General features: G+C 67.9%; 76 protein-coding genes and 3 tRNA genes (1 of these 79 only partly in view). 41 read left to right on the top strand and 38 right to left on the bottom strand.

Annotated features, from left to right (window positions below; all coding sequences use genetic code 11):
* Positions 1-673: the 5' portion of an amino acid ABC transporter ATP-binding protein gene (locus EPN29_01125; protein ID TAN34947.1), read on the bottom strand. Its footprint begins 134 nt before the window's first position; 673 of the gene's 807 nt are visible here — the first part of the coding sequence; its start codon is at positions 671-673; its stop codon lies off the left edge, out of view.
* A 371-nt stretch (positions 674-1,044) separates the two neighbouring features.
* Here EPN29_01125 and EPN29_01130 point away from each other — a divergent pair, with 371 nt between their 5' ends.
* Complete coding sequence (locus tag EPN29_01130) at positions 1,045-1,728, top strand: isochorismatase family protein (GenBank protein ID TAN34948.1); 684 nt, start codon at positions 1,045-1,047, stop codon at positions 1,726-1,728.
* Between the two features lie 24 nt (positions 1,729-1,752).
* Here the strand turns inward: EPN29_01130 and EPN29_01135 are convergent, their stop codons facing one another.
* Positions 1,753-2,913 (bottom strand): CoA transferase, encoded by a 1,161-nt coding sequence (locus EPN29_01135; GenBank protein ID TAN34949.1) that lies wholly within the window; start codon positions 2,911-2,913, stop codon positions 1,753-1,755.
* A 74-nt stretch (positions 2,914-2,987) separates the two neighbouring features.
* On the opposite strand from EPN29_01135, the gene EPN29_01140 reads away from it, so the two are divergent.
* The 5 genes from EPN29_01140 (at position 2,988) to EPN29_01160 (ending at position 9,101) form a co-directional block, all read left to right on the top strand.
* Positions 2,988-3,773 carry an SDR family oxidoreductase gene (locus EPN29_01140; protein ID TAN34950.1) on the top strand — a complete coding sequence of 262 codons (786 nt, stop codon included), beginning with the start codon at positions 2,988-2,990 and terminating at the stop codon, positions 3,771-3,773.
* A gap of 160 nt (positions 3,774-3,933) precedes the next feature.
* Positions 3,934-5,520, top strand: a complete 1,587-nt coding sequence (locus EPN29_01145) for an acetate--CoA ligase (GenBank protein ID TAN34951.1) — start codon at positions 3,934-3,936, stop codon at positions 5,518-5,520.
* The gene (locus EPN29_01150; protein TAN34952.1) at positions 5,520-7,892 is read left to right on the top strand and encodes a molybdopterin guanine dinucleotide-containing S/N-oxide reductase; all 2,373 of its coding nucleotides are present in this window, start codon (positions 5,520-5,522) and stop codon (positions 7,890-7,892) included. Before EPN29_01145 ends, EPN29_01150 begins: the two co-directional genes overlap by 1 nt.
* A complete protein-coding gene (locus tag EPN29_01155; protein TAN34953.1) occupies positions 7,889-8,404 on the top strand; it encodes an OsmC family peroxiredoxin in 516 nt (171 codons plus the stop codon). The genes EPN29_01150 and EPN29_01155 overlap by 4 nt, the downstream gene beginning before the upstream one ends.
* Before the next feature lie 40 nt (positions 8,405-8,444).
* Positions 8,445-9,101 carry a TetR/AcrR family transcriptional regulator gene (locus EPN29_01160; protein ID TAN34954.1) on the top strand — a complete coding sequence of 219 codons (657 nt, stop codon included), beginning with the start codon at positions 8,445-8,447 and terminating at the stop codon, positions 9,099-9,101.
* A 3-nt stretch (positions 9,102-9,104) separates the two neighbouring features.
* On the opposite strand, the gene EPN29_01165 is transcribed toward EPN29_01160, so the two are convergent.
* The gene (locus tag EPN29_01165; protein ID TAN34955.1) at positions 9,105-10,328 is read right to left on the bottom strand and encodes an acyl-CoA dehydrogenase; all 1,224 of its coding nucleotides are present in this window, start codon (positions 10,326-10,328) and stop codon (positions 9,105-9,107) included.
* A gap of 159 nt (positions 10,329-10,487) precedes the next feature.
* Here EPN29_01165 and EPN29_01170 point away from each other — a divergent pair, with 159 nt between their 5' ends.
* The 5 genes from EPN29_01170 to EPN29_01190 all read left to right on the top strand — a co-directional run bounded on the left by EPN29_01170 (position 10,488) and on the right by EPN29_01190 (position 18,073).
* Entirely contained in the window at positions 10,488-12,224 is a 1,737-nt protein-coding gene (locus tag EPN29_01170; GenBank protein ID TAN35029.1) for an aminotransferase class V-fold PLP-dependent enzyme, read from the top strand.
* Positions 12,225-12,337: 113 nt separating this feature from the next.
* The gene (locus EPN29_01175; GenBank protein TAN34956.1) at positions 12,338-13,462 is read left to right on the top strand and encodes a hypothetical protein; all 1,125 of its coding nucleotides are present in this window, start codon (positions 12,338-12,340) and stop codon (positions 13,460-13,462) included.
* A 26-nt stretch (positions 13,463-13,488) separates the two neighbouring features.
* A complete protein-coding gene (locus EPN29_01180; GenBank protein ID TAN34957.1) occupies positions 13,489-15,573 on the top strand; it encodes a hydantoinase/oxoprolinase family protein in 2,085 nt (694 codons plus the stop codon).
* 17 nt (positions 15,574-15,590) lie between these two features.
* Positions 15,591-17,411: a hydantoinase B/oxoprolinase family protein gene (locus EPN29_01185; protein ID TAN35030.1), complete on the top strand. Its 1,821-nt coding sequence runs from the start codon at positions 15,591-15,593 to the stop codon at positions 17,409-17,411.
* A 20-nt stretch (positions 17,412-17,431) separates the two neighbouring features.
* On the top strand, positions 17,432-18,073 hold the full coding sequence (locus tag EPN29_01190; GenBank protein TAN34958.1) for an isochorismatase family protein: 642 nt from the start codon (positions 17,432-17,434) through the stop codon (positions 18,071-18,073).
* Here the strand turns inward: EPN29_01190 and EPN29_01195 are convergent.
* From EPN29_01195 to EPN29_01215, 5 genes are read right to left on the bottom strand one after another with little or no spacing between them, the layout of a single operon-like run.
* Positions 18,027-18,716 (bottom strand): hypothetical protein, encoded by a 690-nt coding sequence (locus EPN29_01195; protein ID TAN34959.1) that lies wholly within the window; start codon positions 18,714-18,716, stop codon positions 18,027-18,029. The two genes, EPN29_01190 and EPN29_01195, sit on opposite strands and share 47 nt — an antisense overlap.
* The gene (locus tag EPN29_01200; GenBank protein ID TAN34960.1) at positions 18,703-19,818 is read right to left on the bottom strand and encodes an 8-amino-7-oxononanoate synthase; all 1,116 of its coding nucleotides are present in this window, start codon (positions 19,816-19,818) and stop codon (positions 18,703-18,705) included. Before EPN29_01200 ends, EPN29_01195 begins: the two co-directional genes overlap by 14 nt.
* A complete protein-coding gene (bioA, locus tag EPN29_01205) occupies positions 19,815-21,134 on the bottom strand; it encodes an adenosylmethionine--8-amino-7-oxononanoate transaminase (protein TAN34961.1) in 1,320 nt (439 codons plus the stop codon). The genes EPN29_01200 and bioA overlap by 4 nt, the downstream gene beginning before the upstream one ends.
* Complete coding sequence (gene tenA / locus EPN29_01210) at positions 21,131-21,805, bottom strand: thiaminase II (GenBank protein TAN34962.1); 675 nt, start codon at positions 21,803-21,805, stop codon at positions 21,131-21,133. Before tenA ends, bioA begins: the two co-directional genes overlap by 4 nt.
* Positions 21,802-22,392: a TenA family transcriptional regulator gene (locus tag EPN29_01215; GenBank protein TAN34963.1), complete on the bottom strand. Its 591-nt coding sequence runs from the start codon at positions 22,390-22,392 to the stop codon at positions 21,802-21,804. The genes tenA and EPN29_01215 overlap by 4 nt, the downstream gene beginning before the upstream one ends.
* A gap of 148 nt (positions 22,393-22,540) precedes the next feature.
* Here EPN29_01215 and EPN29_01220 point away from each other — a divergent pair, with 148 nt between their 5' ends.
* Positions 22,541-23,152, top strand: coding sequence for a hypothetical protein (locus EPN29_01220; protein TAN34964.1), 612 nt, complete (start codon positions 22,541-22,543; stop codon positions 23,150-23,152).
* 19 nt (positions 23,153-23,171) lie between these two features.
* Positions 23,172-24,218 carry a biotin synthase BioB gene (gene bioB, locus EPN29_01225; protein TAN34965.1) on the top strand — a complete coding sequence of 349 codons (1,047 nt, stop codon included), beginning with the start codon at positions 23,172-23,174 and terminating at the stop codon, positions 24,216-24,218.
* A gap of 38 nt (positions 24,219-24,256) precedes the next feature.
* Here bioB and EPN29_01230 read toward each other — a convergent pair whose 3' ends face one another.
* Entirely contained in the window at positions 24,257-26,416 is a 2,160-nt protein-coding gene (locus EPN29_01230; GenBank protein ID TAN34966.1) for a hypothetical protein, read from the bottom strand.
* Positions 26,413-27,066 carry a DNA-binding protein gene (locus EPN29_01235; protein ID TAN34967.1) on the bottom strand — a complete coding sequence of 218 codons (654 nt, stop codon included), beginning with the start codon at positions 27,064-27,066 and terminating at the stop codon, positions 26,413-26,415. The genes EPN29_01230 and EPN29_01235 overlap by 4 nt, the downstream gene beginning before the upstream one ends.
* 439 nt (positions 27,067-27,505) lie before the next feature.
* Between EPN29_01235 and EPN29_01240 the strand changes: the two genes are divergently transcribed.
* Complete coding sequence (locus EPN29_01240) at positions 27,506-28,234, top strand: transcriptional regulator (protein ID TAN34968.1); 729 nt, start codon at positions 27,506-27,508, stop codon at positions 28,232-28,234.
* A gap of 76 nt (positions 28,235-28,310) precedes the next feature.
* The gene (locus EPN29_01245; protein ID TAN34969.1) at positions 28,311-28,889 is read left to right on the top strand and encodes a hypothetical protein; all 579 of its coding nucleotides are present in this window, start codon (positions 28,311-28,313) and stop codon (positions 28,887-28,889) included.
* A gap of 45 nt (positions 28,890-28,934) precedes the next feature.
* On the opposite strand, the gene EPN29_01250 is transcribed toward EPN29_01245, so the two are convergent.
* The gene (locus EPN29_01250; GenBank protein ID TAN34970.1) at positions 28,935-30,152 is read right to left on the bottom strand and encodes a glycoside hydrolase family 1 protein; all 1,218 of its coding nucleotides are present in this window, start codon (positions 30,150-30,152) and stop codon (positions 28,935-28,937) included.
* Here EPN29_01250 and EPN29_01255 point away from each other — a divergent pair.
* Positions 30,038-30,820: an adenylate kinase gene (locus tag EPN29_01255; protein TAN34971.1), complete on the top strand. Its 783-nt coding sequence runs from the start codon at positions 30,038-30,040 to the stop codon at positions 30,818-30,820. The genes EPN29_01250 and EPN29_01255 overlap by 115 nt on opposite strands.
* 69 nt (positions 30,821-30,889) lie before the next feature.
* Entirely contained in the window at positions 30,890-32,908 is a 2,019-nt protein-coding gene (locus tag EPN29_01260) for a glycoside hydrolase family 15 protein (protein TAN34972.1), read from the top strand.
* Between the two features lie 66 nt (positions 32,909-32,974).
* On the opposite strand, the gene glgB is transcribed toward EPN29_01260, so the two are convergent.
* The 3 genes from glgB to EPN29_01275 are packed head-to-tail and all read right to left on the bottom strand — an operon-like array spanning position 32,975 to position 40,274.
* Entirely contained in the window at positions 32,975-34,882 is a 1,908-nt protein-coding gene (glgB, locus tag EPN29_01265; GenBank protein ID TAN34973.1) for a 1,4-alpha-glucan branching protein GlgB, read from the bottom strand.
* Positions 34,879-38,220 (bottom strand): maltose alpha-D-glucosyltransferase, encoded by a 3,342-nt coding sequence (gene treS / locus EPN29_01270; GenBank protein ID TAN35031.1) that lies wholly within the window; start codon positions 38,218-38,220, stop codon positions 34,879-34,881. Before treS ends, glgB begins: the two co-directional genes overlap by 4 nt.
* Positions 38,221-38,258: 38 nt before the next feature.
* Positions 38,259-40,274, bottom strand: coding sequence for an alpha-1,4-glucan--maltose-1-phosphate maltosyltransferase (locus EPN29_01275; protein ID TAN35032.1), 2,016 nt, complete (start codon positions 40,272-40,274; stop codon positions 38,259-38,261).
* 142 nt (positions 40,275-40,416) lie between these two features.
* Here EPN29_01275 and EPN29_01280 point away from each other — a divergent pair, with 142 nt between their 5' ends.
* Positions 40,417-41,787, top strand: a complete 1,371-nt coding sequence (locus EPN29_01280) for an NAD-dependent succinate-semialdehyde dehydrogenase (GenBank protein TAN34974.1) — start codon at positions 40,417-40,419, stop codon at positions 41,785-41,787.
* A gap of 30 nt (positions 41,788-41,817) precedes the next feature.
* Here EPN29_01280 and EPN29_01285 read toward each other — a convergent pair whose 3' ends face one another.
* The 6 genes from EPN29_01285 to EPN29_01310 all read right to left on the bottom strand — a co-directional run bounded on the left by EPN29_01285 (position 41,818) and on the right by EPN29_01310 (position 48,512).
* The gene (locus EPN29_01285; protein TAN34975.1) at positions 41,818-42,438 is read right to left on the bottom strand and encodes a CYTH domain-containing protein; all 621 of its coding nucleotides are present in this window, start codon (positions 42,436-42,438) and stop codon (positions 41,818-41,820) included.
* A gap of 42 nt (positions 42,439-42,480) precedes the next feature.
* Positions 42,481-42,894: a CoA-binding protein gene (locus EPN29_01290; GenBank protein ID TAN34976.1), complete on the bottom strand. Its 414-nt coding sequence runs from the start codon at positions 42,892-42,894 to the stop codon at positions 42,481-42,483.
* 35 nt (positions 42,895-42,929) lie between these two features.
* On the bottom strand, positions 42,930-45,275 hold the full coding sequence (gene lon / locus EPN29_01295; protein TAN34977.1) for an endopeptidase La: 2,346 nt from the start codon (positions 45,273-45,275) through the stop codon (positions 42,930-42,932).
* Positions 45,276-45,354: 79 nt separating this feature from the next.
* Positions 45,355-46,560, bottom strand: coding sequence for a sugar ABC transporter permease (locus tag EPN29_01300; GenBank protein TAN34978.1), 1,206 nt, complete (start codon positions 46,558-46,560; stop codon positions 45,355-45,357).
* A complete protein-coding gene (locus tag EPN29_01305) occupies positions 46,557-47,375 on the bottom strand; it encodes a sugar ABC transporter ATP-binding protein (GenBank protein TAN34979.1) in 819 nt (272 codons plus the stop codon). Before EPN29_01305 ends, EPN29_01300 begins: the two co-directional genes overlap by 4 nt.
* A gap of 63 nt (positions 47,376-47,438) precedes the next feature.
* A complete protein-coding gene (locus EPN29_01310) occupies positions 47,439-48,512 on the bottom strand; it encodes a sugar ABC transporter substrate-binding protein (GenBank protein TAN34980.1) in 1,074 nt (357 codons plus the stop codon).
* Positions 48,513-48,747: 235 nt separating this feature from the next.
* Here EPN29_01310 and EPN29_01315 point away from each other — a divergent pair, with 235 nt between their 5' ends.
* Positions 48,748-49,932: an ROK family transcriptional regulator gene (locus EPN29_01315; protein TAN34981.1), complete on the top strand. Its 1,185-nt coding sequence runs from the start codon at positions 48,748-48,750 to the stop codon at positions 49,930-49,932.
* Between the two features lie 50 nt (positions 49,933-49,982).
* Positions 49,983-51,077: a two pore domain potassium channel family protein gene (locus EPN29_01320; protein ID TAN34982.1), complete on the top strand. Its 1,095-nt coding sequence runs from the start codon at positions 49,983-49,985 to the stop codon at positions 51,075-51,077.
* A 46-nt stretch (positions 51,078-51,123) separates the two neighbouring features.
* On the opposite strand, the gene EPN29_01325 is transcribed toward EPN29_01320, so the two are convergent.
* The 3 genes from EPN29_01325 to EPN29_01335 are packed head-to-tail and all read right to left on the bottom strand — an operon-like array spanning position 51,124 to position 53,924.
* Positions 51,124-51,891, bottom strand: a complete 768-nt coding sequence (locus tag EPN29_01325; GenBank protein ID TAN34983.1) for an amino acid ABC transporter ATP-binding protein — start codon at positions 51,889-51,891, stop codon at positions 51,124-51,126.
* Between the two features lies 1 nt (position 51,892).
* Positions 51,893-52,882, bottom strand: a complete 990-nt coding sequence (locus tag EPN29_01330) for an amino acid ABC transporter permease (GenBank protein ID TAN34984.1) — start codon at positions 52,880-52,882, stop codon at positions 51,893-51,895.
* 52 nt (positions 52,883-52,934) lie between these two features.
* Positions 52,935-53,924: a transporter substrate-binding domain-containing protein gene (locus EPN29_01335; GenBank protein ID TAN34985.1), complete on the bottom strand. Its 990-nt coding sequence runs from the start codon at positions 53,922-53,924 to the stop codon at positions 52,935-52,937.
* Between the two features lie 111 nt (positions 53,925-54,035).
* On the opposite strand from EPN29_01335, the gene EPN29_01340 reads away from it, so the two are divergent.
* The 7 genes from EPN29_01340 to ilvD all read left to right on the top strand — a co-directional run bounded on the left by EPN29_01340 (position 54,036) and on the right by ilvD (position 61,601).
* The gene (locus tag EPN29_01340) at positions 54,036-54,659 is read left to right on the top strand and encodes a hypothetical protein (GenBank protein ID TAN34986.1); all 624 of its coding nucleotides are present in this window, start codon (positions 54,036-54,038) and stop codon (positions 54,657-54,659) included.
* 41 nt (positions 54,660-54,700) lie between these two features.
* Positions 54,701-55,060 (top strand): hypothetical protein, encoded by a 360-nt coding sequence (locus EPN29_01345; GenBank protein TAN34987.1) that lies wholly within the window; start codon positions 54,701-54,703, stop codon positions 55,058-55,060.
* Positions 55,060-56,448, top strand: a complete 1,389-nt coding sequence (locus tag EPN29_01350) for a hypothetical protein (GenBank protein ID TAN34988.1) — start codon at positions 55,060-55,062, stop codon at positions 56,446-56,448. The genes EPN29_01345 and EPN29_01350 overlap by 1 nt, the downstream gene beginning before the upstream one ends.
* 71 nt (positions 56,449-56,519) lie before the next feature.
* Entirely contained in the window at positions 56,520-57,308 is a 789-nt protein-coding gene (locus tag EPN29_01355; GenBank protein ID TAN34989.1) for a cytochrome c oxidase assembly protein, read from the top strand.
* Between the two features lie 56 nt (positions 57,309-57,364).
* Positions 57,365-58,729 (top strand): cystathionine beta-synthase, encoded by a 1,365-nt coding sequence (locus EPN29_01360; protein TAN34990.1) that lies wholly within the window; start codon positions 57,365-57,367, stop codon positions 58,727-58,729.
* Positions 58,730-58,731: 2 nt separating this feature from the next.
* Positions 58,732-59,907: a cystathionine gamma-synthase gene (locus tag EPN29_01365; GenBank protein TAN34991.1), complete on the top strand. Its 1,176-nt coding sequence runs from the start codon at positions 58,732-58,734 to the stop codon at positions 59,905-59,907.
* A gap of 26 nt (positions 59,908-59,933) precedes the next feature.
* Positions 59,934-61,601: a dihydroxy-acid dehydratase gene (gene ilvD, locus EPN29_01370; GenBank protein TAN34992.1), complete on the top strand. Its 1,668-nt coding sequence runs from the start codon at positions 59,934-59,936 to the stop codon at positions 61,599-61,601.
* 132 nt (positions 61,602-61,733) lie between these two features.
* Here ilvD and leuD read toward each other — a convergent pair whose 3' ends face one another.
* Together leuD and leuC are read right to left on the bottom strand one after the other, a co-directional pair.
* A complete protein-coding gene (leuD, locus tag EPN29_01375; protein TAN34993.1) occupies positions 61,734-62,321 on the bottom strand; it encodes a 3-isopropylmalate dehydratase small subunit in 588 nt (195 codons plus the stop codon).
* Between the two features lie 2 nt (positions 62,322-62,323).
* Positions 62,324-63,751 (bottom strand): 3-isopropylmalate dehydratase large subunit, encoded by a 1,428-nt coding sequence (leuC, locus tag EPN29_01380; GenBank protein TAN34994.1) that lies wholly within the window; start codon positions 63,749-63,751, stop codon positions 62,324-62,326.
* Between the two features lie 278 nt (positions 63,752-64,029).
* On the opposite strand from leuC, the gene ilvB reads away from it, so the two are divergent.
* The 7 genes from ilvB (at position 64,030) to EPN29_01415 (ending at position 73,326) form a co-directional block, all read left to right on the top strand.
* Positions 64,030-65,724, top strand: a complete 1,695-nt coding sequence (gene ilvB, locus EPN29_01385) for a biosynthetic-type acetolactate synthase large subunit (GenBank protein TAN34995.1) — start codon at positions 64,030-64,032, stop codon at positions 65,722-65,724.
* A complete protein-coding gene (gene ilvN, locus EPN29_01390) occupies positions 65,717-66,190 on the top strand; it encodes an acetolactate synthase small subunit (protein ID TAN34996.1) in 474 nt (157 codons plus the stop codon). The genes ilvB and ilvN overlap by 8 nt, the downstream gene beginning before the upstream one ends.
* Positions 66,187-67,179 (top strand): ketol-acid reductoisomerase, encoded by a 993-nt coding sequence (ilvC, locus tag EPN29_01395; protein TAN34997.1) that lies wholly within the window; start codon positions 66,187-66,189, stop codon positions 67,177-67,179. The genes ilvN and ilvC overlap by 4 nt, the downstream gene beginning before the upstream one ends.
* Positions 67,176-68,465 carry a 2-isopropylmalate synthase gene (locus EPN29_01400; protein TAN34998.1) on the top strand — a complete coding sequence of 430 codons (1,290 nt, stop codon included), beginning with the start codon at positions 67,176-67,178 and terminating at the stop codon, positions 68,463-68,465. Before ilvC ends, EPN29_01400 begins: the two co-directional genes overlap by 4 nt.
* Entirely contained in the window at positions 68,462-69,280 is an 819-nt protein-coding gene (gene pheA / locus EPN29_01405) for a prephenate dehydratase (protein TAN34999.1), read from the top strand. The genes EPN29_01400 and pheA overlap by 4 nt, the downstream gene beginning before the upstream one ends.
* Positions 69,281-69,424: 144 nt before the next feature.
* A complete protein-coding gene (locus EPN29_01410) occupies positions 69,425-70,819 on the top strand; it encodes an XRE family transcriptional regulator (GenBank protein TAN35000.1) in 1,395 nt (464 codons plus the stop codon).
* Between the two features lie 125 nt (positions 70,820-70,944).
* Positions 70,945-73,326 (top strand): transketolase, encoded by a 2,382-nt coding sequence (locus EPN29_01415; GenBank protein TAN35001.1) that lies wholly within the window; start codon positions 70,945-70,947, stop codon positions 73,324-73,326.
* A gap of 41 nt (positions 73,327-73,367) precedes the next feature.
* On the opposite strand, the gene EPN29_01420 is transcribed toward EPN29_01415, so the two are convergent.
* From EPN29_01420 to EPN29_01440, 5 genes are all read right to left on the bottom strand, one after another.
* Entirely contained in the window at positions 73,368-75,062 is a 1,695-nt protein-coding gene (locus EPN29_01420; protein ID TAN35002.1) for a hypothetical protein, read from the bottom strand.
* A gap of 46 nt (positions 75,063-75,108) precedes the next feature.
* Complete coding sequence (locus EPN29_01425) at positions 75,109-76,446, bottom strand: isocitrate lyase/PEP mutase family protein (GenBank protein TAN35003.1); 1,338 nt, start codon at positions 76,444-76,446, stop codon at positions 75,109-75,111.
* 96 nt (positions 76,447-76,542) lie between these two features.
* Positions 76,543-77,472, bottom strand: coding sequence for a LysR family transcriptional regulator (locus EPN29_01430; GenBank protein TAN35004.1), 930 nt, complete (start codon positions 77,470-77,472; stop codon positions 76,543-76,545).
* A 21-nt stretch (positions 77,473-77,493) separates the two neighbouring features.
* On the bottom strand, positions 77,494-78,144 hold the full coding sequence (locus tag EPN29_01435; GenBank protein ID TAN35005.1) for a DUF1684 domain-containing protein: 651 nt from the start codon (positions 78,142-78,144) through the stop codon (positions 77,494-77,496).
* On the bottom strand, positions 78,141-79,841 hold the full coding sequence (locus EPN29_01440; protein ID TAN35006.1) for a hypothetical protein: 1,701 nt from the start codon (positions 79,839-79,841) through the stop codon (positions 78,141-78,143). Before EPN29_01440 ends, EPN29_01435 begins: the two co-directional genes overlap by 4 nt.
* Before the next feature lie 11 nt (positions 79,842-79,852).
* On the opposite strand from EPN29_01440, the gene EPN29_01445 reads away from it, so the two are divergent.
* Positions 79,853-80,059 (top strand): Trm112 family protein, encoded by a 207-nt coding sequence (locus tag EPN29_01445; GenBank protein TAN35007.1) that lies wholly within the window; start codon positions 79,853-79,855, stop codon positions 80,057-80,059.
* Between the two features lie 46 nt (positions 80,060-80,105).
* Here the strand turns inward: EPN29_01445 and EPN29_01450 are convergent, their stop codons facing one another.
* From EPN29_01450 to coxB, 4 genes are all read right to left on the bottom strand, one after another.
* On the bottom strand, positions 80,106-81,293 hold the full coding sequence (locus EPN29_01450; protein TAN35008.1) for a MarP family serine protease: 1,188 nt from the start codon (positions 81,291-81,293) through the stop codon (positions 80,106-80,108).
* Positions 81,294-81,371: 78 nt separating this feature from the next.
* Positions 81,372-81,554, bottom strand: a complete 183-nt coding sequence (locus EPN29_01455; GenBank protein TAN35009.1) for a hypothetical protein — start codon at positions 81,552-81,554, stop codon at positions 81,372-81,374.
* A 29-nt stretch (positions 81,555-81,583) separates the two neighbouring features.
* Positions 81,584-83,239 carry a cytochrome c oxidase subunit I gene (gene ctaD, locus EPN29_01460; GenBank protein ID TAN35010.1) on the bottom strand — a complete coding sequence of 552 codons (1,656 nt, stop codon included), beginning with the start codon at positions 83,237-83,239 and terminating at the stop codon, positions 81,584-81,586.
* 11 nt (positions 83,240-83,250) lie between these two features.
* Positions 83,251-84,300 (bottom strand): cytochrome c oxidase subunit II, encoded by a 1,050-nt coding sequence (gene coxB, locus EPN29_01465; protein TAN35011.1) that lies wholly within the window; start codon positions 84,298-84,300, stop codon positions 83,251-83,253.
* A gap of 39 nt (positions 84,301-84,339) precedes the next feature.
* On the opposite strand from coxB, the gene EPN29_01470 reads away from it, so the two are divergent.
* The 3 genes from EPN29_01470 to EPN29_01480 are packed head-to-tail and all read left to right on the top strand — an operon-like array spanning position 84,340 to position 85,672.
* On the top strand, positions 84,340-84,690 hold the full coding sequence (locus EPN29_01470; protein ID TAN35012.1) for a hypothetical protein: 351 nt from the start codon (positions 84,340-84,342) through the stop codon (positions 84,688-84,690).
* Complete coding sequence (locus tag EPN29_01475) at positions 84,690-85,316, top strand: heme-copper oxidase subunit III (protein TAN35013.1); 627 nt, start codon at positions 84,690-84,692, stop codon at positions 85,314-85,316. Before EPN29_01470 ends, EPN29_01475 begins: the two co-directional genes overlap by 1 nt.
* A complete protein-coding gene (locus EPN29_01480; GenBank protein ID TAN35014.1) occupies positions 85,313-85,672 on the top strand; it encodes a hypothetical protein in 360 nt (119 codons plus the stop codon). Before EPN29_01475 ends, EPN29_01480 begins: the two co-directional genes overlap by 4 nt.
* A gap of 10 nt (positions 85,673-85,682) precedes the next feature.
* On the opposite strand, the gene EPN29_01485 is transcribed toward EPN29_01480, so the two are convergent.
* The 4 genes from EPN29_01485 to EPN29_01500 form a co-directional block, all read right to left on the bottom strand.
* Complete coding sequence (locus EPN29_01485; GenBank protein ID TAN35033.1) at positions 85,683-86,087, bottom strand: FKBP-type peptidyl-prolyl cis-trans isomerase; 405 nt, start codon at positions 86,085-86,087, stop codon at positions 85,683-85,685.
* A gap of 158 nt (positions 86,088-86,245) precedes the next feature.
* A complete protein-coding gene (locus EPN29_01490) occupies positions 86,246-86,728 on the bottom strand; it encodes a peptidylprolyl isomerase (GenBank protein TAN35034.1) in 483 nt (160 codons plus the stop codon).
* A gap of 199 nt (positions 86,729-86,927) precedes the next feature.
* Positions 86,928-88,112, bottom strand: a complete 1,185-nt coding sequence (locus EPN29_01495) for an MFS transporter (protein TAN35015.1) — start codon at positions 88,110-88,112, stop codon at positions 86,928-86,930.
* A 28-nt stretch (positions 88,113-88,140) separates the two neighbouring features.
* Positions 88,141-90,402, bottom strand: a complete 2,262-nt coding sequence (locus EPN29_01500) for a xanthine dehydrogenase family protein molybdopterin-binding subunit (GenBank protein TAN35016.1) — start codon at positions 90,400-90,402, stop codon at positions 88,141-88,143.
* Between the two features lie 41 nt (positions 90,403-90,443).
* Between EPN29_01500 and EPN29_01505 the strand changes: the two genes are divergently transcribed.
* The 3 genes from EPN29_01505 (at position 90,444) to EPN29_01515 (ending at position 90,777) form a co-directional block, all read left to right on the top strand.
* Positions 90,444-90,519, top strand: a tRNA-Val gene (locus EPN29_01505).
* A gap of 93 nt (positions 90,520-90,612) precedes the next feature.
* Positions 90,613-90,689: transfer RNA gene (locus tag EPN29_01510), tRNA-Glu, on the top strand.
* Between the two features lie 14 nt (positions 90,690-90,703).
* Positions 90,704-90,777 (top strand) — tRNA-Gly (locus EPN29_01515).
* Positions 90,778-90,894: the final 117 nt, after the last annotated feature.

Consider the following 90,894-nt stretch of genomic DNA (forward strand, 5'->3'; position numbering starts at 1 on the left):
CCATCTCATGGGTGACGACAATCATGGTCATGCCCTCGACCGCGAGCCGCTTCATCTCCTCGAGGATGCCGCCGATGAGTTCCGGGTCGAGCGCGGACGTGACCTCGTCGAAGAGCATCAGGCGCGGTTTCATGGCCAGAGCCCGCGCAATCGCCATGCGCTGCTTCTGACCGCCCGAGAGCTGGCTCGGGTAGCTGTTGGCCTTGTCGGCCAGGCCGACGCGCTCGAGCTCGGCCATCGCACGCAGCCGCGCCTCCTTGCGAGGCACCTTGAGCACGCGGGTGAGGCCGAGCGTCACGTTTTGCAGGGCGGTCATGTGCGGGAACAGGTTGAAGTGCTGGAAGACCATGCCGATATGGGTGCGCAGCAAGTTGAGCTCTCGCTCGTAACGGAGCCGCGCTATCGGGTGGTAGCGGGGGATGTTGTCCTTGGTCCATCGCCGCCCTAAGAAGACAACCGTGCCGGTCTCCGGCGGCGACACGAAGTTGATGCAGCGGAGCAGCGTGCTCTTTCCTGAGCCGGAGGGCCCGATCACCACCACGACCTCGCCGGCGGCAACCTCGAGGTTGATGTCCTTGAGAACGTGCTTGTGGTGAGGAGTGTCGCGCTGGAACCACTTGTTCACACCCTCGAGGCGAAGAATCGGCTGGGAATCGGACTCGCCAGCGTCCATGACGCCGAATTCTAGGCTCGCCCGGGCCGACGGAAGAGGCTGTTCGACGCCTTCCACACGCAATCCGCCGGACCGGGGTGATGACGCTGTGGGCGAGTTCATGGCGGCATCATAACCGACCGAGCGCCCGGTAGGCAATAGGGACGCGCGGGGGATCGCAGACGGTCCGTCGACGTCGCCGGGCGGCAGCGCGCCTTGAGCGCCGGAGGAGCCATGTGCGGCTGGTGGTCCAGCCGGCCGAGGAATCCGCCTTGGGGCCAGGCGAACCGACCGAGCGCTCGGTCAGTTTCGGGGCCTGGACCTGCTACTGTTCCCATAGGCGCTCAAAGGCTGTGTGCGCCACCCCCGTCAGCAAAGTCAGGAGAACCACGATGGACTGGGAATCGACGGAGTTCGCAGAGGCTCATCGCAAGTATCGGGAGCGAGGCGTGGGCGCTCGCCTCGGCTTCGGCCAGGGCACCGCTCTGATCATCATCGACTTTCAAAGAGCCTACACGCGCACCTGGCGTGCGGCGTCACTGGACCCGGTCCGGAACACGCGCCGCCTGCTCGATGCTGCCCGCGAGCGTGGCGTGCCGGTCATATTCACCTATGTCGGGTGGGACCCGGTCAATCCAGACGCCGGAGTGTGGGGCGTCAAGGCGCCAACGCTGCCGCAGCTTCACGAGGGCTCGGAGGCGTGTGAGATCGACCCCTTGATCGAGCCCTTGCCGTCGGAGAAGGTGCTGCTGAAGCGCGTACCCTCGGCGTTCTTCGGGAACACCCTGGCGGAGGACCTGCGGTCGGCAGGTGTCGACACGATCGTGGTCTGCGGGACGAGCACGAGCGGATGCGTGCGCGCGACCGTGGTCGACGGTCTCTCCTATGGCTTCAGGATGATGCTCCCGTCCGACTGTGTGGCTGACGCGTCCCCGGCCTCCGGCAAGGCCGCCCTCTTCGACATCGACACCAAGTACGGTGATGTGGTGACGGTTGAGGACGTCCTCGGCGGCATGCGACCGCCGCGGCCGGCCGGGTCGACGCACGAGCCACAAGCAGGCCGTCAGGCGCGGTAGCTCTGCACCGTCAGAGCGCGTGCATCACGACAGCCCGAGTTCGCGCCGTATTTCGCCGCCGTCGGCATTTCGCCGTGGCGGCCGGCCGGCGGCCCGTCCGGGGCTGACGGAAAGGCGCGGGGTCACCCCGATCTGCGGGTAGCCATCAACGGGGCCTGCCATACCCCGGCTGGCGGCCAGCTCCATCGCCTCTGTGAATGACAGAACCGGGGCGATGCAGGCGTCCAGCGGACCGAGCAGCTCCATGGCTTCGTCGCCGGACCGCTGCCCGAACCACGCTTCCAGATGGCGCGCAACCTCTTCATGCCGGTGCGGATCGCTGTCGGCTTGCCTCAGGTCGGGCCGCCCGGTCGCGTCCATCAGCGCCTCGAAGAACCAGGGCTCGAGGCCGCCCAGAGCGATCCGCCTGCCGTCGCGGCATCCGTACGTGGCGTAGTGGGGGAGGCCTCCGGCCAAAAAATAGCGGTCCTGCCTCACGTCCATGGCCCGCGCGAAAAACATGCTCGCGGTGTGCGCCAGCAGTGAATAGACTCCGTCCAGCATCGACACATCGATTGCCTGGCCGGCACCGGTTCGCTGCCTGTGGAACAGGGCCAGCATGATTCCCAGTGCCGCCATCAGCCCTCCGCCCGCGAAGTCCGCCACCAGGTTGAGCGGAATCGCGGGCCGGCCCGTGGCGCCGGCAAGGCACGACAGCAGCCCCGAGTAGGCCAGGAAGTTGATGTCGTGTCCCGCTGTCGTGGCCAGCGCGCCGGTCTGGCCGTAGCCGGTGATCGAGCAGTAGATCAGCCGTGGGTTCAGCTCCTTGCAGGACTCGTAGTCGAATCCAAGGCGCTTGAGGGCCCCCGGCCGAAACCCTTCCAGCAGCACATCGCCGCCCGCGATCAGCGACCTCAGGACCTGCCGGTCCCTCTCCGCTTTGAGGTCGAGCTCGATGCTCCGCTTGTTCCGCCTCAGGGCGGCGTAGCCGGCCACCCGCTCGTCGCTTTCCAGCTCCCATTCCGGGCTGGTCGCCTGGGCGCGGGTCGAGCCTCCGGGCGGCTCCACCATCACGACTTCGGCACCGAAATCGGCCAGCAGCATGGAGCAGTAGGGGCCCGGGGCTTGACGCGACAGGTCGATCACCTTGATGCCCGCCAATGGCCGCTCGTCAATCGTCGCTCGCGGGGCCTCGGAGGCGGTCATGACGCCCAATATAACCTACCGACCGCCCGGTAGACACGAAGGCAATTCTGGGCTATGATCGGTCCAACATGTTGATGCCTGATTTGGTCGAGGAGCGCTCGGCCGCCAATCCATTCGACTTGCGCGGCCGCGTCGCCATCGTCACCGGGGCCTCCTCTGGGCTCGGGGCGAGGTTCGCGAAGGTCATCGCCGCCGCCGGCGCCACCGTCGTGCTGGCGGGCCGCCGCCGTCAGCTGCTGGAAGGACTCGCCTCCACGCTCGGTCTCGACCCCCGGTCGGTCGTCCCCACGGACGTCACCGACCCACATGCCGTCCGGGCCCTTGTCGACACCACCACGGCGACGTTCGGACGGCTGGACGTGATGATCAACAACGCCGGCATGACTAAAGTCGTCCCGGCTGAAGATGAGGCTCCGGAATCCTTCGCCCAAGTTCTCGACGTGAATTTGGTCGGGGTCTTCAACGGTTGCCGGGAAGCCGCTCGCGTCATGCTGCAGCAGGGATCGGGCTCGATCGTCAACGTCGCCTCCGCGCTGGCCTTCGTCAGCAGTCCAAGCATCCCGCAGGCGGCCTACTGCGCCAGCAAGGGCGCGATCGTCAGCCTGACCAGGGAATTGGCGGTCCAATGGGTTCGGCGCGGCGTTCGCGTCAACGCGATCGCGCCGGGTTGGTTTCCCAGCGAGATGAGCCGGGCGATGTTCGATGCAACCGGTCTTCGCTATATCGACAGGACGGTGCCGGCCGGCCGGCCGGGCCGTGAGCACGAGCTTGACGGCATCTTGCTCTTTCTCGCCTCCGATGCCAGCAGCTACGTCGTCGGCCAGACGATCTCCGTCGACGGCGGGTGGACCGCCATCTAGTGAGGTTCCGCGGCCGTCTTGGCGTCCACCGCCCGCTCGCAGCTCCGGCGCGGCGAGCCGACCGAGCGCTCGGTAGACAAAATGCGCGCCGCGCGATATCATCACGAATGCAAGGCCTGATGCGACAACATCCATTGCTCTCGCCGGCCCCCGCCCGATCGTGACCCACGGTTCCACCTGGGACTGGCAGGCCTCCGCGCGGGCCGCCGGCGCCCAGCCCGACGGGCGGTTCAACTGCGGCGCCGTGTCGATCACCCACCCTCGGGCGATCGTGTGGAAGCGGGCCGACGGACAGGTCCGCACCGTATCGGGCGGCGAGCTGCAGCGCCTGGCCGGGCGCCTCGCCGGCGCGCTTCGGGCTCTCGGCGTCCGGCGCGGCGATCGCGTGGCCGGCCTCTTGAGTCGAAGACCTGAGACCTACGCCGTGGCCCTCGCCGTCTGGCGGCTGGGCGCCATCTATGTGCCCTTGTTCAGCGGCTTTCGAGGTGAGGGCTTGCGGGTCCGGATCGCGGACAGCGAAGCCCTTGTGATCGTCACCGATGCGGCCAACCGCGAGAACCTGGGTCAGATGGAGGGCGATCTACCGCCGCACACGGTGGCGATGATCGGAGGTGGCGGCGTCGAAACCGACCACTCGCTCGAAAGCCTCATGCAGCGTGTCACGCAAGAGCCGAGCCTGGCGGAAACGAAGATCCACGACACCGCCACGATCATGTACACCTCGGGAACCTCGGGCCGTCCCAAGGGCTGCATGATCCCCCATCACGGTCTCATCACCCTTTCGCCGTACGTGACGCGCTGCCTGGCGGTCAGCCCCGATGACCTCCTGTTCTCGGGCGCGGACGCCGGCTGGGCCTACGGCCTGTACACGACGGGGCTGGCACCGCTGTCGATGGGCTGCGGCCGCGTCCTCTATGAGGGTCCATTCGACGTGGAGGGCTGGCTCAACACGGCCCGCGAGCTCGGCGCCGGCCACCTGGCGGCCGCCCCCACCGCCTTCCGGCAGATTGCCGCCGCCGGCGTCGACGATCGCGCTCGCGCGATCAAAGCGGCGACCAGCGCAGGCGAACCCCTCGACGCCGCCACCTTCGAGTGGTTCCAGACGCAGCTGGGCCTGAGCATTCACGACAGTTACGGGCTCACGGAGCTCGGCATGGTGACGGCGAATCTGCGCGGTCCGAACTCGGTTGCACTCGCCGCCGGCTCGATGGGGACGTGCCTGCCCGGCTTTGAGATCCAGCTCGTGGACAGGGGTGGCGCGCCGGTTCCCACGGGTGAGGTTGGCCGCATAGCCGTCCGGGACAATGGCTTTTTGCTGGGAGCGGGTTACTGGGGCCGCGACAGTGAGTGGGCGGCGCGACTCCAGGACGGCTGGTGGCTGACCGAAGACCTGGCGCGCCAGGACGAGGCCGGTCGCTACTGGTACGGTGGCCGAGCCGACGATGTGATCGTCAGCGCGGGCTACAACATCAGCCCGCTGGAGGTTGAAGCCGCCCTCATGAAGCATCCCCTGGTCGCCGATGCGGCCTGTGTGGGGGAACCGGATCCAGTTCGCGGGCAGGCGGTCACGGCTTACGTGGTGCTTCGCGAGCAGGCGCCCGCCGACCTTGACAAGGTGCTCAGACGATGGGTGGGCGAGCGAGTCGGACGGCATGCCGCGCCCCGCCGGGTCGAGGCCCGAACCGAGCTGCCCCGGACCGCGAGCGGCAAGCTCCAGCGCGCCAACCTGCGGACTGGCGGGATGTGATGAGCGAACGCCTCGCGCCGGGGGAGGCAAGGATCAGCCACAGCTCGCACTGGGGCGCCTTCCAGGCGGTCGTCAGCGGCGGCCGGGTCGTACGGGTGGAGCCGGCCCCGTTCGACCCGGATCCCTCGGCCTTACTCGAGTCGATCCCCGACGCGCTCTACAGCCACGCCCGCGTGGCCGCTCCGTCCGTCCGCAAGGGCTGGCTCGAGAACGGCCCGGGCAGCGATGGCCACCGGCGCGGCTCGGACAGCTTTGTCCAGGTGCCCTGGCCCGAGGCCATCTCCCTGGTTGCCGGCGAGCTCAGCCGCGTCCGCTCCGATCACGGCAGCGCGGCCATTTTCGGCGGATCCTACGGCTGGTCCAGCGCGGGCCGTTTCCACCATGCCAAGACCCAGCTCGAGCGCTTCCTGAACTGCTTTGGCGGGTGCACCGGTCAGATTCACAACTACAGCTACGCCGCGGCTCTTGCTCTGTTGCCGCACGTCCTCGGCTCGGCGGCATCGGTCAGCGGCACCGTCACGACGTGGGATTCGATCGCGGCCAGCAGCGGGTTGGTCGTCATGTTCGGAGGGCTTCCGCTCAAGAACCTGCAGGTCGAGGCGGGCGGCGTGGGCGCCCATACGACGCCTGATTGGCTCCGCCGAGCAAGGGCCGCGGGCGTCCAGTTCATCAACGTCAGTCCGATTCGGGACGATGCGCCGGACTTCATCGACGCGGAGTGGCTGCCCGTGAGGCCGACCAGCGACACGGCGATGATGCTGGGCCTGGCCCACGTGCTGGTCACCGAAGGGCTCCACGACACGGAGTTCCTTGAGCGCTATTGCGTCGGCTTCGATCGTTTCCGGGCTTATCTGATGGGGGCGCGCGATGGCCGGGCGAAGACGCCGGAGTGGGCCGCCGCCATCTGCGGCCTCGATGCTGAGCGGATCCGCCGGCTGGCGCGCCAGATGGCCGGGACGAGGACGATGCTCTCCGTCACCTGGTCGCTCCAGCGCGCCGACCATGGCGAGCAGCCCTACTGGATGGCGATCACCCTTGCCGCCATGCTCGGTCAGATCGGGCTGCCGGGAGCGGGGTTCGGGTTCGGCTATGGGGACGTGAGCGCCATCGGCAGCAGGCGGCTGCCATTTCCCTCGCCGAGCCTGGAGACGGGCGTCAATCCGATGGGTCGTGGCATCCCCGTGGCCCGCGTCGCGGACATGCTCCTCAACCCCGGCGCCGAATACGACTTCGACGGGGAACGCAAGCGGTACCCCGACATCAAGCTTGTCTACTGGGCGGGAGGGAACCCTTTCCACCACCACCAGGACCTGAACCGCCTGCTCCAGGCCTGGAGCAGGCCCGAAACCATCATCGTTCACGAGCCATGGTGGACGGCGACCGCCCGTCACGCCGACATCGTGCTGCCGGCCTCGACGACATTGGAGCGCAACGACCTCGGCGCGAGCGGGCGCGACCGCTATCTGATCGCGATGAAGCGGGCCGTGGACCCGCTGGGCGACGCTCGGAGCGACTTCGACATCTTCAGCGCCCTGGCGGTCCGGCTCGGCATCGAAACCGCCTTCACAGAGGGTCGCGACGAGATGGCATGGATCAAGCACATATATGAAAAGACGCGCGAGCGCGCGGCGGAATCCGACATCGCGCTTCCGGCCTTCGAACGTTTCTGGGCCGACGGGCACGTCCGCGTCGAGATCCCGGAAACGCCCTACGTCCTCTACGCCGACTTTCGCGCCGATCCCGATCGCAGTCCGCTGCCCACTCCGTCGGGCAGGATCGAGATCTACTCGGCCACCATTGACGGCTTCGGCTATGAGGATTGCATCGGCCATCCCGCATGGTTTGAACCCTCGGAATGGCTCGGCTCGCCGCTGGCGGCTGAGTATCCGCTGCACCTGATCTCGAACCAGCCGAAGACGCGCCTGCACGGACAGCTCGACTCGGGACGGGTGAGCATGCGGAGCAAGATCAGAGGCCATGAGCCGTGCCGCATGCATCCCTCCGACGCGGCGCGGCGCGAAATCGCCACCGGCGACATCGTCCGTCTCTACAACGCCCGTGGCAGCTGTTTGGCGGGGGCGATCCTGACCGACGCCGTGCGCCCCGGGGTGGTCCAGCTGTCGACGGGGGCCTGGTTCGATCCGGATCGTTCAGGCGCGCTCCCAGGAGTCGAGAAGCACGGGAATCCCAACGTTCTGACGCCTGACCACGGGACCTCCAAGGTGGGGCAGGGACCCAGCGCACACAGTGCGCTCGTGCAGGTCGAGCGTTACGCCGGCGCCGACCTGGAGGTGACCGCGTTTGCTGTGCCCGAGGTGAGCGCCCGCAAGTCTGTCAACGCGACGCAATTTCCTGGAGGAGGAGACCGATGAACAGTCCCATCGATACCGCAGCCGATGACGTTCATGTCGAACAGCGCATTCAGCCGATCCATGTCAGCACCCAATATCTCGGGCGCTACCAGTCGGTCAACCGGGTCCGGGACCTCCCCGATTTCTACATCGATGAGCCCGTGGAGCTCGGCGGCAAGAACGCGGGGCCGACCGCCCTGGAGACGACGCTGGCGGCACTCAACTCGTGTTCGGCGATGATCATGTTCGTTCTTCGCCGCGAGATGAGCTTCGATCTGAAGGGCGTGCGGTTCGAAGCCGACGGCCACATCGACGTCCGTCGAGTCGAGATGAAACGCACTGGCAAACGCTATTCTGAGGTGGTGCCGATCGCTGACCACTACCAGCGGGTGGTCCAGCGTGTATTCATCCAGACCTCGGAGCCGGACGCGCGAATGCGCGAGTTCCAGTCCGAGGTGGAGCGCCTCTGCCCGATGCATGCCCTGCTCCGCGACGCCAAGGTGCCGGTCGAATCCATCTGGATCCGCGAGTAGAGGCGAGGCGGTTGGATGGCGCCCTGCATAGGATGTGCGCATGAGTAGACGGGCAGCAAGTGACGGCCAGACGGGCAACCGTCAGGTTCCCTCGCAGGTGCTTGCGGCGGCCGCGCAGTTGTTCCGGCGCAAGGGCTACGCGGCCACCTCCACTCGCGAGATCGCCAGCGCATTAGGCATGCAGAAGGCGAGCCTCTACCACCACATCAGCAGCAAAGAGGACCTGCTCTTCCAGCTGAGTCGAGAAGTCTTAGGTGAAATCCTCGCCGGGGCGGGGCAGCTGGATCAGTCGGGCGACCCGGTCGAGAGCGTGGCCGCGCTGATCGAACTCCATTTGACCACGATGATCCGGAACCGCGACAAGCATCAGGTGATGCTGATCGAGCTGCGGTCGCTGCCACCGAGCCCCAGAGCCGTGGTGGTCAAGCTGCGCGACGAGTACGAGGCCTTTGTCCGCTCGGTGATCGAACGGGGGCAGAAGGCCGGGGCGATCGACCCCGAAATCGACGCCAAGTACCTCGCCCTGGCACTGCTCAATCTGCTGAACTGGACGATCTTCTGGTACAAGCCCGGCGCCGGCATGTCGGTGGCTGAGGTGACGAAACTGATGACGCGCGTCTTCCTGCATGGCGTTCTCGTGCCCCAACCGTCAGCCGGAACGGACCGTCTGGCCGCCAAGCCATCAGCTCGCCGCTAGGACTTAGCCCGTAACCCTTGCCCTGGGGCGCCGGGCGCTCCGGACGCCATCGCTCGCGCCGGCTATCTGGCCCTGGTGCCGCGAAGCCCCATCCCACCAGAACCCGTTGATCAGCTCGCGCGCCGCCACCATGTACTGAACGGTCGGCGGACCTTCCTCCAACCAGTTCAACCGGGCATCGCGGTACAGCCTTTCGATCGGGGTGGCCCGCGTGTAGCCGATGCCGCCGGCCACGAGCAGAGCGCGATCCGTCACACGGCCGACCGCCTCCAGCCCGAACAGCTTGCACATCGCGGATTGAGCCGGGATCCGTTTGCCGGCGTCCCAGGCTGAGGCCGCGTCAGCGAGCATGTGACGCAGCGCGTGCACGTCGGTGGCCATCTCCGCCAGGTAGCGCTGGACGGCCTGCCTCTCCGCGATCGGCCGGCCGAACGTCACCCGCGTCTGCGCATGACGGAGGGCCAGCTCCAGCGCGTACTCGGCCGTGCCGAGCGAGCTGGCGGCGATGAAAACGCGGGAGATCTCGAGGGCTCGCTCCAGCTGCTCCGGCCCCTGGCCGGCAGCGCCGCCAAGAAGATTCTCTCGCGGGACCCGGGCATTTGCGAACGTCAGGAGGCCGTGCTGCCCGCCCTTGCAGCCCATCGTCTCGGGCACGGGCTCGATGGTGAACCCGCGCGTCCCCCGCTCCACCAGGATCGCGCTCAATGATCCCTTCCCCTCGTCGGGCGTCTGGGCGAAGACGATGAAGTGACTCGCGAAGTCGGAGTTCGTGATCAGCCACTTCCGGCCGGTGACCAAGAAGTCCGTGCCGTCGGTTCGTGCCACCGTCCCGGTGTCCATCCCCGTGCCGTGGTCGGGTTCGGTCAGAGCAAAGGCGATGGAGAGTTCCCCGGTCGCGACGCCGGGCAGCATCGCTTGACGTTGCCGGTCGGTGCCGAGCTCGAACAGCGCATGGGCAAACGAGTTATGGACGTGCACGATGACGCGAATGGCGCCATGGACCTTGGCCAGCTCGGTGAGGATCGGCAGGTATTGGGAGATCGTCAGGCCGGCTCCGCCGTATGCCTCGGGTACGAGCATCCCGAACGCTCCCATCCGCCTCAGAGCCGGCATCACGAGCTCGTAGGGGACCTGCTCTTCGTCCTCGATTCGCTTTTCGAGAGCGGCCAGCTCCCACATCGCGCGGAACGCCTGGTCGCGGAATCGGGCGTACTCATCAGTGTTCATGGCTGGTCTCCAATCAGGGTGCGGCCGGCGGTGAGCTCCGGCCGCGGACCCGCTTGCATTCTAGCCGACCGACCGCTCGGTAGACAATGCCTCTTGCTCGCTGGTACTGTTTAACGTGTGACCGAACCAGACCCGAGGGCGGGGAACCGCATCGGGGGAATGCGGCAGGCGCGCCCTCCCCGCCGGTCGCGGCCCGCCCGCAGCGCCGGCGTTGCGGTGCGCGACCTGGTCGAGACGGTCCGCCGCAGCGTCATCGGCCGAGACGCAACGCTGAGGGGTCCGTACGGGGAGCGGCTGATCACATATGCCGACTACACGGCATCCGGCCGGTCCCTGTCGTTCATCGAGGAGTTCATTCGGGACCGCGTGTTGCCGCTCTACGCGAACACTCACACGGAAGCATCCGCCACCGGGCTGCAGACGACGCACTACCGAGAGGAGGCTCGGCAGCTGATCCGCGAAGCGGTCGGCGCCGACGACGAATACGCCGTGATCTTCTGCGGCTCGGGCTCGACGGCGGCGATCGACAAGCTCGCTCAGCTTCTCGAGCTGCGCCTGCCGGCGGGCCTCGACGAAAAGTACGGGTTGAGAGAGCGGATACCGGAAGCCGAACGGCCCGTCATCTTCATCGGGCCCTACGAACATCACTCCAATGAGCTTCCGTGGCGCGAATCGATAGCCGACGTGGTCATCATCCCCGAGGACGCCCATGGACAGATCAGCGTGGCCGCCTTGGAGGAGGCGCTGGCCGGGTACCGTGATCGTCGATTGCGGATCGGCAGCTTCTCCGCCGCCTCCAACGTGACCGGCATCCTGAGCGACACGAGTGCGGTCTCCAAGCTTCTCCATCGACACGGGGCCCGTGCGTTCTGGGACTTCGCCGCCGCCGCTCCTTATGTCCCGATCCGCATGGCGGCCGCGGCTGAGGCTCCCCTGGACTACATGGATGCCGTCTTTCTTTCGCCACACAAGCTGATCGGTGGGCCGGGATCGCCGGGCGTGCTCGTCGTTCGCAAGGACCTGCTGCGGAACGCGGTGCCGACCGTCCCCGGCGGTGGCACCGTCACCTTCGTCAGCCCGGTCGCACACCGCTACTCGGAGGATCCGGAGCATCGCGAGGAGGGAGGCACGCCGGCGATCGTCGAGTCGATTCGTGCCGGTCTCGCCTTCCTCGTCAAACAGCAGGTCGGGCCCGAGCGCATCCGTGCGCTGGAGGGGGGCTTGGCTCGCCGCGCACTCGACCGTTGGCGGAAAAACCCCCGTCTCCAGGTCCTGGGCGACCTCGACGTCGATCGGCTCTCGATCATCTCCTTCGTCGTCAGTCGCGGTCAACGCCGGCTCCACCACAACTTCGTGATCGCCGTGCTGAACGATCTCTTCGGCATCCAGGCCCGAGGTGGATGCTCGTGCGCCGGGCCCTACGGGCATCGGCTGCTGGGCATCGACCTGGCGGCCTCGCAAGCATTCGGGTGCCTGGTGCTGGAGGGCTACGAAGGCATCAAGCCGGGATGGGCCCGCGTCAACTTCAACTATTTCATCCCTGAATGGGAGTTCGATTTCATCCTTCAGGCGGTCGAAATGGTGGCTGACCAGGGCTGGCGGCTACTTCCGGATTACGCCTTCGATCCCCTGACAGGGCAGTGGACTCACCGGCAGGGTCGGACCCAGGCGCCGGGTCTGCTGCGTCACCTCGATTACGCCGGCGGCAGGCCGTCCACCCGTTCCGGCGACCTCGAGATCGAAGCGGCCGGCTACCTCGAGGAGGCACGCCGGATCCTGGGGCGGGCGCATACGGAGTCGAGTCCGGTCCCGGTCACGAACGTGGGCCCGGAGTTCGAGCGCCTTCGCTGGTTCTGGCTGCCCCATGAGATCGAGGCGGCCGCGGCCGCGGGCTAGGAACCGACCGAGCGCTCGGTAGACAAATCGCCCTTGAGCCGCTAGAATGACGGTGTGACCGCGCGGCGGCTCGGGCCGGGCTGCGAAGTTCTTTTTATTGCAAGAGGGGTCAAATGGGATCAATCGCTGTGTTCGGAGCCGCGGGGCAGGTGGGTTCGGGGGTGCTGCGCACATTGGCGGCGGCTCCGGACGTGACCCGGCTTGACGCGTTCGACGTCAAGTCCGGGCCGCTCGAGATCGAGGCCACCGACGCCGCCATGATCGCTGAGAAACTGCGCGCGCAGAGCCTGCAGATGGGCGTCGGTGTCGTCGACATGAGCGACGAGGAGCAGCTGGCTCAGACGCTTGTCGACGCGCAGCCGGACGTCATCGTGCAGGCGGCCATTCCCCGCTCCTGGTACAGCTTCTCGCAGATCCTGTCGCCGGCGATGTGGCAGCGCGTCAACACCGAGGTCCGGATGGGTCCCTGGCTCCCCCTCTTCCTCGTTCTGCCATTTCGGCTGATGCGTGCCCGCAAGCTGGCCGGCCTGACGACGCCGGTGGTTCAGATCTCCTATCCGGACGTCGTGAACGCGGTGCTGGGAGCCATGGGCATGGCTCCCGCATGTGGCGCTGGGAACTCGGAAAACATCGCGACTGTGATGCGTCTTGTGGCGGCACGGCGGCTGTGCCTGCCCACCAAGGACGTGACGGTCGCTCTCGTCGCGCACCACTTTCACGCCTGGTCCCTGGTTTCCCAGGAGGATGATCATGAGCGCCGGGTCGAGCGGCCGTTTCGCTTCCGGATCCATGCCCACCAGGTGGATGTGACCGCCGACCTCGATACCCGGGACTTCTGGGCGGAGGTGAAGGGCCATTACCCCCACAAGCGCCCGCTTTTCGCGGCCACCTCGGCGGCCAAGAACGTGCTCCGGATTCTCCGCGACGATCGCTCCCTTTCCCACGTCTCCTCCCCGGCCGGCCGCGGCGCCGGCTTCGACACCCGGCTGGGACGCAAAGGCGCGGAGGTTGTGCTGCCGCCCCAGATGTCCGAGGCTGAAGCCGATGCGCTGATCGCCAAGGCTCAGGCGGGCGACGGCATCGAGCGCATCGAGGCTGGCGGCGCAGTCCGGTTCACAGACGTCGCCTACGAGGCGATGAAGGGCGTGCTCGGATACGACTGCCGTGTGCTGGCTCCCGACGAGATAGTCGGGCGCGCCGACGAGCTGGTGGCCCGGCTGGAATCGGCCCGGAAGTAAAGGTCGATTCGGGCGAGCACGAAAGCATGAAGAGGATTGGCGTGGACGTGGGCGGTACCTTCACCGACCTCGTCTACTGGGACGACCACAGCGGGCACCGCGTGGTCCACAAGGTCTCGACGACCACCGAGAACCCTGCCATGGGGACCGTGCAAGGCATCGTCGAGCTGTGCGAGCGGGCGGGGATCGAGCCTCGCGAAGTCGACGTCGTCGTCCACGGAACCACCGTGGCGACCAACATCATCGTCCAGCGCTCAGGCGCCAAGGTGGGCCTGATCACGACCGAGGGCTTCCGCGACCTGCTGCACATCGCCAGGAAGAAGCGGCCGCTCAACTTCTCCAGCTACCAGGACGTCCCCTGGCAGAAGTACCCGCTCGTCGAACGACGCCACCGGCTGACCGTTCGAGAACGCGTCACCGGGCCCAAGGGCGAGGTCCTCGAGCCCCTCGACATCGCCGGGGCCAGAGCCGCCGTACGGAAGTTGAAGGATGCCGGGGTGGAGAGCATCGCGGTCTGCCTGCTGTTCAGCTTCCTCAACCCGAGGCACGAAACGGCCATCAGCGACCTGATCAAGGCGGAGTTCCCCGGCGCCTTCCTGTCGGTCAGCCACGAGGTGGTCCCCGTCTATCGGGAGTACGAGCGGTTCAGCACGACCGCCGTGAACGCCTACATCGGCCCGAAGACGGCTCGCTACGTCCGCGAGCTGGGCGATAGCGTCGCCGCCATCGGGATCGCCGGCGGTGTCCGCCTGATGACGTCGGCGGGCGGTGTGATCACCGCTCCGGCGGCGGCGGATTCCCCGGTCGTGCTCCTCATGTCCGGGCCCGCGGCCGGTCTCATGGCGGGAATCGAGGTCGGCCGGTCGGCCGGCGCCCGGGGTGTGATCACCCTCGACGTCGGCGGCACGTCCTCCGATATCGGCGTGTCGCCCGACGGGCGGCTGAGGATGAAGCACCTGCTGGACACCAAGATCGGTGGCTACGACGTGATGGTGCCGATGCTCGACGTAGAAACCGTCGGTGCCGGCGGCGGCAGCATCGCATCGGTCAACCCACAAGGCATCCTCGACGTCGGTCCTCGCTCGGCCGGCGCCCACCCGGGCCCGATCTGTTATGGACGAGGGGGGACCGAACCGACCGTGACGGATGCGCTCGTGACGCTGGGCTGGCTGCGGCCGATCGGCCTCTTGGGAGGCAGGCTGAAGCTCGATGCCGGCGCCGCTCGAGCCGGAGTCGCTGAACGCGTCGCCGCACCGCTCGGCCTCGACGTGGTGGCGGCGGCACTCGGCATCCACGCGGTCTGCGCTCACAACATGGCCAACGCGATCGCTCAGCTGAGCGTCCGCAAGGGCCACGATCCGCGTGAGCTGGCCCTGGTCGCCCAGGGCGGCGCCGGCCCGGCATTCGCCTGCAGCGTGGGGAGAATCATCGGGATCGACCGGGTTCTGATCCCGACTCACCCGGGCATCGCCTCCGCATTCGGGCTTTTGAGCACCGATCTCCGCTACGAGTTCGCTTCGACGTTCTGGGAGCTCGCCTCAGCCCTCGACCTCGACCGCTTGACGGCGAGCTTCCAACGCCTCCTGGAGCAGGCTCGACTGCGGCTCGCCGCGGACGGGCTCGGCGAGGGTGATACCGCTTTCGAGCTGTACGCGGACTGCAGGTATGCGGGCCAGGGCTATGAGCTGCGGGTCCCGGCGGAGCCAGGACCCTTCGACTCGACCTGGCTGGGTCGCCTGGTCGACAACTTCCATGAAGCTCATCAGCGCGCCTATCAACGCCGGTTCAGTGACTCTGATGTGCAGATCGTGAACATCAGGGTGGTCGGCGTCGGCAAGATGGCGCCGCTGCAGATGCGTGACCTGCTGGCTGTGGCCCCGGATGGTGGCCCGCGACCTCAGGCGATCGCTGAGACCATCGCTCACTTCGGCCCCGACGCCCAGCCCGTCCGGGTGCCGGTGTACGAGCGGGGCACCCTACGGCCGGGGGCTCGTCTGGACGGGCCGGCGATCGTCGAGCAGATGGACACCACGATCGTCATCGAGCCTGACTTCGAGGCGGCAGTCGATCATTCAGGCAGCCTCGTGCTGACACAGGTTGGTGACCAGTGACCGAATACTCGGCAGACATGCCGCACAGCACCTCGCCCGGCCCTTACGTCGACCGCGGCTGGACTCCTGTGGCCGTTGATCCGATCACCCTGCGAGTCATGGGGGGCGCGCTGGTCTCGATCGCCAGGGAGATGGCACAGGTCCTCTATCGCATGGCCTACTCGAGTGTGATTCGTGAGTCCGAGGACCTCGGGGCGGGCCTGTTCGATCCCGAAGGGCGCGAGTTCTGCGAAAGCGATTCCACCCCGATGCACATCGGCAGCCTGCCCGCCTACATCCGCGGGGTCAACCGCAAGCTCAGAGGGCAGTACCAGCCGGGTGACGTGATCCTGCACAACCATCCCTATTACGGCGCCTCCCATTCGCCGGATTACGGCGTCCTGATACCCATGTTTTGGGAGGGCTGCCATATCGGCTTCGCGGGTTGCACGGGCCACCTGCTGGATGTCGGCGGCGCCACGCCGGGAATCAGCATCGAAGCGTTTGATGTGTTCGCCGAGGGCAAGCTGCTGGATGCGGTGCGGTTGGAGGCCGCCGGAGTCCGCAACCAGGAGCTTTTCGAGCACATCGTCGGTAACGTCCGGACGCCGGACATGAATGCCGGAGACCTGGAGGCGATGATCTCCTGCTGCCGGTTGGGTGAGCGGCGATTCGCGGAGCTGCTGGGGCATTACGGCCATGACGTCGTGATGAGTGGGATCGAGACATGGATGGAGCGGTCTGAGCAGCGCCTGCGGGCGGCGATAGCGGAGATTCCCGATGGCGTGTATGCCGCGCCGACCGGATACCTGGACGATGACGGCCGGAATCGCGGCCAGCCGCTGGCGATCGGGACCACGGTGACGATCCAAGGGTCAGAGCTGACCGTCGACCTGACGGGCAGCGCTCCCGAGGCCGCAACCGCTGTCAATTGTCCCTTCGAGGGCAGCGTGCTGCCGACGGCCAACTTCGCCGTCAGGACGCTGCTCCTCGACGAGGCGCTGAGCGACGATTTCATCCCCCAGAACGACGGCATCTTCCGTCCGGTCCACGTGACCGCACCCCTCGGGACCATCTACAACCCGCGCTTCCCGCGAGCCTGCTCCGGTCGCTTCCCGCTGATCAACCGAATCCCCGACCAGATCAACCTGGCCCTCTCCGAAGTCCTCCCCCGGCAGATAACGGCCGGGAACTCGGCTTCTGTTCAGGGGGTCGCGTACGCCGGGTTCGACGGCGAAGCCGACCAATATTGGCTCTACATGGAGATCGGCGAGGGCTCCTATGGAGCGCGTCATGGGAAGGATGGACTTGACTCCATCGACAACCTGATGGCCAACACGCGCAACAACCCGATCGAGGAGATAGAGATGCGCCTGCCGATTCGGTGCGAGCGTTACGAGCTTCGCGACCATCCGCCGGCTCCCGGCCGCTGGCGAGGTGGCCTGGGCAGCATTCGGCGGTGGCGATTCCTGGCCGATGCAACCGTCGGCGCCAACGGCGACAGCAGGCTGGACCGGCCGCGCGGAGTCTTTGGCGGCCACGACGGGTGGTCGGGGGCGCTGGTGAAGAATGAGGGTCGGCCCGACCGCGAGGACCTTCATGCCAAGTTCTCCGGCCTGCCCTTCCTTGCGGGGGACACGATCACCGTGGAGGTGCCCAGCGGCGCCGGTTACGGCGACCCCCGACAGCGCGACCCTGACGCGGTGCGGCGAGACGTGCTCGACGGGTACTACACCGTGAAGCAGGCGGAGGAGTTCTTCGGCGTGGTGATTCGACTCGACGGCGAAGCCGCGAGCCGGCGGGCCAAGGAGCCTGAGCCGGCGCGTGGCCTCGGTGCGGCCCAACCGAGCGGTGAGTAGATAGAGGAGGAAGTCGCCTTATGGACTGGGAATCGACGGAGTTCGCGGAGGCGCACCGCAAGTATCGAGAGCGCGGCGTGGGCGCTCGTCTCGGCTTCGGGCGGGCGGCCGCCCTCATCATCGTCGACTTCCAGAAGGCCTACACGCGGAGCTGGCGCGCCGCCTCACTCGAACCCGTCGAGAACACGCGTCGCCTCCTCGACGCCGCGCGTGAGCTCGGATTGCCCGTGATCTTCACCCACGTGGGCTGGGACGCCGCCAAGCCCGACGCCGGCGTCTGGGGGATCAAGGCGCCCACGCTCCTCCAGATACAGGAGGGTACCGAAGCGTGCGAGATCGACCCGCTGATCGAACCCCTGCCTTCGGAGAAGGTGCTTTTAAAGCGCGTCCCCTCCGCGTTCTTCGGCAACACCCTCGCCGATGAGCTGCGCGCGGCAGGCGTCGACACCATCGTCGTCACCGGGACGAACACCAGCGATTGCGTGCGCGCGACCGTGGTCGACGGCCTCTCCCACGGCTTTCGGGTGATGGTGCCGCGCGACTGCGTGGCCGACCTGTCCCCGATGTCTGCGCGGGCTGCTCTCTTCGATATCGACACCAAGTACGGCGACGTGGTCACCGCCGATGAGGTGCTGGGCGGGTTCCGAGCTCTCCACCCGTAGCGGTCCCGCCGGCCGCGGCCAGCACCAGCTCCGTCAGATCCGTGACTCGGGTGGCAACTTCAAGGCCGTCTTGATTCGCCAGCCACGAGCGGTTGGTCGCGTGGACTTCGTCGGTCGCCTCGAAGCGGTTGAGGAAGACCGTGACCGCCAGGCCACTTAGCCCGTCCAGGCTCGAGCGAACCGCGTGGATGGCGCCCAGGCCGGCGTCTGCCACAAGGATCACCCTGTCGGGCCGGATCGCTTGGGCCAGCGAGGCCGTGTCGCCGTCCGCGGCCAGCGGCGAGCGCACGCCGCCGGCGCCCTCGATCAGACCCACCTGAGCCGGTCCCCAGTCCAGTTCGGCGACGAGCTCGCCGATCGTGTAGGCCGGGCGTCCGAGGAGATGGGCCGCGATCGGCGGCGCCAGCGGCACCGGGTACCCGCGATGGCGCGGGCAAACCTCCTCAGCTTTGAGACCTGTCGCCCTGGCCAGCAGGTCGGCGTCGGTCTCCGCATCGCCCTCGGCATACGACTGGACCGGCTTGCGCGCGGCGACGCTCAGGCCGCGCAGCCGCACCGCCTCCAACAGCCCCGCCCCGACCCAGGTCTTGCCGACGCCGGTCCCGCATCCGGTGACCAGCAGGAGTAGTTCAGGCCGGGACACGCAGCGTTCTCAGTTGGCCGAGCGCCGGCAGGAGTCGATCCAGCTGATCGTCGGTGTGAGCGGCACTGAGGCTCAGGCGAAGCCTCGAGGTGGCGGCGGGCACGGTCGGCGGCCGGATCGCCGGCACCAGGAAGCCGAGCTCCAGGAGAAGTCGAGAGGCCTTCAGAGCTGCTGATTCCTCGCCCATCACGAAAGACACGATCGGCGAGGGGTGACCGGGCTTCACCCGCTCGACCAACGTCCGCAGACGCCGCCGCAGCGACTCACCCTCCGGGGAGCGGACGATGCGCAGCGCGGCCAGCGCGGCCGCGGCGGCGGCGGGGGGCGGGGCGGTGGTGAAGATGAACGGCCGGGCGCGGTTGACCAGGAGCTGGATCAGCGACGCCGGGCCGGCGACGAAGCCGCCGAGGGAGCCAAGGGTCTTGGAGAGCGTGCCCACACGCAGAACCAGCCCACCGTCGAGGTCCGGCGCGTCGCCGATCACCTGGTGCGCCTCGTCGATGACCAGGAGGGCGCCGGCGCGGCGGCAGAGTCGCGCCAGCTCGGCGATGGGAGCGACGTCGCCATCCATGGAGAAGACGGCTTCGGTGACCACGATGGTCCGCGGCCCCGGCCCCATCCGCGACTCGAGGTCATCAAGGTCGAGGTGCCGGAAGACCTGAACCTCGGCCCTGCTCAGGCGGCAGCCGTCAACGATCGAAGCATGGTTGAGGGCATCGCTGCAGATGCGGACACCGGGCCCGGCAAGGGCGGTGAGCACGCCGAGGTTGGTCGCATAGCCGGTCGGGAAGATGAGAGCGGCCTCGCAACCCTTCCAGGCGGCGAGCTCGCGCTCGAGCTGGGAGTGGACCGGGCGCGAGCCGACGACCAGCCGGGCCGAGCCGGCGCCGCAGCCCCAGCGCTCGAGTGCCTCGTGGGCCGCGGCCAGAACGGCGGGATGCAGGCTGAGCCCGAGGTAATCGTTGGAGGCGAAAGACACGACGTGGCGCCCGCCGGCCAGCCTCCCGACCGGGCCCTGGGCGTCGAAATCCCGGACCTCCCGCCACCGGTCGAGCGCTTGGATGGCGGCGCGCTCCTCCTCCGCCCATTCCAGCCAGCTCAGAGTTCGGCCGCCTCGGTGATGGCCGCCTCGAGCGCTTCGACCAGGACCCGCACCTCGTCCTCGGTGATGGTGAGCGGGGGCATGAGCACGATCACGTCGCCCAGAGGGCGGAGCAGCACCCCGCGGCCGACCGCGGCGGCGCAGACCTTCCGCCCCAGCCGTCGCCCGGGAGCCGGCTTCAGCTCCACGCCTCCCATCAGGCCGCGCAACCGCACCTCGCTGACGACCGCCAGCGGCGTGATCCGGCTCTCGAGGAGCCGGCCCAGCTGCTCGGATCTGGCCCGGACGTTGGCGAGGACGTCTCGGGCGTCGAGCAGCTGCAGGTGCCGGAGAGCGACCGCAGCCGCCAGCGCGTTGCCGCTGTAGGAGTGGCCGTGGTAGAAGGTCTTCTCACTCAGGTCAGGGCCGCTGAAGGCGTCGAAGACGTGGCCGGCGGCGACCGTCGCCGACATCGGCAGGTAACCTCCGGTGAGGCCCTTGCCCAGGCAAAGCAGGTCCGGTGTCAGCCTGCATAGGGAGGACGCGAAGAGCTCGCCGGTCCGGCCGAAGCCGGTCGCGACCTCGTCGCACACGAGCAGAACTCCCAGCTGCTGGCAGCGCTCGCCGAACACCTGGAAGTCCGCCGGTTCGCCCATCAGCATCCCGGCGGCGCCCTGGACCAGGGGCTCGACCACCACCGCCGCCAGCTCATCCGCATGGGCTTCGAGGCGTCGCAGCGCGCCGCCCACCCAGTCTTTCGAGCCGGGGCCGGGAGCCCTCAGCACCGGGAAGCGGAGCGGGTCGAAGACCGAGGTGCCGAAGCCGCCGTCACCCAGGGACAGGGAGCCCACCGTGTCGCCGTGGTAGGCGCCGCCCAGCGCCAGGTAAGCGGTTCGCGAGCGGCCCCGGTTGGCCCAATACTGGAACGCGATCTTCAGCGCCTGCTCGACGGCGGCGGCGCCGTCGGAGGCGAAAAGGAAGTGCGGCCGGCTGACCGGCACCACCGCGGCCAGGGCTTCGGCCAGCTCGACCACGGCCCGGTTGCCATTGCCCAGCATGGTCGAGTGGGCGACCTTGGCCAGCTGGTCGATCAGCGCCTGGTCCAGCTCAGGCACCCGGTGGCCCAGGGTGTTGACCCAGAGCGAGGAGATGCCGTCGAGGTAGCGCCGGCCCTCGACGTCCACCAGGTAGTGCCCCTCGGCTCGGTCCACGATGACGGGCGCGTTGTCGGCGAAGCAGGACATCTGGGTGAAGCCATGCCACACCACCGCCGCGTCCCTTTCGACCCAGCTCCGGCCGCCGCCACGCTGGGCCCGCGCCCGGCCGGTGTCGGTCACAGCGAGGGCGCCCCCTGGTGGGTCCAGCACATCTCCCAAAAGGCCAATTCGTGCCGGCTCGAGGCGATGAAGGCGGCCTCCATCCGGTGCCGGCCGGCTCCTGAGGCCTCCGCTCCCAAGCGGTCGACCAGTTCGCGGCACCAATCCGCCTGGGCGCCGAATTCCGGGCTGGCATAGGAGTCGATCCAGGCGGCAAGGCGGGGATCTGGCGGGCGGTCTTTTGCGCCCAACTCGCGTCCCAGCCACGAAAAACCCCACATGCACGGCAGGAGGGCGGCGGCGAGCTCCGCGAAGTCCCGGGTGGTGGCGGCCCGGATCAGGAAGTCGGTATAAGCCTGCGTCACCGGCGCCGCCGGCTCGGCTTCCAACTCCTCAGCGCTGATCCTGAAGCCGGCCGCGACCGCCCGGTGCAGCTCCATCTCGGTCCGAGCGGTCGACTGCAGAAGGTCGGCGAAGCGAGCCAGCGTGTCGAGGTCGGGTGAGCGCGCCGCGGCCAGCGCCAGAAGCCGGCAGTAGTCGATCAGGAACCGGTAGTCCTGCCGGATCCAGTGCCGGAACTTGTCCAGGTCGAGGCTGCCATCGGCGATGCCGCGGACGAATGGGTGCTCGAGCTGGGCGCGCCAGAGGCCGTCGGCGAGTTCGCGGAGGTGAGAGCTGAACCGATCCGTCAAGCGGCGCCCCAGGCCATGTCCCAGAAGTCCAGTTCCAGCCGGCAGATCTGGAGGAAGGCCGCCTCCGAAAGGGGCCCGTCCGTGGCGGCGCCCTCAAGGTCGAGCACGTAGGCGGCGAACTCGGGCACGGTCCAATGCTCGACGAAGGCGCGGTACCGCGGCGCCCCGGGAGCGGCGCCCCGCCAGGCCTCCAGGTACACGCGTTCCATCGCCCAAAGGGCGGTGACGGCCGGGGCCGGCCCCTCCGCCAGCAGCTGGTCCAGCGCCACGCGATAGGCCTCGGTGCTCGAATGGCGCTCGCCGCCGAGTCGCAGCCCGCGTTCCGCTGCGCTCGCCTCGAACCAGGTGAGCTCGGACTCCAGCGCCACCAGGCCCCCAGCCAGGACGCGTTGCGCCGGCCGGGGAGCGAGGGCGAGCAGGCCGGCTTGAAAACCGAGGAGGTCGGTGACGAACAGGTAGTCCTGCGCCAGCCAGCGGTCGAAAGCGCGCGCCGGGAGGGTGCCGTCTCGGACTCCGGCCAGAAATGGATGGTCGACCGCCGACCGCCACTCTTGGGAGTGTCGCGAGATCAGGTCTGCGGTTGCCATGGCCAACCATTCTGCCCTGGGCGAGGAACCGAGGCGGGGCGGCTGATCGGCGGTGCCGGCCTGGCCGGCATTGGCCGCGGTGTCCGAGGGCCGCAATCGGCTACATTCTCCGGGCGAGCTGGTCGGCCCTTCATGGAGGTGAGCGCATTTGCGCACGATCGAGTTGACAACCCGGCGCGATCTACTGCAGCACAGCTTCTACCGCCGCTGGACCGCGGGCGAGCTGACCATCGACGAGCTTCGGGACTATGCCTGCCAGTACGGGCATGTCGTCGCCGCGCTCCCGGCGTGGCTGCGTGAAGCCTCGCGGCACAACCCCGCGCACGCCGCCCAGCTGGAACGGCACGCCCGCGAGGAGGACGGCCACATCGCGTTGTGGCGCAGGTTCGCCGATGCGCTGGGAGTGCCCGATGGCGAACTGGCGGCGGCTCCCAACTCCGCCACGCGCGAACTGCTTCGTCGCGGAGGGGAGCTGAGCGGGCTGCCCGCGGGTGTCGCGGCTGCCTGGGCGATCGAGGTGCAAACGCCTGAGGTCAGTGCCGAGAAGCTGCGCGGTCTGAAGGCCCACTTCGGTATCGACAGGGTGAGCGGCGGGGAGTACTTCGACGTTCACGCCACTCGCGACCTGGTTCATTCGGCCGAGCTGGAGCAGGTGATAGGGGCTCTTCCGCCCGACCAGCATCCGCTGGCCCAGCGGACGGCGGACGAGATCCTGGACGGGCTCTGGGACGTGCTGAGCTCAGTCGAGCGCGCGGCCTGAACCGCTGTCCGATCCGGTAATGGATCGTGCTTCGGTGCGCGACCTCGTGGATCGTGCTCTCGAGGGCTTGCCACCTGATCGTGAAGAAGCGCTGGCCGTGCTGCGGGTCAGCGATTCGCAGACGCTGTCACTGGTCGCCGAGGTGGCCCGCGTTCGCAGACACTTTTTCCAGGATCGGGTCAAGCTCAACTTCCTGCTCAACATCAAGAGCGGGCTTTGCCCCGAGGACTGCCAGTACTGTTCGCAGTCGAAGCTCTCCACGGCACCCATCCCGCGTTACTCCATGCTGCCTCCCGCGGCGGCGGTGCAGGCGGCGACAATCGCCGTCGGCACCGGGGCCAAGCGCTTCTGCATGGTCGCCAGCGGCAGGGGCCCGAGCCAATCCGAGCTGCGCCGCTTCCTCGCCGCCGTGCGGGCGGTGAAAGGGGCGCACCCAGACCTCGAGATCTGCGCTTGCCTGGGCTTGCTTGCCGACGGCCAGGCGGAGCAGCTCAAGGAGGCTGGGGTCTACGCCTACAACCACAACCTCAACACCAGCCAGGACCATTACGGAAAGATCTGTTCCACCCACGACTTCGCCGATCGCCGGCAAACGGTGAGCCGGGCCAAGGCGTCCGGGCTTTCGCCCTGCTCGGGTGCGCTCTTCGGGATGGGGGAGGCCGACGAGGACATCGTCGACGTCGGGTTCGCCCTTCGTGAGCTGGAACCCGACTCCGTGCCCATCAACTTCCTGATTCCGATCGAGGGGACGCCTCTGGCCGGGGACTGCGAGTTGACTCCGCTCCGTTGCCTGCGCATCCTCGCCCTCTATCGCCTGCTGTTCCCCGACGTCGAGGTCAGGATCGCCGGCGGCCGAGAGGTGCATCTGCGCAGCCTGCAGCCGCTCGGCCTGCAGCTGGCCAACTCGATCTTCGCCGGTGACTACCTCACCACCAAGGGCCAGGCCGCCAGCGCCGACCTCGACCTGATCGCCGACTGCGGGCTGCGAGTCGAGACGGCTGATGAGCTGACGCTGCCTCGATCACGCCTCGCTCCGGTGGTTCTGAAAACGTCGGCGTTCGACTAGAAACGGTCTCCCCCGGCGCTCGAAATACCGAGCCCGGGCTAGTCCGGGGACGATGTCGCACCGATCGGCAAGCCCGGTCCAGACGTGTCCGGAGAGGTCCCCGGCAGGAAGTACGCCTGTTTCCCGCCCACCCCAGCGTGCGTGAGGCCCGGCGGCTCCGCAAACCATTGGTCGCCGACGCCGAGCGTGTCCAGCGCCGCCTGCATGAAGTTGTGCCAGGCGGGCGCGGCGGTGAAGACTCCATCCAGGCCGAACGCCATCTTCTGCCGCCAGTCGGGATTGCCCATCCAGACGGCGGCCACCATGGACGGCGTGTAGCCGATCGTCCAGGCGTCGGCGAAGTCCTCCGCCGTCCCCGTCTTGGCGGCCACCCGGCGGCCGGGCAGGCTGAGGGGGGTGGAGGGTCCGAAGATCATGGCCCGGTTGTCGCCGTCGGACAGGATCTGGCCCATGATGAAGGCGACCCGGGGATCCACGACCTGGACGGCGGCGGCGGCGGGATCGGCATGGAACACCCGCGAGCCTTGCGCCGTGCTGATCGACCACACCGCGAAGGGCGGATGCAGAATGCCCTGGGCAGCCAGCACGGAGGCCCCGGTCGCCATCTGCAGCGGCGTCTCACCGTAGCCGCCCAGCGTCAGCGAGGGCCCGTAGGAGGACAGGGGGTCGTTGGCGGTATAGGTCATGGCCCCCTGCTCGTCCAGGCGGCCGGTCCAGGGTGGCGCTCCCATCACGCGGGCCTCCTGGACGACTGCCGCCACGCCGATCCCCAGCTCGACTTTGACCGCCGGCACGTTGAGCGAGTTGCCGAGGCACTGCTCCAGCCGGCAGATGCCGTGCCACCGGCCGTCGTAGTCGCGTGGGGCATAGGTCTCAGTCGCGCCCGGCGGGCGGATGTAGATGGGGCTGTCGGCAATGCGCGTCACCATGGTGAACTTGCGGCTGGCAAGCGCCGCGGTGTAGGTGAAGATCTTCATCGAGGAGCCGGGGTTGCGAGGTGGCCAGACGGCCATGTTGTACCGGCCCCCGTTGGCGTCAGGATCCGCCGACCCGACCATGGCCTCGAGGGCTCCGGTCCGGGGATCGATGGCCACCAGCGCTCCCTGGCTGACGTGCCAACGGCTTCGGGCGGTGACCTCGTCGGCGATCGCCTTCTGGGCCAGTTGCTGCAGGCGCCAGTCCAGGGTGGTGACGACCCGAAGGCCGCCCCCAAAGGTGGTGCTTACGCCATAGCGGGACACCAGCTGGCCGGTCACGTAGCTGACGAAGCCGGGGGCCAGGATCCGGTTCTCGGGTCCGAACATGTGCTTGGGCGGGCTGATGTCCTCGACCCAGGCGGCGGCCGCCTCCGCGGGCGCGACCATCCGTGCTCGCACCATGGCGTCCAGCACCTGCCGCTGGCGAGCCCTGGCCGCCTTCCAGTCGGCGAACGGGTTGCTGTAGGTGGGGTCGCGGAGAAAACCGGCAAGCATCGCCGCCTGAGCCAGGTCGAGGCGGGCCGTCTCGGTGTGGAAGTAGGTCCTGGCGGCGGCGGCGCTGCCGTAGGCGTCGTTGCCGAAGAAAACCGTGTTCAGGTACATCTCCAGGATCTCCTGCTTGGGGTAGGCGCGCTCCGCCTCCATGGCCAGCAGGACCTCGCTGAGCTTGCGGCTCAGCGTCGGCCGGCTGCCGACCAGTTTCAACTTGATCAACTGCTGGGTGATGGTCGAGGCGCCCTCCACGGGTCCGCCGGCGTGCCAGTCGACCCAGGCCGCACGCAGCATCGCCCCGGGATCGACCCCTGGCTCGGAGAAGAAGTTGTGGTCCTCGATGGCGACTGCGGCCATGGGCAGGTACCTCCCCATCGCCGGCAGCGGCTCGGAGTAGTGCTGGTAGCCCGCGGGATGGAGGTCGGCGAGGAGAGTCGTCCCATCGGAGGCGTAGATGAGCGTGTCCTCGGCGCCCGCCTGCGCCGCCATCAGTCGCACGTCCGGCAGACGGTCGACGTAGCTGAGATAGGCCGGCGACGTGCCCAGCATGGTGGCCCCGATCAGGATGGCCAGGACGGCCAGCTTGGCTCCAGCCGGCAGGATCCAGAGGTGGGCCAGGGGCGGTGGGTTCCAGGGTCCGCGCTTCCGGTAGATGCCGGCCCGCAGCGGATTTCCATTCCGGTCCAAAGGCCTGAGCAGCCGGCCGATGGCCCGCATGCTCTCGCTCATGCCACCGACCCCGATTGGCGGACCACCCCGGGGCGGCGAGCGCGGCGCTCTCGTAGCGCTTCCAGCTCGCCGGAATTGAAGCGCAATCCCTCACGGGTGCGCGCGCAGGGCAGCCGGCCGGTGCTCGCCCACCGGTACACCGAGGACTGAGAAACCCCAAGGAAGGCCGCCGCCGCCCGTGTGTCGACAACACCCGTCGGGGTGGGAGCGCTGGGCGGATGCGGAGGGAACGAGGCGGGAGCGGCGGCGGGAGGCGCGGGGATGCGTGGCCCTGGTTCCCGGCGCCATCGGACGAGCCACCAGTCGCCGAGATGAGGCCTGGGCTGGAGTGCACGGCGCAGGGCTGAAGCGGCGCCCGCGGTCGCGACGAGCCAGCAGATGCCGAGAACGGCCAGCAGGAGCAGAAGGACGGACGGCTCATGTCCGGACAGCCAGGCGGTGCTCCGCTCGAGCCAGGAGTCGAGGGTCTGGCCGGCGATGGCGAGCATCGCTCGCACCGCCGCCTGGGTGAGGCTGGTCGACTGAGGGGTGCTGACGCTCGCCAGCGCCGCCAGGCAAGCCGCCACGAAAGCGAACCAGAGCAGCAGCTCCAGCCACGCGGGGAAGCTGCGCAGCCCGGGCACCCTTCGCCGCAGGGGAGGCACGCTCAACAGGGCAAGGAGGCCAGCAAGCGAGGCGATCGCCAGCCGAAGATTGCCCACCCCTGGTCACCGTGCCCCTGGGAATTACTTGGAGGTGAAGACCTTAATTCTGCGCCCTATCCGATCGGTTGGATAGACCGCGCGCGCGCCACAGGCCGGGGGGCCCGGCCGCCCCGTCAACCGGGGGTCAGGCGCGGTCGATTCGGTCGAAGAAGCGCCAGTTCTTCTCGGCTTCCCACACGCAGTGCAGGAGGTCCTCAAACTGGGTCTGTAGGTCGGGCACATCCGCGGGCTTTCGGGTCTTTTTGCCGGGGCGCATCCGGGGTGCGGTTCGCTTCATGATCGACTGCCTCCTGCGTTCTAAAAACTAAAACCGGAGGTGTTAGAGAACAATTCCAAGGCCGGTGTAAAACTCGCGGAAGCTCGTGTTAGAGTCCAAACAGGCCAGATGAGCTCGCCTCACGAGCGCCGGCGGACGCACCACATAGCGACGGTGGCCGTTCTGGCGGACCCCGTGCGCCGCTCCCTCTACGAGTTCGCGCTCTCCCGGGAGCCGGGAGACGTCTCGCGCGATCAGGCCGCCGAAGCGCTCGGCATCAGGCGAGGTCTCGCCGCCTTCCACCTGGACAAGCTGGTCGAGGCCGGGCTCATGCGGACCGAGTACCGGCGTCCGTCCGGCGTGGGCGGCCCCGGCGCGGGGCGACCGACCAAGTTTTACCGTCGCAGCCACGAGCCGATCGAGGTCAGCCTTCCCCAGCGCCGGTACGACCTGATGGGCAGGTTCCTCGCCGATGCGGTGACTGACGGCCGCGCCCCCGGTGCGCGGCGCGCACAGGTGGCTGCGCAGGGGTACGGGCGAGAGCTGGGTGCCATCGCTCGCGGCCGAGGCGGCGCACGGCCGTCGGCGGGCCGGTTGATCGCCGAAGCGTTGGCCGTGCTGGCCGAACACGGGTTTGAGCCGGTTCGCCAAGGGCGTCACAGGATCATCCTTCGCAATTGCCCGTTCCACGCACTGGCCGTCGATTACAACGACACCGTCTGCGAGGTCAACCTCGCTATGCATCGGGGTGTGGTCGAGAGCCTGGGGGCCGGTTCACTGCGAGCCGAGCGCGAACCGTCACCCGGCCGTTGCTGCGTCGCCTACCGAACCGTGAAGGTGGGTTCGCGCGGTGAGTGAGGAGTTCGGGTCCTTGCCCTCTTGCTCTCCGCCCTCCTTCTTGTGATGATGCTGGGTGAGGTGGAGTCGAACCCGAATGACTGATTGGGGTCTGAGGCATGCGGCCGAGAGGACGACCGGACGGATCGACTTCGGCCGGTCCACTCCCGAGCAGGTGCCGGTCTTCATGACGATCATGCGGATCCTTCATTCGGAACCTCTCGCGTCGGCGTTCGTACGGCTGCTGACCAAGCGCCTGGGAGACGACGACTATGTGCAGCTCGCCCATTTCTTCGAGGAGCTGGGCGTGCTGGCCCTGCACCGTCATATCGCCGAGGAGCTGCTGTTCGACGCGCTGGCGCTCGACATGTACTGGGACGAGTTGCGTGAGGACGTCATCCGCAAGCGAATCGAGACCGGCAATGACAAGTTCTGCGAGAACTTCGAGATCGCGGCCGATCGGGCGCGTGAGTATCGCCACACATTTCCCTCCAAGCTCCGCTGGGAGAAGCAGCAGAGGCCTGGCGATGACGAGCCGCCCGACGAAGGCGGTCTTGGCGATCGCCGGCCCGGCTTCGATCCAGGCGGCTCGCCGTTCGATCCGCAGCCGGGTCCGGCAACAGCGTCGGGACGAGATCCCAGCGCCAAGCTGATCGGTGGTGAAGCGGCCGGGTGAGCTGACCGCCGCGGAGCAGTCTGAACGTCCATCCCGGGGGAAGCGCTAGCGGTTGCGCACCGACTTCGCGTACTCCCCGAGCCAGGCGGCGCTTGGTTTGGGATGGCGGGCGAATGTCCTGCGATCCACCGCGACCAGACCGAAGGTCGGCGCGTAGCCGAAGGCCCACTCGAAGTTGTCGAGGAGGGACGAGTAGAGATAGCCGCGCACGTCGATGCCTTCCGCAAGGCAGGCCTGCACCTCGCGCAGGGCGGCCGTCATGTAGGCCACCCGCTTCTCGTCGATCGCGGTGGCGATGCCACTCTCGGTGACCAGGATCGGAATCCCGCCGCAGCTCTTCCACGCACGCCGGATCGCCGCGCCCAGCGCCGGCGGGTAGGGCTCGTATCCCATCTGCGTCGTCTGCTCGGTCTCGGTGATCTCGCGTGTCGTGTCGCTCCAATCGTGGCCGGGGCTGCGCGGACCTTCCGGCCCGATGCGAAACCGCGTGTAGGTCTGGACCCCGATGAAGTCATCCTTGCGTGCCAGCTCGAAAAACCAGTCGTTGACGCGCGACTCGAGCTCCAACGATGTGTCCCCGGGCGCCGCGCCATCCTCGTACTGGAGGTCGGGGAGGGCGAGGGTCACACCCACCGGGATCCGGGCTCGCGAACGGATCGCCGCCGCCCCCAGGCGGTGTGCCTCGAGCAGGTGATCGACCGCGCGCTGGGCGCCGTCCCGGTCGTCGGTGTGCCCTGGCGGGTTGATGCCCAGCATGTATCCGCTCGAGCCCAGCCCCTGCGGCTCGTTGATCGTGCAGGCATACCCGATGAGGTCCCCGAGCGCCTGCGCCGCGCGGTCGCAATAGCGCTCGAAGAGCGATGGAAAGCGGTCGGAGGCGAAACCGCCCAGGTCGTGCAGCCATTTCGGCAGCGTGACGTGGTGAAACGTGACGATCGGGACGACGCGATGCTCGTGGCAAGCCTCCAGGACGCGACGGTAGTGGTCGAGCGTCGCTTGCGAGAACTCACCTTCGGCCGGTTCGATGCGCGCCCATTCGATGCCGAACCGGAACGTGTTCAGACCGAGCCCGTCCAGCAGGGCGATATCCTCGCCATAGCGGTGATAGAAATCGCAGGCGTCTCCGGACGGTTCGCGGCACGGCGTCGATTCGATGTGCTCCCACCACCACCAGTCGCTGTTGGTGTTGCCGCCCTCGACCTGGTGCGCCGACACCGAGGCGCCGACGAGAAAGCCGTTTGGCAACGTGGTCGTGTCGCTCATCCCGGGCAGTGTTCCACAGGCGGGGCTTGCCGCGTGGCCGGCGACCGCAGCTGGCGGCGGCGCCGCCGCTCGATCCGGCCGCCGGTCAAGTGATCGGGATCATCTTCGGGCCGCCCGGCAGCGGCAAGGGGACGCAGGCGACGCGCATCCAGTCCGAGTTCCGGCTCACGCACCTGTCGACCGGCGAGATCCTTCGGGCCGAGGTCGCCAAGGGCAGCGACATCGGCCGGGAGGTGGGCCGGATCATGGCCGCCGGCGCGCTGGTGCCCGATGACCTGATCGTCGGCATCGTCCGCGGCCGACTGCCAGGGTCCGAGGCCGGCGCCGGCGTGCTCCTCGACGGCTTCCCCAGGACGGTCGAGCAGGCCAGGGCGCTGGACGCGATGCTCTCGGCCGAGGGCCGCCCCGGGGTGGACCTTGTGATCTTCCTGGACGTTCCCGAGCGAGTGCTGGTCGAGCGTCTGCTGCATCGGGCCGCGGTTGAGGGCCGGGCCGATGACACGCGAGAGGCGATCACGGGGCGCATGCACGAATACAGGACCGTCACGGCGGCGGTCCTGGATCACTATCGCGAGGACGGAGTTCGCGTGGCGGAGATCGACGGGGTCGGCGAGGTGGGGGAGGTGTTCAACCGCATCCGAGCGGCCATCCGGTCTTCCCGCCGGTAGCCGGCCTATATTTCGCTGGGAGCGTGCGGTACGGCCAGAAAAGCGCGCGAGTCAGACGGCGGCCAGGCGATTAGGACCACGGTGAAAGGCGAGCGCGCCCGCACCAGGCCCGGTGTGGACGCCGACGGCCGGGCTGATCGCGAGGTCGGGCCCCGCGCCGCGGCGTCGCGCATCGCCAGCGCCTTCCCGCCCATCGGCGACTACGCCTTCCTGTCCGACTGCGAGGTCAATGCGCTGGTCGCGCCGAGCGGTCGGGTGGAGTGGATGTGCCTGCCGCGTCCCGACAGTCCGAGCGTGTTCGCGGCCATCCTGGATCGCGCCGCGGGCAGCTTCCGCTTCGGCCCGACCGGAGTCCAGGTGCCCGCCGGGCGCCGCTACCTGCCCGGCACCCTGGTCCTGGAAACGACCTGGAGGACGCGGACCGGCTGGCTCATCGTCCGAGACGCACTCTGCATCGGTCCCTGGTATCACAGCCAGCGGCGGTCGGGCACGCACCGGCGGCCGCCGACCGACCAGGAGGCGGAGCACATCCTGCTGCGAACGGCGCGGTGCCTGGTCGGCGAGGTCGAGCTGGGCATTGACTGCCACCCGGTGTTCGCCTATGGGCGGACGGCCGCCAGGTGGGAGTACTCGGGCCCTGGTTACGGCGAGGCGATCGCGACCGGTGGCGAGTCCGACGTGCCGCTGCGCCTCGTCACCGACCTCAGGGTTGGATTCGAAGGCCCCGGCGCGCATGCGACGAAGACCCTGCGCCAGGGTGATCGCGCTTACGCCGCCATCGCCTGGCCGCGCTCGCAGCACTCCACGACCAAGGAGTTCTGGGCCGAGCACCCGCCGCCGGCCGACCTGGACGAGGCCTTCCACCGGATCGAGAGGACCGCCGACTTCTGGCGTGAGTGGATCAACCACGGCGAGTTTCCCGAGCACCCATGGCAGAGCTACCTCCAGCGCAGCGCGCTGACTCTCAAAGGGCTGACGTACAGCCCGACCGGGGCGCTGCTGGCGGCGCCGACGACCTCGCTCCCCGAAACCATCGGCGGTGAGCGCAACTGGGACTATCGGTACACGTGGATCCGCGACGGGACCTTCATGCTGTGGGGTCTGTACACGCTGGGCTTCGCGCGCGAGGCCAACGATTTCTTCTACTTCATCGCCGACGTGGCCGCCGGCAAGAAGGATCTCCAGATCATGTACGGCATCGGCGGCGAGCACGAGCTGGCCGAGAAGACGCTCGACCACCTGAGCGGGTATGACGGGTCGCGGCCGGTGCGCATCGGCAACGCCGCGTTCCAGCAGGTGCAACACGATGTGTGGGGCGCGGTGCTCGACTCGGTGTACCTGCACACCAAGTCGAGGGATTACCTGCCGGAAGCGGTCTGGCCCATCCTCAAGCACTCGGTCGAGTGCGCCATCGGCAACTGGAAGAAGCCGGATCATGGGATTTGGGAGATGCGCGGCCGGCCGCAGCACTTCACGTCCTCGAAGCTGATGTGCTGGGTCTCGGCCGATCGCGGAGCGCGGCTGGCGGAGCTTCACGGAGACCTCGACCTGGCGGAGCGCTGGCAGGCTGCGGCGGATGAGATCAAGTCGGACATCTGCGAGCACGGCGTCGACTCACGCGGCGTCTTCGTCCAGCGCTACGGCTCGAAGGCGCTCGACGCGTCCGTGCTCCTGATCCCGCTCGTGCGCTTCCTCCCGCCGGACGATCCGCGCGTCAAGGCGACGGTGCTGGCCATCGCCGGCGAGCTGACCGTCGACGGGATGGTCCTCCGCTATCGCCCGGAGGAAACCGACGAGGGCCTCTCAGGCGAGGAGGGCACGTTCACCATGTGCTCGTTCTGGCTCGTGTCCGCGTTGTGCGAGATCGGTGAGCTGGAGCGGGCGCGGCAGCTTTGCGAGAAGCTGCTCTCATATTCGAGCCCGCTGCAGCTCTACGCAGAAGAGATCGACCCCCGCAGCGGCAGGCATCTCGGCAACTTCCCGCAGGCCTTCTCACACCTGGCGCTGATCAATGCCGTCATGCACGTGATCCACTGCGAGACGGGAACGCCTCACATTTTCGGGGGCGTGCCCTCCCCCCAACCCTGACCGCCTCGCCCCCGAGTTCGAGGGGGAGTGGGGATGCCGGGTTCCCTTCGCCGGGGCGGGATCCTGTTACGCGCCCGGCTCCGCCTCCGGTTTCAGGAACAAGGCGGCCAGCGGTGGGAGTGTGAGCGTGATGCTGTGACGCTGCCCGTGCACGCTGATCGGGGCCGCTTCGACCCCTCCGAGGTTGCCTTGCCCGCTGCCGCCGTAGATCGGGGCGTCGCTGTTCAGCAGCTCGCGCCAGCGCCCACCCCGGGGGATCCCGATCTGGTAGTTGTGGCGCGGCACGGGAGTGAAATTGAAAACGCCGACCACCACGTCGTTGGGCGAGCGGCCGCGGCGCATCAGGCTGACCACGCTCTGGTCGGCGTCGGTGCAGTCGATCCACGCGAAACCGCCCGGCTCGAAGTCCAACTCGTGCAGCGCCTTCTCCTCGCGCAGGACCCGGTTCAGGTCACCCGTCCACAGCCGCAGGCCGCCGTGGAGTGGTTGGTCGAGCAGGTGCCAGTCCAGGCTCTGGTCGTGGTCCCACTCGCGCCACTGCCCGAACTCGGCGCCCATGAAGAGGAGCTTCTTGCCGGGCTGCGCGTACATGTAGGCGAGCAGCAGACGCAGATTGGCGAATTTCTGCCAGTCGTCGCCGGGCATCTTCGAGATCAGCGATCCCTTGCCGTGGACGACCTCGTCGTGCGACAGCGGCAGCATGTAGTTCTCGCTGAACGCATAGAGCATCCGGAACGTGAGCTCCTGCTGGTGGAACTTGCGGTGGATCGGCTCCTGGGACAGGTAGCCGAGGGTGTCGTGCATCCAGCCCATGTCCCACTTCATGCCGAAACCCAGGCCGCCCAGATAGGTGGGCCTTGACACCAGCGGCCACGAGGTCGATTCCTCCGCGATCGTCTGCACGTCCGGCTGCTCTTTGTAGACCTCGATGTTGAAGCGGCGCAGGAAATCCACCGCCTCCAGGTTTTCGTTGCCGCCGAACATGTTGGGAATCCATTCGCCCGCCTTGCGCGAGTAGTCGAGGTAGAGCATCGACGCGACCGCGTCGACGCGCAGGCCGTCGGCGTGATAGCGGTCCAGCCAGCACAGCGCGCTGCTCAGCAGGAAGCCGCGCACCTCGTTGCGACCATAGTTGAAGATCGAGCTGCCCCAGTCCGGGTGCACGCCGAGGCGTGGGTCCGCGTGCTCGAAGAGGTGGGTTCCGTCGAAGTTCTGGAGACCGAACTCGTCCGATGGAAAGTGTGAGGGGACCCAGTCGAGGATCACCCCGATTCCGTTCTGGTGCAGGTAGTCGACCAGGAACATGAAGTCCTGCGGCGTGCCGTACCGGCTGCTCGGGGCGAAGTAGCCCGTCACCTGGTATCCCCAAGAGCCATAGAACGGGTGCTCCATCACCGGCATGAACTCCACGTGAGTGAAGCCCATGCGGCTCACGTAGTCGGCAAGACGCGGTGCGAGCTCGCGGTAGGAAAGGGAGCGATTCTGCTCCTCGGGGACGCGCATCCACGAGCCGAGGTGCAGCTCGTACACCGCCCAGGGCGCCGACCGCGCGTTCGTCACGTGCCGGTTGGCCATCCAGCCTTCGTCGCCCCACCGATAGCCGAGGTCCCACACCACCGACGCCTGTCTCGGCGGCGGCTCGGCGAAGGCGGCGAACGGGTCTGCCTTGTCGGCGCCCGCGCGGGTCACGCGGGAGTGGACGTAGTACTTGTACAGCGCCCCATGACGCACGCCGGGGATGAAGCCCTCCCAGATCCCCGACTGTTCCCGTGGGTACAGGCCGTTCGCCGACTTGTCCCAGCCGTTGAAGTCGCCGATCACGCTCACCGAATCGGCGTTGGGCGCCCACACGGCGAAAAACGTCCCCTCGGGGTCATTCGACACATGGGCTCCCAACTTATCGAAGAGGTGGCTGTGCGTGCCCTCATTGAAAAGGTGGAGGTCGAACGGGCTGAGCAGCGACCGCGCGATCATGCCGGCGTCACTAGGTCGAGGATCCCGCGCATCGGGATGCGCACCCAATCGGGGCGCATGTTCAGCTCGTAGCGCAGTTCGTACAGGGCTTTCTCCAGGAGCATGGTCGTCAGCTGAAGGTCCAGGTCGTCGGCCGCCTGGGGCACGAATGACGCGGTCCCGGCCGCGGCCAGGTAGCTCTTGAGGAACGCGGCCGACGTGCAGTCGACCCAGAACCGCGCCCACTGCTGAAGCCGGGGCAGCCTCTCCGCCGCGATTTGCTCGGACCGCAGGGCGGCCTGGCTAGCGTAGTGGAACGAGCGCAGCATGCCGGCCACGTCTCGCAGCGCGAGGCGCTTGAGCCGGCGCTCGTACAGCGTGCGCGCCGGCTCACCTTCGAAATCGATGATGACGAAGTCGTGCCCGGTGTACAGCACCTGGCCGAGGTGGTAGTCACCGTGGACGCGAATGCGGGTCGTGGTCAACCGGCGGGCGAGGAAGGAACGCAGCGTAGAGGCGATGCGCGGCTCCAGCTCGAGCACCTGCTTGGCCTCCGCCCGCGCCTCCTCCGGCAGTTGGTTGAGCTGGCCGCGCAGGAGTTCGGTGGCGCGGTGGGACAGCCCGCGCACCGACTGGTACATGGACCGCTGGTCCTGCTGCGAAATTCGCTCCGGGGCGAAAGCCGAGTCCGTCGGGTCGGACGCCAGCGCCGCGTGCAGCTCGGCCGTTCGCCGGCCGAGGAGCCGCGCGGAGTCGAGGTAGGCGCCGAAGGTCCGGGTCGCGACCTCCGGCAGCTCGCCGGTGCTCACCTGCAGCAGGCTTCGCGGCAGGGCCGGCGGTTCTGTCTCGGCGAGCTCGGGGCCGCTGAAATAGTGCGCCAGCGTGTTCAGCGTGTACTGCCACGCGTCGCCCTGGTTGGGCACGTACGCCTGGAGGATCGCGAGCGTGACGGGCTCACCCTGGTCTCGGCGGTATTCGAGGCTGCCGGCGACGGGCGCGATCTGGGGGAAGCTCGCCTTCTCGGTCAGGAAGCGGCCGACCTCGAGCTCGGGATTGACCCCGTCTTCCAGCCGCCGGAAGACCTTGAGGATCAGCCGCTCGCCGAAAACCACCGAGTTGTTGCTCTGCTCCGCGCCGGCGAGCGCAGCCTCGAGCCGGACGGTTTCCGGTCCCCGCAGGCGGGCAAAGGCGCGGGTGGTCGAGCCCGCCAGCGTTCCCAGTCCTCCGCCGGAGCGGCGGCGTTTGGCGATCGCGCCGAGGACGGCCTCGGCGAAGCCCGGAGGCCCGAGCGCGTCGTACAGCAGGCCGCGCTGCTCCTCGCCTCGGGTCCGAACCCAGGCCACGGCGGCGTTCGGCCAGCGTTCCAGGATGTGTGGCGCTTCGGCGGCGTTGGCGTAGGCAAGGGGCAGCTGGTAGGTCTCAGGGTCGCCCTCCAGGTACGACATCACGACGGTGTGCAGGTACGCCGTCCCGTCGGCGCCGGGCACGCCGGCCACGTCCGTGATCCGCGCCGCCTTCAACCGCCGGGCCTTGCCCCCAAACCACCGGCGCTGCCTGACGTAACCGAGCAGCACGTTCTCGAGCCGCTCCTTGCTCGTCCCGCTCAGGATGGAGTCCCAGCCGCCGCTGACACGGATCTCCGGCAGCGACGCCGCCGCCTGGGCGCCATCGCTCTGGACCGACGGCGCCGTCCGCGGTCGCATCGAGAACCAGAAGAAGGAGTGCGGCCCGAGGGTCAGGAAGTAAGGCGAATCGCCCACGGCGGGCAGCTCGTTGCCGCTGAACAGCTCCACCGGCACCAGGCCCTTCCAGGGGGTCAGGTCGAGCTCGACCGCCTGCAGGAAGCGTGAGAGGTTGGCGATGCAGAGGATTTGCTCGGACTCGTACCGCCGCACGTACGCCAGCACCTTTCGGTTCTCCGGCCTCAGCAGCTCGAGCGTGCCGCGGCCGAATGCGCGATGGCGCTTGCGAAGGGCGATCAGCCGCTTCATCCATGACAGCAGCGAGTGCGGATTCTGGTGCTGGGCCTCGACGTTGACGGTCTCGTAGTGGTACTCGGCGTCGGTGACCACCGGCAGGTACAGCCGCTGCCGGTTCGCGCGCGAGAACCCCGCATTGCGGTCCGCGCTCCACTGCATCGGGGTCCGCACGCCGTTGCGGTCGCCGAGGAAGATGTTGTCGCCCATCCCGATCTCGTCGCCGTAGTAGATGACCGGCGTGCCGGGCAGGGAGAACAGCAGGCCGTTCATGAGCTCGATCCGTCGCCGGTCGTTGCCGAGCAGCGGAGCCAGGCGCCGGCGAATGCCCAGGTTGAGGCGCGCCGCGCGGTCGTGCGTGTACGCGCGATACATGTAGTCGCGCTCCTCGTCCGTGACCATCTCCAGCGTGAGCTCGTCGTGGTTGCGCAGAAACAGCGCCCACTGCGCGGTGTCGGGAATGGCCGGCGTCTGGGCCAGGATGTCGACGATGGGGAAGCGGTCCTCCATCCGGATCGACATGAACAGCCGCGGCATGAGCGGGAAGTGGAACGACATGTTGCATTCGTCGCCCTCGCCGAAATAGGCGACCGAGTCCTCGGGCCATTGATTGGCCTCGGCCAGCAGCATGCGGTTCGTGTACTTGGTGTCGACGTGGTTGCGCATCTCGCGCAGAAACTGGTGGGTCTCCGGCAGGTTCTCGCCGTTGGTGCCTTCGCGTTCATACAGGTAGGGGATGGCGTCGAGCCTCACCCCGTCGATGCCCATGTCGAGCCAGAAATCCAGCGCCTTGAGCACCGCGTCCTTGACCCTGGGGTTGTCGAAGTTCAGGTCGGGCTGGTGGGAGTAGAAGCGGTGCCAGTAATAGGCGCCCGCGACGTGGTCCCAGGTCCAGTTGGAAACCTCGAAGTCCTTGAAGATGATCCGCGCGTCCTGGTACCGCTGGTTGGTGTCGCTCCACACGTAAAAATCGCGCGCGGCGCTGCCGGGGCGCGCATGGCGCGCGCGCTGGAACCAGGGATGCTGGTCTGATGTGTGGTTGCAAACCAGCTCACTGATGACTCGCATGCCGCGGCGGTGCGCATCCTTGATCAGGCGGTTGATGTCGCCGAGGCTGCCGTACATCGGGTTGACGTTGGTGTAGTCGGCGATGTCGTAGCCGTCGTCTCGCAGCGGTGAGGGGTAGAACGGCAGGAGCCAGATCGCGCTCACGCCGAGGTCCTGGAGGTAGGGCAGCTTTTCGATCAGGCCGCGGAAGTCGCCGCTGCCGTCTTGATCGCTGTCGTTGAACGCGCGCACGTGCAGCTCGTAGATGAGCGCGTCCTTGTACCAGAGCGGATCGTCGTCGAGCCGGTACGTCTCGCGCTGGCGCTTGGCCGGCACCTTCGCCGCCGGTGCGCTCTGCTGGGTCCCGGCCTCGATCACAGGAAGTACTCGAAGTCGTGTTCGCTGCGAAGGCTGCGCCGGAACCGAAAGATCTGCGCGGGCGCCGCGTGCGGGTTGATCTCGACGTAGTTGCGCGGCCCGTTCCACAGGTACCGCGCGCCACTGATCAGCTCGTGCGCCTGGTAGCCGCGATCGCGTTCGATGCCCAGCTCCTCGAGCGGCAGCGTGACCATGCCGGCCTGCGAGTGATGCGGGTCGACGTTGACCACCGTCAGCACGATGTCGGCAAGGTCCGATGTGCTCTTGGTGTATGCGAGCAGCTGATCGTTCTCGGTCGGGTGGAACCGAAGCCCTCGATCGCTCTGCAGGGCGGGATTCTCACGCCGGATCTTGTTGACGAGGGTGACCAGCTCGCGCAGGCCGTCGGGGTGGTCGAGGTCCCAGCTGCGAATCTGGTACTTCTCCGAGTCGAGATATTCCTCGGAGCCGGCTTCCCTGGCGCGGCTCTCGCACAGCTCGAACGCGGGTCCGTAAATGCCGTAGCTCGCCCCCAGGGTGGCCGCCAGCACGAGGCGCGCGGCGAAGGCAGCACGGCCTCCGTGCTGCAGGTACTCCGTGAGGATGTCGGGCGTGTTCGGCCATAGGTTCGGTCGGAAGAAGTCACGAACCGGCGCCTGCGAGAGCTCGGTGAAGTACTGGGTCAGCTCCCAGGCCGTGTTGCGCCATGCGAAGTAGGTATACGACTGGCTGAAGCCGAGCTTGGCGAGCCGGTACATCACCTTGGGCCTCGTGAACGCTTCCGCCAGGAACACGGCGTCGGGTTGCCGGCGCTTGATCTCGGGGATGAGCCATTCCCAGAAGGCGAACGGTTTGGTGTGCGGGTTGTCGACGCGGAAGATGCTGACGCCCTGCTCGCTCCAGAACAGCACGATCGAAAGCAGCTCATCCCACAGCTCGCGCCAGCTCTCCGTCTCGAAATCGAAGGGCAGGATGTCCTGGTATTGCTTCGGCGGGTTCTCGGCGTGCTGGATGGAGCCGTCGGGCCGGTGCTTGAACCACTCCGGATGCTCGCGCGTGTACGGGTGGTCGGGTGAGCACTGAAACGCGATGTCGAGCGCCACGGCCAGCCCCTGCTCCCCGGCGGCTGTGACGAGGCGCCGGAAGTCGTCCAGTGTGCCGAGCCGGGGATCGACGGATTTGTGGCCGCCCTCTTCCGACCCGATCGCCCACGGGCTGCCCGGCTCGCCGGGCGCTGCTTCGACCGAGTTGTTGGCGCCCTTTCGATGGGTATGACCGATGGGGTGGACGGGCGGCAGGTAGAGGACGTCGAACCCCATCGCGGCGATCTCGGGCAGGCGGCGCTCGACGTCGCGCAACGTGCCGTGCTGGCCACTCTCGCCGGCGGACCTCGGAAACAGCTCGTACCAGGCGCTGAACCGCGCCTTCTCGGGGTCGACCACGATCTCCAGCTCGCGGGGATACCGCACCGCCTGGCTCCTGTCGGCGTACAGCTCCATCAGGTGCGCCAGCTCATCGCCGAGAGCCGCCGCCGCGGCGGCGCGTCCCCGGCGCAGCGACGCGGCGAGCGCGAGGAGGCGTGCGGCATCCGTGCTGCCGCGGTTCGCGAGTGCGCCCGGCGCGCGCCGGGCCCGCGCGGCGGCCTCATCGACCAGGCGGGCGGCCACCTCGAGCTCCAGCGTGATGTCCTGGCCCGCCTCCACGCGCTTGGCGAACTGGCGACTCCAGGTCTCGAAGCGATCGACCCAGCCCTCGACCGTGTAGAGGTAGCGCCCAAGATCGGTCACCGTGAACTCGCCGCGCCAGCGGTCGTTGACGAGCGGGAGCATCGGCTGCTCGGTCCACCCGGTCGAGGACTGGTGGCGGTATCGGAGAACGCACGTCAGCGCGTCGTGCCCGTCCGCGAACACGTCCGCCTCGACCGCCACGCGCTCCCCCCGGGTGCGTTTGGCCGGGAACCGGCCGGAGTCGATCTCCGGTGTGACGGCATCGATCACCACCCGCCTCCGGCCGGCGAGCTGATCCGTGTTGATCGAGGGGAGGACCAGGGGGCGGTCCAGCCGCCTCCTCACCGGTGCGCGGGCCACGGGTCAAATCCTGCCACATATGTCCGGCCGCCCCTTTGGGGCGGGCTGATGAGCCGAAAGCTGGATTTATGTTCTGATATGCGGCGCGATGCTCAGATCGGTCGACCCGGCCACCGGACGCGAGCTGGCCACGTTCCCGGAGCTGGATGGGGCCGGGATCGAGGCGGCCCTGGCCCGCGCCTGGACCGGCCGCCACACCTGGCGCGATGCCGGCCTCGACCTGCGGTCGTCGCTGATGCGCTCCGCCGCGGGCGTGCTGAGAGCGGGCAAGGCGCGCTACGCGGCGCTGCTCACCGCCGAGATGGGCAAGCCGATCGCCGAAGCCGAGGGCGAGGTGGAGAAGTGCGCTTGGACGGCGAATTGGATCGCGGACAACGCCGCACGGCTTCTGGCCGACGAGCCGGTCGACAGCACCGCGTCCCAGAGCTATGTGAGGTTTCAGCCGCTTGGCGTCATCCTCGCCGTCATGCCGTGGAACTTCCCGTTCTGGCAGGCGTTCCGCGCCGCCCTACCCGCACTGGTCGCCGGCAACGTCATGCTCCTCAAGCACGCATCGAACGTGCCGCAGGCGGCGCTCGCGATCGAGGAGGTGTTCCGCGAGGCGGGCGTGCCCGAGGGTGTGTTCCAGACGCTGCTGGTCGGCTCGGGTGCCGTGGAGCGGATCCTGTCCGACCACCGCGTGGCGGGCGTCACGCTCACCGGCTCCGAGGCCGCCGGCGCGCTGGTGGCCGCCACCGCCGGCAGGACGCTGAAGAAGTCGGTGCTCGAGCTCGGCGGCTCGGATCCGTTCATCGTCCTGGCCGACGCCGATCTGAAGGCGGCGGCGACGGTCGCCTGCCGCGCCCGCAACCAGAACAACGGGCAGAGCTGCATCGCCGCCAAGCGGTTCATCGTCGAGGAGTCGGTCGCGGAAGAGTTCGAGGAGCTGTTTGCCGCCGCGGTCGGGGCGCTCAAGGTAGGGAACCCGATGGACCGCGGCAACCAGGTCGGTCCCCTGGCGCGCGCCGACCTCGTCGATGACCTCGAGCGCCAGGTGTCCGAATCGGTGCGCCTCGGCGCGCGGGTGCTGACAGGCGGGAAGCGAGTGGACGGCGATGGCTGTTACTTCGAGCCGACTGTGCTCGCCGGCGTCCGGCCGGGAATGCCCGCCTACCACGAGGAGACGTTCGGCCCGGTGGCCGCCGTGATCCGCGTCAAGGATGCCGAGGATGCGCTCCGCGTCGCCAACGACAGCGACTTCGGATTGGGCTCGAGCATCTGGACGGCGGACGTCGAGCGCGGCAAGAAGCTCGCGGAACGCGTCGAGGCCGGGCTCGTGTTCGTCAACGGCATGGTCGCGTCGGACGCACGCCTGCCGTTCGGAGGTGTGAAGAGGTCGGGCTACGGGCGCGAGCTGTCGCCGTACGGGATCAAAGAGTTCACGAACATCCAGACCGTCTGGGTGGGCCCCGCCAGATAATCTAGCCGGGCCTTCCTTTCGGGGAGAGGGTCAGGGTGAGGGGCGCGAGCCGTCATCCCGGCCCGCTCCATTCTTCTTCTCCTTCTCCTTCTTCTTCGCCGCCAGGGCCTTCCTGGCCAGCACGGAATAGCTCTCCCGCAGCGCCTGCTTCGGCTCCAGTCCGAAGCTGCGAGCCATTTCAGGCAGGACCTCGAGCGGTCCTTCGAGCTCGACGAACCAGCCGAACTCGAGTTGGTCGAGGGTCACGGCGACGCCGTTCAGCATCCACATGGCACGGTGCTTCGGATAGGTGAAGGCGATGCCAAAGCCGAGCTGCGTGAGCAGGTCGAGGGTCGCGTGAGCATCCGAGACCGCCACCTCCGTCTCCTCGCGAATCTTGACCCCGCCCGAAAACCTGGCCGGACCCTTCGCGGTGAGAAAGCCGCGCGGTCCACCGTCGAGGACGCGCAGCCTCAACGTGGTGTGTCGCGTGGACTTGCCGGGACCGTCGAACCTGACATTCTCCTCGTCATAGCTGCCGTCGAGCCGGGCCCCTCGCTGACGCAGCATGGCGCGGATTCGAGTGTGATCAGCGGGGCCGGAGAGCCGGAACTTGAGCTCGCATTCGACACTGCGATCCCGGAGTCGATGACGTGGGCGGCGCCGAGGCACGCGTCGAGAGTAACGCCGGGTGCGTCCGGGGCGCGCCTTCGGCTACGCGGCGGGCTTTCGGATTCGATACAGGGAGCTGGTGACCGCGGTGCACTCGTCCTCGACGAAGTCCAGTCCGGCCGATTCCACAATCCCCCGCGCCTCGTCCGAGCGGATGTCCAGCTGCAGCCACACCGCCTTGGCGCCGATGGCGACCGCCTGCCGCGCGATGTCCGCCGCCTCGTGAGCCGGGCGGAAGACGTCCACCAGATCCACCTTCTCGGTCACTTCAGCCAGCGAGCGATAGACGCGCTCGCCGAAGAGCTCGTCCGCGTAAGGATTGATCGGGATGATGCGGAATCCGCGCCGCTGCAGGACCGCGGGTACCGAGGCGCCCGCCTTGTTGGGATCGCGTGACGCGCCCACGACGGCGATGGTGGTCGTGTTCTCGAGGACCTCACGGGAGCTGCGTGCCACACCAAGGGCAAAGCGGCCGGCCGGCCGGAATATTCCTACGCCGCTTGCGTCTTGGATGCGGCCTTGGGCTCGAGCGCGACCTTGAGCACGTCGTCCACGCGACTGGCGAAGTGGAACTTCATCGACTCGCGAATGCTCTGCGGCACGTCGTCGATGTCCTTCTCGTTGCGGCTCGGGAGGACGACCTCCTTCAAGCCCATCCGATGCGCGGCCAGCACCTTCTGCTTGACGCCGCCGATCGGCAGCACCAGGCCCTGCAGCGTGACCTCACCCGTCATGCCGACCGTGCTGCGCACGGGCCGGCCGGTGAGCAGGCTCACGATCGCGGTGGTCATCGTCACCCCCGCCGACGGACCGTCCTTGGGCACGGCGCCTTCCGGCACGTGGATGTGGAACGACTTCTCCGCGGCCTCGGGATCGATCTGCAGGTCCTTGGCGTGCGAGCGGACGTAGGACAGCGCGATCTGCGCCGATTCCTTCATCACGTCGCCCAGCTGGCCGGTCAGGGTCAGCGTGCTGCCGTGACTGCCGCCGTTGGTGGCGGTCGCCTCGACGAACAGGACGTCCCCCCCGGTGCCGGTGACGGCGAGTCCGGTGGCCACGCCGGGCACCGCGGTGCGGGCGGCGACCTCGTTGTCGAACCGCGGCTTGCCGAGGAACTCGCGCACGCGCTCGGGCGTGATCTCGAACGGCGGCGTCAGCGCGCCGGTGGCGACCTTGGTCGCGACCTTGCGCGTGATCTTCCCGAGCTCGCGCTCGAGGTTCCGCACGCCCGCCTCGCGGGTGTGCTCGGTGATCACCTTCATGATCGCGGCGTCCGCCACCGTCACCTCGTCGTCCTTCAATCCCGCCTGCCTGACCTGGCGGCGCAGAAGGTGGTCGCGCGCGATAGCGACCTTCTCCTCTTCCGTGTAACCGTCGAGCCGGATCAGCTCCATGCGGTCGAGCAGCGGCGCCGGGATGGTCTCCGACACGTTGGCCGTCGGGATGAACAGCACCTCGGACAGGTCGAGGTCGACCTCCAGGTAGTGGTCGCGGAACGTGTGGTTCTGGGCGGGGTCCAGCACCTCCAGCAACGCGGCCGACGGGTCGCCGCGCCAGTCGCTGCCGACCTTGTCGATCTCGTCGAGCATGATCACCGGGTTCTTGGTCCCCGCGTCTTTCAGGGCGCGCACGATCCGGCCCGGCAGCGCTCCGACGTAGGTGCGCCGGTGGCCGCGGATGTCGGCCTCGTCACGGATGCCGCCGAGGGAGACGCGAGTGAACTTGCGGCCGAGGGCGCGGGCGACCGACTCACCCAGTGAGGTCTTGCCGACGCCCGGAGGGCCGACCAGGGTGATGATCGCGCCCGCCCCGCGCCCGCCGAGCACCTCGAGGCCGCGTTCGTTGCGCAGCTTGCGCACGGCCAGGAACTCGATGATGCGGTCCTTGACGTCCGCGAGACCGGTGTGGTCCTCGTCAAGGATGCGGCGGGCCTCCACCAGGTCGTAGTTGTCCTCCGAGCGCACGTTCCAGGGGATGTCCAGCATCCAGTCCAGGTAGGTGCGGATCCAGCCGTACTCGGGGTTCTGCTCGCTCGTGCGCTCCAGGCGGTCGAGCTCACGGTTGACCTCGGCCAGCACCGCCTCGGGCATGCCCGCCAGGGCAATCCTCTCGCGGTAGTTGGAGACGATGTCGCTGCCGCCCTCGTTGAGCTGCTTTTTGATCGCCTCGAGCTGCTGGCGGAGCAGGAACTCGCGCTGCGTCTTCTCCATGCCCTCGGCGACCTCGCTGCGGATCTTCTCTTTCAGCGAGGCATCGGCCAGAATCGACTTGGTCCAGCCGATCAGCAGGGTCAGCCGCTGCTCCAGGTCGACCGTCTCGAGGACCTGCTGCTTCTGCTCGGTCGAGAGGTCGGGCGAGTAGCCGGCGAGGTCGGCGAGGTGGCTGGGGGTCTTGGCGGCCCGCAGGAACTGGACGACCTGGGGCACGCCCCTCGATTCGACCAGGTTCTCCAGCAGCGCACGGTACTCGCGCGCCAGCTCGACCGCGTGCTCGGTGGCCGGGTCAGGGTCGAGGATCGGGTCGGCCTTGACCCAAAGCGCCCCGCCGATATCCGCCTGGCCGCTGCCCAGCCGGGCGCGGTGCTCGCCGCGGATCATGAAGGCCTCCGCCCCCGTGGGCAGCTCGGCCGAGTCGCCCAAGCGCCCGACGGTCCCGATGCTGCCGAACTTGCCCTCGATGCGAGGCACGAGCAGGATGAGGCGGTTGCCCTGGCGGGCGGCCTCGATCGCGGCCTTCTGGTCGTCGCCCTCGACGGCCAGCGTGACGGTCATGTGGGGCAGGACGACGACGTCGTCCATGGGGAGGACGGGGAGGAGTTCCGACTTTGGGCTTGCCATCTCTATGGACAACGTTTACCCAGGAGAGCGAATTCCAAATCACCCGCCTCGCAGGGGATCGCCGTGACCACCTCATCGCTCAGACGCCCGCTCTTTGCCGGCCCTGCCTTGCAACCGCATCGATCGTCACGGCGGCCAGCAGCACACCGCCCGTGATCATGTACTTGATGTCGGCGGAGACGCTGAGCAGCGCCAGGCCGTTGTTGATCGACCCGATCACCAGCGAGCCGGTGAGGGCCGACCATACCGTCCCCCGACCGCCGAACAGGCTCGTGCCGCCGATCACCGCGGCCGCGATGGCGTTGAGCAGCACGTCTCCTGAGCCGGACGAGTAGTTGACGGCGAAGAGCCGGGACGCCGCCATGATGCCGCCGATCGCGGCCATCGTTCCGGACAGTGCGAAGACGGCGAGGCGGATGCCGTTGACGGAAATGCCCGCGCGCCGTGCGGCTTCGGCGTTGCCGCCGACCGCGAAGATGTGGCGGCCGAACCGGGTGCGCGTGGTGACCAGGTCGAAACCGACGATGAAAGCGAGCAGGATCAGGAAGGCGAGCGGTACGCCCCGGTCGCCGGCCAGGACGGCCGTCGCGCCCAGCACGGCGACGGCGATCACGGCGAACGTCGCCACGTCGCCGAGCCAGGCGTTTGCGGGCAGTCCTGCCGCCGCCCGCCGGCGCCGCCGGATCAAGACGTCGATTCCGAGAAATGCCACGACGGCCGCGGCGATCACCCAACCCAAGGTGGAATCGAAGAACTTGCTCGCCAGCTGGTCGATGGTCGAGTCGTAGATGTTGATGGTTCCCGTCTCGCCCAGGACGAGGAGCTGTGCCCCCAACCACGCCAGCAGCCCGGCCAGCGTGACCACGAACGACGGGATCCTGAAACGCGTGAACCAGAAGCCGTGCAGGGTGCCGATGGCGGTGCCCGTGAGGACACCGGCCGCGATGGACGGCACCGCCGCCCAGCCGTGCTTGACATTGAGCACGGCCATCACCGCCGAGCCGAGCCCGTACACGGATCCGACTGAGAGGTCGATCTCACCCAGCAGCAGGACGAGGACGACCCCGGTCGAGACGATGCCGATGTCCGTGACCTGCACTGTCAGGTTGGTCAGGTTGCGCGGGCTCAAGAAGTTCGGGTTGAGATAGTCGAAGACCGCCCAGATCATGACCAGGCCGAGGATGACCGGCAACGAGCCGACGTCGCCCGAGCCGAGCCTGCGCCACAACGAATCGAGATTCGTCCTGATCGTGGCCTCCGCGGCGGCTGGTCGGACCGAGCTCATTCCTGCGGCTTGAACTTGCCGAACTCGGCGCCGGTGATCGCCCCCACGACCGCTTCTTCCGATGACTCGGTGCGGTTGAAGGTCCCGACGCGCATGCCCAGACGCAGGACGATGATGCGGTCGGCGACTTCGAAGACGTTGGCCAGGTTATGACTGATGACGATCACCCCGAGGCCCTGGTGCTTCAGGCGGAGCACGAGCTCCAGCACCTGCTTGGTCTGCTGCACGCCCAGCGCGGCGGTGGGCTCGTCGAGCAGCACGACCTTCGCCTTCCACATCACGGATCGGGCGACGGCGACCGACTGTCGCTGGCCTCCGGAAAGCGCCGCCACCGCGTTGCGGGGGTTGGGGATCTTGACGTCGAGCGCCTTGAGGACCTCGCGCGCTCGGAACTCCATCCGCTCCTCGCTGATCAGCCGCGCCGGGGGCTCGACCTCCTCGCGACCGAGGTACAGGTTGGCGACGACGTCGAGGTTGTCGCACAGCGCCAGGTCCTGGTAGACGGTGGCGATGCCGAGCGCCGCCGAGTCGCGAGGGCCGTGGACCGCCACGTGGCGGCCTTCGAACCAGAACTCGCCCGAGTCCGGGATGTTGATGCCGGCGATGACCTTGATCAGGGTCGATTTACCGGCGCCGTTGTCGCCGACGAGCGCCACCACCTCGCCGGGGTACACCTCGATGTCGACTTCGGACAGGGCTTGCACGGCCCCGAATCGCTGGCTGATCCGGCGCAGCTGGAGCACGGGTTGGAGTTCGCCGGCCGCCGACGCCGGCGGTGTCGCGCCCTCGAGGGGCTGGGCGCCCGGGGCTTGCATGTTCAGACGCAAAGCGGGTGGCCGTGAGGCCACCCGCCGATGTCACTCACAGGTGCGAACAGATTAGGTGATTCCAGCCGCGGTGCACGCCGATGCGTACTTGTCGGAGCAGATGTCGGTCTTGGTCCAGAAACCGTCCGCGATGACCGTCGAGACGATCGTCGTCTTGGTCACCGCCACCGGGGTCAGCAGGACCGACTTGATGTCCGCCTTCCCGTTGTTCACGGACCTGCCGTTGGTCATCGACGACGGCACCGCGATGCCGTACGCGAGGTCGTATGCGAGCTGGGCTGCGGCTTCGGCCTCAGCCTTGATCGCCTTGTACACGGTCATGTACTGATCGCCGATGAGGATGCGCTGGATGGCGGCCAGCTCAGCATCCTGTCCGGTGACCGGGGGCAGAGGCGCCACTCCGGCCGCCTTCAGCGCCGCGATGGCACCGCCACCGGTGCCGTCGTTGGCGGCCAGCACTCCGTCGACCCGGTTGTGGAGCGCGGTGAGCGCTCCCGCCATCTCGGTCTGTGCCGTGTCCGGGCTCCACGACGGTGTGTCGTACTCCTTGGCGATGTTGACCTTGCCGTCGAGGATGCTGTGCGCGCCCTGCTTGAAGAGCTTGGCGTTGTTGTCAGCCGGGTCGCCGTTGATCATCACGACGGTGGCGTTCTGCTTGCCGTTGAGCGCCGTGAGCAGGGCGTTGCCCTGGAGCGCGCCGACGGCGGCGTTGTCGAAAGACAGGTAGTAGTTGAGGTCGGGGGTGTTGAGGATCAAGCGGTCGTACGAGACCACGGGGACGTTCTGCGCCTTGGCCTTGGCGACGATGGCCGCGGCGGCCGCGCCGTCGACCGGGTCGAGCACCAGGACGCTGGCGCCGTTGGTCAGAGCCGCTTCCGCCTGCGTCTGCTGGGTCGGAGCGTCCTGGTTGGCGTTGCTGTAGATGATCTGGCAGCTCGAGCAGAGCGCCTTCAGCTTCGCCTCGAACAAGGGCCTGTCCTTGCTCTCATATCGGGCGGTCTTGGACTCCGGCAAAAGAAGAGCGATCTTCTTGCCGGCGGTCGCCCCGCCCCCGGTGCTCCCGCCACATGCCATCAGGACCAAGCCTGCGAGCACGAGGACTGGCAATAACCTGGCTGGCTTCATCTAGGACCTCCTGTCCCCACCACGTCTGGCTTTCCTGGTGCCTTCTTCCCGGGGGCTCCGGGGCGAGAGTGCGCCGGCAACCAGGTCTACTCAATAGCCGTCAGATCCGACCATTGGCCGAGGCTTCGTTGGCGCAGAGCATTGCTCAGGACCTCCTGTTTGTCAAGAGATCTGCGGGCTTGGAAATTTAAATGTCCGGACTCTTGACAAACTGTGGGATGATTCGGCTGCATTCATGGCCAACAGGGGAGACGGGACGCTCGCCTGGCTTCGAGATCGCAACCGGCAGCGGGTCATCGGGGTCCTGCGGGAGCAGGGCCGCGCCAGCCAGGCCGAGATCGCCAGGGCGACCGGTCTTTCGCGCACGACCGTCTCCACCCTGGTGGCGGAGCTCAAGGCTTCCGGGCGCATCTCCGACGTCGACGTCAAGGCTTCGGATTCGCGCGGCGGGCGGCCGGCCGTGCAGCTCGTCCTGCAGGACTCATCGCAAGCGGTCGTCGGGATCGACTTCGGGCACAGCCACGTCCAGGTCGCGGTGGCCGACCTCGCTCACAACGTGCTGGCGGAGGCTCAGTGCGATCTCGACGTCAATCGGCGGGCGATCGAATCGCTCGACACCTCGGCCCGCATGGTCGGCGAGGTGCTGGCGCGGGCGGGAGTCGAGCGCAGGAACGTGATCGGCGCGGGGATCGGAATCCCGGGCCCGGTGGACCGCGCGCGCGGCACGGCCGGCTCGGCGACCATCCTCCCGGACTGGGTCGGCCTTCGGATCGCCACCGAGATGCAGGTCCGCCTTGGGTTGCCGGTTCAGATCGAGAACGACGCCAACCTGGGCGCGCTGGCCGAGCTGACCTGGGGTGCCGGCCGCCATTGCTCGAACTTCGCCTACGTCAAGGCCGCCACCGGCATCGGCGCCGGGATCGTGATCGATGGCTGGCTGCTGCGGGGCGCGTCGGGGACCGCGGGCGAGATCGGCCACACCACGCTCGACGAGGATGGGGCACTTTGCTATTGCGGCAATCGCGGCTGTCTTGAAACCGTGGCGTCGGGGCCGGCGATCATCCAGCTGGTCGGGCGCGGCTGGGGTGACAACCTGAGTCTGCCAAGGGTCATCGAGCTGGCGGCGGAGGGAGACCTGCGCTGCCAGCGTGCCATCTCCGACGCCGGCCGGGAGATCGGCGTCGCGGTGGCTGGGCTCTGCAATCTCATCAACCCGGAACGCGTGATCGTCGGGGGTTTGCTCAGCCGCGCCGGTGAGGTCCTGCTGCGCCCGCTGCGTGAGTCCATACGGCGCCACGCGGTCCAGGCCGCGGCGGAGAGGCTTGAGGTCCTCCCAGCCGTGTTCGTCGAACGGGCAGAGCTGCTGGGGTCCGTGGCGCTGGCGCTGCGGGGCTCCCGCGCGCGCATGGCGGAGAGGTGAGCTGGAACCGATGAATTTCCACGCCGCGGCCGGAGTTCTGTAGGCAACCGATGCAGCTGGCCGCCGCTTTATTCGGGATCGCCCTCGTCGCCGTCGTGCTCCGCGACGCCTTCGAGACCGTCATCCTGCCTCGGCGCGTGGCGGGCCGGGTGCGCGTGTCGAAGATCTTCTACCAGCTCACCTGGAAGCCGTGGGCGGCGGTGGGGCGCCGCATGTCAGCCGGCGACCGGCGCGAGACCTTCCTGAGCACCTACGGTCCGATCTCTCTGCTCTTCCTGATCATCCTGTGGGGGGCGATCCTCATCACCGGCTTCGCGCTGCTGCTGTGGTCGGCCGGATTCGACGCCCGGCTCAACGGCACGACGAGCCTCTACGTCAGCGGGACGACCTTCACGACGCTCGGCATCGGCGACTTCTCGCCGAAGACCGACCTCGCGCGGTTCCTGACCGTCGTCGAGGCCGGCATGGGCTTCGCCTTTCTCGCGGTCGTCATCTCGTACCTGCCCGTCCTCTATCAGGCGTTCTCCCGGCGCGAAACCGCCATCTCGATGCTCGACGAATACGCCGGCTCACCGCCCAGCGCCGGCGACCTGCTGCGCCGCGCCGCCGCGGCGGGCGAGACCGATGAGCTGCGACCGCTGATGGCGCGGTGGGAGGAGTGGACCGCGGAGCTCCTCGAGAGCCATCTTTCCTACCAGGTCCTCGGCTACTTCCGGTCGCAGCACGAGAACCAATCGTGGGTTGCGGCACTGACCGCGATCATGGATTTCGCCACGCTGTGGCAGGCGGCCAAGGCGCATGGGAAGACGTGGCAGGCGCGGCGCGTATACGCGATCGGCCGTCACGCCCTCGGCGACCTGAGCCAGGTCCTACGCGCGGCGCCGAGGTTCAACGCCCCAGACCGCTTGTCCGAAGCCCAGCTCGTCGCCCTCCACGAAGCGCTGGCCAGTGCCGGCATCGAGGTGGACCCCGGTGTTTTCCGGGAGCGCCTGAACAGCCTCCGCAAGGGCTACGAGCCCTACGCTGTCGCCCTCAGCCACGAGCTCCTGATGGACCTCCCTCCTTGGATTCCGCTCGTCGCCCGGAAGGACAACTGGGAGACGACGGCGTGGGAGGGCGCCGCGCCGGGAGAATCTCTGCACTGACCGCCCGCCTCCCAAGTCGCGGGGAGGGGGGCTGGTGAACGGGTACCTACAGCACCTTGGAAAGGAAGGACCGCGTGCGCTCGTGCTGTGGGTGTGCGAGCACGTCGCGGGGATTACCGGCTTCGACGATCACCCCGCCGTCCATGAAGACCAGGCTGTCGCCGACCTCGCGGGCAAAGCCCATCTCATGGGTCACGACGACCATGGTCATGCCGTCCCGGGCGAGGCCCCGCATGACATCGAGCACCTCGCCCACCAACTCCGGGTCCAATGCCGAGGTCGGCTCGTCGAAGAGCATCAGCTTCGGCTGCATCGCCAGCGCCCGGGCGATGGCCACGCGCTGCTGCTGGCCGCCGGAGAGCTGGTTGGGATAGGCCTGGACCTTGTCGGCGAGGCCGACGCGATCCAGCAGGCCGCGGGCCCGGGCCGCAGCCCCCTCGCGGCTTTCCCTCTTGACCCGCATCGGCGCCTCGATCACGTTCTCCAGGGCCGTCATGTGCGGGAAGAGGTTGAAACGTTGGAAGACCATGCCGATCTCGGAGCGCTTCCGGCAGACCTCGCGGTCGGGAAGCTCGTGCAGCTTGTTGCCCCGCTCGCGGTAGCCGACCAGCTCGCCGTCGACGGACAGCCGGCCGGCGTCGATCTTCTCCAGGTGGTTGATGCAGCGGAGGAACGTGCTCTTGCCCGAGCCCGAGGGCCCGATCATGCACATCACCTCCTTGGGGTGGACCTCGAGGTCGATGCCGCGCAGGACTTCCAGGCGGCCGAAGTTCTTGTAGACGGCCTCCGCCTTGACCATGGGAGTGGCGGTCATCTCACCGGCGCTCGCTGGGCCGGGAGATCGTCGCCTCCCCCGGCATGGGTCGCGGAGCATGGAAGGTGAAGAGCAGGCTCCGGAACCTCTGGAACGGCGTCGGCGGGAGCTCGCGCTGGGCGCCCCGGCCGTAGTACCGCTCCAGGTAATACTGTCCGACGGTCAGGATCGACGTCATGACCAGGTACCAGACGCTGATCACGATGAGCAGCTCGACGACGGCGAAATTCGCGCTCGAGATCTGCTGCGCCCGGGTGAAGAGCTCGGGCACGGTCGCGACAAAGGCCAGCGAGGTGGTCTTGAGCATCGAGATGGTTTCGTTGCCGGTGGGAGGGATGATCACTCGCATCGCTTGAGGCAGGACGATGCGTTGCATCACCTGCAGGCGTGTCATGCCCAGCGCCTGGGCGGCCTCGGTCTGACCGTGTTCGACCGAGATGATGCCGGCGCGGACGATCTCGGCCATGTAAGCGGCCTCGTTGAAGCCGAGACCGAAGACCGCGGCCATGAATGGCGTCACCAGCACATTGGTGCTCACCTGCCACAGGAGCGGGAAGCCTGGGATGCCCACGCCGACGTGGGGAAGCACGAGGGCGAGGTTGAACCAGAAGAAGATCTGGACCAGCACCGGGGTGCCGCGAAAGAACCAGATGTAGAACCAGCTCACCCATGAGACCACCGGGTTGGGCGAAAGCCGCATCACGGCCAGGACGACCCCCAGGACGATGCCGATGACCATGGCGAGGACCGTCAGCTCCAGGGTGATGAGGATGCCCTCGCGGATGAGCCGCTGCACGAGGTATGTCCCCACCACGTTCCAATTCAGGTTGGGCGCCGTGACCATCGTGTAGACGACGTCGGCGGTGATCGCCAGGACCGCCGCCGCCGCCACCCACCGCCAGGGGTGACGGACCGGGACCGCCTTGATCGCCTCCGGCCGCCGTCCAGCTGTCGGGCCGTGGAGCGGCGGGCCGGTGGCGATCTCGGTCATTTAGTTGGCATTCGCTGAATCCAGCTGGTCGGGGACCTTGACTCTGACGACCTCAGTACGAAGGCACGCAGCTGGGGCCGATGGAGTTGTTGTTGTTGAGCGCCACATCCGAGCTGGCGATGGCGCCGTCATCGACGCCCCAGGTCTTGAGGATGTTGGCGTAGTAGCCGTTGTTGTCGATCAGGTACTTGACGGCGTCCGTGATGGGCTTCTCCAGCGGGCTGCCCTTGACCACGGCGATGCCGTAGGGCGAGACGCTGCACGCCTGGCCGGCGATCTTCAGCTTGCCATTGGACTGCTTCACCTGGTAGTCGGCGACGGGCTGGTCGAGCCAGCCGAAGTCGGCACGGCCGGAGAGCAGCGCTGAGTTGGCCTCGGTCTGGGTGGCAAAGCTGAGCACGTTGATGGGCTGCTTGCCTGCCGCCTGGCAGTTGTCCTTGTCACCTGAGATCGCGGTGCCGCCGACCTGCTTGCCCATGTAGCCCCAGGCATCGGACTCCTCGGTCGTCCCTGACTCCACCGCGACGTTGTGGCCGCACATGTCGGCGGCCGTGCTGATCGTCGGCCCGCCAACCTTGGCCAGCCAGGATTCGCCGGCCTTGTAATAGGTGATGAAGTCGATGCCGCCAGTCTCCCGCGCCTGAGTTGGGGTCCAGCTTGAGATGCTGAGGACGTAGCGCGGCTTGTCCCCACCGGCGACCTCGCTCGGCGTGCTGGCCTTGAGCTGGGCGATGATGTCGTCAAAGGTCACGTTGTTGAAGGTGCAGGCGACGCCCATGACCTTGCAGATGGCGTTGCCGAAGTCGATGTCCCAGCCCGTGATGGCGCCGGTTTCCGGGTTGACGAACTCATTGGGTGCGTACGTGGCGTCGACGGCGATCTGGAACGGCGCCAGGGCCTTCATCTCCGCGGGCACCTCGCTAGCGATGCTGTCGACTTTGGCGGGGCCGCCCGAGGTCGCCGGGGTCGTCGCCGGCGCGCCGCCGCAGGCGGTCAGCATGATCGTGGCCGCGAGCGCCAACAGGGGTTTACGTGGGTTCATCGCTTACCTCTCCTTCGCAGCACTTTCTGGAATCGGCCGAATTGTAAGCCGCGTCATCTACGGTCTGCTGACGAGGACTTGAGGTCGGGTTGCCTATGATCGTGAACGACGATGGGTAGGCGGACCTGGTTGGTGCTGGCCGGCGTGGCGGTGCTCGGCTCCCAGGCGGGACACCTGCTCGCCTATCAGCTCCGCTTTGGAGCGGCGGCGCAGCAGTTGCAGAGCGCGGGCGTCCACGCTTACTTCCCGGCGCTGGCCAAGACCAGCCTCGGCGTGCTTGGGTCGGCTCTCGTCGCCGGTCTTTTCATGATCGGCCTCGCTCGAATCCTGAGCGGCCGGCCGGCGATCCGGGGCGCGGGGCCGTCATGCCTGCGGCTGCTGGCCGCGCTTTACACGGTGCAGCTCGCCTTGTTCGCCGGCCAGGAGGCCGGCGAGGCCATGGCGGCCGGCGCGCCCGTCGCTTCCGCCGCTCATCTCATCCTGTGGGGGACTCTGGGCCAGCTTCCCGTCGCGGCCGTCGCCGCCATGGCTCTGTGGTGGCTGCTGGCGCGCTTCGAGTCGGCGGTGAGCGAAATCAGAGTTGCTTTCCGCATCGCGCCGCCCGCGCACCTGGTGCTCGCGGTCGAGGTCAGCATGTGGCGGACCCCCAACGCGGCCCTCCTGCTCTCGCGCGTCGCGGGACCATCGCTCGCCAAGCGGGGGCCGCCATCCTCCTTGCGTTTCAGCTCGAACTGATCGCAACGCGCCCTCGCGCGCGCATTTAAAAGGAGGAAGTCGTGAACCGTACGCGGATTGGCATCGTCATCGGCGTGCTCGTCGTCTTTGCCGCCGCCGGCGGATATCTGATCTTTGGCGGCCACCAAGCCCCGAGCGAGCACCGCACCTTTGATGTGACCGTCACCGGGGCCAGGGCCATGTCGCCAAGCCACCTCTCAGCTCATCAGAACGACACGATCACCATCAACCTCAAAAGCGACATCGACGGGGAGGTGCATCTCCACGGCTACGACCTCCACTTCGACACCAGGGCCGGCGAGACGGTCAGCCACACGTTCAAAGCCGGCACCACATGCACCTGCGACATCGAGTGGGAGAGCACCGGCACGCCCCTCGGCACGCTGGTGGTGAGCCCCTGATGCTCGCCACCGGAATCCTTCTCCACGGCTTCGGCGTGCGCTATGACCTGCCCATCTCGCTTGCCCTCTACCTGTACGCCGCCGCCGGCGTGGTGGTCATCTCGTTCGTGCTGGTCGTCCTGTTCGCGGGCGACCAGGTCGGCTCGAAAGCTCTCCGGTACCCCCGCCGCGCGCTGCCGTTCCTGCTCCCGATCGCGCGCTCCGCCTGGCCGCGCGCCCTCGGTGGCCTGATCGGAGTGGCGGCCCTGCTGGCGATCATCGTCAGCGGGTGGCTGGGCTCGAAGGACCCCACCCGCAACCCCGCCGAGTACCTGACCTGGATCTACTTCTGGTCGGCGACGTTCATCCTTTCCGGGCTCGTCGGCAACCTGTGGGCCCTGCTCAACCCGTGGGCCGCGATCTACGACGGCCTCCGGTTGGCGCGGCTCAAACCGGTATGGAAGCTGCCGGAGATCGGCGTGTGGCCGGCCGCGGCCGCCTACTTCTCGTTCGCCTGCCTGGAGCTCACCAGCGGCATGGCCAACCGGCCATGGCTGGTCGCCGCCGTGGCGGTGATCTACTCGGGGGCGACCCTGGCCGGGATGATCCTGTTCGGCCGCGACCAGTGGCTCGAGCACGGCGAAGGCTTCACCGTGCTCTTCAGCATCGTCGGCCGGTTCGGTCCCGTCGAGACCGAACGCGACGGATCGGGCGGCGTCGCGATGGTCTGGCTCCGACCGTGGGGGGTGGGACTGCTCAAGCCGTCACCCACCGGTTGGGACCGCGTCGTCTTCGTCATCCTGATGCTCAGCACCCTCGCCTTCGACGGCATCATCGCCACGCCCGCCTGGCAGGATTTCACGATCACGCTGGAGCCGATCTGGGTGCCCCTGGGCGCATTCGGCTTCTTCTTCGTCCGCACGCTGGGGCTGCTGCTCCTGACGAGCGCATTTCTTCTCGTCTTCATCGCGTTCATGGAGCTGGTCGTCTACTTCGGCAGCCGCAAGGTCGACCTGAAGGCGACCGTCTCCGCTTTTGCCCTCACTCTGGTGCCGATCGCGCTCGTGTACAACGCGGCGCACAACTACAGCTACGTGATGGTGCAGTCGCAGGGCCTGATCCCCCTGCTCAACGACCCGCTCGCCCGGGGCTGGCACCTGTGGCCGGCCGTCGCGAACCTGAAACCCAGCTTCGCGTTCGCCCAGGCCTCGACCGTCTGGTATGCGCAGGTGATTCTGATCGTCCTCGGGCACGTGGTCGCCGTGTATCTCTCGCACCTGCGTGCGGGTGAGCGGTTCCGCACCGCTCAGCGCGCGCTGCTGAGCCAGTACCCCATGCTGCTGCTGATGGTCATGTACACGATGACGAGCCTGTGGATCCTCGCCCAGCCCATCACCCGGGAATCGTGATGCTGAATCGCCCCCCGGGAGAACCCACCAAGCCGATGCGCTAGGCGCGGGGAGAGGACTAGGGTGAGGGCGTGGTGAGCTGGCCGCTCGATCCCACCGTCGACGCGGGCCTCATCGCCCTCTTCCTGGGCCACGCGTGGCTCGCGAGCCGCGTCGCCGATACGCGGCCCAAGCACACCTTCTACTTCGGCCTCGGCCTCATCACCTTGTGGGTCGCGCTGGAGACGCCGATCGACGTCCTCAGCGACCACTATCTGGACAGCGTCCACATGCTGCAGCACGTGCTGCTCGGCTTTGTCGCGCCGCCGCTCATGCTCCTGGGGCTGTCGGGCGAGATGGTGGCGCGCCTCGTGCGCGTGCCCGGGGTCCGCGGCGTGACCGAGCCGGTGCCGGCCCAGCTCATCGCCGGCCTGGTGATGATCGCCTGGCATGTGCCGCCGCTCTACGAAGCCACGCTCCACTCGGAGTCGCTCCACGTCGTCGAGCACCTGATGTTCATCGCCGCCGGGGCCGCGATGTACTGGCCGATCCTCGAAGCGACCTCGGCCCAGGCACGCTGGCCACTGTCGCCCGGCGCCAAGCTCGTCTACATGCTGGTCGCGACGCTGCCTCAGGACGGGGTCGCCCTCGTCTTCATCTTTTCACGCGCCCCCTTCTACGACTTCTACACCCACGTGCCGAGGCTCATCCCGTCGCTCACCCCGCTCATCGACCAGACCATCGCGGGCGCCGTGCTGATGACCCTGGGCAAGGCCACCTTGGCGGTCGCCGCCATGGCCGTCTTCTTCCGCTGGTTCAGCGTCGAGCACCGTGAGGACATGGCGCGGCCGGCGAAAACCGGATCCTCGATCCGAGGCTAAAATCGCGGAGAAGTGGGGTGCTTGGGGGCGCGCAGGGCGCACACTGACGAACGGCGATGAAGTACTACGAGAGCATTCTCGACATCGTCGGCAACACCCCCCTGGTGCGGCTGCACAAGGTCACCCAGGGCCTCAAGCCCCTCGTCCTGGCCAAGCTCGAACAGCTCAACCCGGGCGGCAGTGTCAAGGACCGGATCGGGTTGACCATGATCGAAGAGGCCGAGCGCAGCGGCCTGCTCCGGCCCGGCGGCACCATCATCGAGCCGACCTCCGGCAACACGGGCCACGGTCTCGCCATGGTGGCCGCGATCAAGGGCTACAAGATGATCTTCGTCATGCCGGACAAGATGTCGGCGGAGAAGATCAGCCTCCTGAAGGCCTACGGCGCTGAGGTCGTCGTGTGCCCGACCAACGTCGAGCGCTCGTCGCCGCAGTCCTACTACTCGGTGGCGGACCGGCTCGCGCGCGAGGTCCCCGGCGCTTTCCAACCCAACCAGTACTTCAACCCGCGCAACCCCGAGGCCCACTACCGCACGACCGGGCCGGAGATCTGGCAGCAGACCGAGGGTCGCGTCGGCGTTTTCGTCGCCGGCATGGGGACGGGCGGCACGATCAGCGGCGTGGCGAAATATCTGAAGGAGCAAAAACCATCGGTCCACGTGGTCGGCGCCGACCCTGAGGGCTCCCTGTACTCCGGGCCGATCGCGCCCTACAAGGTGGAGGGCGTCGGCGAGGACTTCATGCCCGGGACGATGGACATCAAGATCGTCGACCAGATCGTCCAGGTCACCGACAAGCAGTCGTTCGTGGCGGCGCGGCGGCTGGCGCGCGAGGAAGGGATCCTGGTCGGCGGCTCGTCGGGCCTGGCGCTGCACGGCGCGCTCGAGGTGGCGCGTGAGCGAGGCCCGGACGACGTCATCGTCGTGCTCTTCCCGGACACCGGCCGCAACTACCTGAGCAAGTTCTTCAACGACGAGTGGATGCGCCAGAACGGCTACCTGGCGCGGCTGGGCGCGGTGCGCATTCGCGAAGTCCTGGCCGCACATCCGCAGGGACTGCCGGCGCTGGTGACCGTGCAGTCGGGGCGGTCCGTGGGCGAGGCCATTGACCTGATGCAGCAGTACGGCATCTCGCAGCTGCCGGTGGTCGAGGAGTCCAACGGCCAGGGCGTAGTCGGCACGCTGCAGGAGCGCACGCTGCTGGATCGCGTGTACCGTGACCCGGGCGTGGTCACGACCGCCGTTTCCGCCGCCATGGACGCACCCCTCAGCCAGGTGGGCGTCGATTCGTCGCTGGACGACGCTTTCGAACCGCTGTTGCGCGGCGAGCAGGCGGTGCTGGTCGTCGAGGCGGGGCAGCCGGTGGCCGTGATCACGCGCGCCGACCTGCTCGAGTTCGTCGCCCACCGCGGCCAGGGCTGATCTTGGGGAGCGACGGCGACGGCAAGGATGCTTGGGGGTTTGCCACGCGTGCGCTGCACATCGGCCAGGGGCCTGACCCGGCCACCGGCGCGGTCGTCCAGCCGATCCACCTGGCGACGACCTACGCGCAGCAGGGGGTAGGCCGCCACCGGGGTTTCGAGTACTCGCGCTCCGGCAACCCGACCCGGCAGGCGCTGGAGGAGTGCCTGGCCGGGCTGGAGGACGCCAAGCATTGCCTCGCCTTCTCGTCCGGGCTGGGCGCCGAGACCACGCTGCTGCTCCTGCTCAGCCCAGGCGACCACGTGGTCTACATGGAAGACGTTTACGGCGGCACCTTCCGGCTCTTCGACAAGGTGATGAAGCGCTACGGCCTCAGCTTCAGCGCCGTCGATGCCGGCGACATCGAAGCCGTCGAACGCTCGATGACGCCGGCGACGCGGTTGGTGTGGCTGGAGTCACCGAGCAATCCGCTCCTTCGCGTGGTGGACATCGATGCGGTGAGCGAGGTCGCGCACAGCCACGGTGCGATGGTTGGCGTCGACAACACCTTCGCGACGCCCTACCTGCAGCAGCCGCTGCACCTCGGCGCGGACCTGGTCGTCCACAGCTCGACCAAATACATCGGTGGGCACAGCGATGTCGTGGGCGGCGCGGTCATGACCGACAACGACGAACTGGAGGAGCGGCTGCGATTCCACCAGAACGCGGTCGGCGCCGTGCCCTCGCCGTTTGACTGCTGGCTGTTGCTGCGCGGCATCAAAACGCTGGCGCTGCGGGTCGAGCGTCAGAGCCAGAACGCGATGGAGATCGCCGGCGCCCTCGCGGCGAATAGGTCGGTCGTCCGCGTGCATTACCCGGGCTTGGAATCGCACCCTAATCGCGCGGTCGCCGCGCGTCAGATGCGGATGTTCGGCGGCATGGTGAGCTTTGAGGTCGCGGACGAGGCGACGGCATTCCGGACGCTCGAGCGGCTCAAGCTGTTCGCGCTGGCCGAGTCGCTGGGGGCGGTCGAATCGCTGGCCGAGCATCCCGCGCGCATGACGCATGCGTCGATGCCGCCCAGTGAGCGAGAGCGGGCGGGCGTGGGCGATGGGCTGATCCGGCTGTCGGTCGGCGTTGAGGACGTTGCCGACCTGATCGCGGACCTGGAGTCCGCCCTGTCCGGCCGCGCGACGTAGCGCCGTTTCCGCATACGATTTCCGCGTTGCCATCACCTGATCTGCCCAGCCGCACGCTTTACCAGGGCCGCGACCGAGCGGCCGCGCGCTCCTTTCTGCACGCCATCGGGCTGAGCGCCGAGGACATCGGCAAACCATTTGTGGGCGTCTCGAACTGCTGGCTCGAGACGATGCCGTGCAACTTCGGGCTGCGCGAGCTTGCCGTCCCGCTGAAGGTCGGCATTCGCGCCGCGGGCGCGAACCCGATGGAGTTCAACACGATCGCGATCTCGGACGGCATCACGATGGGGACGGAGGGCATGAAGACCTCGCTGGTGAGCCGGGAGGTCATCGCCGATTCGATCGAGCTCGTGGCGCGCGGGCACATGTTCGATGCCCTCTGCTGCCTGTGCGCGTGCGACAAGACGATCCCGGCATCCGCGATCGCCCTGGCGCGGCTCGACCGGCCGGGGATGGTGCTGTACGGCGGCTCGATCATGCCCGGCCGCTTTCGCGGGCGGGATGTCGCGGTCGGGGATGTTTACGAAGCGATCGGCGCCGCCGCCGCGGGCAAGATCGGCGACGCCGACCTGGCGGAGCTCGAAGCGGTGGCGTGCCCGGGCGCGGGCGCGTGCGGCGGTCAGTACACCGCGAACACGATGTCGATGGTCATGGAGGTGATCGGTCTTTCACCGGTCGGCTTCAACTCGATCCCCGCCACCGATCCCGGCAAGCACCGCGCGGCGGAGAGCATGGGCCGCTTCGCGCTGAACGCCCTCGAGCAGGACCTGCGGCCGTCGCGGATCCTCACGCGACGCGCGTTTGACAACGCGATCGCCGCGGTGGCCGCGAGCGGCGGCTCGACGAACGCGGTGCTGCACCTGCTGGCGCTGGCCCGCGAGGCGGGGGTCGACCTGGCGATCGACGACATCGACCGCATCAGCCGGCGCACCCCGTTGCTGTGCGACCTGAAGCCGGGCGGCCGCTTCGCCGCGGTCGAGCTGCATCGGGCCGGCGGCATCGCCCTGCTCACGCGGCGCCTGCTGGACGGCGGCTACGTCGACGGCGACGCGCTGACGGTCACCGGCCGGTCGCTGGGCGAGGAATGCGAGGCGGTGACGGAGACGGTCGGGCAGGAGGTGGTCGCCCCGCTGAGCCGCCCTCTGCGTGATGAGGGCGGGCTGGTCGTGCTGCGCGGGAACCTGGGGCCGGACGGGGCGGTGGTCAAAGTCACGCAGCACACGCCGAGGACGCACCGCGGCCCGGCCCGCGTGTTCAACCGGGAGGAGGACGCTTTCGCGGCGGTTTCGGCCGGCCGGATCAAGCCGGGGGACGTCGTCGTCATCCGTTACGAGGGACCGCGGGGCGGGCCCGGCATGCGGGAGATGCTGCTGGTGACGGCGGCCATCGTCGGCGAGGGCCTGGGCGAATCGGTGGCGATGGTCACCGACGGCCGGTTTTCGGGCGCGACCCGCGGCCTGATGATCGGGCATGTCGCGCCGGAGGCGGCGGTGGGCGGGCCGCTGGCCGCGTTGCAGGACGGCGATGTGATCGAAATCGACGTCGAGAGCCGCCGCCTGGCGGTGGTCGAGGTCGACATCGAAGCCCGGCTGAAGGGATGGTCGCCGCCCGAGCCGCACTACCGCAAGGGCGTGCTCGCGCGTTACGCACTGCTGGTCGGCTCGGCGTCCGAAGGGGCGATGCTCAAGCCGTAGCCCGGCCTTAACCGGCTGGATTGCGGCCGGCTTTTTCCTGTGATTCATTACCCCCAGGCGTGCCGGTTGGGGGTGGGGCCGGCGAGGGGAGGGGGTGGGCCCTCGGCCTGGTCCGTCTGAGCGGCGGGGCGGTTATCTGGCCGCCGGCAGCCAGGCCGGACGCCGGGTTTCGAACGCATCGATGTCCGGCGCGTGCCGCTCGACCAGCGCGATATTGTCCAGCCCGCGCAGCATGCAGTCCCGCGCGAACGGGTCGATGTCGAACCGGTACGCCACGCCTTCGCTGCGAACCTCCCGCGCCTCGAGGTCGACTGTGATCTCCGCCGAGGGGTCCTCCGATGCCAGGTCGATCAGGTGTCGCACCTGGCTCTCCGGCAGCGTCACGGCGAGCAAACCCGTCTTGTAGCAGTTGCCGCGAAAGATGTCGGCGAAGCTCGGCGCGATGATCGCCCGGTAGCCGGCGTCCCGGATCGCCCACGGCGCGTGCTCGCGCGACGACCCGCAGCCGAAGTTGGCGCCGGTCACCAGGATCGACGCTCCCGCATGCTCCGGGCGGTCCAGCACGAAATCACCGGCCGCCCGCCAGTCGTAAAACAGGAACGGACCGTAACCCGTCCGCTCGATCCGCTTCAGAAATTGCTTGGGCACGATCTGGTCGGTGTCCACGTCGGCGCGGTCGAGCGGCGCCATCCGTCCACGGATCCGAACCACCGGCTCCATCGCTAGAGCAGCTCCCGCACGTCGACCAGGTGCCCGGTCACCGCCGCCGCCGCCGCCATCGGCGGGCTCATGAGGTGGGTTCGCCCACCCGTGCCCTGGCGGCCTTCGAAGTTGCGATTGCTGGTGGAGGCGCATCGCTCGCCAGGCGCCAGGATGTCCGGGTTCATGCCGAGGCACATCGAGCAGCCGGCGTTGCGCCACTCGAAGCCGGCGGCCTTGAAAATGAGGTCCAGTCCTTCGTCTTCGGCCGCTCGCTTCACCGACGCCGAGCCCGGGACGACCATCGCTCGCACCTTCGGGTGCACACGCCGCCCCTTGATCACGCGCGCCGCCGTGCGCAGGTCCTCCAGCCGCCCATTGGTGCAGGAGCCGATGAACACCCGGTCGACGGAGATGTCCGCCAGGGCCGTCCCCGGCCGGAGGTCCATGTAACGCAATGCCCGCTCATCGGTTTCCGATCTGGGCGCCGGCACCCTGCCCGTCACCGGAGCCACCTGGGCGGGGTTGGTCCCCCACGTCACGTGCGGCTCCAGCCGCGTCGCATCGACGGTGATCTCCTCGTCGAACGTCGCCTCGCCGTCTGTGGGCAGCGACCGCCACCAATCAAGGGCGGCTTCCCAGGCGGCTCCCTTCGGAGCGTGCGGGCGCCGCTCGAGATAGCTGAAGGTCGTGGCATCCGGCGCGACCATCCCCGCCTTCGCGCCCCACTCGATGCTCATGTTGCACACCGTCATGCGGCCCTCCAGGCTCAGGCCTCGAATCGTCGAGCCGCGGTATTCGACCAGGTAACCCTGACCTTCCGAGGTGCCGGTGCGGCCGATGAGGCTCAGCACCACGTCCTTGGCCGTGACCCCGATCGGCAGTTCGCCCTCCACCGTCACGGCGAGATCCCGCGGGCGCTTTTGCGGCAGGCACTGGGTGGCGAGGACCAGCTCGACCTCCGACGTGCCGATGCCGAATGCCAGCGCCCCGAACGCGCCGTGGGTGGAGGTGTGCGAGTCGCCACACACGATCAGCATCCCGGGCTGCGTCAAGCCCAGCTCGGGCCCGATGACGTGCACGATGCCCTGCCGCCGGCTGCCGATCTGGTGCAGCGGAATCCCCTCGCGCCGGCAGTTCTCGGCCAGGACCTCCATCTGCTTCCGCGACAGCTCGTCCGCGGCTCGGACCCCGCCCCGGGTCGGGACGTTGTGGTCCATGGTCGCCACGGTCAGATCGGGCCGCCGGACCTTCCGGCCGGCCAGCCGCAGGCCCTCGAACGCCTGCGGCGAGGTGACCTCGTGGACCAGGTGCAGGTCGACGTACAGGAGGTCGGGCTCGCCCGTCGCCGAGCGCACGACATGTGCGTCCCACAGCTTCTGGCCGAGGGTCTTTCCTCTCCCTCCATCGGGGGCGGGGCTGGGTTGGGGGACGGACGCTGGTGCAACCACGGGAAGCCAACTCTACCGACCCCATCAGGGCCCTGGTCGTGGCAGCCGTTCAAAAGGCGGGCCCCGGATTTTGTGTCTCAGGCACAACTGGAAGCCGGCGCCGATCGCTAACATCCATATCCACATGGTCGGCTCAGCCCGCGACTTCGTAGTCCTCCTTGGCCTCCTGGGCCTTATTGGCCTTGTCCAATCGGGGGCGCGCGCGACCTGACCCAAACCGCAAAAAAGATCGCCAAGCCCCCGACCGAAAGGCGGGGGCTTTCTTGTTTAAAGGAGCAATGACCAAATTGACCGGAGCGGACATGGTGCTGGAAGCACTGGAGCGCGAGCACGTCGAGCTGATCTTCGGCTACCCCGGCGGCGCCAACCTGCCCATCTACCAGCACCTGCCTGAGCACCCCAAGCTCAAGCACATCCTGGTCCGCCACGAACAGGGGGCGGCGCACATGGCCGACGGCTACGCCCGCGCCAGCGGCCGACCCGGCGTCGTCCTCGCCACCTCCGGGCCCGGCGCCCTGAACCTCGTCACCGGCCTCTGCACCGCCTACATGGACTCGGTGCCGATGATCGCGATCACCGGTCAGGTCAACAGCGCGCAGGTCGGGCTCGACGCCTTCCAGGAGTCCGACGTCATCGGCGCCACCAGCTCGGTCACCAAGCACAGCTACCTGGTGACCAGCATCGATCAGCTGCCTCGCGTGATCCACGAGGCGTTCCACATCGCCACCACCGGCCGCCCCGGCCCGGTGCTCATCGACATCTGCAAGGACGTGCAGCTGGCCGAGGCCGACCGGGTCACTCCGGAGCGCCTGGACATCCCCGGGTACCAGCCCAACGGCCACGTTCAGCTGGATCGCGCCCGCCAGGCCGCCGAAGCCCTGGCGAAAGCCGAGCGGCCGGTGATCCTCGCCGGGCACGGCGTTCTGCTCAGCCACGCCGAGCCGCAGCTCCGCGAGCTGGCGGAGAAGGCCGGCGCGCCGGTCGGCACCACCCTGCTCGGCATCGGCGCGTTCCCGGTCAGCCACCCGCTCTCGCTCCACATGACCGGATTCATGGGCACGGGCTGGTGCCTCAAGGCGGTGCAGAACGCAGACGTCTTGATGATGGTCGGAATGCGCGTGGACGACCGCGTCACCGCGCGCCTCGCCGATTTCGCCCCGAAGGTCAAGACCTTCATCCACGTCGACATCGACGGCTCCGAGATGGGCAAGAACGTGCGCCCGCACATCGAGCTGGTCGCGGACGCTCGCCAGGCGCTCGAGGCGGTGCTGCCGCATGTCGGGTCGCTCGAGGAAGGTCGCGGCCGGTGGCTCGCACAGATCGACGCCTGGCGTGAGGAGCACCCGCTTCGTTACACGCGCTCGAACGGACACCTCCAGCCGCAGGACGTGCTCATCGACATGTACCGGCGGTGCCGGAACGAGGCCGTGGTCGTCGCCGACGTCGGCCAGAACCAGATCTGGGCCGCGCTGTGGTGGAACTACGACCGCCCCGGGCTCTTCCTCAACTCCGGAGGCGCCGGGACGATGGGCTTTGCTCTGCCGGCCGCCATCGGCGCCAAGTTCGGCCGTCCGGAGCTGCCGGTGTGGTGCGTCGCCGGCGAAGGCGGGTTCGTCATGACCGCGCAGGAGCTTTCGGTTGCGGTCGAGCACCAGCTCGACATCAAGATCGTCCTCCTCAACAACTTGTCGCTGGGCATGGTCCGCCAGTTCCAGGACGACTTCTACGGCGGCGTGCGGTCGCAGGTCGACCTCACCCACATGCCCGAATTCGTCAAGCTGGCCGAGGCGTACGGATTGCCGGCGGTCCGGGTCGACAAGCTGTCGGACGTCGGGCCCGCGATGGACGCGGCCGAGCGCACCCAAGGACCGTTCCTGATCGACTTCCGCATCGACCCGGAGGCGAACGTCTACCCGATCGTGCCTTTGGGTAAGGGCCTCAACGACTTCTGGGAGGCGCCGGAACATGACTGACCAGGAACGAGTCCGCATCCTGTCGGTCGAGGTCCTGAATGGCTCGAACACGCTGAGCAAGGTGTCGGGGCTGATCCGCCGCCGCGGGTTTCACGTCCGCTCCATCTCCGTCGGCCCCAGCCGCGAGCCCGGGCGCTCCCGCATGACCCTGACCGTCGACTCCGGCCACGCCGGAGCCGACCAGGTGCGCAAGCAGCTCGAACGATTGGTCGAGGTGGTCGCGGTCGAAGACCTCACGGGTTATGAGGTGCACAGCCGCGAGCTGATCGTCGCCAGGGTCGCGGCATCAGAGGTTGGCGGGCTGCTGGAGCGCGGCGCCAGGGTGCTGGACGCGGGCCCTGGCGGCACGACGATCGAGTTTGCCGGCGAAGACAAGGACGTCGGCGATTTCGTCGACGAGTTGATGCGACACGGAATTCTTGACGTGGTCCGATCCGGGCCCGTCGTCATGAGGAGAACAGCATGAAGATCCACTATGACCGCGACTGCCCGCCCAGCCTGGGGGAGCCGGTGGCAGTGCTCGGTTACGGCAGCCAGGGCCGGGCCCATGCGCTGAATTTGCGCGACAGCGGCGAGGACGTCCGGGTCGGCCTGTACCCCGGCAGCAAATCATTCGAACGGGCTAAGGCAGACGGCGTACGCGCTCTCGAGGTGTCGGCGGCGGTGGCGGAGGCGTCGGTCGTGATGGTGCTGACGCCGGATGCGGGGCAGGGCAAGCTCTTCCGCGATTCGATCGCCGAGCAGCTGAAGCCGGGCTCGATGCTGATGTTTGCGCACGGGTTCTCGATCCATTTCGCCCAGATCAAGCCGGAAGCCGACATCGACGTCGCGATGATCGCGCCGAAGGGCCCCGGCCACCTCGTCCGCAGCACCTACCTGCAGGGCCAGGGCGTGCCCGCCTTGATCGCGATCCACCAGAACGCCACCGGGCGGGTCTGGGAGCGGGCGCTGGCATATGCGCGGGCGCTGGGCGCCGGGCGCGCCGGCATCCTCGAGACCAGTTTCAAGGAAGAGACCGAAACCGACCTGTTCGGTGAGCAGGCGGTGCTCTGCGGCGGCATCAGCTCGCTGGTCAAGACCGGCTTTGAGACGCTGGTCGAAGCCGGTTACCAGCCCGAGGTCGCGTACTTCGAGGTCCTGCACGAGCTGAAGCTCATCGTCGACCTGATGTACCGGGGCGGCCTGGCCTTCATGCGCTACTCCGTCTCGGACACGGCCGAGTACGGCGACTACGTCTCCGGGCCGCGCGTGATCGACTCTCACGTGCGTGAGCGAATGCGACAGGTGCTGCACGAGATCCAGGACGGCAGCTTCGCCGAGCGCTGGCTGGACGAGAACTCAAACGGACGGGAGGGCTTCCTCACCATGCGGCGAAACGACGCCGAGCACCCCATTGAGAAGGTCGGGCGCGAGCTGCGCTCGATGATGACCTGGTTGGAGCCGGTGGAGAAATGATCGAGAAGTCCCTTTCCGCGGCCCCGGACCGGGTATTCATCTTCGACACGACGCTGCGCGACGGCGAGCAGTCGCCCGGATTCCACCTCGATGCCAGCTCCAAGCTCCGGATCGCGCGGCAGCTCGAGAAGCTCGGCGTCGACGTCATCGAAGCCGGTTTCCCGTGTTCGTCGCCCGGTGACTTCGAAGCGTGCCGGCGCATCGCCCGCGAGATCCGCGGCACCACCATCACCGCGCTCGCCCGCGCGGTCAAAGAGGACATCGACGCGGTTTGGGGGGCGATCCAAGAAGCGGAGTCGCCTCAGATCCACATCGTGCTCTCAGTCTCCGACGTCCACATCGAGCGCAAGCTCGGCATGACGAGGCAGCAGGTCCTGCAGCGCGGCGCGGAGATGGTGGCGTACGCACGATCCCTCTGCGATCGCGTGCAGTATTCGCCCGAGGATGCCGGCCGGGCGGACCCCGACTATCTGATCGAGACGGTCGAAACCGTGATCGCGGCGGGCGCGAACGTCATCAACATCCCCGACACCACCGGCTACTGCCTACCGTCGGAGTTTGGCGAGATCATCCGTCGCGTCATCACCGAAGCACGCGGCAGCGAGAGCGCGCTGTTCTCGGTTCACTGTCACAACGACCTCGGCCTCGCCGTCGCCAACACGCTGGCGGCCGTCGACGCCGGCGCGCGTCGCGTCGAATGCACTGTCAACGGCATCGGCGAGCGCGCCGGCAACACCTCGCTGGAAGAGATCGTGATGCTCCTGCGCGTGCGCCAGGCCAAGCTCGGGCTCGAGTGCGGTGTGGAGACGACAGAGATCACGCGCACCTCACGGTTGGTCGCCGAGCTCACCGGGCATCCCGTGCAGCCGAACAAGGCGGTGGTCGGCGCGAACGCGTTCGCGCACGCCTCCGGCATCCACCAGGACGGCGTCCTGAAGGACCGGCTGAACTACGAAATCATGAAACCCGAAGACGTCGGCCTGTCCGACTCGCGCATCGTGCTCACCGCCCGTTCTGGGCGGCATGCGTTTCAACATCGCCTGCAACGGCTTGGCATCACGCTCGCCGAAGGCGTCACCGAGGCGGCGTGGCAGCGCTTCCTCCAGGTGGCCGACACCAAGCAGGAGGTGACCGACGAGGACCTGCGGAAAATTGTCGCGGCGACGACCAATGGGCACGAGTTAAACCCCGGCGGGCACGAAACCAACGGCCATCCACCGGTGACGGACCAGCTCCACGACCACAACCACGTCGCGGACACCCTTCGCCACCTCATCTTCGCGTGAGGATCGCCTACCAGGGGGAGCCTGGGGCATACTCGGACGAGGCCGTGGCGGCGCTCTTCCCCGACGGGGAGGCGGTCGGGTTTCCGACCTTTCGCCAGACCTTCGACGCCCTCACGCTGGGGGCGGTGGACGCTGCCGTCATGCCGGTCGAGAACAGCAGTGCCGGCGTCGTGCAGGAGGTGTCGGACCTCCTGTGGGAGCTGCCGGGTCTGCGAGTGGTGCGTGAGCACGTGCAGCCGGTGCAGCACTGTCTGCTCGGCTGGCCGGGACCGGTGGAGCGGGCGCTCTCTCATCCGCAGGCGCTGGCCCAGTGCAACCGCTACCTGCACTCAAGGCAGATCCGCTCGGTGGCGTTTCACGACACCGCCGGAGCTGCGCGAGCCGTGGCGGAGCAGCGCCAGCCGGGCACGGCCGCGATCGCCAGCCGGGCGGCCGCGGCCCGGTACGGCCTGTACGTGCTGGCGGAGGCCATCCAGGACGATGCCGAGAACCGGACCCGGTTCGTCGTCGTCGAGAAGGGGTCGCCATCGCGTCCTCGTGACGCCGGCCCCGCATCGAAATGCTCGCTGGCGTTCGTCGCCGCCCACCGGCCCGGCAGCCTGGCCCAGGCCCTCGACTGCTTCGCGCGCCGGAGCGTCAACCTGACCAGGCTGGACAGCCGGCCGATGCTCGGCCGGCCGTTCGAGTATCGCTTCTACCTGGACTTCGCCATCAATGGAGACTCGTCCGCCCCGGCCGCTGCCGAGGCGGCGCTCAACGACCTGGAAAAGGCGAGCGCGGAGATCAAGCTGTTCGGGACGTACCCGGCCGCCTGAGGTCCTCGACGGCGTCTTTTGGTTGTCGCTCGGGCTCCCGAAGGGTCTATGACTTAACGTTGGTGTTAAGTCACGGTCCTGATAAAGTCATTTTCACAGCTCACATTGACTCGGGTTAAGAGTTTTCATCTAAAGTGAATAGCAGTGGCGAAGGGGAATAAGAAGGCACCTGCCGAAGATGACGCGCGGCCGACGGCGCCACGCCGTCGCCTGCCGGGTGTCGCGCTCAAGCCGGGCACGGTCAAGCAGGCCCGCCTTGAAGCGGGCCTGAGCCTGGCGAAGGTCGGCAAAGGACACGTCACCGCGCCCGCGATCTACCTGATCGAGACCGGCCGGACACGCCCTTCGATGCCCACGCTCGAACACATCGCGCAACGCACGGGCAAGCCGGTCGAGTTTTTTCTCGCCGATCCCGCCAGCTCCGCGGACGAGAGCCGAGCCGCGCATGCGGAGCTCGAAGCCATGGTCGGGGCGGGGCGATACGCCGAAGCCGTCGTCCTCGGCAAGCGCCTGCTGAATCTGGGCCCGTCCGCCTACCGGCCCGGAAGGATTCGCTATTACCTGGCCCAGGCGTACCTGCAGCTCGCCCAGCCGGACGAGGCGGTGGCTCTGCTCGCGGAAGCGCGCGCTCACTTCATCGCCGTCAACGACGAGGTGATGCTTGCCGAGTGCCTGGGATCGGAGGCGGCGCTCGCCTCTTTCATGCAACGGCCGGATGCGCTGTCGCTGGCTGAGCAGGCGCTGGCCGTCTGCCGGAGGCTCAAGCCCGTTCCGCGGCTCATGGAAGCCCGACTGCTCGGCATCCAGGCCACCGCCCACGTCGCCAATCGCGAGTGGGACAGGGCGATCGAGACCTATCAGGCCGCGATCGGGGCGGCAGGCCCGCTGTTCGACCTGAGGCGCGTGGCGAAGATGTACGCCGAGCTGGGCTCCACTTACCGCGAGCAGGGCCAGGTGGACCTGGCGGCCAGGTACGCCACGAGGTCGATGGCCCTGCTCGACGTCCTGCGGGATCGAGTTGCGCTCGCGCGCTCGGAGAACAACCTCGGATTGATCCTGGCCGCAAGGGGAGACGCCGCCGCGGCCAAGCAGCACCTCGATAAGTCGAAGGAGCTGAGCCCGGAATCGGAGCTCGAGGTCGGTCGCAGCCACGTGCTGCTCGCCCTGTGCGAGCTTTGCCTGCAGCAGGGCCGCGTGCAGCAGGCGCACGAGTTGGCCGAACAGGCGCTGGGGTTGGCCGAGCGCCTGCAGGAGGGCCTGAGCGTCGCCGAGGCCCACGTTTGGCTGGGACGAATCGCCCACCAGCTGGGCCGCACCGAAACCGTCGATCGGGAGTTCGAGCTCGCGATTCGGGGCCTCGAGCAGCTGGGCGCGCGTGAGCGGCTGCTCCAGTGTCACGGCATCTACGCCGAGATCCTGGAGGGTCGCGGCGAGCTGGCCAGCGCTTACGCCCACATGAAGAAGGCGCTGCAGGCGAGCCAGCCCGACCTGCTGCAGGGGCAGGGCCCGGACGCAGAGGAGCGCCTCAACTCCGCCTGACGGACCATCCGGCAGCCGCGGCGGTGCGTGCTAGTGTAGATTTCCGCCGCTCGGCCGTTGCCTTGGAGGAGCGTTCGAGGAGGCCACCAAAAGCGTAGGGGAGGATTTTCCGGCTGGCGAAGACGCTGCGCAACTCCAAGCACTCCCTGACCGCCGAAACCATCGTCGCCGACTACCGCCTGGCGTACAGCAGCCGGCGGGCAAGCATCATCGGGCGCGCCGAGGTGCTTCGCGGCAACGCCACCTTCGGGATCTTCGGCGACGGCAAGGAGGTCGCTCAGGTCGCCATGGCCAAGGCCTTCCGGCCTGGTGACTGGCGAGCCGGCTACTACCGCGATCAGACCTTCATGTGGGCGACGCGGATGTCGAACGTCCGCGCGTTCTTCGCCGAGCTGTACGGCAACGCGAACCTGGATGCCGACCCCGCGTCCGGCGGCCGGCAGATGGGCAACCACTTCGCCACGAGGTTCCTGGACGAGCGAGGCGAATTCACGCGGCCGGTCGATATGCCGAACTCGAGCGCGGACGTCTCCAACGTCGCCGGTTGGATGCCCCGGCTGATCGGGCTGGCCTACGCGTCGAAGCTGTACCGAGACAACCCCCAGCTGAAATCGGTGCGGGACGGCTTTTCGGTCAACGGCAACGAGGTCGCGTTCGGCACCATCGGCGACGCGGCGACCAGTGAGGGACCTTTCTGGGAGTCGATCAACGCGGCGGGCGTGCTCCAAGTGCCGCTGGCGCTGTCGGTGTGGGACGACGGGTACGGCATCTCGGTGCCGATCACCGCCGAGACGACGAAGGCTTCGATCTCGGACGCGCTTCGAGGCTTCAGTCCCGACGACCGTCCGGGAATCGACATCCACGTGGTGCGCGGGTGGGATTACCCCGCGCTGGTCGACGCGTACGCGACCGGGGTCGAAAAGGTTCGCCGCGAGCACAAGCCGGCGCTCTTCCATATCACCGAGCTCACGCAGCCTCAGGGGCATTCGACGAGCGGCAGCCACGAGCGCTACAAGTCACAGGAGAGGCTTCGATTCGAGAGCGAGTTCGATTGCGTCGCACGCATGCGGGATTGGATCATCGAGTCGGGCATCGCCAGCGAGTCCCAGCTGGAGGGCTGGGAGGCGGCTGACAAAGAGGCGGTCGAGGCGGCGCGAGACCTGGCCTGGGAGGCTTTCCAGGCGCCGATCCGGGCCGAGCGCGACCGCGCCGTCGCGATCCTCAACCGCATCGACATGGCGGAGGTGGCCGGAATCACCGAGGCGCTGAACGAGGCGGGGAAAGTGACCCGCTCGCTGGTGATGTCGAGCGCGACGCGAGCTTTGCAGCAGACACGCGGAATCGATTCCCCGGCGCGGACCGAGCTCGCCAAGTTCGTTGAGGACTACCAGCGTGAGAACGACGAGCGCTACAACTCGCATGTCTACAGCCGCTCGCGCGAGTCGCCGCTCAAGGTGGCGGTGGCGCCGGCGGTTTACTCCGACCAATCGCCGACCGTGGACGGCAGGCAGGTCCTGGTCCGCAACTTCGACGCCAACTTCGCGCGCGATCCACGACTCTTCGTCATCGGCGAAGACGTCGGCCGCCTTGGTGACGTCAACCTGGTGTTCGAGGGTCTGCAGGCGAAGTACGGTGAGCTGCGGCTGACGGACACCGGCATCCGCGAGGCGACGATCCTCGGCCAGGCGATCGGCGCGGCGATGCGAGGCCTGCGCCCGATCTGCGACATCCAGTACCTCGACTACTTCCTCTACGCGCTCCAGACCGCGGCCGACGACCTCGCGACCCTGCACTGGAGGACCGTCGGCGGCCAGAAAGCACCGGTCATCATCCGGACCAAGGGCCACCGCCTGGTCGGCATCTGGCACGCGGGTTCGCCGATGGCCGTGCTGTTGAACGCGCTGAAGGGCATCTACATCGCCGTGCCGCGAAACATGACCCAGGCGGCGGGGTTCTACAACACGCTGCTGCGGGGCGACAACCCCGGCATGGTCATCGAGGTGCTGAACGGCTACCGGCTCAAGGAGCGGGTGCCGGACAACGTCGGCGAGTTCACCGTGCCGCTCGGGATGCCGGAGGTGCTGCGCGAGGGTACGGATGCGACCCTGGTCACCTACGGAGCCTGCTGCGCGATCGCCCTCGAGGCGGCGATGACGCTGGAGGGGCTCGGGGTTTCGTGCGAGGTCATCGACGTGCAGACCCTCAACCCGTTCGACCTCGACCACGCGATCGTGCGCTCGGTCGAGAAGACACATGCGCTCGTCTGCCTCGACGAGGACATGCCGGGTGGCGCGTCGGCCTTCATGCTCCAGCAGGTGCTGGAGGTGCAGCAGGGCTGGTGGCACCTGGACGCGGCGCCACGCACGCTCGCGGCTTCACCAAACCGGCCGGCATACGGCCCGGATGGAGACTATTTCACCAAGCCGAATCGCGAGAGCATCGTCGCGACCGTATATGCGCTGATGCGCGAGCGGCAGCCATGGAGATTCCCGGCCCTCGATTCCTGATCGCCCCCTTCACCTGCGGCCAAGCCTCCTTGCGGTGGCGGTCAGGAGTCGATTGCCGGCAGGTAGTCCATCACCGCCAGCACCGGGGCCCGGTTGAGCAGCGAGGCCCCCTCCAGAAGGTGGCCGATGTAGCCGGCCGCGCCGGCGGCAGCAGGAGGGGCGATCATTCGCTTCGGAGCTCTCGCCTCACGCACCGGAACGTCGTCCTTGAGGCCCGCCAGGCTGCGCGCCTTGCGCACCGCCGCCTCCAGTCCGCCGAGCTCGTCGATCAGCTTCCGCTCCAGCGCCTGCCGGCCGGTCCATACACGCCCCGCCGCTATGGGATGGACTTCTTCGAGGCTCATGTGGCGCGACTTGCCGACCAGCTCGAGGAAGATGGCGTAGATGCGGTCGACCTGACCCTTCACCATCTCCCGCTCCTCGTCGCTGTACGGCTGGTCTTCGCTCTCGAGCGCGGCGTGCCGGCCGAATGCGATCGTCTCGCGGTTGAAGAGAAGCTTCGACCACAGCCCGCCTGTCACCACCTTGCCGCTCAACACTCCGATCGACCCCGTGAAGGTGCTCGGCCGGGCCACGATCCACCGTCCCGGCATGGCCACCCAGTAGCCGCCCGAACCCGCGATCGGACCCATGGCCACGACCAGCGGCTTGCGAGCCGCGATCGCGTCCAGCGCCTGGCGCATCGCCTCGGACGCGGTCGATGATCCCCCTCGTGAGTTGACGTAAACCACCACCGCCGCCGCGCGCTTGTCGCCGGCCACCTGGCGTGCGATCTGCACCACGCTCAGGTCGCCGGCGCGGTCGTCCCCGACCAGCGGGACGTCGATCGGTGGCTTGACCGGCAGGCGTCCCGAGCGCCCGTCGACGATCGTGCCCTCGATCCGCAGCACCGCCACGTAGGGCCCTCTGCCCAGGGCCGGCGCCGGCAGGCGGAGCTTGCGCTGCGCCCGCTCCCAGGTCCCGATCGTTGCCGCCGCGCCGCCGGCGCCGCCCAGGTATTCGGCCAGTCCTTCCTCCGGCAGCACTCGATCCACGACGTGCTTTTCGAGGGCGGTGTCGTCTCCGTATGGTGAGCCGTCGACCAGCTTCTGCGCGTCCTTGCCGTCCACATGCCGGCTCTCTTCGATGGCGCTCAACAGCTCTTGGTGCTGTGAGTCCAGCAGCCACGTGACCTGCTCGCGGAGCTCGTCCGACATCCTCGACTTGGTGAGGATGTCCGCCGCGGCCTTGTAGGGCGAGATCTGGACGAAGTCCGCCTCGATGCCGAATCTCGCCAGGCCGTCGGCCAGAAACATGCCCGTGTTGGCGAAGCCCATGGGCTGCACGGCGCCGGTCGGCATCAGCAGGATCTCGTCGCACGCGCAGGCGAGGTAGTACGTGCCGGTGGTATAGAACGGCGCCCATGCGACCACACGCTTGCCGGACTGGCGGAGCTTGTCGATCAGCTCGCGCAGGTCCTGCAATGTCGCCATGGGCATCGCGACCGGCCTCAGGTGCAGCACCACGCCCTTGATCCGCCGGTCGCGCCCGATGGCCTCGAATCGCTCGCCCAGCTCCCTGACGCTGAGACGCCGCCTCGCCGTGAACCGCTGCCAGAACGGCCGGGGCGGGTCCGGCAGCGCCGGCAGGCTGCTTTCCAGGACGAAGATGACGAAGTCGGGCGGCTTGCCCAGCGAGCGTCGGATGCTGGAGACCAGCCACCACAGGTACCTGAACGGAAAAAGCACCATCGCCACCCCTTGCCTCGGCAAGTTTAGGGTCGGGAGCCGCGCCGGGCGATCGTCAGACTACCTTCGAGACCTCCAGCTGCTCGTCCAGATCCTCGCTCAGCCGCGTCGCGCCGTACTCGTGACCGAGGTGCTGGTGGTAGGGCACACCGGTGAAGAGATGGTGGCTCCGGGTCGGAACGTCGGCGCCCTCAGCCCATTCCCTGCGCTGCAGCGCCATATAACCCTGTTCCTTGCTCTTCCACAGATCGTGCAGCAGGATCGACATGCCGTGGCCGGCCGCATGCTGCAGGGCGAGGGTGATGAAGATGAAGCCGACCCCAAGCTCGCCGAGCTCGTCCCACGTGATCGGGTCCTTCTCGTTGTACCACTTGAAGGATGAGGAGTAGTTGAAAGCGAATCGCGCCTTCGGGAAGCGCTTGCGGATCTCGCCGCAGAACTTCTCTGTCGGGCCGCGCTCGGCGGTTGGGAACTCGCACCACAGAAGGTCAGGCACGCCGCTGTCGAGATAGCGCAGGCCGCGGTCGATGGCGAGCTCGATGCCTCGCTTCGATTCGGGCGCTTCGGTGGCCGACACGCCGTCGGTGCGCGCGATGACGACGAAGTCCTTGTGACCGAGGTCGTCGGCGGCGTGGCGCATCATCTTCAGCTTGCCGACGAACTCGTCGGCCGAGATGAGGGCCTTGCCCGCGATGTGGCCGCATCGCTTCGGCATGACCTGGTCCTCGAGGTGCGCGGCGGCGACCCCGGCCCGGACGTACAGGTCCACCGTGCGCTGCACGTTGAACAGGTTGCCGTAGCCGGCGTCCATGTCGACGACGATCGGCGGGATCTCGAGATGGGTCGGAGCCACGCCCTTTTCCGGGTCACCCACCGCCATCGTGAGCTGGAACTTGCGCAGTGCGCTGACCGTGCGGCGGGCGCCGTCGGCGATCTCGACGGACGAGTAGAGGTCCATGTCGGTGGTACCCAGGTGTCCGACGGCGAAGGAGTACCCGCTGAAGTACACGGCGTCGAAGCCGTGGTACATGACCAGCTCCGCGCCCATCGGGTCGTAGACGCCGGGGCCGAAGACATACGGCTTGGTGGCGAGAAGCCGCCGCAGCCGTTGACTGGGCTCCTCGTTACGTGACGCGGGCACTTTGAACCCCTCCGGGAGGAGGGGCGTGGAGACAAGGTCCATGTGGGACTCCTTCAGTTCAGGCTCTGAGTGCTGACGCCGGGGGTGGCGAGGGCTACTCGTTCTCGTGGTCGCAATTGCAGGGTTCAGGGCATTCGCATTCGTGCGACGAAGGCTCGGTCTCGAACTCCCGCGATTGGTCCTGACTTTCCATGGGTCGAAGTTATCAAGGCTGCTGGCATAAGTCCAATTAATTGATGGGATGCTTCCCATCAAGAAAACCAATACCCACTTGGGCCATTCCCTCTCCGCTGCGGGGCATCCTGGGCATCGCCTCTCGCCTGGGGCGAGAGGGCCGGGGTGAGGGGCTTAGGCCGCCATCCCGCTGGTTATCAGCTTCAGGAAAGCAGCGACGATCCCCTCCGGCTTCCCGGCATCCCGGCGCCGGTAAGCCACGATGGAGTTGTGCATGGGCGGCGCGTCCTTCATCGGCACCGCGGCGAGGGTCTTACCCGCGATCTCGCGAGCGATGGCGGTGCCCGGCAGCAGCGCGACGCCCAGGTCTCGCTCCACCATCTTCTTGGCCGCTTCGATCGAGTCCAGCTCCATGAGTCCTCGCAGCTTCACCCCGGCCGAAAGAAAGGCGCCCTGCGTGATCTCGTAGTAGCTGGATGTGCGGTCGAACATGATCAGCTTCTCGGCGGCTATCTGCGCCATGCCGACTCCACGCAGCTTGGTGAACGGGTGGTCGGGGGCGCACACCAAAACGAGCTCCTCGGTGTGAAACGGTCGGAGCTCCAGGTCCGGGTGGCGGATGGCGCGCCCCAGGCCGAGCTGCACCTCGTCCCTCAGGACGAGCTCCACGACATCCTCCGAATGCCCCGTCCGCACCGACACGTCGACCCTGGGGTGGGCGGCGACGAACCGCTCCAGGAGCCCGGGCAGGACGTAGGTGCTCACCGCCGGAGCGGCCGCGATCATAAGGTGACCGGCCGACGCCGACATCACCTGCTCGAGGGCGTCGCGGCCGTCAACCAGGGCGCGAAGCGCCCGTTCGGCGAACGGCACCCAGGCTCGCCCTGAATCGGTCAGGCGCATGCCGTGCGGCGTGCGCAGGAACAGCGGCGTGCCGAGCTCGCGCTCGAGGCCGTGAAGACGGGCGGTGAGGGTCGGCTGGGTGATGAAGAGGGCCTCGGCGGCACGGCTCACGCTGCCCCGGCGGGCGACCTCGAGGAACCCCTCGACCTGTACGAGCTGAATTCCGCCCGCCTTTCCGTTACGCGATTCGTCTATGGCCACGGCCCTTGCGACAAATTCTATCTATATCGCGCGGTTACGCCCGCTCCGGTGGTGAACGAGCTCGCCGGCCCTCACCGGCACCGGCAGGAAGTTCTCCGGTGGCGCCAGCGGGCAGGCCCACCGCGGGCTGTACACGCACGAGGCGTTGTACGCATAGTTGAAATCGATCACGACCTCCGGCGAGCCGGGCTCCAGCTCCAGGACCAGGCCGTCGGTGTCCTTGGCGGTGTCGAACAGGTAGCGGCCGCCGCCGTAGGTTTCGCGCCCCGAGGTCGCGTCGCGAAACGGGACGAAGAGCCCACCCGCGTACTGCACCAGGCTGAGCACGGTCAGCCGGCAGGTCCGGCCCGCCAGGGTGAACGCCAGCCGGCCTGCCCGCCGGTAACGCACCGCACCGTCCTCGCCGCCAGTTTCGATCACGAGCTCGCTGCCGTCGCCGGCCTCGAAGCGGGCCTCCAAGCGGTAGGCCGGGTCGGGCGGAAAGTAGTGCAGCCCCTCGAACGACGAACGTTCCTCGGGTTCGATCGGCGACTGCGGGTGGGATCTGAACAGCTCGTCTCGCCCGCGCCGAAAGTGGGTGAGCGCGTCGGGACCGTTGATGCGGTACAGGCCGCCGACTCGCCGTCGCCAGTCGACGAGGTCCAGGAGGGACTGCGATATGGGGTCTGTCACCGGCCCTGTTCGGACGGCGTCAGCCTGTAGGTGGCCTGTGGCGGCAGATTGGCCAGCGCCTGGTGCACATCGTCTTCCGTCGCGTCCGTCACGGACAGCACGTAACGCCGCGAGCGGGCGTCATGCGTGTCAGCCGGCGCCGGCTGGAGGGTCGTCACGGCGCCGGGCGGCGCTGGCGCCGCCACGGGCGCGGCCACAGGTTCCTGCCTCGGCGGTCGAGTCGCCGCGTCCGCCCGCAGCACCCGCCAGTGATAGAGGCCGACGAGGACCGCGACCACGACCACGGCGAGGTAATGGCCGAAGTCGAGGTTGGCGCTGTCGTTGAGCTTTGGGCTCGCGCTGAAGAGCTGTCGAAGCAGTGCATTCAGCATTCCGACTCCGGCGCCCAACAGAACCAGGACGCTCGCGAGCAGCGCCGCCCACACATACAACCGGCGGCTGAGGGATTGCCGGTCCGCCGCCCATGGGGCGTGTCGCCAGTGAGCCAGCCAGACCGCGGCGCCCACGACCAGCAGGGTGACCCACAGGCTGACGGGATCCTTCCAGTCGGAGGCCGTCACGCTGATGATCGGGGCCTCCAGCTGCTCCGCCAGCGTCCACAGCAGGCCGCCGGCTCCGACCGCCCAGGCTGCCAGCGAGACCAGGGACGCCAGGTTGGTGTAGAGGCGGCGGATGGCGGCTTGGCGGTCCGTCTCCTGGGAGCCGGCGTCTCGCGCCAGCCGCCGGCGCACCATGAACCACGCGATCCCGTACACGACCAGCTGCGAGCCGGGGGCGGCGAGCCCGCTGAGCACGTCGTTGCCCACACCGCCCGGGTTGTTGACACCGAGGCCCCGCGCCAGGACGTAGTACAGGATCTGACTGGCGCCGACGAGCGCGATCGCGATGCTCACCGCCACCGCGATGAAGCCCTGAAGCGCGCGCAGCGTCGAGTGGCGGTCGTCCGCCACGTGGTGCTTGGCGATCGTGCGCGCGTGGAAGCTCCACAGGGTGAGGCCGGCAAGCAGCTGACCGGCCGAGTCGCCGATGAACCGGAGGTCGCCGAGTTGGCTGTGCAGGGCCTTGAGCCAACCGAGCTCGATCAGGGTGCTGGTGCCCGCCAGCATCACCAGCAGCCCGACCAAAAGGGCGGGGTACATGTACCAACGCCGCAGCGTCGCCGAGGCGCCGGTGTCGCCGACCGCTGTGCGATCGCGCGCCGCGATGCGGAAATGGAACGCCCAGATCGCCAGCAGCACGACCAGCACCCACGCGGCCTGGGCGGTCAGGAGCCAGTTCTGGTCGGTGCCACAGCTGAGGCCGGTCGGAATCTTGGGCCCGCTCAGGGGCTCGGTCACCGGTGGACAGGTGTCGAGGATCGGACGCAGCAGGTCGCCCGCCGTGATCGCCAGGGCGATCGCCGCGCCGATGGACGCGAAAAGGCAGGCGGCGTACAGGTAAAGGTGGCGAATCGGCGACGCCCGCTCGGCGGGATCTCGCAGCGCCAAGCGGCCCGCGAACCAGAAATGCACACCCCAGACGGGCAGCGCGACCACGCTCATGGCCGTGAAGCCGGCGAGCTGGCCCCGGCTGTACTGAGCCGAGGGGTCGTTGAACAGAAAAAGGAGCACGGTGGCGCCGAGGAATGACAGCCCAGCCGCCAGCAGCCCCAAACCCGCGGCGCTGACCAGATAGAGGTAGAGGCGGCGGAGAATCACGGCGACAGTTTATGAAGGTGGGCCCGGTTTTGCTCGTCGAGGACTACGATGCGGAGGTGATCTCTGAAGAGCTGCTCGAAGTCTTGGCGTGCCCCAAGTGTCACACCAAGGTCGAATTCAAGGAGCCGGACAGGCTGCGGTGTCCGCAGTGCAAGGTGGTCTACCCGATCGTCGACGGGATCCCGGTGATGCTGATCGAGGCTGCCAAGCCGGAGTAGTCACCTCCTCGCCGGCGTGGCCGCGGCTCCCCGGGCGGCGACGCTTTCAGGCGGCGCACGCGTACTGGCTCGTGTCCTTTGGCGAGGAGTTGGCCTGAGCGTCTCGGATGTCGGAGGAGATCTCGTCGTCGGTGAGCGCGTAGGCCAGGTTCGGGTCGCTCGCGGACGTCGCGAACACGAGCCCGAGGACACGCCCTTTCAGGTCGACCAGGGGACCTCCTGAGTTGCCGGGGTGCACGCTCGCCTGGATCACGTAGATCTCGCGGGTGACCAGGTTCTGGTTGTAGATGTCGCGACCCTCCGCGTCGACCGTTCCGTCGACGACCGCCGGCACCACCTTCTCGTTCCCGCCGCCCGGGTACCCGATCACCGCTCCCAGCGTGCCCCGGCCGGCCGGGCCGAGCGCGAGCGCCGGTGACGAGTAGCCGGGCACGGAGAGGATCGCGACGTCCCGCTCCGGATCGAAGTACACGACCGTCGCCCTCAACCGGCTGCCGTTCGGAGTCAGCACCTCGTGGGCGGCCGTACCGGACACCACGTGCGCGTTGGTGACGATGTAGCCCCGGCCGACGGGGAAGCCGCTCCCGGTGACCAGGCCGCCGCAGCCCAGGCTCGTGACCTTGACGACCGATAGCGCGGCCTGGTTGACCCCGGGGGTATCGACCGACGCGGGGACCGCCAGCGGACCCGGGAGCGCCGGCTCGAGCCCGGCGAAGACGGGGGGGAACGAGACGCCCGACAGGATGCCCTCGACGCTGGCCAGGAAAGCGGGCGGCCTGGGCGCGACGGAATCGAGCGCGTGCAGCACGGCTGACCGCTGGATCTGGCGAGCGACCTCCTGGCTGGGGCCACGCGAGAAGCTGAGGCCGAGGAACCAGCACATGATCAGGACCGCGACCGTGGAGAGGACCGCCCCGCCCATGGAGTCGGTGGCGGTGTGGATGCCGGCGCGAAGAATGTTGCGCCGGATCGGCTCACCGGAGGCAAATCCAATGCTCGAACCGAGGCTGCCGCCGATGACGAGGACGAGGACCGCTCCAAGCGGGCGGGCGAGCGCGTTGTTGATCTGCAGGTAGTCGAGCATCGGTTTGGCCGCCAGGGCTCCCAGCAGGATGCCGGCGAGCAGCCCGACGTACTGGGCGAGGGAAAGCCAGAATCCCCGCCGGTAGCCGTTCGCCAGGCCGATCAGGGCTGCAGCCACGATCACGAGGTCGATGAGATTGATCGATCTCATGAGAAATCGGCTCCGCCAGGCGAAGTCGTCAACCCGTGTCGCGGCCGGCGGGCCGCAGCCCCGCCGGAAGGCAACCGGCTAGTGGTGAGTCGCCTCGTGGTGCTCGGCTTCGGCCGGTTGCTCAGTCGGCTCGGTGGCACGATTGAGGGCGTCGCCGCGAAGGACCCACCAACCCAGCCCGACCACCCCCAGGGAGGCGACCAGGAGCGTGAGGCTCATCGCGAGCCAGGCAGGCACCCATTCACCGGCGAGAAAAACCACGGCTGTAATTATCGGCGAACTCACGGGGTCTAGGCCGGTGCCGGCTCCGGTTCGTCCACCAGCTCGCCCGACTCGCGCAGGTCGCGGAGCGGCATGAAGCTGCGCACCGGCGGAACGCGCTCGAAGTTGTATGGAGGCGGGGGGGACGCGGTCGCCCACTCGAGGGTGTTGCCCTGCCAGGGGTCGTTGCCCGCGATCTCGCCGCCATTCCAGCTGCGGGCGACGTTGATGAGGAACAACAGCACGGAGAAGGCGATCAGGAATGACGACACGGTGATGACCATGTTGGTGGTCCCCCAGTCCGCGTTGGTGTAGGTCGCGATGCGCCGTGGCATGCCTTCCAGCCCGAGCGTGTGCATGATCAGGAACGTTCCGTTGAAGCCGACGAACAGCGTCCAGAAGTTCCACTCACCGAGTTTGCGGTTGAGCTTGCGGCCCGTGATCTTCGGGAACCAGTAGTAGATGCCGGCGAAGATCGTGAACACGCTGCCCCCGAACAGCACGTAGTGCAGGTGGGCGACCACGTAGTAGGACTGGTGAAGCTGGGTGTCCACGGGCACAGAACCGAGGTAGACGCCGGTGATCCCACCGATGAGGAAGGTGGCCAGGAAGCCGAAGACGAACTTCATCGGCACCGTGAAGTCGATCGAGCCCCACCAGGCGGTCGCGATCCAGTTGAAGAACTTGATGCCCGTCGGGACCGCGATCAGCATCGTCATGAGCATGAAGTAGCCTTCGACGTACGTGTTCATGCCGACGGTGAACATGTGGTGGGCCCACACCGTCATCGACAGGAAGACGATGCCGAACAGCGCGGCGACCATCGACATGTAGCCGAAGATGGGCTTGCGCGCGAAGACCGGGAGGATCTCCGAGATCATTCCGAATCCGGGCAGAATCATGATGTAGACCTCGGGGTGCCCGAAGAACCAGAACAGGTGCTGGTACAGCACCGGCCGGCCCTGGGTGGCGAAGAACTGCGTCCCGAGCTGGCGGTCGAACTCGATGAGGATCAGCGCCGCGGCCAGGGGCGCGCCCACGACCAGCAGCAGGATCGAGGTCGAGATCTGCGCCCAGACGAAGAGCGGCAGGCGGGTCAGCTTCATACCCGGAGCGCGCAGGGCCACGATCGTGGTGAGGAAGTTGGTCGAGGCCATGATTCCGCTGATGCACCAGACGATGATGCTGAGCGCCCAGAAGTCCACCCCGAGGCTGTGCGACTGGTAGGCCCTCTCCGTCAGCGGCGCGTAGCCGGTCCAGCCGGCGTTGAGCGCGCCGCCGGTGAAGAAGCCGCTGTAATACAGGATGATCGAGACCGGGATCAGCCAGAAGCCGAGCAGGTTGACGCGCGGGAAGGCCATGTCGCGGGCGCCGATCATGATCGGCACCATGTAGTTCGCGATCCCCGTCAGGAAGATGGTGACGAAGAAGAAGATCATCGTGATCCCGTGCGCGGAGATGAGCTGGTTGTAGGTGTCGTGGTCGACCAGCGAGAGGTTGGGCTGCGCCAGCTGAAGCCGGATCACCAGGGCGAAGATGCCGCCGACGACGAAGCTGAGGATGCCGGTGACCATGTACATGATCCCGATCAGCTTGTGATCGGTGGTCGTCAGCCAGATGCTGATCGGCCTGAAGAAGGTGTCGTCGTAGGCCTTCGGGCGGGGCAGAACCTGGGTAGCTGCCATCTTCTCTAATCCTAGCTCGGTGAGGCGGATGGGCTGGTGGACGGGGAGGCGCTCGGAGATGCGGACGGAGATCCACTCGGAGATGCCGAGGGCGAAGGTGAGGGAGATGGTGACGGTGACGGCGACGGCGACGGGTTCGCCGCTGCAATCTGCATCTGCACCCACTGCTCGTAGTCGGACTTATCCATCGCCTGGACGATGATCTGCATCGTGCTGTGGCCGGCGCCGCAGAGCTCGGCGCACTCTCCGTGCCAGCTGCCCGGCCGCGCGATCTTCAGCCATGAGAAGTTGTCGTAGCCGGGGACGGTGTCGGTTTTCCCGGAGATCGCCGGCACCCACCACGAGTGGATGACGTCCGTGCTCTGGAACTGCAGCTTGACCAGTGTGTTCACCGGGACCACAAAGGGGGTCACGTCCCCGGCAAGCGTGCCTTCCTGGTGGAGCGTGAAGCCCTGCGGGTAGGTGTAGTTCCAACCGAACTGGTGGCCCGACACGACGACGGTCATATCCGGGTTGCTGACCGGCTGGAAGTCCCTCTGCAGCTCGGCGAAGCTATACACGGCGATCGCCAGCACGATGATGATCGGCGTGACCGTCCACAACACCTCCAGCCCGGTGTGGCCGTGGATCTGCGGCGGCACGTAGCCCGCCGGCTGTCGCGAGCGGCGATAGCGAATGGCGACCCAGAGCAGAGCCCCTTCGACGCCGAGGAAGATGATGATCGCCGGGATCGAGATCCCGATGTATGTGTTGTAGATGCCCTGCCCGTTGGGCGAGACCGGGGTGGGAAAGATGGGCGATATGCCGCCGCAGGCGTTGAGTGCGAAAGCGGCGCCAAAAAGTCCCAGCAGTGCGAGAGGCATGCGCCCACGTGTCACGGCGGTCAAGTATATCGACGCTCTGATCGCGACCCGGGGCCGATGCCCGTCACCCCACCGCGATAGAATCCAAAACCGACTGTGGCGGCCGCCAAGAGACCCCGATACGTGGACGTGTCCAACCCGGACATGGACGTCGACTGCCCGCGCTGCGGGCTGAGGACGGCGCGGTTCGTCGACCATTGCCGCAACTGCGGATACAAGCTCTGGCCTTCAAGCGTGATGGCGTCGGCCGCATTCAAGGCCTGGCGGGCGGCGGCTGGTGCGCGTGAACGCGCGTCTCGGTTCGACCTCGAGATCCCCGTGCATGTCGACAGCTCGTTCGACTTCGCCGCTCGAGCCCACGAGCTCGGCATCCACGTCTCGCCGAACAGCACATGGCCGTTTGTCATCTGCCTCGGCCTCTTGTTCCTCGGTCTGGGCGCGGTCCCTTTCGGATCTGTGGTGCGCATCGTGCTCGCGGTCATGGGCGGACTGATCTTTCTGTGGGGCGTCGTCGGCTGGGTCGTGGTCGAGGACGTGCGCATCTTCCCGAGTGACAAGCCTCAGGCACCTGGCGAGGTCCACCACTAATGGCCACAGCCGCCCTGCGTCCGGAGCCGGCACCGCAGTACCCCGCGATCAAGCCGGGGATGATGGGCATGTACATCTTCCTCGCGTCCGAGGTGATGTTCTTCGGGAGCCTCTTCGCGATGTACTTCTACCTGTACGGCTCCCACTTCGTCTGGCCGCCGCCGCCGCCGAGCACCGCCAACGAGTTCTACGTTGCGGTCTGGCCGGTTCCGGTCATCAACACCATCGTGCTGCTGTCCAGCGGTGTCACCTGCCACTTCGCCGCCGACGCGATCGCTCGCGACGATCGGCGCCGGTTCTTCGTCCTGCAGATCGCCACGATCATCCTGGGGTTGGGATTCGAGTTCGGCCAGCTGTACGAGTTCATCGCCGCGTTCGGCCGCGGGCTCAACATGACAGCTAACACCTTCGCCAGCGCCTTCTTCACCATGACCGGCTTCCACGGCGCCCACGTGCTGGGCGGCCTGATCCTGCTCACGCTGATCCTGTTCCGGGCGGCGAAGGGCCAGTTCTCGTCCCAACACCACGTCGGGGTCGCCGCGGTCACGCTGTACTGGCACTTCGTCGACGTGGTCTGGATCTTCCTGTTCGGCATCCTTTACGTCGGTGTAGCGTTACTCAGATGAAAGCGCTGGCGGCCGCGCTGGCTTCGGCCGCGCTGCTCGCCGCGTGCGGCGGCGGTTCTGGGTCGCAGCCCGCCGGTTCCATCAAGGTCACCATGACCGAGTACAAGTTCGATCCCTCCACGCTCAGCGCGCCCTCCGGCAAGGTGGTGTTCTTCCTCGTCAACGCCGGTTCGGTGGCGCACGACATGATCATTCGCGACGGCTCGGGCACTCGGGTGGCCGGCAGCGAGCTGGTCTCGGCCGGGGACTCGAAGGTCTTCCAGGTCGACAACCTGGCGACCGGCAGCTACACCATCGTCTGCGACCAGCCCGGGCACGAGAGCTCGGGCATGAAAGGCGCCCTGACGATTAAATAGCCGGGGCCGGCTACGGAGTCGGTGTCGGCGCCGGCGAAGGGCTCGGTCCGGGCGTCACGCTCAGCAGCTCGACCTCGAAGATCAACGTCGCGTTGCCGGGAATGACGACGGCGCCGGTGTTGGGGTCGGTCTGGCCCTTGGGGCCGTAACCCAACGCGGCGGGAATGATCAGCTTGCGCCTGCCCCCGACCTTCATCCCCGGGATCCCCTCCTCCCAGCCCGCGATCACGTGAGCGGTCCCGAGTTGGAACGTGAACGGCTCGCGGCCGGGCCGGCGGCTGCTGTCGAACATCGGGCCGGTGCTCAGCCAGCCGGTGTACTGCATGGTCGCGTTCTCGCCGCTCTTGGCGACCGCACCTGTGCCGACGGCGAGGTCGATGTACTTCAGTCCATCCGGGTAGCTGACCACCGGCAAGCCCGCACCGGCGTTGATATCGTCGACCCCGGGTGAGGGGCTCGCGGCGGGGCCGGGGCTCTCGTCGGCGACCGGGTGGGTGCCCGCATACGGGTCGGGGTAACCGCACGACGCCGCGGCGAAGGCGGTGAGGGCGAAGACGCCTAGAAGCAGCCTCCTCACGAGGCCGTGATGTCGATGGAGCTCATCGTGTCGCCGATCTGGATCTTGTCCACGACCTCCATCCCAGAGCCGATCTGGCCGAAGTGGTTGTAGACGCCGCTCGTCTCGAGAAACGGCGCGTCGCCGAGCGTGATGAAGAACTGGGATCCGCTCACGCCCGCGGCGCTCGAGGCCATCCCGACGGTGCCGCGAGGCCATTTGGACGCGTTGCTTTCGTCTGGCAGCTTGTAGGCGGGCCCGCCGGTCCCGTTGCCGAGCGGATCACCGCCCTGGACGACGAAGCCCGCGACCACGCGGTGAAAGGTGAGGCCGTCATAGAAGTGGTTCTGGGCGAGGTAGATGAAGTTGTTGACCGTTTGCGGCGCGGTCTTCGCATCGACGAAAGCGATGACGAAGTCGCCGCGCGAGGTGTGCACGGTCGCGCTGTAATGCTTGGTCGAGTCGATCACGGTTGGTGGGGGAGTGGTGCGTTTTTCCATGCAGGTGACGATTGCATTGTCGCAGCCCGGGGCGAACGAGGTCGCGGGCGCGCTCGGCCCCGAATCGCAGGCGGCGATCGCAAGCGCCGTCATCGCGACGGCAAGGACGCGTCTCATCGCTGCCACATTAGTGGAGATCGCGCGCGTACCCCAAGGCTCTCATCCGGGGCGGAGGGCTCAAGCTTCCCGGCCGGCGGGGTCACCGCGCCGGCTCGCGGGCGCCGGCCGCCATCAGCCCGGCGAGGCCGAGCGCGAGGACGGCGATGACGATCAGGGCGGCGGGCACGCCCGCGGTGGCGGCCACGCCGCCGCCGATGAGCGGACCGAGGAAGAATCCAAATGCCACCGAGCTTGCGTTGATCCCAAACACGGTGCTCTGAGCCTCGGGCGGCGTCTCGAGCCCGATCATGCTCGCCGTCGCGGGGATGACCACGCCGCTGAGCAATCCGTTCAAGCCGATGGCTCCCACCACCACCGCGGCCCACGGCGCGATGGCGATCAGCGCCACCGCCGCGGCGATCAGCACCGAGGCCACGGCCGTCGTCCGAACATAGCCGAACCGCCTGGTGACGGCGGTGTAGAAGACGGCCGATCCGCTGCTGGCGACGCCGGCCAGGCCGAACGCCACCCCGGTGACGGCGGCCACCCCGCTCGTGAGCATCTCCAGCAGCCGCAGCACGACGAGCTGCTGCGTAGCGGAATTGGCCACGCTGACCAGGCCCTGGGCCGCGACCAGTACGCTCAGCGCGCGCCGGGCGCCGGGCCGCTGGTCGATGACCGCGAACGTACCGGGCCGGGATCGGTCTCGTCGTGCAAGCGGGCTCTCCCGCACGATGATGAGCACGGGGAGCATCGAGATGAGGAGCAGGACGCCTCCGCCCAGGAACACCAGCCGCAGGCCGAACAGCGCGCCGGCGATGCCGCCGATGACAGGCCCGATCGCGCCGCCGAGCGCGACCGCCGATGTGACCACGCCCAGCGCCCAGCCGACGCGGCTGCGCGGCGTTTCAGCGGCGACCAGCGCCGTGGCCGCGGCCACCGTCCCGCTCGTCGCCCCCTGCGCGAAGCGGAGGATCACCAGCTGGGTCGGGTCCTGCGCCAGGTACATCAATCCAACTGTCACCGCGCCGCCGACCATCGACCGGATGAGCATCGGTTTGCGTCCCCACCGGTCCCCGAGCACCCCCCACACCGGACTCGCGATCGCCATCGCCAGCCCTGAAGCGCTGGCGGCGGCCGCCGTCCACAGGTCCAGGTCGCGGCCGGACTGGACGCCGAGGTCGTGCGAGATGAAGATCGACAGGAACGGGAAGGCGAAGCTGAATCCGAGGAGCGCGGTGAATTCGGCGAACCAAAGCGCCGCCAGGTTGCGGCGCCAGTCCACGATCGCGGGCGGATTGCCGGCCGGTGGATCAGCCAGGGGTCAGCAGCTCAACGATTCGATCGGGCGTTATCGGCAGATGGTCCAAGACCGCTTGCGGGTTGCGTTGGCGCAGCGCATCCTCGACGGCATTCGAGATCACGGCGGGCACCGGGATCGTCCCGCTTTCCCCCGCGCCCTTGAAACCCTCCGCGTTCGTATCGGTCGGCGTCTCGATGTGGACCAGCTCCGGGGTCGCATTCATCTCTCCGGCGCTGACGATCGAGTAGTCGAGAAAGGTCGCGGTCCGGTAAGCACCGTCTGAGTCGTAGACGGCCGCCTCGAACAATGCGTACCCCAGGCCGTGCGCATACCCGCCGAACAGCTGGCCCTCGAGCATCCTGGTGTTGATCGCCTTGCCGGTGTCGTGCGCGATCACGTACCGAAGCACTTCCACCTGCCCGGTCTCCGGGTCCACGGCCACGACCGCGGCGTGGCACGCGCTGGAGAAAGTCAGCGGGCGCTGCGGGTCGAAGCTTTCGAAAACCTCCAACCCCTCCTCGGGCAGCACCTCTGTGGCCGGCACACTTCGCGCGGGTGTGCCCCTCACGCCGATGATGCCGTTTTCCAATATCAGGTCGCTCACGGCAGCCTCGAGCACGTCGCCCGCACGCTCGAGCACCTGCTTGCGCATCGCCGTTGCCGCCATGGCCGTAGCGTTGCCGACCTGGACCGCGCTCCGGCTGCCCGCCGTCAACTCCGCGAACGGGACGTGCTCGGTGTCGCCCGCGGTCACGTCGATCTTCTCGATCGGCCAGCCGAGACGGTCGGCCGCCACCTGCGCGGCCATCGTCTGGTGCCCCTGACCCTGCGGAGTCGAACCCACGAACAGGTGCACCCGCCCGTCTTGGGTAAGTCGAAGCTTCGCCGGCTCGTGCCGGCCGAACGAGGTCGACTCGACGCAACACGCGAGGCCGACGCCCACCAACCGGCCGTCTCGCCCCTCGTCGCGATCCACCGTGCCGAGCTTCTCCAGCGCCAATTCGAGCAGCCGCGGGTAGTCGCCGCTGTCGTACACGTAGCCGCGTCGACCCGCCGGATAGCAGGTCGTGTAGGGGATCTGTTCCGGCTGGATGAGGTTGCGCCGGCGCAGCTCGACGGGCTCGATCTCCAGCTCGCGCGCGAGCCGGTCCATGAGCCGCTCGATGGCGTAATTGCCCAGCGGCCGCCCGCCGCCGCGGATGAATCCCGTGGGCACCGTGTTCGTATAGACCAGCAGGGACTCGACGTCCATCGCCGGCAGCACGTACGCCGAGATCATGTGGGCGAGGATGATGCCGGGCTGGCCGGTGCCCGAACCCGCATACGCGCCAATGTCGTGCACGAGGCGGCCGCGCAGTCCCCGCAGCTTGCCGTCCGGGCTCGCCGCCAGCTCGAGCTCTAGCACCGACCCATGCCCCTGCGCCGTCGTGGCGCCGTCCTCGCTGCGAGTCGCCACCCAGCGCGCCGGGCGCTTCAGGCGCCAGGCGGTCAGCGCCGTGAGCACCTCTTCGGGAAACACGCTGCCCTTGGCCCCGAAACCGCCGCCCACGTCCTCGGCGAGCACGCGCACCTTCACCTGGGCGAGGCCGAGGGCCGAGGCAACGGCCTCTCGCACGCCGAAGACGTTCTGAGTCGAGGTCCACATCTTGATTCCGCCCGTCTCGGGGTCGGGAGCCGCGGTGACGGTGCGCGGCTCCATAGCCGCGCCGCCAACCCGTGCCGCCGTCAGACGGACCTTCGCCGTGACACTGTCGCCGGCGAAGGCGCTCTTGATGTCGCCGACGGTGGTGGGAATCGCGAGCGCGACATTGCCGCGCATGTCCGCGTGCACGGTCGGCGCGCCGTCCTTGGCCGCGGTGACGACGTCGCCGACGCCGGGTAGCGGATCGAACTCCGGCGCCACCTGGTCCGCCGCGTCGAGTGCCTGGTAGGCGGTCTCGGCGACGACCATCGCATACGCCTCCCCGGCGTAGTTGACCTCGTCGCGGTTCAGGATCGGCCGTCCGCGCTGTTCGATGCCCGCGGGGCCGAAATCGCTGAGCCCGGCGCTGACCTCGGGCAGATCCTCCGCCGTCCAGACCGCGACCACGCCCGGCATCGCCATCGCCGCCGCCCTGTCGACCGCCCGGATGCGAGCGTGCGGCAGCGTCGATCGGCAGAACGAAACATGCAGGAGGTGGTCGAGCTTGATGTCCCCGGCGTAGCGACCCTGCCCGGTGATGAGCCGCTCGTCCTCGACCCGGCGCAGGGCTCGGCCGATGTAGGGGGGCACGGGACTTAGAATAAGCGTCCACTCGGTGCCGATTCCGCCGCGGGCGGCTAGCTCAGTTGGGAGAGCGCCAGCTTGACATGCTGGAGGTCGGGGGTTCGAAACCCTCGCCGCCCACCAGCAACCGGGTGCTGGTCCGCCGAGCGCGCGCGGGGCGCGCCTTCAGGCGCCGGTGACGGGCGGTCGCACGTTTCCGGCACAATCGACGCGCCTGGCCCGTTCGTCTAGTGGACTAGGACGCCGGCCTTTCAAGCCGGAGATCAGGGGTTCGAAGCCCCTACGGGCCACCAGGCGAACCGCCGAAGCGGGCGTAGCACAATGGCAGTGCGCCAGCCTTCCAAGCTGGTTACGTGGGTTCGATTCCCATCGCCCGCTCCACTGTCCTGTCTCAAGACATCGAGGACACCTGTTGCAGGACATTGTGCACAGGCCAGCGGCCTGCAAGACCGTAGTAGCTTCGGTTTGGCTCGAGGGTGAGGGCTCTGAGAAGCTGAC

The sequence above is a fragment of the bacterium genome, assembly GCA_004299235.1.
GTDB lineage: Bacteria > Chloroflexota > Dormibacteria > Dormibacterales > Dormibacteraceae > SCQL01.

Bases quoted from the DNA above. Each gene is read 5' to 3' on its own strand.
- EPN29_01130 (TAN34948.1), top strand. From the start codon at position 1,045: ATGGACTGGGAATCGACGGAGTTCGCAGAGGCTCATCGCAAGTATCGG.
- EPN29_01135 (TAN34949.1), bottom strand. From the start codon at position 2,913: ATGACCGCCTCCGAGGCCCCGCGAGCGACGATTGACGAGCGGCCATTG.
- EPN29_01140 (TAN34950.1), top strand. From the start codon at position 2,988: ATGCCTGATTTGGTCGAGGAGCGCTCGGCCGCCAATCCATTCGACTTG.
- EPN29_01150 (TAN34952.1), top strand. From the start codon at position 5,520: ATGAGCGAACGCCTCGCGCCGGGGGAGGCAAGGATCAGCCACAGCTCG.
- EPN29_01155 (TAN34953.1), top strand. From the start codon at position 7,889: ATGAACAGTCCCATCGATACCGCAGCCGATGACGTTCATGTCGAACAG.
- EPN29_01160 (TAN34954.1), top strand. From the start codon at position 8,445: ATGAGTAGACGGGCAGCAAGTGACGGCCAGACGGGCAACCGTCAGGTT.
- EPN29_01165 (TAN34955.1), bottom strand. From the start codon at position 10,328: ATGAACACTGATGAGTACGCCCGATTCCGCGACCAGGCGTTCCGCGCG.
- EPN29_01170 (TAN35029.1), top strand. From the start codon at position 10,488: ATGCGGCAGGCGCGCCCTCCCCGCCGGTCGCGGCCCGCCCGCAGCGCC.
- EPN29_01175 (TAN34956.1), top strand. From the start codon at position 12,338: ATGGGATCAATCGCTGTGTTCGGAGCCGCGGGGCAGGTGGGTTCGGGG.
- EPN29_01180 (TAN34957.1), top strand. From the start codon at position 13,489: ATGAAGAGGATTGGCGTGGACGTGGGCGGTACCTTCACCGACCTCGTC.
- EPN29_01185 (TAN35030.1), top strand. From the start codon at position 15,591: ATGCCGCACAGCACCTCGCCCGGCCCTTACGTCGACCGCGGCTGGACT.
- EPN29_01190 (TAN34958.1), top strand. From the start codon at position 17,432: ATGGACTGGGAATCGACGGAGTTCGCGGAGGCGCACCGCAAGTATCGA.
- EPN29_01215 (TAN34963.1), bottom strand. From the start codon at position 22,392: ATGGCAACCGCAGACCTGATCTCGCGACACTCCCAAGAGTGGCGGTCG.
- bioB (TAN34965.1), top strand. From the start codon at position 23,172: ATGGATCGTGCTTCGGTGCGCGACCTCGTGGATCGTGCTCTCGAGGGC.
- EPN29_01230 (TAN34966.1), bottom strand. From the start codon at position 26,416: ATGAGCGAGAGCATGCGGGCCATCGGCCGGCTGCTCAGGCCTTTGGAC.
- EPN29_01240 (TAN34968.1), top strand. From the start codon at position 27,506: ATGAGCTCGCCTCACGAGCGCCGGCGGACGCACCACATAGCGACGGTG.
- EPN29_01245 (TAN34969.1), top strand. From the start codon at position 28,311: ATGACTGATTGGGGTCTGAGGCATGCGGCCGAGAGGACGACCGGACGG.
- EPN29_01250 (TAN34970.1), bottom strand. From the start codon at position 30,152: ATGAGCGACACGACCACGTTGCCAAACGGCTTTCTCGTCGGCGCCTCG.
- glgB (TAN34973.1), bottom strand. From the start codon at position 34,882: ATGATCGCGCGGTCGCTGCTCAGCCCGTTCGACCTCCACCTTTTCAAT.
- EPN29_01280 (TAN34974.1), top strand. From the start codon at position 40,417: ATGCTCAGATCGGTCGACCCGGCCACCGGACGCGAGCTGGCCACGTTC.
- lon (TAN34977.1), bottom strand. From the start codon at position 45,275: ATGGCAAGCCCAAAGTCGGAACTCCTCCCCGTCCTCCCCATGGACGAC.
- EPN29_01300 (TAN34978.1), bottom strand. From the start codon at position 46,560: ATGAGCTCGGTCCGACCAGCCGCCGCGGAGGCCACGATCAGGACGAAT.
- EPN29_01305 (TAN34979.1), bottom strand. From the start codon at position 47,375: ATGCAAGCCCCGGGCGCCCAGCCCCTCGAGGGCGCGACACCGCCGGCG.
- EPN29_01310 (TAN34980.1), bottom strand. From the start codon at position 48,512: ATGAAGCCAGCCAGGTTATTGCCAGTCCTCGTGCTCGCAGGCTTGGTC.
- EPN29_01315 (TAN34981.1), top strand. From the start codon at position 48,748: ATGGCCAACAGGGGAGACGGGACGCTCGCCTGGCTTCGAGATCGCAAC.
- EPN29_01320 (TAN34982.1), top strand. From the start codon at position 49,983: ATGCAGCTGGCCGCCGCTTTATTCGGGATCGCCCTCGTCGCCGTCGTG.
- EPN29_01325 (TAN34983.1), bottom strand. From the start codon at position 51,891: ATGACCGCCACTCCCATGGTCAAGGCGGAGGCCGTCTACAAGAACTTC.
- EPN29_01330 (TAN34984.1), bottom strand. From the start codon at position 52,882: ATGACCGAGATCGCCACCGGCCCGCCGCTCCACGGCCCGACAGCTGGA.
- EPN29_01335 (TAN34985.1), bottom strand. From the start codon at position 53,924: ATGAACCCACGTAAACCCCTGTTGGCGCTCGCGGCCACGATCATGCTG.
- EPN29_01340 (TAN34986.1), top strand. From the start codon at position 54,036: ATGGGTAGGCGGACCTGGTTGGTGCTGGCCGGCGTGGCGGTGCTCGGC.
- EPN29_01350 (TAN34988.1), top strand. From the start codon at position 55,060: ATGCTCGCCACCGGAATCCTTCTCCACGGCTTCGGCGTGCGCTATGAC.
- EPN29_01360 (TAN34990.1), top strand. From the start codon at position 57,365: ATGAAGTACTACGAGAGCATTCTCGACATCGTCGGCAACACCCCCCTG.
- leuD (TAN34993.1), bottom strand. From the start codon at position 62,321: ATGGAGCCGGTGGTTCGGATCCGTGGACGGATGGCGCCGCTCGACCGC.
- ilvB (TAN34995.1), top strand. From the start codon at position 64,030: ATGACCAAATTGACCGGAGCGGACATGGTGCTGGAAGCACTGGAGCGC.
- ilvN (TAN34996.1), top strand. From the start codon at position 65,717: ATGACTGACCAGGAACGAGTCCGCATCCTGTCGGTCGAGGTCCTGAAT.
- ilvC (TAN34997.1), top strand. From the start codon at position 66,187: ATGAAGATCCACTATGACCGCGACTGCCCGCCCAGCCTGGGGGAGCCG.
- EPN29_01400 (TAN34998.1), top strand. From the start codon at position 67,176: ATGATCGAGAAGTCCCTTTCCGCGGCCCCGGACCGGGTATTCATCTTC.
- EPN29_01425 (TAN35003.1), bottom strand. From the start codon at position 76,446: ATGGGAAGCATCCCATCAATTAATTGGACTTATGCCAGCAGCCTTGAT.
- EPN29_01445 (TAN35007.1), top strand. From the start codon at position 79,853: ATGAAGGTGGGCCCGGTTTTGCTCGTCGAGGACTACGATGCGGAGGTG.
- EPN29_01450 (TAN35008.1), bottom strand. From the start codon at position 81,293: ATGAGATCGATCAATCTCATCGACCTCGTGATCGTGGCTGCAGCCCTG.
- ctaD (TAN35010.1), bottom strand. From the start codon at position 83,239: ATGGCAGCTACCCAGGTTCTGCCCCGCCCGAAGGCCTACGACGACACC.
- coxB (TAN35011.1), bottom strand. From the start codon at position 84,300: ATGGTCGACGAACCGCGCCGTCCTCAGCCCGCAGCGCGGGCAGTCGAC.
- EPN29_01470 (TAN35012.1), top strand. From the start codon at position 84,340: ATGGCGTCGGCCGCATTCAAGGCCTGGCGGGCGGCGGCTGGTGCGCGT.
- EPN29_01475 (TAN35013.1), top strand. From the start codon at position 84,690: ATGGCCACAGCCGCCCTGCGTCCGGAGCCGGCACCGCAGTACCCCGCG.
- EPN29_01480 (TAN35014.1), top strand. From the start codon at position 85,313: ATGAAAGCGCTGGCGGCCGCGCTGGCTTCGGCCGCGCTGCTCGCCGCG.
- EPN29_01490 (TAN35034.1), bottom strand. From the start codon at position 86,728: ATGGAAAAACGCACCACTCCCCCACCAACCGTGATCGACTCGACCAAG.